The sequence below is a fragment of the Microbacterium sp. P5_E9 genome (genome assembly GCF_054049175.1).
In genome coordinates this window covers 561,872-658,303 of sequence record NZ_JBFUMV010000002.1, presented here as the reverse complement: position 1 = coordinate 658,303, position 96,432 = coordinate 561,872, and the positions used below count along the sequence as shown (strand labels likewise).

Annotated in this window: 65 protein-coding genes and 1 tRNA gene (1 of these 66 running past the window's edge); 31 read left to right on the top strand and 35 right to left on the bottom strand. The window is 68.5% G+C overall.

Going from position 1 to position 96,432, the window contains the following annotated elements:
* The coding region (locus ACXJ3V_RS06345; RefSeq protein WP_457099410.1) for a LuxR C-terminal-related transcriptional regulator at positions 1–1,615 on the top strand (1,615 nt) is incomplete at its 5' end.
* On the opposite strand, the gene ACXJ3V_RS06340 is transcribed toward ACXJ3V_RS06345, so the two are convergent.
* The 8 genes from ACXJ3V_RS06340 to nrdH form a co-directional block, all read right to left on the bottom strand.
* Positions 1,605–2,672 (bottom strand): LGFP repeat-containing protein, encoded by a 1,068-nt coding sequence (locus tag ACXJ3V_RS06340; protein ID WP_457099409.1) that lies wholly within the window; start codon positions 2,670–2,672, stop codon positions 1,605–1,607. The two genes, ACXJ3V_RS06345 and ACXJ3V_RS06340, sit on opposite strands and share 11 nt — an antisense overlap.
* Before the next feature lie 402 nt (positions 2,673–3,074).
* Positions 3,075–3,419 (bottom strand): phage integrase central domain-containing protein, encoded by a 345-nt coding sequence (locus ACXJ3V_RS06335; protein WP_457099408.1) that lies wholly within the window; start codon positions 3,417–3,419, stop codon positions 3,075–3,077.
* Positions 3,420–3,639: 220 nt separating this feature from the next.
* Entirely contained in the window at positions 3,640–3,858 is a 219-nt protein-coding gene (locus tag ACXJ3V_RS06330; RefSeq protein WP_457099407.1) for a helix-turn-helix domain-containing protein, read from the bottom strand.
* Entirely contained in the window at positions 3,855–5,021 is a 1,167-nt protein-coding gene (locus tag ACXJ3V_RS06325; protein ID WP_457099406.1) for a tyrosine-type recombinase/integrase, read from the bottom strand. Before ACXJ3V_RS06325 ends, ACXJ3V_RS06330 begins: the two co-directional genes overlap by 4 nt.
* A gap of 556 nt (positions 5,022–5,577) precedes the next feature.
* Entirely contained in the window at positions 5,578–6,555 is a 978-nt protein-coding gene (nrdF, locus tag ACXJ3V_RS06320; RefSeq protein ID WP_457099405.1) for a class 1b ribonucleoside-diphosphate reductase subunit beta, read from the bottom strand.
* Positions 6,556–6,587: 32 nt separating this feature from the next.
* A complete protein-coding gene (gene nrdE / locus ACXJ3V_RS06315) occupies positions 6,588–8,744 on the bottom strand; it encodes a class 1b ribonucleoside-diphosphate reductase subunit alpha (RefSeq protein ID WP_457099404.1) in 2,157 nt (718 codons plus the stop codon).
* Entirely contained in the window at positions 8,726–9,172 is a 447-nt protein-coding gene (gene nrdI, locus ACXJ3V_RS06310) for a class Ib ribonucleoside-diphosphate reductase assembly flavoprotein NrdI (RefSeq protein WP_457099403.1), read from the bottom strand. The genes nrdE and nrdI overlap by 19 nt, the downstream gene beginning before the upstream one ends.
* 41 nt (positions 9,173–9,213) lie before the next feature.
* A complete protein-coding gene (nrdH, locus tag ACXJ3V_RS06305) occupies positions 9,214–9,447 on the bottom strand; it encodes a glutaredoxin-like protein NrdH (RefSeq protein ID WP_457099402.1) in 234 nt (77 codons plus the stop codon).
* 422 nt (positions 9,448–9,869) lie between these two features.
* Between nrdH and ACXJ3V_RS06300 the strand changes: the two genes are divergently transcribed.
* Both ACXJ3V_RS06300 and ACXJ3V_RS06295 read left to right on the top strand, forming a co-directional pair.
* Positions 9,870–11,033, top strand: coding sequence for an MFS transporter (locus ACXJ3V_RS06300; RefSeq protein WP_457099430.1), 1,164 nt, complete (start codon positions 9,870–9,872; stop codon positions 11,031–11,033).
* A gap of 58 nt (positions 11,034–11,091) precedes the next feature.
* Positions 11,092–11,976, top strand: a complete 885-nt coding sequence (locus ACXJ3V_RS06295) for an intradiol ring-cleavage dioxygenase (protein ID WP_457099401.1) — start codon at positions 11,092–11,094, stop codon at positions 11,974–11,976.
* Between the two features lie 6 nt (positions 11,977–11,982).
* Here the strand turns inward: ACXJ3V_RS06295 and ACXJ3V_RS06290 are convergent, their stop codons facing one another.
* Positions 11,983–12,387 carry a pilus assembly protein CpaE gene (locus tag ACXJ3V_RS06290; RefSeq protein WP_457099400.1) on the bottom strand — a complete coding sequence of 135 codons (405 nt, stop codon included), beginning with the start codon at positions 12,385–12,387 and terminating at the stop codon, positions 11,983–11,985.
* Positions 12,388–12,441: 54 nt separating this feature from the next.
* Between ACXJ3V_RS06290 and ACXJ3V_RS06285 the strand changes: the two genes are divergently transcribed.
* Positions 12,442–13,203: an alpha/beta fold hydrolase gene (locus tag ACXJ3V_RS06285; RefSeq protein ID WP_457099399.1), complete on the top strand. Its 762-nt coding sequence runs from the start codon at positions 12,442–12,444 to the stop codon at positions 13,201–13,203.
* A 26-nt stretch (positions 13,204–13,229) separates the two neighbouring features.
* On the opposite strand, the gene ACXJ3V_RS06280 is transcribed toward ACXJ3V_RS06285, so the two are convergent.
* On the bottom strand, positions 13,230–14,228 hold the full coding sequence (locus ACXJ3V_RS06280) for a TIGR00341 family protein (RefSeq protein ID WP_457099398.1): 999 nt from the start codon (positions 14,226–14,228) through the stop codon (positions 13,230–13,232).
* Positions 14,229–14,287: 59 nt separating this feature from the next.
* Between ACXJ3V_RS06280 and ACXJ3V_RS06275 the strand changes: the two genes are divergently transcribed.
* From ACXJ3V_RS06275 to ACXJ3V_RS06250, 6 genes are all read left to right on the top strand, one after another.
* Positions 14,288–15,460: an acyl-CoA dehydrogenase family protein gene (locus ACXJ3V_RS06275; RefSeq protein ID WP_457099397.1), complete on the top strand. Its 1,173-nt coding sequence runs from the start codon at positions 14,288–14,290 to the stop codon at positions 15,458–15,460.
* Between the two features lie 121 nt (positions 15,461–15,581).
* Positions 15,582–16,247, top strand: a complete 666-nt coding sequence (locus ACXJ3V_RS06270; RefSeq protein ID WP_457099396.1) for an FMN-dependent NADH-azoreductase — start codon at positions 15,582–15,584, stop codon at positions 16,245–16,247.
* Between the two features lie 32 nt (positions 16,248–16,279).
* Positions 16,280–17,551, top strand: coding sequence for a DUF445 domain-containing protein (locus tag ACXJ3V_RS06265; protein ID WP_457099395.1), 1,272 nt, complete (start codon positions 16,280–16,282; stop codon positions 17,549–17,551).
* A 48-nt stretch (positions 17,552–17,599) separates the two neighbouring features.
* Positions 17,600–17,947 (top strand): gamma-glutamylcyclotransferase family protein, encoded by a 348-nt coding sequence (locus ACXJ3V_RS06260; protein ID WP_457099394.1) that lies wholly within the window; start codon positions 17,600–17,602, stop codon positions 17,945–17,947.
* Entirely contained in the window at positions 17,947–18,840 is an 894-nt protein-coding gene (locus ACXJ3V_RS06255; RefSeq protein ID WP_457099429.1) for an agmatinase family protein, read from the top strand. The genes ACXJ3V_RS06260 and ACXJ3V_RS06255 overlap by 1 nt, the downstream gene beginning before the upstream one ends.
* On the top strand, positions 18,837–19,304 hold the full coding sequence (locus tag ACXJ3V_RS06250; protein WP_457099393.1) for a SixA phosphatase family protein: 468 nt from the start codon (positions 18,837–18,839) through the stop codon (positions 19,302–19,304). Before ACXJ3V_RS06255 ends, ACXJ3V_RS06250 begins: the two co-directional genes overlap by 4 nt.
* Positions 19,305–19,317: 13 nt before the next feature.
* Here the strand turns inward: ACXJ3V_RS06250 and hutI are convergent, their stop codons facing one another.
* Genes hutI through hutH form a run of 3 tightly spaced genes read right to left on the bottom strand, consistent with a single transcriptional unit; the run spans position 19,318 to position 23,785 of the window.
* On the bottom strand, positions 19,318–20,502 hold the full coding sequence (hutI, locus tag ACXJ3V_RS06245; protein ID WP_457099392.1) for an imidazolonepropionase: 1,185 nt from the start codon (positions 20,500–20,502) through the stop codon (positions 19,318–19,320).
* On the bottom strand, positions 20,499–22,205 hold the full coding sequence (hutU, locus tag ACXJ3V_RS06240) for a urocanate hydratase (protein WP_457099391.1): 1,707 nt from the start codon (positions 22,203–22,205) through the stop codon (positions 20,499–20,501). The genes hutI and hutU overlap by 4 nt, the downstream gene beginning before the upstream one ends.
* Positions 22,202–23,785: a histidine ammonia-lyase gene (gene hutH, locus ACXJ3V_RS06235; RefSeq protein ID WP_457099390.1), complete on the bottom strand. Its 1,584-nt coding sequence runs from the start codon at positions 23,783–23,785 to the stop codon at positions 22,202–22,204. Before hutH ends, hutU begins: the two co-directional genes overlap by 4 nt.
* Positions 23,786–23,837: 52 nt before the next feature.
* Between hutH and ACXJ3V_RS06230 the strand changes: the two genes are divergently transcribed.
* Positions 23,838–24,632, top strand: coding sequence for an IclR family transcriptional regulator (locus ACXJ3V_RS06230; protein ID WP_457099389.1), 795 nt, complete (start codon positions 23,838–23,840; stop codon positions 24,630–24,632).
* A gap of 9 nt (positions 24,633–24,641) precedes the next feature.
* Here the strand turns inward: ACXJ3V_RS06230 and ACXJ3V_RS06225 are convergent, their stop codons facing one another.
* A complete protein-coding gene (locus tag ACXJ3V_RS06225; RefSeq protein ID WP_457099388.1) occupies positions 24,642–25,643 on the bottom strand; it encodes a LacI family DNA-binding transcriptional regulator in 1,002 nt (333 codons plus the stop codon).
* 194 nt (positions 25,644–25,837) lie between these two features.
* Here ACXJ3V_RS06225 and ACXJ3V_RS06220 point away from each other — a divergent pair, with 194 nt between their 5' ends.
* Genes ACXJ3V_RS06220 through ACXJ3V_RS06210 form a run of 3 tightly spaced genes read left to right on the top strand, consistent with a single transcriptional unit; the run spans position 25,838 to position 29,140 of the window.
* Positions 25,838–27,094: a sugar ABC transporter substrate-binding protein gene (locus ACXJ3V_RS06220; protein ID WP_457099387.1), complete on the top strand. Its 1,257-nt coding sequence runs from the start codon at positions 25,838–25,840 to the stop codon at positions 27,092–27,094.
* Between the two features lies 1 nt (position 27,095).
* Positions 27,096–28,232 carry a carbohydrate ABC transporter permease gene (locus ACXJ3V_RS06215; RefSeq protein WP_457099386.1) on the top strand — a complete coding sequence of 379 codons (1,137 nt, stop codon included), beginning with the start codon at positions 27,096–27,098 and terminating at the stop codon, positions 28,230–28,232.
* Entirely contained in the window at positions 28,229–29,140 is a 912-nt protein-coding gene (locus ACXJ3V_RS06210) for a carbohydrate ABC transporter permease (RefSeq protein WP_457099385.1), read from the top strand. The genes ACXJ3V_RS06215 and ACXJ3V_RS06210 overlap by 4 nt, the downstream gene beginning before the upstream one ends.
* 33 nt (positions 29,141–29,173) lie before the next feature.
* Here the strand turns inward: ACXJ3V_RS06210 and ACXJ3V_RS06205 are convergent, their stop codons facing one another.
* The 3 genes from ACXJ3V_RS06205 to ACXJ3V_RS06195 are packed head-to-tail and all read right to left on the bottom strand — an operon-like array spanning position 29,174 to position 64,637.
* Positions 29,174–29,668 (bottom strand): YbaK/EbsC family protein, encoded by a 495-nt coding sequence (locus ACXJ3V_RS06205; protein WP_457099384.1) that lies wholly within the window; start codon positions 29,666–29,668, stop codon positions 29,174–29,176.
* 10 nt (positions 29,669–29,678) lie between these two features.
* Positions 29,679–30,479 carry a methyltransferase domain-containing protein gene (locus ACXJ3V_RS06200; RefSeq protein WP_457099383.1) on the bottom strand — a complete coding sequence of 267 codons (801 nt, stop codon included), beginning with the start codon at positions 30,477–30,479 and terminating at the stop codon, positions 29,679–29,681.
* 21 nt (positions 30,480–30,500) lie between these two features.
* Positions 30,501–64,637, bottom strand: coding sequence for an HYR domain-containing protein (locus ACXJ3V_RS06195; RefSeq protein ID WP_457099382.1), 34,137 nt, complete (start codon positions 64,635–64,637; stop codon positions 30,501–30,503).
* Positions 64,638–64,886: 249 nt separating this feature from the next.
* On the opposite strand from ACXJ3V_RS06195, the gene ACXJ3V_RS06190 reads away from it, so the two are divergent.
* The gene (locus ACXJ3V_RS06190; protein ID WP_457099381.1) at positions 64,887–65,978 is read left to right on the top strand and encodes a Glu/Leu/Phe/Val dehydrogenase dimerization domain-containing protein; all 1,092 of its coding nucleotides are present in this window, start codon (positions 64,887–64,889) and stop codon (positions 65,976–65,978) included.
* A gap of 97 nt (positions 65,979–66,075) precedes the next feature.
* Entirely contained in the window at positions 66,076–67,668 is a 1,593-nt protein-coding gene (locus ACXJ3V_RS06185; RefSeq protein WP_457099380.1) for an AMP-binding protein, read from the top strand.
* A 57-nt stretch (positions 67,669–67,725) separates the two neighbouring features.
* Here the strand turns inward: ACXJ3V_RS06185 and ACXJ3V_RS06180 are convergent, their stop codons facing one another.
* Both ACXJ3V_RS06180 and ACXJ3V_RS06175 read right to left on the bottom strand, forming a co-directional pair.
* A complete protein-coding gene (locus ACXJ3V_RS06180) occupies positions 67,726–69,393 on the bottom strand; it encodes an MFS transporter (protein ID WP_457099379.1) in 1,668 nt (555 codons plus the stop codon).
* 117 nt (positions 69,394–69,510) lie between these two features.
* Positions 69,511–69,586: transfer RNA gene (locus ACXJ3V_RS06175), tRNA-Ala, on the bottom strand.
* Between the two features lie 91 nt (positions 69,587–69,677).
* Here ACXJ3V_RS06175 and ACXJ3V_RS06170 point away from each other — a divergent pair.
* Complete coding sequence (locus tag ACXJ3V_RS06170) at positions 69,678–70,868, top strand: amidohydrolase family protein (RefSeq protein WP_457099378.1); 1,191 nt, start codon at positions 69,678–69,680, stop codon at positions 70,866–70,868.
* Positions 70,869–70,872: 4 nt separating this feature from the next.
* Here ACXJ3V_RS06170 and ACXJ3V_RS06165 read toward each other — a convergent pair whose 3' ends face one another.
* The 3 genes from ACXJ3V_RS06165 to galU all read right to left on the bottom strand — a co-directional run bounded on the left by ACXJ3V_RS06165 (position 70,873) and on the right by galU (position 73,374).
* The gene (locus ACXJ3V_RS06165; RefSeq protein ID WP_457099377.1) at positions 70,873–71,754 is read right to left on the bottom strand and encodes a large exoprotein; all 882 of its coding nucleotides are present in this window, start codon (positions 71,752–71,754) and stop codon (positions 70,873–70,875) included.
* An 85-nt stretch (positions 71,755–71,839) separates the two neighbouring features.
* The gene (locus tag ACXJ3V_RS06160; protein WP_457099376.1) at positions 71,840–72,469 is read right to left on the bottom strand and encodes a GNAT family N-acetyltransferase; all 630 of its coding nucleotides are present in this window, start codon (positions 72,467–72,469) and stop codon (positions 71,840–71,842) included.
* A 17-nt stretch (positions 72,470–72,486) separates the two neighbouring features.
* On the bottom strand, positions 72,487–73,374 hold the full coding sequence (galU, locus tag ACXJ3V_RS06155; protein ID WP_457099375.1) for a UTP--glucose-1-phosphate uridylyltransferase GalU: 888 nt from the start codon (positions 73,372–73,374) through the stop codon (positions 72,487–72,489).
* A 55-nt stretch (positions 73,375–73,429) separates the two neighbouring features.
* Between galU and ACXJ3V_RS06150 the strand changes: the two genes are divergently transcribed.
* Genes ACXJ3V_RS06150 through mscL form a run of 3 tightly spaced genes read left to right on the top strand, consistent with a single transcriptional unit; the run spans position 73,430 to position 74,740 of the window.
* Complete coding sequence (locus ACXJ3V_RS06150) at positions 73,430–74,026, top strand: 5-formyltetrahydrofolate cyclo-ligase (RefSeq protein WP_457099374.1); 597 nt, start codon at positions 73,430–73,432, stop codon at positions 74,024–74,026.
* 13 nt (positions 74,027–74,039) lie between these two features.
* Positions 74,040–74,327: an FmdB family zinc ribbon protein gene (locus ACXJ3V_RS06145; protein WP_457099373.1), complete on the top strand. Its 288-nt coding sequence runs from the start codon at positions 74,040–74,042 to the stop codon at positions 74,325–74,327.
* Complete coding sequence (mscL, locus tag ACXJ3V_RS06140; protein ID WP_457099372.1) at positions 74,324–74,740, top strand: large conductance mechanosensitive channel protein MscL; 417 nt, start codon at positions 74,324–74,326, stop codon at positions 74,738–74,740. Before ACXJ3V_RS06145 ends, mscL begins: the two co-directional genes overlap by 4 nt.
* A 2-nt stretch (positions 74,741–74,742) precedes the next feature.
* Here the strand turns inward: mscL and ACXJ3V_RS06135 are convergent, their stop codons facing one another.
* Together ACXJ3V_RS06135 and ACXJ3V_RS06130 are read right to left on the bottom strand one after the other, a co-directional pair.
* Positions 74,743–74,943 carry a hypothetical protein gene (locus ACXJ3V_RS06135; protein WP_457099371.1) on the bottom strand — a complete coding sequence of 67 codons (201 nt, stop codon included), beginning with the start codon at positions 74,941–74,943 and terminating at the stop codon, positions 74,743–74,745.
* Complete coding sequence (locus tag ACXJ3V_RS06130) at positions 74,930–78,610, bottom strand: AAA family ATPase (RefSeq protein WP_457099428.1); 3,681 nt, start codon at positions 78,608–78,610, stop codon at positions 74,930–74,932. Before ACXJ3V_RS06130 ends, ACXJ3V_RS06135 begins: the two co-directional genes overlap by 14 nt.
* A gap of 220 nt (positions 78,611–78,830) precedes the next feature.
* On the opposite strand from ACXJ3V_RS06130, the gene ACXJ3V_RS06125 reads away from it, so the two are divergent.
* Positions 78,831–79,340 (top strand): methylated-DNA--[protein]-cysteine S-methyltransferase, encoded by a 510-nt coding sequence (locus ACXJ3V_RS06125; RefSeq protein ID WP_457099370.1) that lies wholly within the window; start codon positions 78,831–78,833, stop codon positions 79,338–79,340.
* A 64-nt stretch (positions 79,341–79,404) separates the two neighbouring features.
* Here the strand turns inward: ACXJ3V_RS06125 and ACXJ3V_RS06120 are convergent, their stop codons facing one another.
* The 3 genes from ACXJ3V_RS06120 to ACXJ3V_RS06110 are packed head-to-tail and all read right to left on the bottom strand — an operon-like array spanning position 79,405 to position 83,362.
* A complete protein-coding gene (locus tag ACXJ3V_RS06120; protein WP_457099369.1) occupies positions 79,405–81,030 on the bottom strand; it encodes a solute symporter family protein in 1,626 nt (541 codons plus the stop codon).
* Positions 81,027–81,377 carry a DUF485 domain-containing protein gene (locus ACXJ3V_RS06115; protein ID WP_457099368.1) on the bottom strand — a complete coding sequence of 117 codons (351 nt, stop codon included), beginning with the start codon at positions 81,375–81,377 and terminating at the stop codon, positions 81,027–81,029. Before ACXJ3V_RS06115 ends, ACXJ3V_RS06120 begins: the two co-directional genes overlap by 4 nt.
* 44 nt (positions 81,378–81,421) lie before the next feature.
* A complete protein-coding gene (locus tag ACXJ3V_RS06110; protein ID WP_457099367.1) occupies positions 81,422–83,362 on the bottom strand; it encodes an AMP-binding protein in 1,941 nt (646 codons plus the stop codon).
* Between the two features lie 113 nt (positions 83,363–83,475).
* Here ACXJ3V_RS06110 and ACXJ3V_RS06105 point away from each other — a divergent pair, with 113 nt between their 5' ends.
* Together ACXJ3V_RS06105 and ACXJ3V_RS06100 are read left to right on the top strand one after the other, a co-directional pair.
* Positions 83,476–84,330: a LuxR C-terminal-related transcriptional regulator gene (locus ACXJ3V_RS06105; protein ID WP_457099366.1), complete on the top strand. Its 855-nt coding sequence runs from the start codon at positions 83,476–83,478 to the stop codon at positions 84,328–84,330.
* Positions 84,331–84,363: 33 nt separating this feature from the next.
* Positions 84,364–84,723, top strand: coding sequence for a histone-like nucleoid-structuring protein Lsr2 (locus ACXJ3V_RS06100; RefSeq protein WP_457099365.1), 360 nt, complete (start codon positions 84,364–84,366; stop codon positions 84,721–84,723).
* 20 nt (positions 84,724–84,743) lie between these two features.
* Here ACXJ3V_RS06100 and ACXJ3V_RS06095 read toward each other — a convergent pair whose 3' ends face one another.
* Positions 84,744–86,813 carry an MDR family MFS transporter gene (locus ACXJ3V_RS06095; RefSeq protein WP_457099364.1) on the bottom strand — a complete coding sequence of 690 codons (2,070 nt, stop codon included), beginning with the start codon at positions 86,811–86,813 and terminating at the stop codon, positions 84,744–84,746.
* Positions 86,814–86,962: 149 nt separating this feature from the next.
* On the opposite strand from ACXJ3V_RS06095, the gene ACXJ3V_RS06090 reads away from it, so the two are divergent.
* Complete coding sequence (locus ACXJ3V_RS06090; RefSeq protein WP_457099363.1) at positions 86,963–87,886, top strand: S1C family serine protease; 924 nt, start codon at positions 86,963–86,965, stop codon at positions 87,884–87,886.
* An 11-nt stretch (positions 87,887–87,897) separates the two neighbouring features.
* Here ACXJ3V_RS06090 and ACXJ3V_RS06085 read toward each other — a convergent pair whose 3' ends face one another.
* A complete protein-coding gene (locus tag ACXJ3V_RS06085; protein ID WP_457099362.1) occupies positions 87,898–88,572 on the bottom strand; it encodes a VOC family protein in 675 nt (224 codons plus the stop codon).
* Between the two features lie 340 nt (positions 88,573–88,912).
* On the opposite strand from ACXJ3V_RS06085, the gene ACXJ3V_RS06080 reads away from it, so the two are divergent.
* The gene (locus tag ACXJ3V_RS06080) at positions 88,913–89,257 is read left to right on the top strand and encodes a hypothetical protein (protein WP_457099361.1); all 345 of its coding nucleotides are present in this window, start codon (positions 88,913–88,915) and stop codon (positions 89,255–89,257) included.
* An 8-nt stretch (positions 89,258–89,265) separates the two neighbouring features.
* On the opposite strand, the gene ACXJ3V_RS06075 is transcribed toward ACXJ3V_RS06080, so the two are convergent.
* On the bottom strand, positions 89,266–89,658 hold the full coding sequence (locus ACXJ3V_RS06075; protein ID WP_457099360.1) for a MarR family winged helix-turn-helix transcriptional regulator: 393 nt from the start codon (positions 89,656–89,658) through the stop codon (positions 89,266–89,268).
* 342 nt (positions 89,659–90,000) lie between these two features.
* Here ACXJ3V_RS06075 and ACXJ3V_RS06070 point away from each other — a divergent pair, with 342 nt between their 5' ends.
* The 4 genes from ACXJ3V_RS06070 (at position 90,001) to ACXJ3V_RS06055 (ending at position 91,935) form a co-directional block, all read left to right on the top strand.
* Entirely contained in the window at positions 90,001–90,348 is a 348-nt protein-coding gene (locus tag ACXJ3V_RS06070) for a DUF7882 family protein (RefSeq protein ID WP_457099359.1), read from the top strand.
* 143 nt (positions 90,349–90,491) lie between these two features.
* Positions 90,492–91,013: a DUF1697 domain-containing protein gene (locus ACXJ3V_RS06065; protein ID WP_457099358.1), complete on the top strand. Its 522-nt coding sequence runs from the start codon at positions 90,492–90,494 to the stop codon at positions 91,011–91,013.
* Between the two features lie 43 nt (positions 91,014–91,056).
* The gene (locus ACXJ3V_RS06060) at positions 91,057–91,515 is read left to right on the top strand and encodes a group II truncated hemoglobin (protein ID WP_457099357.1); all 459 of its coding nucleotides are present in this window, start codon (positions 91,057–91,059) and stop codon (positions 91,513–91,515) included.
* 90 nt (positions 91,516–91,605) lie between these two features.
* A complete protein-coding gene (locus ACXJ3V_RS06055; RefSeq protein WP_457099356.1) occupies positions 91,606–91,935 on the top strand; it encodes a hypothetical protein in 330 nt (109 codons plus the stop codon).
* A 321-nt stretch (positions 91,936–92,256) separates the two neighbouring features.
* Here ACXJ3V_RS06055 and ACXJ3V_RS06050 read toward each other — a convergent pair whose 3' ends face one another.
* Both ACXJ3V_RS06050 and ACXJ3V_RS06045 read right to left on the bottom strand, forming a co-directional pair.
* On the bottom strand, positions 92,257–92,670 hold the full coding sequence (locus ACXJ3V_RS06050) for a PIN domain-containing protein (protein WP_457099355.1): 414 nt from the start codon (positions 92,668–92,670) through the stop codon (positions 92,257–92,259).
* The gene (locus ACXJ3V_RS06045) at positions 92,667–92,894 is read right to left on the bottom strand and encodes a FitA-like ribbon-helix-helix domain-containing protein (protein WP_457099354.1); all 228 of its coding nucleotides are present in this window, start codon (positions 92,892–92,894) and stop codon (positions 92,667–92,669) included. The genes ACXJ3V_RS06050 and ACXJ3V_RS06045 overlap by 4 nt, the downstream gene beginning before the upstream one ends.
* Before the next feature lie 102 nt (positions 92,895–92,996).
* Here ACXJ3V_RS06045 and ACXJ3V_RS06040 point away from each other — a divergent pair, with 102 nt between their 5' ends.
* The gene (locus ACXJ3V_RS06040) at positions 92,997–93,650 is read left to right on the top strand and encodes a DUF6226 family protein (protein ID WP_457099353.1); all 654 of its coding nucleotides are present in this window, start codon (positions 92,997–92,999) and stop codon (positions 93,648–93,650) included.
* Between the two features lie 136 nt (positions 93,651–93,786).
* Here ACXJ3V_RS06040 and ACXJ3V_RS06035 read toward each other — a convergent pair whose 3' ends face one another.
* Positions 93,787–94,080 (bottom strand): HigA family addiction module antitoxin, encoded by a 294-nt coding sequence (locus ACXJ3V_RS06035; protein WP_457099352.1) that lies wholly within the window; start codon positions 94,078–94,080, stop codon positions 93,787–93,789.
* Positions 94,081–94,536: 456 nt separating this feature from the next.
* Positions 94,537–95,148, bottom strand: coding sequence for a DedA family protein (locus ACXJ3V_RS06030; protein ID WP_457099351.1), 612 nt, complete (start codon positions 95,146–95,148; stop codon positions 94,537–94,539).
* Between the two features lie 188 nt (positions 95,149–95,336).
* On the opposite strand from ACXJ3V_RS06030, the gene ACXJ3V_RS06025 reads away from it, so the two are divergent.
* Positions 95,337–96,113, top strand: coding sequence for a ZIP family metal transporter (locus ACXJ3V_RS06025; protein WP_457099350.1), 777 nt, complete (start codon positions 95,337–95,339; stop codon positions 96,111–96,113).
* A 92-nt stretch (positions 96,114–96,205) separates the two neighbouring features.
* On the opposite strand, the gene ACXJ3V_RS06020 is transcribed toward ACXJ3V_RS06025, so the two are convergent.
* Positions 96,206–96,432: the 3' portion of an ATP-binding protein gene (locus ACXJ3V_RS06020; protein WP_457099349.1), read on the bottom strand. The gene runs 1,066 nt beyond the window's last position; 227 of the gene's 1,293 nt are visible here — the last part of the coding sequence; its start codon lies off the right edge, out of view; the stop codon is at positions 96,206–96,208.

The window sequence follows — 96,432 nt, the reverse complement described above, 5'->3', positions numbered from 1 at the left end:
CACCCAGGACATGTTGAGGATTGCGCGGCTTCGCCTCGACTCATACCTCGACACGCCGCCCGAGGACCTCGCCGCCGCGGCGACGCTCGCGTTGGGGTTCACCGATCTCGAACTGGCGGAGCGCCTGGCGCGTGCGGCGCTAACCACAACTGAGCAGCCAAAGGCCCTGTTCACGCTTGGCATCGCGTTGAGCGGCCAGGCACGAGGGCCTGAGGCCGAGACTGTGCTCCAGCACTATGCGCGGGTCGTGCCCTCAGGACGTCAGGATGTCGCGATGGCTCGCAGCGGGACGCTGTTCTGGCCGCTTCGCCAACCGGAAGGCGCCATCGCTTTCGTCGAAGCAGCTGCTGCGGCCGCGACTGATTCGAGGGCGGCCGCAGGCTTGCACGCAATGCGAGCACTCTTCGAAGTGCTCACAGGCAACGCGGCGAACAGTTTGCGCATCGCATCCACGATAGGCGCCGATTCGGACCCCTCCGGCACGGTCATTTCAGCGTGGGCGCGAACGACCGCGTTCGCGGTGCAGGGCCGAGGTCGCGACGCTCGTCAGGCCGCGACGTCCGGGTATGGGGTCCTCGACGGCGTGCCGGCCTCTCTCCGGTTCGGGGTCGCGGAGATGCATCTCACGAGCGTGCGGATAGACGGTCGAGCTGAGAGCGCGGCCGATATTATCCAGCGGTTCGCCGCCGACGGGGATTGGGCCGGAGGAATCGGCGCAACGCTCGAGCGCCGCTTGCGCGGGCGGGCGGCGCTCATCGAGTCGCGCCTGCAGGAAGCTGTCGACCTCTTCGAAGACCTTCGGGCCGAACTGCTTCGACTCGCCCCGAACGGGTTGCAATTCAGCTCCCATTTGGACCTCGCGCAAGCACGTGCTCTTCGAGGGGAATCCGTGCTCGCCCGGCGCGCACTCGATGTCGCCCGTGACGATATGCACCCAGGTTTCGCCTATCTTCTTCCCGAGGTGGACATCGCTGAGTCGCTGGTGCTCGCCGCAGAAGGCCGGATCAGCGCGGCGGTGGATGCGGCGCGGGCCGCTGCGTTACGGGCCCGGCGCTCGGGCGCTGACGGGTACGAGTCGCTCGCGCTCGCCGTCGCCGCCCAACTCGGGGACTCGGCCGGCCTTCGCAGGCTACGCGAGCTCTCGACCCGCGTAGACGGCCCGCGGGTGCGGATCGCTCTCCAGCACGCCGAGGCCCTGAGGTCAACCGACTCAGTTGCGCTCAGCGCTGTAAGCATCGCCTACGAAGAGATGGGCGACCTCGTTGCTGCTACGGACGCTGCAGCGCAGGCCGCTTTCCAACTGCATGCAACTGCGCACACTCGCGAAGCGCTCCGTGCGAGCCACCGCGCGATGACTCTCGCGGAGCATGCGCAAGGGGCGCGCACCTTTGCGCTCCGGCGACTTGAGCACCCGCCGTCGCTAACTACCCGCGAGTACGAAGTCACCCGCCTTGCAGCGCAACGCCTGTCGAACCGTGCCATTGCGGTACATCTCGGGATCTCTATTCGCACCGTAGAGGGCCACGTTCTGCGCGCGATCGCGAAGTTAGGAGTCTCCGATCGCGCGGCGCTCGCCAATGTCGTGGCCAGCGCCGCTGCGCCGCTCAGACGGTAACGAGACCGAAATAGGTTTTGTACGACGCGCCGTCGCCTCGGATGAGACCAGACTCAGCCTTGAAGCCAATGCCCTTGTATCCGGTGTTGCCTGTCCGAGCCGAGAGCACGACCATCTGCTTTGCGCTCAGGGTGATTGTGCTGTCGCCGATCGTGTCGTCACCGAAGCCGAAGGCGTCGCTCACCGCCTGGGCGATCGAATCCTTCGCTGCTGCGAGGCCGGTGCCGACGGCCACACCCAGGATGGGACCGACGACGGGAATGAGGGTGACTGCGGCGGTGATGGCAGTCGCGGCGATTCCAACTCCGGTCTTGACCTCACCTAGGTACTTGTTTGGGTCTCCCTCGTCGTGCTCCATCACTCTCGTTGAAATTGCCAGGCCCCCGGGCTTACCGCGGAAGAGTTCGATGAGGTCAGGGCGCGATTCTCCGCCATCGACGTCGTCATACACGCGTGTCGATATCGCCACGCCGCCAGTCGGTGAGAGGACGCCGAAGATCGCGTAGGGCTCATCTGCATCGGACCCCATATCCCAATCGGTCTCACCGAAGCAGACGAGTCCCGTGTAGTGCACCAGGACCTGGTTGAGGTCGATTGCCCCAGTGTCCGGCCACCAGTACACCTGGCCTCCCTGGAATTGGCTAACGCGACCGCCCTCATCGAACGCCTCCTCGTCGGAGAGGGGGTAGCCGAGATACGACTGTTCCCACCCGATCGCCTCCCAGCGGTCGCGGATCGCCCCGTAGACAACATGGGCGCCGCTGCTCGGAGTCCAGTAGATCGATCCGCCTTGGAAGTGGTTGTACCGTCCAACTCCATCTGGGGTGCCGGTCTCATCCGTAATTGGACGACCAAGGACAGAGTGAGGCCCCCCAAACGCAAGGTACTTCTCAAGGATTGCCCCGTAAACCTCGAAAGTGCCTGCGGGCGACTTATAGAGATTGCCGCCGTGCGGCCCCTTCTTGTTGAGGAAACCGGCAACTTGAATTGCGGAAAAGTCCACCGGTGGTCTGAAGATCTTGACAAAAGGCGACAAATGTCCCACGACTTCAGGCATCGAATGCTCCCATCCCGCCACGCCACCCCAGCGCGGCTATACACGGAGTTCAGCCCAGGCTCGACTGTTTACCATACGTAGTCCGCTACCTGTTTTGCTCGCCGAGTAGCTCGGCGAGCTTGGCGGTCTCGGTGCCGAGCCGGCCGACGAGCTGTGGGCCGAGCAGGCACCCCGGTGCTAGTGTCGCCGGTGACGCGGATGCTGATCGGCTGAAAGCCTGGGTAGGACCGCTGGGATCGTCAGTGACCGCCTGCGCGGTGCTCGCCCCTAAACCGGCGACGACCGCTCCATCTAGGGGATTCGAACTCTCGACCTATTCATTACGGGTGAATCGCGCCTCGCTGCCGACGGTTCGGCACCCCGCGAGACGCAAGGTGCCGACTCATGCGTCGTAAGAACGAACTACGGTCTCCCGGACGCCGCGATCATGGGATTGTCGGAGACGATTCCATTCCTGACTGCGAAGTCCATGACCTGGTTGAGGACGGCGCTCGGGGATCCCTGTCGATCCGGAGAGACAGCCCCTGCGTCTGCGAGGAAGAGCTCAAGGCTGTCCGCAGTCATCTCATGGATCGGAATCCGCTGGAACTTCGGAAGGACGTGTTGGCGAAGCAGGGCTTCGAGGCTCCGGAAGGCCTCAGGCGTTGCACCGGTACTCAGCTCGACTAGCCAGGCGTCTGCGACGTCGCCGAATGGCGAGGCAGCGTCCACCCCTTCGAGTGCGCGCTCGAGCTGAAGCTGTCCCACGATCCGCTCCTCCAGCAGTCGACGCGCGGCGGGTTCCGTCGGGCCGGTCGCTGTCACTTTGCTGAGGCGTCCGTCCCAGCGGCGGTATCGCGCGAAGGCGCGAATTTTCCCGGATTCCAGCCTTGTGGTGGAGACCGTGCCATGGGTTCCCCGCGCCATCGCGGGCCGCCCCGCCACTAGACCCACCGACGCAGCAGGCTTGGCGACGACGACGGGAGTCTCATCGGTCCAATCGCTTTCTCGTCGGGATCTCCACGAGCATCCGTTGGCGGAGTTCCTCGAGGTCGACTCGGATGAGCCGGCCGACGAGATAGCCGTGCACCGTCCCATCGGAGATCCGGCGGCGGACCGTCTTGATCGAGACCCCGAACTCCCCCGCCGCGACGGCCAGCGAGACAAGCGACCCTCGGGGCGCTTCTCGACGAGTGCGAGTAGTCATGGCAGTACCTCCCGGTTTCTGATGCTTTCCTTGCCTGATAGGTGTACATCGCCGTCCAGCGGTGACTCATCGCCGGACGGCGCGGCACGCAACCTCGCTTCGATGCGATCGCTCATGCGATCGGCGAGTTCGCGATCACGCGCCAAGGTCGCATGCTGGTAGCGGAGAACGACGCGGATGTCGGCGTGGCCGCCGCGGCGCATGAGCTCAGCGAGCGTCGCTCCCTCCTGAGCGAAGATCGTCAAGCCCGCGTGCCGGAGATCATGGAATCGGAACCTCGGAGGCAAGCTCGAGACCGCATCTCGGCTGTCCATCCAGACGTATCCCCATCGCGTGTTCGACAGTGGAACGCTTCCGCGAACGTTCGTTGGCACAAGCGGAGCTTTCGCTTCCGCCGCGACGTGGTCGCGCAGGTGGGCCCTGAGTCTCTCGAGCATGAGCGGTGGAACGGCGAGCGATCTTTTGCCGGCTTCGCTCTTCAGCTCGCTCGAGTAATCGCCCGTGTTCGCGCTCAGCTGCCGGCGCACGTGCAGGATCGCGCTGCCGTTGTCGAGCCATTCAATGTCGCGGCGTTGCAACCCGAGGCACTCCCCGCGTCGCAGCTGGCACCACGCGGCAAGCAACACCATGATGGCCCACTGATGCGGCGTTGCCTCGTAAAGGGCCTCCACCTGGACCGGAGTCGCGACATCCTCATCGAGTCCTGCATCGGCGTCCTTGATCACCGTCTCTTGCCGAGGGACCGACACCGCCGGTACCGCCGGGATGATCCCGTCTCGAGCCGCCTGTCGAAGGATCATCATCAGCACGGTCAGCACGGGACGCGTCACACCGTTGAACTTCGACTTCGGGTTCAGTGGCGAAGGGATGCTGTCGAGGCGAGTGATCAGCAGACGGATACGCTGCGCGTCGACATCTCGGATCGGCAGGTCACCGAACTCGGGAATCAGGTAGCCGTCAATCTTCCCTTTGTACGAGCGGACTGTACCTAAGGCCCGCAGCTTGCCGCCCTTCTTCGGCTCCGTGCGGATCATCGCGATCCACCCATCCGCATACTCGGAGAATCCGATGGACCGCGCCTTCCTCCCAGCCGCTTCCGCTCGGCGACGCGCCGCGAGCGTCGAAGGCGCCTCCCACTCCTGGCGCGCGATCTTCGTGTGCATGCCGGCGAGCCACGTGCGGGCGTCGGTCTTGGTGAGGAATGTGAGCGGCTTGTCGTCGTCAGTGCGCGCGGTGTAGATCTCACCGTCGGGAGCGGGGTAGCGAGCCTGCCAACGGCCGGAGGGAAGCTTCCGAAGGCTCCCCCACCCTTCTCGCCTCGCTGCCGCGGTCGTGGTCGTCTTGGGGGTGCTCATCGTGCCCTCCTCTGACCTCGAATAGACGACTGCGGACAGCCGTGCCACTGCGTGCCATTAAGTCCGCCGAACGGGTGTGATGCGGGCTTCACCAGGGGTTTTGCTTTCTCGACAGCGCCCCCTGTGGCACGCAGTGGCACGACTCCAGTGGCACGCCGATGCCGAATTCCGGCGGGCAGACCACCCCGCTTCACCAAGAGAGGTGCGTACGTGCCACCCGCGTGCCACACCGAACGGCAATTCATGTTCATCTGAGTCCTCCTCTGTCATCGAGAGAAGGCACGAAAAGAGGCCCGGTCCCGCCGAATCCTGCGGGGCCGGGCCTCTCAGCAGCCGTTTTACGGGCCGAGCGTGATCCGGGGCTCTAGAAGTCCCAGTCCTCGTCTTCCGTGGCGACGGCCTTGCCGATGACGTACGACGAACCCGAACCAGAGAAGAAGTCGTGATTCTCATCCGCGTTCGGCGAGAGCGCGGACAGGATCGACGGGTTCACATTCGTGACGGATGCCGGGAACATCGCCTCGTAGCCCAGGTTCATGAGGGCCTTGTTGGCGTTGTAGTGCAGGAACTTCTTGACATCCTCGGTGAGGCCGACGCTGTCGTAGAGGTCCTGCGTGTACTGCACCTCGTTGTCGTACAGCTCGTAGAGCAGCGAGAACGTGTAGTCCTTGATCTCGTCGCGCTTCTCCTGCGAGACCTTCTCGAGGCCCTTCTGGAACTTGTAGCCGATGTAGTACCCGTGCACGGCCTCGTCGCGGATGATGAGGCGGATGAGGTCAGCCGTGTTCGTGAGCTTCGCCCGCGACGACCAGTGCATCGGCAGGTAGAAGCCGGAGTAGAAGAGGAAGCTCTCGAGCAGGGTCGATGCGACCTTGCGCTTGAGCGGCTCGTCACCCCGGTAGTACTCCATGACGATGGATGCCTTCTTCTGAAGGTTCGGGTTCTCGACGGACCAGCGGAAGGCCTCGTCGATCTCCTTCGTCGAGCACAGCGTCGAGAAGATCGACGAGTACGACTTGGCGTGCACCGACTCCATGAAAGCGATGTTCGTGTACACCGCCTCTTCGTGCGGCGTGATCGCATCCGGGATGAGGGATACCGCGCCCACCGTGCCCTGGATCGTGTCGAGCAGCGTCAGACCGGTGAACACGCGCATCGTCAGCAGCTGCTCGTCGGGCGTCAGGGTGTTCCACGACTGGATGTCATTGGACAGCGGGATCTTCTCCGGCAGCCAGAAGTTGTTGACGAGGCGGTTCCACACCTCGACGTCCTTCTCGTCCTGAATGCGGTTCCAGTTGATCGCCTGGACGTGATCGATGAGCTTGAGCTTGTCGGGGGTCATGACATTCCTCGTTGAGATGAATAAGTTGGGGGTCACAACATACAGCTGACGCACTCGGACATGTCCGTGCCCTCGAGCGCCATCTGCCGCAGGCGGATGTAGTAGATGGTCTTGATGCCCTTGCGCCACGCGTAGATCTGCGCCTTGTTGATGTCGCGGGTGGTCGCGGTGTCCTTGAAGAACAGTGTGAGCGAGAGCCCCTGATCGACGTGCTGCGTGGCCTCGGCGTACGTGTCGATGACCTTCTCGAAGCCGATCTCGTAGGCGTCTTCGTAGTACTCCAGGTTCTCGTTCGTCATGAACGGCGCCGGGTAGTACACGCGACCGAGCTTGCCTTCCTTGCGGATCTCGATCTTCGACGCGATCGGGTGAATCGACGACGTCGAGTTGTTGATGTACGAGATCGACCCCGTCGGCGGCACGGCCTGCAGGTTCTGGTTGTAGATGCCGTGCTGCTGGATGCTCGCCTTCAGCGCGGCCCAGTCCGCCTGCGTCGGGATCGGGATGCCGCCGAACAGGTCCTTGACCTTCTCGGTCTTCGGCTCCCAGGCCCGGTCGAGGTACTTGTCGAAGAACTCCCCCGAGGCGTACGTCGAGTCCGCGAAGCCGTCGAACGCCTGCCCGCGCTCGATGGCGATGTTGTTCGACGCCCGCAGCGCGTGGAACAGCACCGTGTAGAAGTAGATGTTCGTGAAGTCCAGACCCTCTTCCGAGCCGTAGTGCACGTGCTCGCGGGCGAGGTAGCCGTGCAGGTTCATCTGCCCGAGGCCGATGGCGTGCGAGCGGTCGTTGCCGTCCTCGATGGAGCGCACCGACGTGATGTGGCTCTGGTCACTGACCGCCGTGAGAGCGCGGATCGCGGTCTCGACCGTGCGGCCGAGGTCGCCGCCGTCCATCGCCAGCGCGATGTTCATCGAGCCGAGGTTGCACGAGATGTCCTTGCCGATGCCGGCGTAGGAGAGGTCCTCGTTGTAGGTGGTCGGGGTGTTGACCTGGAGGATCTCCGAACACAGGTTGGACATGTTGATCCGCCCCTTGATCGGGTTGGCCTTGTTCACCGTGTCCTCGAACATGATGTACGGGTAGCCCGACTCGAACTGGATCTCGGCGAGGGTCTGAAAGAACTCCCGTGCGTTGATCTTCGTCTTCTTGATCCGCGCGTCGTCGACCATCTCGCGGTACTTGTCGGTGACCGAGATGTCGCCGAACGGCACGCCGTAGACGCGCTCGACGTCGTACGGCGAGAACAGGTACATGTCCTCGTCGTTGCGCGCGAGCTCGAAGGTGATGTCGGGGATCACGACGCCGAGCGAGAGCGTCTTGATGCGGATCTTCTCGTCCGCGTTCTCGCGCTTGGTGTCGAGGAAGCGCAGGATGTCGGGGTGGTGCGCCGAGAGGTACACCGCGCCGGCGCCCTGGCGTGCGCCGAGCTGGTTGGCGTAGCTGAAGCTGTCTTCGAGGAGCTTCATGACGGGGATGATGCCGCTGGACTGGTTCTCGATCTGCTTGATCGGTGCGCCGGACTCGCGGATGTTCGACAGCAGCAGCGCCACGCCGCCGCCGCGCTTGGACAGCTGCAGCGAGGAGTTGATGCCGCGGGAGATCGACTCCATGTTGTCTTCGATGCGCAGCAGGAAGCACGAGACGAGTTCGCCGCGCTGCGCCTTGCCGGTGTTGAGGAAGGTCGGGGTCGCCGGCTGGAAGCGGCCGGCGATGATCTCGTCGACGAGCTCGATCGCGAGGCTCTGGTCGCCGTCGGCGAGACCGAGCGCGGTCATCACGACGCGGTCTTCGAACCGCTCGAGGTAGCGCTTGCCGTCGAAGGTCTTCAGCGTGTAGCTCGTGTAGTACTTGAACGCTCCGAGGAACGTGTCGAAGCGGAACTTCTTGCCGTACGCGCGGTCGTTGAGCTGCTGGATGAACTCGTGCGGGTACTTCGCGAGGACGGCGGGCTCGTAGTACTCCTTCTCGACGAGGTAGTCGAGACGCTCCTTGAGCGAGTGGAAGAACACCGTGTTCTGGTTGACGTGCTGGAGGAAGTACTCCTGCGCGGCGCGCTTGTCGGCCTCGAACTGGATCTTGCCGTCCGGGCCGTACAGGTTGAGCATCGCATTGAGGGAGTGGTAGTCCATCCCCTCGAACCGCGACTCGGTCTTGAAGCTCGTGTCCTTCAGTGCTGATTCCACCATCGTTCCAATCCGTCGCTCACGCGATCGATGTCTTCCGGCGTGCCGAACAGTTCAAGCCGATACAAGTGCGGCACACGGCACTTGCGACTGATGATGTCGCCGGCGAGACAGAACGACTCGCCGAAATTGGTGTTGCCTGCGGAGATCACTCCCCGCAGCAGGCTCCGGTTTCCCTCGTCGTTGAGGAAGCGAACGACCTGCTTGGGAACCGCGCCGCGCTCTTCGCCCCTGCCCTGGCCCCCGCCGTAGGTGGGGGTCACCAGGACATACGGCTCATCGACGACCAGAGCCGGCCGCGATCCCCGTTCCGGGCTTTGGAGCGGAATCCGTCGCGCCGGCAGTCCCAGCTTCTCGATGAATCGGGCGGTGTTGCCCGAGACACTCGAGAAGTAGACCAGGAGCGGTGCTGATGTCGCGACCGCGGTCATAGCTCCTCCCGGTTCCTGAGCTCCGTCGAAGGACGTCGAAACTAGGCCAGACGGGCTGCGAGCTCGTCGATCTTGTCGGGACGGAAGCCGGACCAGTGGTCGCCGTCCGTGATGACGACCGGCGCCTGAAGGTAGCCGAGCGCCTTCACCTGCTCGAGCGCGGCAGGATCTGCCGAGAGGTCGAGAACCTCGTATTCGATGCCCTTCGAGTCCAATGCACGATACGTCGCCGTGCACTGCACGCACGAAGGCTTTGTGTAGACCGTGATCGCCATAAAGATCCGTTCTCCCTCACGTCCGGTGTTGTTCCGGCGGTTCCCCCCACCGGGAGTCCAATACTACATATGGGTACCGACATTGGGTAGCACCACAAGGGCTAGTAGTTACATCCGTGTAGTTTTCCACCGCTCTCCTCAGATACAACACAGGTTGTCCACCGTTTCATCCACAGGGAGAGCTCGGATTCGAAGTCTGGAAAACCCCTGAAACACGGCGGAATCGGATGCCGCGGCCACATCCATCCACAGGCCGACGGTATTGTGGGCCTCCGACATCCGATCTGCCTGTGGAGAGATGTATGGGCGTGTCGCGGGCATCGACGGCGTGTCGCTCCCCGGTGCGCGGGCGATAGCGTGGACGGGTGGCAGGTGGCAACGCGGGGTACCGGGATCTGCTGAAGACGCCGGGCGTCGGGCGCATCATCGCGGCCCAGCTGACGGCGCGGTTCCCCGCCGGCATGACGAGTCTCGCCCTCCTGCTGCACATCGAGCAGGTCACCGGGTCGTACGGAGCCGCCGGGCTGGTGCTGGCCGCGACATCCGTCGGCCAGGCCATCGCCGGCCCCGTCACGAGCCGCTGGATGGGCCGTTGGGGCATGCGGCCCGTGCTCACGACCACGATGCTTATCTGCGCGGCGACCCTCACGCTCATCGCGTTGGTCCAACTTCCGCTGCCGGGCTACATGGCGCTCGGCGTGGTCGCGGGGCTGTCCACTCCTCCCGTCCAGTCGGCTGTCCGCACGATCTACCCGAAGATGGTCAACTCGCGGCAGCTGACGCCGCTGTTCTCGCTCGATGCCAGCCTGCAGGAGATCATCTGGATCATCGCGCCGGTGCTCACCACCTTTGTCGCGACGCAGGTCGGCACGGTCCAGGCGCTCCTGCTGATCGTCGTCATCCTCATCGGCGGGGGGCTGTGGTTCATCCTCTCCCCCGAGGTCGGGCGCGTGCGCATCCCCCGCAGCCGGCGCAGCATCGGCAAAGTCCTCACCAAGCCCGCTGTGCTGCTCGCGACGGTCATCGGGTTCCTCCTCATCGGCGCGTGCGCCGCGGTGGAGGCGGGCGTCGTCGCGACGTTCGGCCACGAGGGCATCGAGGCCGGGGTCGTGCTGGCCCTGTTCTCGGTGGGAAGCCTCGCCGGCGGCCTCACCCTCGGCCACATCCCGATCGGTCCATGGGCGATGGCCCGGCGTCTCGCGATCGTCGCAGGGGGCCTCGCCCTGACGATGATCTCGCTGAATGCATGGTGGCTCGGCGGCACACTCATCATCGCGGGCATCGGCATCGCCCCGGCCCTCGCGGTGCTGTTCGCGATGACGTCGGCGAGCGTCAAGTTCAGCGACACGGCCGAAGCCTTCGGGTGGGTCGGCACCGGGCAGCTCATCGGGGCAGCAGCCGGCTCGGCGATCGCCGGCTTCCTGATCGACGGCGTCGGCCCCCAGGGTGCGTACGCGGCGGCCACTGGCTTCGCCGTGGTCGGCGTCCTCGTCGCGGTGGTCTTCGTGCGCAGCTTCCCCGACCTGCGCGGGCGCGATCCGAGCCCGATCCCCGACACCGAACCCGTCGGCACCATCATCACGTGACACGATCGCCACAGGTCGCCCATAGCGCTCGCATAGCCGGCACGGCTTGCATGTCGTCATGACGAACGAAGAACGCTGGATCGATGAGCACGGCGATGTCATCGACGAGGACCACCGCGGCCTCGTCTACGACGTCCAGACGATGATCAACCGCCGCCGGGCACTCGGGATCTTCGGCGGTGTGGCACTGACGTCGCTGCTGGCCGCCTGTGGCGTCAAGACGGAGGATGCCGCGGCCACCCCCGCCGCGAGCACCTCGCCCACCACCCCGAGTTCCGCCTCGACGAGCCCGTCGCCCACGGCTGCGGCATCCGGTCCCCTGACCGAGGTGCCCGACGAGACCGGCGGGCCCTATCCGGGCGACGGGTCGAACGGCGTCGACGTGCTCGACGACTCCGGGATCGTGCGCAGCGACATCCGCTCGAGCTTCGGATCGTCGACGACCGTCGCAGAAGGAGTTCCTCTCACTGTCGCGCTCACCGTGCGAGACGCCGCCACCGGCGCGGCGCTCGCGGGCCGCGGTGTGTACATCTGGCACTGCGACCGGGACGGCGATTACTCGCTCTACAGCCGCGGGGTCGAGAACGAGAACTACCTGCGCGGCGTGCAGGCGACCGACGCGAACGGCACGGTCACGTTCACGACGATCTATCCCGCCTGCTATTCGGGGCGCTGGCCGCACATCCACTTCGAGGTGTATGCGGATGTCGCCACCGCCGTCGCATCGGGGCCGATCGTCAAGACGAGCCAGATCGCCCTGCCCGCCGAGACGAACAGCGCCGTGTACGCGACGGCGGGCTACGAGCAGAGTGTGCGCAACCTCGCCCAGATCTCGCTGCAGAGCGACAACGTCTTCGGCGACGACGGCGGGATCCACCAGATCGCGACGATGAGCGGGTCGGTCGGCGCAGGATACGCGGCAGCGCTCACCGTCGGGGTCTGAGCCCGATCAGGCGATGCGCCGCAGTAGCTCCAGCACGGCGAGCGCGTACGCGTCCTCGGGCTGGGGGTGCTCGAAGGTCAGCGACTCACCGCGCACCTCGATCTCGACCTCGTGGGTGTCGGCGCTGCGTCGCAGCGCGCGGAAGGTGCCGCGCAGCAGTTCGCGCAGCTGGTCCTCCCGAGGAAGCCAGAGCGCGTCCTCGAGCGCGACCGAGTCCAGAGCCCACTCGGTCGTGCCGTTGAAGGCGAGGATCTTCCCGGTCGGGTACTCGCGCGGCTCGATGGTCATCTCGCTCACGGTGAAGACGTCCGCCTCGAATTCGGGCTCGTCCAGCTGGAACCGGTCGCCCGACCGCGGGTGCCACACGAGTCCGGCGTCCCGCAGGGAGACGGCCAAGTCCGATGAGATCATGACGACCATCTTCCTGCCGCCGAGACCACCGCGGGGTCGCAATAGGCTGAATCCATGCCTGCACCCGTGACCCTCCCGCGCCTGGCGTGGGGCGATCCTTCCTCACAGCGCCGTGCCCTGCTCGTCCACGGGCTGGGCTCCAATGGCGCCCTCATGTGGCGGTACGGCGTCGCGCTGGCCGACGACGGCTGGTACGCCGCGGCCGTCGATCTGCGCGGGCACGGCACCGCGCCGCGTGCGCTCGACTACACGATCGCCGCGTACGCCGCCGACCTCGCCGCGACGGCCCCCGCGGACGCCGAGCCGTGGGACCTCGTGATCGGGCACTCGCTCGGCGGAGCGGCCTCGACGGCCGCTGCGGCGACGCACCCGGCCTGGACCCGGCGGCTGATCCTCATCGACCCGGGCATCCACCTGAACGCCCACGACCGGCAGGTCGTGCGCGAGAGCCAGGAGGCGTCGTTCGCCGATCCGTCCCAGGCGGCGGTGCGCCGCGATCATCCGGCGTGGCACGAGCACGACATCGAGTTGAAGGCGCTCTCCGCACAGCAGGCGAGCCGATGGGCCGTGGAGCAGACCAGCGCCCAGAACGAGCCGTGGGACGTGCGGGCGGATGCCGCAGCCCTGCGCATGCCGACGCATGTCATCGGCGCCGATCCCGCGGTCTTCTCGATCTTCACCGGGCGTCTCGCCCATGAGGTGATCGCCGCCAACCCGCTGATCACCATGTCGGTGGTGCCCGGCGCCGGTCACTCCCCGCACCGAGACAAGCCCGAGGCGACGATGGCTGTACTGAGGGCCGCGCTCGCCGGCTGAGCCGCGGCATCCGTCGTCATGCTCAGCTACTGAATGACGTGCTCCACCCCCTGGCCGACGTCGATGACGACACCGACGTAGCTCGGGATCGCGGTCGAGAGGGCCTGCTGCAGATCGTCGATCGCCGGCACCTCCCCGTCATCGGTCGTGATGTCGACTGTCGCGGTCAGCCCGCTCCACTGCACCGCGTAGACGCGGGCGCCCGCCTCCTCCTTCAGCCAGTCGACCGCGACCTGCTGGATGGTCACCGACCACCGCGCGATGGCGATCGAGACGATCGAGTTGGCGGCCAGTGGGATCGCGATGATCAGCGCGAGCACCGTGACGACGATGTAGGCGCGGCGCCGGTTGGCCACAGGTGAGGATCCGGGATCGCGGGCATAGCCGCCCATCGTGAAGACGATGCTCCCCGCGATCACGAGGGCGACGACGTTGGAGAGGAAGAGCACCAGCGCGCCGAGGGCATCGCTCCACAGCCCCTGGCCCACGCACACCCCGACCACGCCGAGCGGCGGAACGAGCGAGATCGAGATCGCGACCCCGGGGAGCACCGCGCTGAGATCCTTGCGGCACATCGCGAAGCCGCCCGCCAACCCGGTCACCAGGGCCGCGATCAGGTCCATGAGACTCGGCGACGTGCGCCCCAGCACCTGCGAGTTGGTGGCAAGGCTCTCGGGCGTCGCCACGAAGACCGCGAACAGCAGCCCCAGCACGACGACGATCACCAGTCCGGCGAGCACCCACGCGATCGAGCGCAGCACGAGCTGGAGGTGACCGGTGACGATGCCGAGGGCGATCCCCAGGATCGGCGTGCCGAGCGGCGCGATGATCATGGCGCCGATGACGGTGGCGGTCGAGTCGGCGAGCACGCCCGCGATGGCGATCGTCCCCGCGAGCGTCAGCATGATCAGGAAGCCGGTGCGCTTGCTGACCTTGTCGCCATAGCTCAGGTCGAGGGCGTCGCGGAGTGCCTCGACGGGCTGCCGCTGCGAAGGAGGGATCAGGGTCTGGGTCAGACGGGACATATCGACTCCTCGACGGCTGCGTGGGCCCATCGTGGCATGCCGCGGTCGAGAATGGAGACGTGAGCGACTTCGATCCGGCCAGCATCCTCCCCGACGACCTGCTCGACCGCTTCCGCGAGCGCGCGGCCGTGCACGATCGCGAGAACACCTTCCCGCACGAGGACCTCGCCGAGCTCACGGCGGCCGGCTACCTCGCGATCCTCGCGCCGCAGGAGCTCGGCGGCGGCGGACTCGGGCTGGCCGAGGCATCCGTCCTACAGCAGCGGCTCGCCGGCGCGGCACCGGCGACCGCCCTCGCGATCAACATGCATCTCGTGTGGACCGGAGTCGCGAAAGTGCTCGCCGACCGCGGCATCGAGGCGCTCCGCTTCGTGCACGAGGGCGCCGTCGCCGGCGAGGTGTTCGCCTTCGGCATCAGCGAGGCCGGCAACGATCTGGTGCTCTTCGGAAGCGATACGGATGCCGCGCCCGCCGCGGACGGGTCCTACACGTTCACCGGCACCAAGATCTTCACGTCGCTCGCCCCGGTGTGGACCCAGCTCGGCCTGCACGGCCTGGACACCACATCGCCCGATGCGCCGAAGCTCGTCTACGCGTTCGTTCCGCGCTCGGAGGAAGACGCCGGGAGGGTCGTGACCCGCGACGACTGGGACACCCTCGGGATGCGGGCGACGCAGTCGCGCACCACCGAGCTGCGCGGCGCCGTCGCGTCCGCAGGCCGCGTCGTGCGGCGGATCGACCCCGGACCCAACCCCGACCCGATCGTGTTCGGCATCTTCAGCGTGTTCGAGCTGCTGCTCGCCTCGGTCTACACCGGGATCGCGCGCCGCGCGCTCGACCTCGCGGTCGAGACCGCGGGCAGGCGCCGGTCGAAGAAGACGGGCCTGGCGTACAGCCAAGACCCCGACATCCGCTGGCGCATCGCCGACATGGCGCTCGCCTACGACGCCCTCCCCCCGCAGCTGTCGTCGCTGTGCCGCGACGTCGACGAGCGCGGCGATCACGGCGCGAAGTGGTTCGCGCTGCTCGCCGGAGTGAAGCACCGCGCGGTCACGACGGCGAAGGCGATCGTCGATGACGCGGTGCTCGTCGCCGGCGGGTCGTCGTACTTCGCGGGCTCGGAGCTCAGCCGCCTTTACCGCGATGTGCTCGCCGGACTGTTCCATCCGTCCGACCCGGAATCGGCGCACTCGACCGTCGCCTCCGCGTGGCTGGGGCCGCTCGAGAACTGAATGCGTCGACACCCTTCCTGCGGAATGCAGTAACTCGATAGAGTCTGGCCAACCGGGGAGCTTCGTGTCCGGGTTGTACTCGCCACCTCGCCCGCGCCACACCACCCCGAAACAGGCACCAATGAAGCTGCTCCACATTGTCGCGACCCCGCGATCCAATGGCTCCAACACCCTCCGGATCGCGAACTCCTTCCTGGAGGCCTCACGTGAGGCGGATCCGGCTCTGGAGGTCGACACCGTCGACCTGTTCAACGAGGACCTGCCGGCGGTCGCCGGCCAGAACATCGAGGCGAAGTACGGCCTGCTGATGGGGCAGCCCATCGACCGTCACCACGCGGAGTCGTGGGGAGGGATCGAGCGCGAGATCAACCGGTTCCTCTCGGCCGACGGATATGTGATCACCGCTCCGATGTGGAACTTCTCGGTGCCCTACGCCTTGAAGTACTACATCGACTGCATCGTGCAGCCGGGCTATCTGTTCCGGTTCAACGAGATCGGCTATCCGGTGCCGCTCATCGCAGGAAAGAAGATGGTCATCATCTCGAGCTCCGGAAGCGACTTCTCCGCGTCGAGCCCGGCCAAGGATGCCAACTTCCTGGAGCCCTACCTGCGCACGGTCTTCGGCTTCGTCGGGATCACCGACATCACCGTCGTCCACGCCCACGCACAGGACGTGCCCGGCGGGATCAGCGACCTCGAATTCGCCCGCGCCACCGCCGAGGCCCGGCAGCTCGCGACGGACTTCGAATGGGACGCCGATCTGGAGGCTGACGCCATCTCCGCCTGACCCGGTGCGCGAACGCGTGCGAGGATGACGGGATGGCCCCCACCCCCACGGCGCTGCTGAGTCCGGCAGATCAGGAGCGCCGACGCGGCCTGCGGGTCATGAAGGGCGTCGCCTTGGGCGCGCTCGTCGGCATGGCCGTCGTGTTCGCGGTCGCTTTCGCCTTCGAGGAGCAGGTGCCCGCGCTCGCCTACGTCCGGGCCGCCGCCGAGGGCGGCATGGTCGGCGCGCTCGCCGACTGGTTCGCGGTGACAGCGCTGTTCCGGCATCCGCTCGGCATCCCGATCCCGCACACCGCGATCATCCCCAACCGCAAGGACGAGATCGGCCGCACCCTCGGCGAGTTCGTCGAGACCAACTTCCTCTCCGGCGAGGTGGTGCGCACCAAGCTCGAGACCACGCCGATCGCCGCGCGCACCGGCGAGTGGCTGCGGATGCCGGTGCACGCGGAGCGGGTCGGAGCCGAGGCATCCGTCATGGCGTCCGGCATCCTGCGCGCGCTCAGCGACGACGACGTCAGCGACGTGATCGAACAGCTCGCCCGCGAACATCTCATCGCGCCGGAATGGGGACCCCCGCTCGGCACCTGGCTCGTTCGCATCATCGACGCGCGCGCGCATCACTCCGCCGTCGATCTCGCCGCCGACAGCATCGCGAACTGGCTCGCCGCCAATCACGCCGCGTTCATCGGGCTCGTGTCGCGTCGGCTCCCGCAGTGGGTGCCGTCGATCGCCCACCGGCTGGTCGACGACACCGCCTACAACGAGGCGGTCCGCTTCATCGAGGCGGTGCGGGCGGATCCGGAGCATCCCGCCCGCCACGCCGTCGACGGCTACCTCGCGAAGCTCGCCGAGAACCTGCAGCACGACCCCGCGACCATCGGCGGCCTCGAAGACGCCAAGGTCGCGGTCTTCGACAGCCCGCGGGTGCGCGAGCTCGCCGCCGAGGCCTGGAACGGCGCGAAGACCGGCCTGATCGCCTCGCTGGCCGACCCGCAGAGCACGCTGCGCCGGCGGATCGTCGAGGCGCTCCGCGAGATCGGGGAGCGTCTGACGACCGATGCGGCGCTCCAGCACCGCGTGGATCTCTGGGTCACCGACTCGGCTGTCTTCCTCGTGGATCGGTACCGCCACGACATCGCGTCGATCATCACGGAGACGGTCGAGCGCTGGGATCCCCAGGAAACGACGGAGAAGATCGAGCTCATGGTCGGGCGCGACCTGCAGTACATCCGCCTCAACGGCACGATCGTCGGCGCCCTGGCGGGGCTCGTCATCTTCGCGATCGCCCAGGCCCTGTTGGGCTGACTCAGGATTGGACGTTCGCTGGGCGGCCACGAGCGCTACCCTGTGCACATGTCCGATCGTCCGGATCAGCTCCTCTTCACCTACGGGACGCTCCAGACCCCGGAGGTGCAGCTCGAGACGTTCGGGCGCCTGATCGACGGCGAAGACGACATCCTCCCCGGTCACACGGTCGACTACATCGAGATCGATGACCCCAGGCTGCTCGACACCTCCGGCCCGACCGTGCAGCCGATCGTCCGCGCGACCGGCAGTCCACGCGACAAGGTCACCGGCGTGGTGCTGATGGTCACCGAGGATGAGCTGGAAGCGGCCGACGAGTACGAGGACGCCCTGTACACCCGTGGCGCCGTGACCCTGGCGAGTGGCCGCGTCGCGTGGGTCTACCTGTCGGCGTGATGGCCCTCTCCCACGATCCCCTCTGGCCGCGCGCGGGCGACTGGCCGTCGTTCGATGACGTTCCAGGGCGGGTGGATGCCGCGATCCTGGGCGTTCCGGCGTGGCGCACGTCCCTGTCCCCGACCGGTGCGCACGCCACGCCCACGGCGGTCCTCGAGGCGCTGCGCCGCTTCAGCCCGACCCTGCTGGGCGCGTCGCCGGTCGATCTGAACGACGTGCTCGCGATCGTCGATGCGGGGGACGTGGTGGAGCCGGACGGGCCGGAGGGCGAGGCATCCGTCCGCTATCGAGTGGGTGAGCTGCGCGCCCGGGCGGAGTTCGTGATCGCGCTGGGTGGGGACAACTCCGCCACCTTCGCGGTGGCGCAGGGGATGGATGCCGCGGGCCTGATCACCCTGGACGCCCACTTCGATCTGCGCGACGGCATCTCGAACGGGTCGCCCGTGCGGCGTCTCGTCGAAGGCGGGCTCGATCCGCGCCGGATCGTGCAGGTCGGGATCGCCGACTTCGCCAACTCCGCGGCATACGCCAGGCGCGCCGCCGAGCTCGGGATCACGGTCATCACCCTCGACGATGTGCGTCGCCGCGGGGTCGCCGAGGTCATGGCCGAAGCGCTCGAAGTCGCGGGATCCGGTCCCGGCGCGGTGCACCTCGACATCGACGTCGACGTGTGCGACCGCGCCGTCGCGCCCGGCTGCCCCGCATCGGTGCCTGGTGGCCTCGCGGCCTGGGAGCTGCGCGCCCTCGTGCGGGGCGCGGCATCCGATCCCAGGGTGCGAAGCGCCGATATTGTCGAAGTCGACGCGACCGCGGACACGCCGGACGGACGCACCGTCCGCCTCGCCGCGCTGTGCGTGCTGGAACTCCTCGCCGGAAGGGCGGTGCTGTCATGACCGGACTCGTGCTCGTGCGCCACGCGAAGTCGGACTGGGGCGACGACTCGCTCGACGATCACGACCGCCCGCTCGGCAGCCGGGGGCTGCGCGATGCGCCGGTGATGGCCGAACGACTGCGCGACTCCGGGTTCCGCGTCGATGCGATCCTCTCGAGCACCGCCCTGCGGGCACGCACCACGGCCGCGTACTTCGCCGCAGCGCTTGGGCTCGAGGTGCAGGAGCAGGAGCGCCTGTACGGCGCCCCGGCGTCGCAGCTGCTGCGGGCGGCCGCGGAGAGCGGCGTGGGCTCGGTCATGGTCGTCGCCCACGATCCGGGCATGTCCGTGCTCGCCGGGCAGCTGTCGGGTGAGATTGCGCACATGCCGACGTGCGCCGTGGCGACCTTCACCTGGGCCGTCGACGATTGGGATGTCGCGACCGCCGTCGACCCGGACACCTGGACGTTCGACGCCCCACGCTGAGCGTCTGCGGGCGTCAGAGGGCGACGCCGTCCTTCCAGACCTTCGCCACGAGCGGGACCCCTGGGCGATAGGCGAGGTGGGTTCTGCTCGGGGCGTCGAGGAGGACGAGATCGGCGCGCATGCCCGGGGCGATCGCGCCCACATCGCTGCGGCGCAGGGCGCGCGCTCCCCCTGCCGTCGCCGCCCACACCGCCTCCGCGGTGGTCATTCCCATCTCGCGCACGGCCAGCGCCACCATGAGCGGCATGGAGCTGGTGAAACTCGACCCGGGGTTGCAGTCGCTCGCGAGAGCGACGGTGACCCCGGCATCGAGCAGCCGGCGCGCGTCGGGATACGGCTGACGGGTGGAGAACTCGACGCCGGGCAGCAGCGTCGCGACGGTGTCGGAGCCCGCCAGAGCCGCGACGTCGTCGTCGTCGAGGTAGGTGCAGTGATCGACGGATGCCGCGCGCACCGCGACCGCGAGCCGCACCCCCTTCCCCGGCCCGAGCTGGTTGCCGTGCACCCGGGGAAGGAGGCCCTGCACGATGCCCGCCGTCAGGATCCGCAGGGACTCGTCGGGCGTGAAGGCGCCGCGTTCGCAGAAGACGTCGATCCAGCGGGCATGCGGCACGCAGGCCGCGAGCATCTGGCCGCAGACGAGGTCGACGTACTCGTCGCGGCGATCCGCGAACTCGGCGGGCACGACGTGCGCGCCGAGGTAGGTGACCTCCGTGGTCACTTCGCGGGCCAGGCGGGCGAGTCGCTCCTCGTCGTGCACCGTGAGGCCGTACCCGGTCTTCACCTCGCACGTCGTCGTGCCCTGGGCGCGCAGCTCGGCCACGAGTCGGGCCAGCCGGCGGCGCAGTTCCTCGTCTGTGGCGGCGCGGGTCGCGGCGACCGTTCGCCGTATGCCGCCGGCGGCATACGGCGTGCCGGCCATCCGCGCCTCGAACTCGTCGGCACGGTCCCCCGCGAAGAGGAGGTGCGTGTGGCTGTCCACGAAACCCGGGATGACGGCCCTGCCGCCAGCATCCACTATAGCGACGCCGGTTCGAGCGGCCTCCGCCGCCGAGCCGACCCAGACGATGCGCGTGCCGTCGACGAGGATCGCGGCATCCGTCATCGTCCCGCACGGATCCCCGTCGGTCGCTGAGCCTGTCGAAGGGCCGGCGTTCGTGGTCAGCTCGCCGATGTTCGTGATCAGGGTCGCGCTCACAGCATCGGCACCTTCAGGCCGCGCTCGCGCGCGACGTCCTTGGCCCGCTCGTAGCCCGCGTCGACGTGGCGCATGACGCCGGTGCCGGGGTCGTTGGTGAGCACGCGCTCGAGCTTCTCGGCCGCGAGGGCCGTGCCGTCGGCGACCGTGACCTGTCCGGCGTGGATGCTGCGACCGATCCCGACGCCCCCACCGTGGTGGATCGACACCCACGAGGCGCCGCTCGCCGTGTTGAGCAGGGCGTTGAGGAGCGGCCAGTCGGCGATCGCGTCGGAGCCGTCGGCCATTGCCTCGGTCTCGCGGTAGGGCGAAGCGACCGATCCGGCGTCGAGGTGGTCACGGCCGATGACGATCGGCCCCGACAGCTCGCCGGACGCCACCATCTCGTTGAACTTCAGACCTGCGAGGTGCCGCTCTTTGTAGCCGAGCCAGCAGATCCGCGCGGGCAGCCCTTCGAAATGCACCTTGTCCGCCGCCTGTTCCAGCCAGCGGTGCAGCGCGGCATCCTCGGGGAAGAGCTCCTTGACCGCCCGATCCGTCTTGGCGATGTCCTCCGGGTCGCCGGAGAGGGCGACCCAGCGGAACGGTCCCTTGCCCTCGGCGAAGAGCGGACGGATGTAAGCCGGGACGAAGCCGGGGAAGGCGAACGCCCGCGCGAAGCCGCCCAGCTCCGCCTCGCGCCGGATCGAGTTTCCGTAGTCGAAGACGGCGGCCCCGGCATCCTGGAATCCCACCATCGCGGCCACCTGCTTCGCCATCGAACCCCGCGCCCGCGCGGTGAAGCCCTCGGGGTCGCGGTCTGACTCGGCGCGCCAGTCCTCGAAGGCGATGCCCACGGGAAGGTACGCGAGCGGGTCGTGCGCGCTGGTCTGATCGGTGACGATGTCGATGGGCACCCCGCGCAGCAGCAGGTCGCCGAAGACCTCGGCCGCATTGCCGACGACGCCCACCGAAAGGGCACGGCCTTCGATCTTCGCCGCGACGGCCCGAGCCACGGCGTCGTCGAGGTCGGTGGTGTACTCGTCGAGGTAGCCGTGCTCCACTCGCCGAGCCAGGCGCGACTCGTCGACGTCGACGATGAGCACGGCTCCGCCGTTCATCGTGGCGGCGAGCGGCTGCGCGCCGCCCATGCCGCCGCATCCGCCCGTCAAGGTGAGGGTGCCGGCGAGCGAGTCCCGTCCGAGCGACTTCGCCACGGCGGCGAAGGTCTCGTACGTGCCCTGGAGGATGCCCTGCGTGCCGATGTAGATCCACGATCCTGCCGTCATCTGGCCGTACATCGTGAGGCCAAGCGCCTCGAGCCTGCGGAACTCCGGCCAGGTGGCCCAGTCCCCCACCAGGTTCGAGTTGGCGATGAGCACGCGGGGCGCCCACTCGTGCGTGCGGAACACGCCGACCGGCTTGCCGGACTGCACGAGGAGCGTCTCATCGGGCTCGAGCTCATCGAGGGTGCGCACGATCGCGTCGAAGGCCGCCCAGCTGCGCGCGGCCTTGCCGGTGCCGCCGTAGACGACGAGGTCTTCGGGGTGCTCGGCGACGTCGGGGTCGAGGTTGTTCATGAGCATGCGCTTGGCGGCCTCGGCGCCCCAGCTCTTGGCGGTGCGCTGGCTGCCGCGAGCCGCACGGACGACCCTGGCGGGTTCGGTGCCGGGGCTGGTGCCCTCGGTCACTGAGCCTGTCGACGTGGTGTCAGTGGTGGTCATCTCGATGCTCCTTCGTAGGCGGCGCGTGCGACGGCACCCGAGCGGACGAGTTCGGCCACCGCCTCCATGTCGGGTGAGAGGAATCGGTCGGGTCCGGGTCCATCGACGACCGTCCGGACCAGGTCCCGCACCGCGCGGGTCGCGGGGCCGGGCTGCAGCGGCGCCCGCAGGTCGAGCGCCCGAGCGGCCGTGAGCACCTCGATCCCGAGCACGCGGGCGAGCCCGTCGACGCCGCGCCGCAGTTTGCGCGCGGCGGCCCAGCCCATCGACACGTGGTCCTCCTGCATCGCCGAAGACGGGATGGAGTCGACGGATGCCGGGACCGCGAGTCGCTTGAGCTCGGAGACGATCCCTGCCGCCGCGTACTGCGCGATCATCAGCCCGGAGTCGACGCCGACCTCGTGCGCGAGGAACGGCGGCAGGCCGTGGCTGCGCGCGGGGTCCAGGGCGCGATCGGTGCGGCGCTCCGAGATCGAGGCGACGTCCGCGAGGGCGATCGCGAGGAAGTCGAGGACGTACGCCACCGGCGCCCCGTGGAAGTTGCCGTTGGACTCCACCCGGCCGTCGTCGGTGATGACGGGGTTGTCGACCGCCGACGAAAGCTCCCGGAACGCGATAGTCCGGGCGTACTCGACGGTGTCGCGCGCTGCGCCGTGCACCTGCGGCGAGCAGCGCAGCGAATACGCATCCTGCACCCGGGTGCACACCGCGGGGTCGCGGTGGCTCGCCATGATGTCCGAGTCCGCGAGGAACGCCCGCAGGTTCGCCGCCGAGGCCGCCTGGCCGACCTGCGGCCGCAGCGCCATGAGGTCGGCGGCGAAGACGGCATCCGTCCCGAGCTGGCTCTCGATCGACATCGCTGCGGCGACGTCGGCCGTGTCGAGCAGCACCGACAGGTCGTGCAGGGCCAGCAGCAGCATCCCGAGCATGCCGTCGGTGCCGTTGATGAGGGCGAGGCCCTCCTTCTCGCGCAGTTCGAGCGGAGCGATGGATGCCGCGGCGAGCGCGTCCGCCGCCTCGACGAGCTTCCCGGTCCCTGAGCCTGTCGAAGGGGCGACGTGCACCTGCCCCTCGCCCATCGCGGCGAGCGCGACGTGCGACAGCGGCGCCAGGTCGCCCGAGCAGCCGAGCGAGCCGTATTCGCGCACGATCGGGGTGATGCCGGCGTTGAGCATCGCGGCGTAGGTCTCCACGACGATCGGGCGCACCCCGGTGTGCGCGGTCGCGAGCGTCTGCAGGCGCAGCAGCTGGAGCGCGCGCACGACTTCGCGCTCGACCTCGGCGCCGGTGCCGGCGGCATGCGAGCGGATGAGGCTCGCCTGCAGCTGGAGTCGGCGCTCGGGGGCGATGAAGGTGGTGGCGAGCGCGCCGAACCCGGTGGAGATGCCGTAATGCGGTTCGGGATCGTCGGCGAGTCCTTCGACGAGGGCCCGGGTGGCCGCGACGCGCACCATCGCGCCGGCGTCGAGTTCGACCCGCGCGTCGTGGCGGGCTACGGCGACGACGTCTTCGGGGCGCAGGGGTGCGGCGCCGACGACGACCGTGCCGAGGGCGCCCGCGGTTTCGATGAGGGTGGCCATGACCCGATTCCACACCCCGACGCTCGCGCGTGGGGGTCCTCCATGCGATCCTGTGTCTGTGATCCCAGACAACGCGCCGCGGGCGGAGGTGCGCCCACAGGTTCCGGCCGCCGACCAGACACTGCGGATCCTCTCGCTCCTCGGTCACCAGCGCGGCCCGATCGCCGCGAGTACGATCGCGGCTCAGCTCGGCATCCCCCGTTCCACGGTGTACCACCTGCTCTCAGCCCTCGAGGAGCACGGGTTCGTGGTGCACCTCCCCGCCGAGCGGCGCTGGGGGCTCGGCACCGCGGCGTTCGAGCTGGCCGGAGGCTTCGCCCGGCAGCAGCCGCTCGCGCGACTCGGCCGACCGCTCATCGCCGCGCTCGCCGACCGCGCCGGGGAGAGCGCCCATCTGGCTGTGATGAGCGGCCGGGACGTCGTCTACATCGTCGAGGAGCGCGCCCCTCGGCGCCCCGCGCTCGTGACCGACGTCGGGGTGCGGCTGCCCGCGCACCTGACCGCCACCGGCCGGGCGATGCTCGCGGCGCTGCCACGAGAGCAGGTCCGTGCGCTGTTCCCGGATGCATCGGCCTTCGCCGACCGCACCGGCCGCGGTCCGCAGCGGCCCGGCGAGCTCCGCGAGCTGCTGCGATTGACCCGGGCGCGGGGCTTCGCGTCAGAGGACGGTGAAGTCACCCTCGGACTCTGCTCGGTGGGCGTCGCGGTGCGCGACCACAGCGGCTGGCCGATCGCGGCCCTGGCCGTCACGTACGCCGAAGACGCCGAAGCGGATGCCCCGGCCCTCGCGGCGCTGGTCGCACCGGCCGCCGCAGAGCTCGCCCGCCGGATCGGCGGCGCACGGTAGACAGGCGACTCAGCGCACGACGAGCCGCGGCGTCACCAGGACGTGCGCGAGGCCCAGAGGGTGCGGCGCGATCGCACTTCCGGTCGGCCCCATGAGCAACTCCAGGGCGCCCGCAGCGACACGCTCGGGCAGCTGCTCCACACTGCTGATCCCGAGCGCCTCCGCGGCCGGGGTGTTGTCGAACCCGATCACGGGAAGCCGTGGCACGCCGGCCGCCACCGCTGCGAGGTGGACTCCGATCGCAAGCGAGTCGCTCGCGCACACGATCGCGTCGGCCTCTCGCGCGTCGAGTGCCGCCGCTGCCGCATCTCGCGCGACGCCGACATCGTCGACCGCCGTATATCGCGGGGTCGTCGACCCCGCCGCAGCCATCGCCTCCCGCCATCCGCGTTCCCGGTCATCCCCGGTTCCCGAACCGGCCGGCCAGCCGAGGAACGCCACCCGGGCACCCGCGATCGACAGGGCGTGCTCGGTGGCGGCGCGCGTCCCGGCCGCGCCGTCGACGTCGACCCAGGGGTGCAGCGGCTCCGCGACGTCATCGGCGCCCCACGGCCGCCCGAACGACACGAACGGCAGCTTCCGCTCGCTCAGCCAGCCGGTGCGCGGATCCCCGCGGAACGTCCCGGTGATGACGACCGCGTCGATCTCGGCGCTGTCGGACAGTTCCGCCAGTCGGCTGAGCTCTTCTGCGTCCGTCCGGGCCGTGTAGACGAGCATGCGCATGCCCCGCTCGCTCGCGAGCTGGGTCAGCGCGTGGATGAAGCGGTCGAGCACGACCCCGGAGATGCCGCCTGCGTATGGATCGAGATGGATGCCGATGGTCGAGCTCCGTCTGGTGCGCAGCATGCGAGCAGCAGCGTGCGGGCGGTAGCCGAGGGCCGCAATCGCGGTTTCGACGCGCTCACGGGTGGAGTCCTTGACGATCCCCGGCGTGTTGAGCACGTTGGAGACGGTCTGGCGGCTCACCCCCGCGGCCCGCGCGACGTCTTCGACGGTCGGTGATCTCGCCACGCGAATCCCTCCGTCGAGCCCCGCTGTGAACGTCCTGAACGCAATTCTAAGGCCCTGTCAACCACCTTGTTCGGTGCTGAGTGCCGTCGTAGCGTGACCGTGCGGCACGTCTTTGATCGTTCCAACTTTGCACCGCGAGCGATCACGGATGACCACGAGTCCGCCGCGGATCCGACTCATCGAAGGAGAGAGAAATGACACAGCACAAGAGGCGCGCACTTCTGGCAGCCGGCGCCGTCCTAGCCACCGCCGCACTTGCGCTCACGGGCTGCGGCGGCTCGGGGTTCGACCAGCCCGCCGACACCGCCGGCGCAGGCGACCTGACGTCATCCGACGACGCGCTCACCCTGCTGATCGGATCGAGCGGCGAGGCCGAGACGGCCGCCGTCGAAGATGCGGTCGCCGCCTGGTCGAATGACTCCGGTGTGGAAGCGACCGTCGAAGTCGCCAACGACATGAACCAGCAGCTCGCACAGGGCTTCGCAGCGGGTTCGCCGCCCGACCTGTTCTACCTGTCCCCCGACGCGATCGCCGGCTATGCCGGCAACGGATCGCTCAAGGCCTACGGTGACCAGCTCGGCAACAAGGACGACTTCTACCCCGCCCTCGTCGACAACTTCACGGTGGACGGCGACTTCTACTGCGCGCCCAAGGACTTCTCCACGCTCGCGCTCATCATCAACAACGACCTGTGGACAGCAGCCGGTCTGACCGACGCCGACCTCCCGACGACCTGGGAACAGCTGACTGATGTGAGCAAGAAGCTGACCGCCAATGGCGTGGTCGGGCTCGCGTTCGGCGGAGAGTATGCGCGCATCGGCGCGTTCATGGCCCAAGCGGGCGGCGGCCTTGTCGTCGACGGCAAGGCTGTGGCGAACAGCAAGGAGAACGTGGACGCCCTGACCTACGTCAAGGACGGCCTCAACGCCGGCAACTTCGCGTACGCGAAGGACGTCGGAGCGGGCTGGGGTGGCGAGGCCTTCGGCAAGCAGCTCGCCGCGATGGTCATCGAGGGCAACTGGATCGGCGGTGCGATGACCAACGACTACCCCGACGTCAAATACACGGTCGCCGAGCTCCCGGCCGGCCCCGGCGGACAGGGCACCCTGCAGTTCACCAACTGCTGGGGCATGGCCGCTGACAGCCCCAACCAGAAGGCCGCTCTCGACCTCGTGGAGTACCTGACCGCCACCGACCAGCAGCTCGCCTTCTCGAAGGCGTTCGGTCCGATGCCCTCGATCCAGTCTGCCGCCGAGCAGTGGAGCACCGAGAACCCCGACCTGGCGGCGTTCCTCACCGGGGCGGACTACGCGCAGTACCCGCCGACCGAGGCCGGCGCAAACGAAGTCATCGCAGACTTCAACGCGCAGCTGGAGGGCCTCAAGACCGGTGATCCCCAGGCGATCCTCGACTCGGTGCAGACGAACCTCGAGGCCGTGGTCGGCGGCTGAGATGACCGACCTGGTCAAGACCACCTCCCGCGCCGGATCCTCGGGGATCCGGCGCGGCGAGGGGGCCGCGGGGTGGCTGTTCACGGCTCCGATCATCATCATCCTGGGCGTCTTCCTCTTCATTCCCGTACTGATGGCGCTGTGGGTGAGCTTTTCCGACTGGAACGGCCGTGGCAGCCCGCTGTCTTCCAGCGTCGACTTCGTGGGATTGGCGAACTATGCCGATGTGACGACCGGCGGTGGTCTCACCGAACGCAACTTCGGGCTCTCGCTGCGCAACAACGCGTGGTACGTGGCGCTGGTGGTGCCGCTGCAGACCGCGCTGTCGCTCTTCCTCGCGGTGCTGGTGAGCCGCGCGATCCTCCGCGGACGCGGGTTCTTCCGCACCGCCTTCTACTTCCCGTCGGTGACCAGTTCCGTCGCCATCACGATCCTGTGGCTCTTCCTCTTCGCGAAATTCGGAGTCGTCAACCAAGTCCTGTCATGGATCGGCATCAACGGGCCGAACTGGTTCTTCGAACCGCGCGGCATCATCCACCTCGCAATGGGCCGAGGACCCCTCGACGGCCCGAAATGGCTGCTGACCAACCAATTCCTGGGCGTCACGTGGTGGGAGTGGATTGCGGGACCATCCGTCGCGATGAGCGCCTTCATCCTGATGGGCATCTTCACGACCAGCGGAACATTCATGCTTCTCTTCGTCGCGGCACTGCAGAGCATCGGCTCCGAGCTCGGCGAAGCAGGCATGATGGACGGCGCGAACGGGTGGCAGCGTTTCTGGTCCATCACGTTCCCCCAGCTCCGGGTCACCATCTTCACCGTGCTGACGCTGGGGCTGATCGGATGCTGGCAGGTCTTCGACCAGATCTACACCGGCACCAGAGGTGGGCCGGCCAAGACGACCCTGACCCCCGCTTACCTCTCCTATCAGGCGGCATTCGAGAATCAGAAGTGGGGGCAGGGATCGGCGATCGCCTTCATCCTGTTCCTCATCATCATCGTGTTCACGGTCTTTCAGCGCTGGGTGCTTCGCGAGCGTCCCGTCTCGAAGCGCCGCATCCGCCAGTACCAGGTGAAGGGTCAGCCGCCAGTCCAGCCGGCTGCCACCCCCGCCGTCGTGAAGGGAACGTCTCCATGACCGTCGCTCCTGTCGCCGTCGCCGACACCGCCGTCGCCGTCGTGCCGCAGCCCGCTTCCCCCAGGCGGCGCAGCCTCACCGTGAAGTCGGTCGGCGGGCAGGTGCTGCTCTACGCGATCCTGCTCGTGCTGGCGATCATCTACATCTACCCGTTCCTCGTGCAGGTGGCGACTTCTTTCAAGACGGATGCCGAGGCCACCGCCGACCCGATCTCGCTGATCCCGACCGTGTGGTCGTTCGCCGCGTACGATCTGCTTTTCTCCCGCAGCGACTTCCCGCTCTGGTTCATGAACTCCGCGATCGTCACGATCTTCGTGACCCTGGGCCGGGTGTTCTTCGTGTCGCTCGCCGGCTACGCGCTCGCGCGGCTGCACTTCCGCGGCCGGGCCTGGATCTTCGCGACCGTGGTCGCGGTGATGGCGGTGCCCGGCGTGGTGCTGCTGATCCCCAAGTTCCTGGTGCTGAACCAGATCGGCATCTACGACTCGTACGCCGGCATGATCCTGCCGCTCCTGGTGGATGCGGCCGGCATCTTCATCATGAAGAACTTCTTCGAGTCGATCCCGGTGTCGGTCGAGGAGCAGGCCCGGATCGACGGCGCGGGGGCGTTTCGGATCTTCTGGTCTGTCGTGCTCCCGATGGCGCGGCCCGCGCTCATCACGATCATCATCCTGTCGTTCCAGGGATCGTGGAACGAGCTCAACCACTTCATCGTGTCGACGCAGTCGCCCGCGCTCACCACCCTGACGAAGGGCGTCGCTTCGCTGGCGTCCGGCCAGCTGAGCCAGGGCAACCAGTTCCCGCTCAAACTGGCGGCCGCCGCCATCATGACGATCCCCGTCGCCGTGATGTTCTTCATCTTCCAGAAGCGGATCATGAACACGACGGAGGGTGCGGAAAAGGGATGACCAACCACTCCGGCGCGTCTGGCTTCGCTGCGGTCAGTCCTCGTCGACCTTCGAGACTGCGCCGGCGGTGAGCCGCACGAGCTCGTCGTAGGTGAGCGGGAAGACGGTGTGCGGGGTGCCGCCGGCGGCCCAGATCTCCGGGAAGGCCGAAAGGTCCTCATCCACGATCGTTTTCAGGGGCGCTGGGTGTCCCGTGGGCGCCACTCCTCCGATCGTCTGACCGGTCGCCGCGCGCACCTGGTCGGGGGTGGCACGCTGGATCTTCTCGCGTCCGAGTCGCCGCGCGAGCGCGGCGGTGTCGACCCGGTGGGCGCCGCTCGTCATGACCAGGAGCGGTTCGCCGTCGGACCAGAACACGAGGCTGTTCGCGATGGCTCCCACTTCGACCCCCAGCGCCGCTGCGGCGAGAGGGGCGGTGGCCGCGGCATCCGGCAGCACGACGATGTCTCCGGCGATACCGACGGCGCGAAGTGCGTCGTGAACGAGGCGGCTGCGGGCGGGGAGGTGCGGGGGCGAGTGCTCTGTCACGCGCGCCAGCCTAGCCGCGCGCCACCACCTCGCCGTGCGGCATGAGCAGCCAGCCGTCCTCGGCCGCGGCCCACTCCCGCCAGCCGTCCGCGATGCGCTCGAGACCCGCGAGATCGGTGACGCCGTGGGTCACCGTATGGCCTGTGAACGCGGACTTCAGGGCACGATCGGCCCACAGACCGCCCCACCATTCCCGCTCGGCCGGAGATTCGTACAACCACACCGACGCCGACGACACGACCTCGGTGAAACCGGCCGCGCGCGCCCACGACTTGAGCAGCCGGCCCGCGGCGGGCTCCCCTGTCACGGCGCGATGGGTGCGCAGGTACACATCGAGCCACTCGTCGAGCGCGGGCACCCGTGGGTGCCAGATGACGCCTTCGTAGTCGACGTCGCGCACCGCGACCAGTCCGCCCGGCGCGAGAACCCGACGGAACTCCCGCAGCGCGTCGACCGGACGGGCGAGATGCTGCAGCACCTGATGGGCGTGCACGACGTCGTACCCGTCCGCCGGCCGGTCGAGCGCGTACGCGTCGCCGACGAGGAACTCGACGTTGCCGATCCCGCGGTCGGCGGCGAGGGCGGCAGCCTGCGCCACCACGTCGGCTGCGGCATCCAGTCCCGTCACGTGCCCGGGTGCGACGCGCTCGGCGAGTTCCACGGTGATCGTGCCAGGGCCGGCGCCGACGTCGAGGACCGCGAGCCCCGGCCGCAGCAGCGGCGCGAGGTAGGCGGCGGAGTTGTCGACCGTCCGCCAGGTGTGCGATCGCAGCACGCTCTCGTGGTGTCCGTGGGTGTAGCGCTCAGCCATGCTCCGAGGCTAGCGGCCCGTTCAGCGGACGAACGGACGGATGCCGCGGCCGGACATGCGCACCGGCACGACCAGCGCGACCGGCGTAGGCGACGGCGGTGCAGCTGGCGCCCGATCGATGGGCGTCGGCCCGCCGGTCGGCGCGCCCGACGTCTCGGCGACCGTGCCGAGGAACGTCGGCCCGATCTCGATCACCACGGCTGCCGAGACCGGCTGAGCGGACAGCGCACCGGACGAGCCGCCGCCGAGCGCCGCGGGACCGGACACCGGGGCATCGGTGATCGTGCCGTTGACGCTCTTCTGCGTGGGGAGCGTGTAGCCCGTGCCGGTGCCGAGGGTGAGGATCACCGTCTCGGCCGGCTCGGTGGAGGTGTCACGGAGCGGCGTGAGCGTGAGCGTCACCGTCGTGACGCCGTTGGCGAGGGTGACGGCCGTGCCCTTGTTGTTGAGCGTGCCGCCGACGGCGGTGACCGTGTAGTCCTTGCCGTACACCGCGGTGCCAGACCAGGCGAGCTGGATCGTGATCTGCGAGTCGGTCTTGCCGGTGCGCGTGATGACGAAGGTCAGGGTGTCGGCGGGGTTCTCCACGCCGACGGCGTCGGTGGCGGTGAGCGTGAGGTACGACGTGGTCGGTGCGACGTCGTTGTCGACGATCGTGCCGCTCGCCAACGCCGGTGAGCCCACGCTGTATCCGGATGCCGCGACCACCGCGAGGGTGACGGTTTCACTCGGCTCGACGAGCGTGTCATCGAGCGGCCGCACCGTGACCACCGCCGACGCAGAACCAGCGGCAATCGTCAGGATGCCGCCGGAGTACGTGCCGCCCGTGACGGTGACGCCGTAGTCGGACGCAGCGGCGCTTCCACCGAAGGAGACGCTGACCGCGAGCGCCGCGGCGGTGGATCCCGAGCGGGTGACGGTGAACACGACTGGGTCGGTCCCCTGCTCGGCACCGGCGGCATCCGTCGCCGTGATCGTGACGGTGGGCAGCGCGGGCGGCGGGTCGTTGTCGGCGATGGAGCCGCTCACTGACGTCGCGCCGCTCCTGTCATAGCCGGATGCGGCGACCACCGCGAGGGTGACGGACTCCGACGTCTCGACGAGCGTGTCGTCGAGCGGCCGCACCGTGACGACCGCCGACGCCGAACCAGCGGCAACGGTCAGGACGCCACCGGCATACGTGCCACCCGTGACGGTGACCGCATAGTCGGATGCCGCGGCCGTTCCGCCGAAGGAGACCTGTACGGAGAGGGCTGCCGCCGTGGATCCCGAGCGGGTGACGGTGAAGACGATCGGATCGGTCCCTGCCTCAGCACCCGCCGCATCCGTGGCGGTGATCGTGACGACCGGAAGCGACGCCAGCACAGTCACGAGCTGGGTGCCGATGGTCTTGTTCCCGAAGGCGTCGGTCGCTGTCCAGGTGATCGTCGTGATTCCGATGGCGAACAGGTTGCCGGCCGGCACACCCGTGCGGCTCACCGTGACGCCCGCGACATTGTCGCTCGCCGTCGCCGTGCCGAGGGTCGCATCGCTGATGAGAAGCGTGCCGGCGCCGGCTGCGGCCGTGCGGGTGACGGCCGGAGGCACCGTGAGGGTCGGGGCGATCGGGTCGGGTGAGAACGTCAGCGGAACGCCGTACGTGACATGCACGGTGTCGAACGTGGTCGCGCCGGTCATGGCGAGCAGGCCCAGCTGCCCGTCGGCCACGGCGCCGTTGTAGGCGAAGGACCCGAGCGTCACCCCGTCGACGCTCACCGTGACGGTCGTGCCGAAGAGGGTGACGACGAGCTGATGGGCGACCCCAGCCGCGAGCGCGGCCGCGAAGGTCGCATCGACGACGGTCTTGCCGTGGATGCGGTGGGCGAGCACGACCGTACCTGTCGCCTGGTCGAGGCGAACCATCTTGTAGTCGGTCGCGCCGTAGCCGTCGATGATGAAGCCACCCGAGGCGCCGGCGGCCAGGTTGACGCTGGCCGCGACGGTCGTCGTCGTGCCGCCGGTCGCGCGGGCGGGGAGGTCCATCATGCTCGTCGCAGGAGTCGATCCGGCTGTGCCGCGCAGGACGCCGTTCGTGACGCTCCACGTGCCGGTGGCCGTGTGGCCATCCGCGACGCCGTCGCTGAAGTCCTCTGTCGTGTCGAAGGTCGTCTGTGGGGGCACGGTCTGCACGACGAAGCTGTCGAACACGCCGCGCGAGTTGTCCGACCCCACCCCGACCAGCCCGGTGTTGAGGCCGCGCGCGACCCCATCGACGTAACGGGGGGCGAATTGATAGGTGAGCTTCTGCACGCCGTCCAGCGAGACCGTCACGAAGATGCCCGACACCGACACGAGCAGGGCGTAGTACCTGTCGGCCACGATGCTGCCGACGGCCGCCTGCACATCGACGATCCAGCCGCTCGCGTTGCGGTGTCCCATCACGATCTTGTTGGTCGACTGGTCGAGGCCGGCGAACTTGAAGTCGGTCGGCGAGTAGTAGTCGAAGATGACGTATGCGTTGGCCTTCCAGCCCGCGGTCGGCTTGGTCACCTTCACCGACGCGCCGACCTCGTAGTACACCGGCAGGGTGTCGTCGACGACGAAGACGGCGGCGGCGTCCTTCCCGAGCGACGCTGCGGCAACCGACAGCGCCCCGCCGGACACCGACCAGACTCCGCTGTCGATCGCGGCGGCGCTGAGCCTGCCATCGTCGAAGCTCGCGCTGCGCAGCACGTCGCGCTTGCCGCCGGGGATGTTGCCCGCCTGCGGATCTGCCGGGGCACCGCTCTGGTCCTGCCAGAGGCCGTGGTCCTGCTGTGTGATGAGGCCGATTTCGCCGTAGGGCTCACCGTTGCGGTCGGCGTAGTCGATGTTCCAGTCGGCGGCGCGGGTCGCGTCGGCGCCCTGCGCGGCCGAGAGGGCATAGAGGAACTCGAAGAGCGCGGGAGGCACCTGGCGGCTCACCGTGGCGATGCCGAACGGGGCGAACGGCACGAGGTAGCTGTTGAACTCACCGGTCCAATCGATGAGCCGGTCGCCGCCCGTGTTGCCGATCAGGATGTCGCGACCCGCACCGCCGTAGGCGCGATCCTCGTACGCCGGGTGGGTGTCGGGAGTGTTGTTGAGCCACGTGTCGCCGGTCTGCGTGCACGTGCCGTTCGGCGTGGAGGCGAGGCATCCGGAATGGAGGTCGTCGTCGGCTTGCAGCAGGTCATTGCCCCAGCCTCCCCACAGGGTGTCGTGGCCGGTGCCGCCCACGATCCAGTCGTTGCCGAGGTCGCCGAACAAGACGTCCGCGCCGTCGCTCTTCGCGGGACCCGAGCCCAGGCAGTCGCCGTTCGGTGCGAACGAGATGCAGCCGACGATGGTGGGGCCCTCGGTCGTGACGTTGTTGAGGAACCAGTGGTTCGGGTATGCCGTGATGTCGGCGCTGCCCGTGCAGGTGTGGCCGCTCGGGGTGTAGCCCGTGCAGGTCCACACCGATCCGGTGGCATCGAAGAGGATCGCGCGGCGCGGCTCGTACTCGTCGTAGAGGTCGAACTCTCCGGCGCGGCGGGTGCGGTCGTAATGCCAGCCGTCGATGTCGTCGGGGTTGAAGCGGAGGATGTCGCCGGGGTTGTTCGGGTGTCCGAAGTCGATGCGCACCAGCCCGCTGCGCACCGCGGTGCAGTCGATCGACAGCCCACCTGTGCAGGTCTCCACATAGTTCGGCGCGTACCCGGCGACGAGAGCTTCGGCGCCGGTCATCGCGTCGTCGCCGACGCCGCCGTGCAGCGCGTCGTTGCCGAGTCCGCCGAAGAGGATGTCGTCGTAACCGCCGTCCGGCCGGTAGAGCGGGTCGAGGTCGTTCGGGTCTGCGAAGAAGGGCGTGAGGTTCACCGTCTTGTTGAGCACACCGGCGACGTTGATCGTCTCCTCCTGCACGTGGCCCGGAGTGTAGATGACCTCGCTGAGGACGTCGCCCTGCGTCGTCTTCGCGTCGGGGTCGGTGGGGAACAGCGCGAGGATGCCGTAGAGAGGCTCGCTGTAGCAGGTGGTGCCGTTCGCGACGCAGGTGACGCCGGTCGTCGTCCATCCGGTCGACGCGTTGCGGCTGGTCGAGATGCGGCCGTCATCGCCCAGGATGCCGTCATCGCCGGTGCCGCCGGTGATCCAGTCGTCGCCGTACCCGCCGATGAGGTCGTCGTCCTGACCGTCGCCGTAGATGACGTCGTTGCCGGTCATGCCGTACACGGTGTCGTCGCCGGACTCGCCGTGGACCTCGTCGCCCCGGCCCCGGTCGGTCGCCGCGAGCAGGGGCCGGTAGCCCGGTCCGCCGAAGGTGTAGTCGAGCATCTCGACGGCCCGCACGACGAGTCGCAGACCGCCGGTGTAGGTGTCGTAGGCGAAGGTGAGGTAGCGCCCGGAGTCGCCCCCGTTGGTGCCTACCAACCGCAGGATGCGGGCATTGTCACCGGCGATCACGTCGGCGTCGCGGGCGTGACCGGCATCGGCGGTGATGATCGAGCCGTCGCTGCCGTAGGTCGCCTTGCCGGGATCGTTGCGCGCGATCTCGGTACCGGCGCCGCCGAAGATCATGTCAGCGCCGGTGGGCCGGCACATCGCGTCGAGGCAGAACGAGCCGATCGCGCGCCAGTTGGCGGTCGCTTCAGTGAGCGTGAGCGTGATCGTGCCTGCGGCGGCGTTGATCGCCACCATGACATCGATGGGATCGGCGATTCCTGCGCCATACAGGGTGAGCTTGACGGGCCCCGCGGTGAGGCCCGTCGCGGACCCGGCGAGGGTGAGCATCTTGCCGTCGGCCGAGACCCCGATCACGCGCCACTGGGTGGGCGTACCGCCGGTGCCGAAGAAGGTCGTCTTGCCGGCGACCCGCTGCGAGAGGGTCACCCGCTGGTTGTCGCCGAGGCCGTACAGGTCGGACGAGTCGCCGATGATGTCGTCCTGGCCCAGGTTGCCGAAGATCGTGTCGTCGCCGCCGTTGCCCTCGATGTAGTCGTCGCCGTCGGTGGTGCGCTCCACCGACGGGTGCACGACGAGGGTGTCGATGACCGTCTGATCCGTACCGCGCCATGCGCCGATTCGGGTACCCGTCGGCCCATCGGGCAGGAGCACAGGACGCGGGTTGGCGGCGGTCAGGTTGTGGACGTAGGCCACCAGGACGAGTCCATCGACCTGGCCGTCGCCCTGGATGACATCGTGGCCGAGTTCACCGAAGATCTCGTCATCGCCGGCACCGCCCGCGATGTAGTCGTCGCCCCAGAGGTCGGGTCGGGTCGACTCGACGGCGTCGCTGTGGTCGAGCAGCGTGATGCGGTACTGCGCACCCCCGTTGGGGTCGTGCTGCATCGCGTCGGTGACCTGTGCGTGGCCGTCGGTGCCATTCGGGATGCTCGTGCCGTAGATGGTGGTGCCGATGAGGGCGCGCATCCGGGGGTCGAGGGTGTCGGGGCGGAGGCAGCAGTCGGCGTTGTCGCCGGCGATCAGATCGTTGCCTGTGCCGCCGTCGATGATGTCATCCCCGTCGAGAGCACCCGAGACGTTCGACCCGCCGATGAGGAGGTCCGCGTCATCCTCGCCGTAGATGATGTCGTTGCCCTGCTGCCCCATGACGATGTCGTTGCCCGCGCCGGCGTACACGAGGTCGTCGCCCGACCCGCTGGCGGTCGTGACGTTCGTGGCCCGGAAGTCGATGGTGCCGCCGAGGTCGACGCACACACCGTTGCGTGGGTCGTCGGGGTCGTAAGGGGTGGTCGTGCAGGTCACCTTGCCCTGGTCGCCGAAGATCAGGTCGGCGCCACCGAAGCCGTAGATCACATCGTTGCCGGCACCGCCGAAGAGGATGTCGCGCTCGTCGCTCCCGTAGATCGTGTCACCACCGCCATCCGTATCGGCGAAGCCGACGGTCTCGATGATGCAGATGAGGAATTCGTGCACCGAGAAGCTCGAGACGTGGCTGTCCGCGATCTCGGGGTTGGTCGCGAGGCGTGCACTGTCTCCGAAGACGAGGTTCTTGCCCTGACCGGCGGTGAGCACATCGCCGCCGACACCGCCGATGACGATGTCATTGCCGCCGCCCGCGGTGATGGTGTCGCCACCGCCGAGACCCGTCGACGACTCGAACGAAGAGATGACCTCGATGTCGTGGGCGTCATCCGCGATGTTCGCGGCGACGGTCCCGCGCAACAGGTAGTCGACGAAGCCGTAGTCGCCGATGATGATGTTGTTGCCGTCGATGATCCGGCCGCCGATGGGGAGATTTAGGTTCTCGCCGAGGTTCGCAGTGATGACGTCGCCCGCGCCGCCGCCGAAGATCATGTCGCGGCCGATGCCGGTGACAATCGTGTCGATGCCGCCGAACTCGTTGTTCGCCGGCACTCCGCCGACCGGGACGTAGCCCTCGACGAGCTGCAGGACGCGCACTTGGTAGTCGTCGTGAGACCCGTCACCGTACTCGCTGGGCATCGGGCGGTTCGCGATCGCCAGAGGATCCTGCGAGCCGGTGATCCGCCCGTGGTCGCCGAAGACGATGTTCTGCCCGTCGCCCGCGTTGATGTTGTCGCCGAGCGCTCCACCGGCGACGATGTCGTCGCCGGGGCCGGTCGTGATGGTGTCGACGCCACCTTGCTTCTCGTCGATGCTCTCGACGAGGAAGAGGATCGTGACGCTCTGCGTGCCGGGGATGTAGACCATGTGGCCGTTGTCACCGAAGACGACGTCCGATTCGCCATTGCCGTCGATGCGGTCGCTGCCATTGCCGCCGAAGATGCGGTCGCGGCCGAGGTCGCCGGTGATGGTGTCATTCCCACCGTCCTCGGCGCGAGTGGTGCGGATCTCGCGCACCCAACCGGCGGTCTGGATCTTCTCGAGCCGGCTCGGGCGGTGGTAGCCGTACACGCCGTTGTCGACGACCGGATCGGGGTTCGTGTCTGCAACGAAGACGCCGAGCGTCGCCTCCTCGGTGTCTTGGATGACGGTGCCGTAGTCGCCGAAGATGATGTCGTCGAACGTGTTCGCGGTGGCGCTTGTGGATCCGTCGCCATCGCCGTGCAGGACGTCGTTGCCGGCTGCCAGGCCATCGCGGTTCGCGTAGACGCTGGCGTTGCGCCAGGGGATGGTGAGGACCCGGGTGATGACGTCGACGTTCACGCCGTTGTCGCCGTAGATCTGGTCGCTGCCGCGGCCGCCTGAGATCGTGTCGTTCCCCGAGCCGCCGGCCAGGAAGTCGTGGGCCGCGCTGCCGATGATCGTGTCGTCGCCCGCACCTCCGTAAGCGGTGAAGCCAACGGTCTGCAGCTGTGCATCGGCGACTCCTGCGAACAGGGCGCTCGCGTCGATGACGTCGTTGCCCGCCTGCGTGAACGGGTTGCCGACGGGGAAGATGAACCGCGCGTCGCCGTTGCCGATCTCGGTGGGGAACGGCTTCGTGCCGAACGATCGCACCGACTGGACGCGCGGGTCGCCGCTGTACCAGAGGCCGTCCTGGGACGTGTCGCCGTACACGACGAGCGGGGAGCCCGGGCCGGCGCCGCCCGTGATGGTGATCGTGTCACCGCCGATGCCGCCGCTGGGCAGCATCCAGTTGCCGCCACCGTGCACCGTGGTCAGTCCGCCGTGCACCGCCACGTCGCCCAGCGTGCCGTCTGCCTTCGTGTCGCGCCCGGGAAGCAGGGTGCTGGTGATGAGCAAGGTGTCGTTGCCCTCGCCCAGCAGGATGTTGAGCACCTCGATGGTGCTGTGCGAGGTGGCAGGGTCGAGGACGATAGCGCCGTAGCTGATGCCGGGTGGGAACGAAGTCGGCTCGCCGAAGGGCATGATCTCGCCAGTCCCCAGCTGATCCGAGAAGTCCAGCGGCACCGCGTTCATTCCGAGCCCGGTGATCGCCATGGCGGTCAGCAGACCGTGGTGGTCTTCCTGGCTCGAGTCGGCGTAGACGTTGAGCACGTCGACCTGCTGCGACTCGGGCGGCTGCTGGGCGATCTGGAAGAGCGGGCCGTTGCCCTCGCCCGGCAGCAGGACAGCGGGCCGGAGCGAGCGGTCGGCAGCGGTGGTCCCGCCCTCCACCGCGAGCGGGCCGCGGATGCCCGACAGGATGTGCGGGCGCTTCGCGAACGTCTTCCAGTTCTCGCGGCCCGGGGCCAGGAGGTACAACGGGTCGGCCTCGAGACCCACGGTGACGGGCTCATACCAGTTCTGGGGTGTGAAGGTGACGACCGCAGCCCACTGCGTCACGGTGAGAGTCTCGAAGATGTCCGCGGCAGGCTTGGCCTTCGCGGTGAGGGTGATGAGGTCCAGCACGCCGAAGTCGCTGTTGCTGATGAGCTGGATCTTGTAGAGCGCCGCGTCGGGGCCGATCTTGATGAGCTGACCCTCGAGGAACCCGGCGTCGAGCCAGCTCTGGCCGTCGGTGCGGCGCAGCGTGCCGGTGGCCTGGTCGTACTCGACGCCGCCGGTGAAGAGTCCTCGAGTGACGAGCCGGCTGACCGTGGCCTGCGTGAGTGGGCCCGTGGCCGCCGGAGCGGCGGTCGCGCTGAGGGTGAGGGTGAGGCCGCCGTTCGTGATGCCCGTGATCGTGAACTCGCCGAGGTCGATGCCGTTGTTCACCAGGCGGATGCGCTGGCCGGGCGCGAAGCCCTCGTCGGAGAAGTTGCCGAGCGCCGAGTCGCCCGTGCGGGTGAGCGTGTAGCTCGTGCCGCCGCCGGCGAGGGTGACGCTGCCCGCGAACTGGCGCAGTGCGACCTCGCCGCCGATCGCCTGGTAGCTCACGCGGCCGCCCTCGACGACGTCGGTCTGCCCGTCGCCGACGAGTGCGACGGTGACCGGCGCGCCCGGCTGCCCGGTGAGGCGGATGTCGTAGGAGTCGTCGGGGCCGCCCGGGACGCCATCGCCGGCGACGACGAGCGTGCCGGTGCCGGTTTCGCGCACGTAGACGCCGGGGGTGTCATCGTCGTGGACGAGGATGTCGAGCCGCACGCGGCGCACCGACGCGTATTCGCCGGAGAGCACCTCGAAGGTAAAGGTGGTGGAGTGCGGGTCCTGCCGCACTGCGTCGTCCGTGCCGTGGATGGTGAGCACCACGCCGGTGTCCCACGAGCCTGCCGCGATCGTCACGTCGTAGGCGCCCGGGACACCCGCGACGGCGGCGACGCCGGCGCCGGTGATCCAGGCACGGTCGTCACTGAGCGTGACGCGCACCGTCACGGCCACTCCGGGGTCGGTCGCCAGTCGTACTCGGACCTGATCCGTGAGCTCGGTCGTACCCGTGCCCTCGATGACAACCGTGTCGGCGTCGGCCTGGCCCGTGGCATCCAGCTGCACGAGCTGGATGGCGGCCAGGTCGTCGTCGTGCACCGTGACCTCGACGTTGCGCACGGTGGCGCCGTCGAAGTCCGGGTCGGCGCTGAGCACGGAGTGGCTCACCATGACGACCCGGTCGCCCTCCTCGAGGTCGTCGTCGGCGGCGATCACCGAGACGATCTGACCGCTCGCCTTGTTCCAGGCGTCGGGAGTGAACACCAGCACGATCGCGTGGGCGGGAACGTGCCTGGTCTGACCGTCGATGACGATGTCACGGTCGTAGTCCACGGCGCCGAACAGCACGCGCGAGAGCCATACGGTGTCGCCGTCGTGGGCCGCCTCGTTCGACGACGAGCGGGCCGCCGACACGGTGACGTACACGTTCGCGTCAGGCCGCTCGGCGAGATAGACGAGGTAGGAGTCGGCGACACCCGTGCCCTCACGGACATCCGTGAACCCGGCGGTCTCCTCGATGATCACCTGACCCTGCGTGCCGTGTGCGACGGTGACCTCGACGCCGGGGGCGAGGATGCCGTCGTAGAGCGGGTCGCCGCTGCGCACGTCATGGTTCACGACGCTCGAGGTGCCCTCGATGTCGCGTGAGACGACGGCGCCGGTCACGTCGCCCGCCACGTTGATGACGTCCGAGCCGAGACCGCCGATGACGCGGGTCGCCACGCCCGGCGCGGTCGAGAGCACATCGAAGATGTCGTCGCCCTCGAGACCGTCGACCTCGAGGATCTCGATCGTGGAGTAGGTGACAGCGAGGCCCGCACCGTAGATCGCCTTCGCGGTGACGACGATGTGGTCGGCGAACTCGGTGCCCAGCACGACGACCTTGTCGATGCCGTTGCCGCCTTCGATCGAGACGGGCGCGTTGATGTTGTACTGCACCTGGTTCTGACCGGCGCCCGTGCGGACCTCGGTCGTCGCGGCGGTCGAGAAGAGGCTCTCACCCAGCAACGGCATCGCGACCCGTGCGGCGACATCGCGCCACACGATCTCGCCGGTCGCCGGGTCGGTCTGGGCGAGGGCGAAGGCCCGCACGACGAACAGGTCGTTGCCGTCGTCGCCCTCGAGGCGCAGCGGCGCCTGGTTGGAGTAGACCGTGAAGCTGTCGTTGCCGTCGCCACCCTGGGCGATGAGCGCCTCGCTGGCACCCGCCGAGAGCCATCCGCGCGTTGTGGCGATGGTCGCGAACACGTCGTTGACGGCGAGCGACCCGCCGGTCGTTGAACCGGGAAGGCCCGTGGGGTTCGTCGCGTCGCGCTGCAGGCCGTAGAGCTGGCCGATCTGGAACGCGTCGTCGCCGGCCCCGCCGTCGAGCGTCACGAGCACCGTCGTGTCATCCGAAGCGAAGTAGTCGTTGCCGCCGAGGCCGAAGACCGTGAGGCGCCCGTTGAGCGCTGTGTCGTAGCCGATGCGCTCGACCGCGAACGCGTCGGCACTCAGCACGGCGGTGCCGGCCGGGGCCGCCACGCCGAGCGTGGTGTGCAGCAGGGCGACGAATGCCGGCCGGATGGCGTCCTCGCCGTCGATCTCCGTGACGGCCCGCAGCAGGAAGAGGTCGTCGTAGGGGTGCGGCGTGTTCGGAGCGGAGGTGCCGTTGAGCGTGCTGTCGTAGCCGTAGATGTCGAGCTCGTCGACCCCGTCGTCCGGGCGTCCCGTGTCGAGCACGTAGGCGACGAAATTCCGCGGGCTGCCGTGGCTGCCGGTGGTGTAGAAGGTGTAGTGGTCGGTCTCGGCCTGGCCGTCGAGCACGAGGGTGTGGCCGGCCGCCACGTTCATCGTCTGGAGATACCAGACGGTGAACTCGTCCTCGCCGTCGGGTACCGGGTCGCCGTTGGGCGGCACGACGGCTGCGGGATCCACCGCGGAGCCGTGGATGCGCGTGTCGCCGCCCAGGTGGATGTAGCCAGGCGAGTCGACCGTCGTCTTCGTATTGGCCGGGTCGATGCCGGTCGCGTCGCCCAGCTGGAAGCGATCGACATCCGTGTGTCCCCAGATGTTGGTGACGGATGCCGAACCCGGCGTGATGTCGCCGCGCAGCACGATCGTGGTGCCGTAGCCCGTGTCGCCGTTGGTGTCGTCGCCGTAGATGTCGATGTCGCCGCCGGCGACGATCTCGCTGTTCTCGGTGGACGAGACGTCGTCGCCGACGCGCAGCAGCACGAAGCCGGTCGCGGCGATGCGGCCACGCGGGATGGGGAGCTCGGCGTTCTCGGTGAACCACACCGTGCCGTCGTGCAGCAGGTCGAGGTCCTCGTCGAGGTCAGCGGACTCGCGCACCGTCACGGTGACATCCCCGCCGAGCGCCTCAGCGAGCACGAGCCGCAGCGTGCCGTCGACTTCCGTGAGCCAGATCGAGAGGGACGCCTCTAGCCCGACATCTCCACTGCCCGAGAACTGCGAGTCGATCTCGAGGTCGTCGTCTCCAAGGCCGATGCTGCCCCCGTTCGCATCGAGGTCGATCGAGTCGCCGTACACGTCGGCAACGTCGTCGCCGAGCGCGTCGAGGATCGATCCCGCTCGCGTCGTGAGGGTGACGTCGCCGAACGAGAACACGAGCAGCACCCGGAGGTCATCGGAGGATGCCGGGATGCCGTCGATCTCGGTGATGAAGATGCTCTTGCCCGCGCCGGCGGACAGCCAGCCCTCCCGCACCGCGCCGTCATGGTTGGACGAGTCGATCTCCAGGAAGTTCGTCGTCGAGCCGATACCGCCGGAGACGGCGACCAGTGAGATGTGCACTCCGACGACGTCGGCGTCGGCATCGCCGGTGGTGGCTGCGGCGTTGGCCCCCGCCTGGGCGTCGACGATGGATGCCGTGCGGGACGTGAGCAGCACGTCGCCGCCGCGCGAGCGGATCATGCCCGCCCGGAGATCGCCCGCGACCTCTTCCAGGGTGACGGCGCCGTCGACGCTCACATCGATGTGACCCGTTCCGAGAACGTCGGTGAAGCCGGCGATCGTCACCGTCGGGCCGTCGAGGCCGGCCATGCCGCTCGTCGTCCAGTTCGCGGCGCCCTGCACGTCCGCGATGATGATGTCACCGCCGGCGACGATGCCCGCGGAGGGCGGGTCCGTCGCTGCGGCAGTGGTGGTGCGAGGCAGCGTGTAGCCCGCCACCCCGCTGGAGTGCGTCATCACCTCGCGTGCGGCCACGACGGCGGTGAGCTCGAAGGTCCAGACGGATGCGATCGGCGATCCGCCGAGCGCATAGGCTGCCGGGTCCCGCTCGAGCTCCGTGGTGTCGGGGCGGAAGTGGCTGCTGTGGGGCTGGTCGTAGTCCTCGCTGTCGACGACCACGCGGATGTTCCCGGGCGAGCCCGTGGCATCGTCGCGAACGCTGTCCTCGATGACAAGGTCCGCGTGCCCGCCCGTCGTGATCTTGTCGATCCCCACCGCGAGGTACCCCGTGTCGGTCTCGAGGGGGCAGAGCGTGCCGCGCTCGACCGCTTGCAGATAGAGGTATGCATCCATGCCCGCGGTGACGAACATGCGGAAGTCGCGGCATGAGTCGTCGGTCGCCGCGGGCCGGTCGCCGCGGTTGGTCGACTTCACGAGGCGCACCTCGACGCGGTCGGAGGCGGTGCCGATCGAGCCCTCGGTCGCCTCGATCTCGGCAACCCAGGTCTCGATCCAGGCGATGCCGACCGAGCGGATGTCGCCCTCGTCGTTGAGCAGCCGCGTCCAGCCGGCGGGGTTGAGGATGTCGCCGCGCACCACGATGTCGGCAGCGGTGCCGAGCTTCTGCACGTCCACGATGGAGCCGGCCGGCGTGAGGTTGCGCCAGAGGTCGAACTCCATGACATCGTCGTCGGCGTGACCCTCGGAGGTGCCGGTGGTACGGAACTGCACGAGTGGCACCTGGCAGGTCGCGGTCGCGTCATCGCAGCGATAGATCATGTCGATGCCGACGATGTTCAGTTCCTGGCTCGAGCGGTCGATGATCGTGACCGACTCCAGGTTGTCGCGGAACGTGAAGACCGGTATGACGCCTGCGGGGTTCTGGCTGATGTCGGCGAGGAACGCCACGTCCCCGTAGCCGTCGTTGTGCACCTTGACGTAGTAGTCGCCGTCGGTGATGTGGGAGCCGACGCCGAGCTTGGGGCCGCCGGCCACCTGGCTCAGGTCATCCCACACGTCGATGTTGTTGAGCGCCTTGATGAATCCGTTCTCGTCGATGACCAGGAGGGGCTGGCCGCCGCGACCACCCAGAATGATGACATCCGCGCCCCAGGTGACGGTCTCCTTGTTGCTTTCGCCGAGGTTCTTGGAGGCCTCGACCAGCAGCGCGAGCGCGGGGTCGATCTTGTCGAGGCCGACGCTGGTGCCGTCGACCAGGCCGGTCTCGGCCACCCGCGTGTTGTCACGGGCGCCGGCAGTGACGACGACGTAGTTCGTCGCGGAAACGGTCGTTGTGAGGTTCGTCGACCCGTAGCGGTGAGGGATCGGGAAGGCGAAGAGCGCTACTGCCACCGGAACGGGAAGCTTCACGATTTCGATCGCGGCGGCGACCGCGCGGATGTCCACTCCCCGCTCACCCGTGATGCGGGTGACGTCTGCGGCCGCGCCGAGGATGTCGACCTTGGTCACCGCGTCCACCTGGACCATCGCATCTGCCAGAGCGACGGCCACACCGAGGAAGATGGGGCTGAAAGCGGTGGCCAATGCTCGCGCCCTGGCGTAGAGGCGGTCGTTGAAGGCGCCGATCGCCACGGACTCACCTGTGATGGTCGCTCCGGCTCCGACCGTGACGATCGTGTCGGCAGCTACGCGCGCACCGCGGTTGTCGTTGGTGCCGTCGGAGTCGGCGCCGGCACCCAGCCCCACCGAGAAGGTCTCGCTCAACGTCTGCACATCCGCGCGGGAGCGCGCGGCGAGGATGAGAGCGTCGCCGGCGGTGAGCACTGCGTGCGCTCCGATAGTGACCCGCGTGCTGAACTCCAGCCGGGCGGTCGTCTCCGCGATCTTGGCGCTGATGCCGCCACCGCCGGGAGAGTTCGCGCTCGCCGAGGCCGTGTGGTCGGATGCCGCGGTCACCGCGAGATCGTCACCTGCGATGATCCTGGTGGAGGCGGCGACGTTGACTTCGGTATCGAGTACGTCGTTGACGTCGTTACCGAGTTCATCCGTCTTCTTGATCAGCCACACCTCGGCGTGCGTTTCACCGACCGTGATGGCGCCGCCACCTGCCGCGCTCGCGGTCGCCGCCTGGCTCGTCGTCGAGTCAGCGGCGATCGTGATGTCTCCGCCGGCGCGGATCTCGGTGGCGGAGACGGTGATCGTGACATCGGCCGAGTAGTACACCCGCGCAGTGGGGGTGGTCACGTCGACTGCACCGCCCTGGCCGCCGCGGGCGATCGCGCTCGAGGCGCCATTGCCCGCCGCCGGGTATGTGGCCGCCAAGCTGGTGCCGTCGGGCGCGACCAACCTGTGTGTGCCGCCGGCGGGTGCGGAGACGACGAGCCGGAGCGATTCGAGTCTCTTGTCGCACGTCTTCTCCGCAAGCGGCACGTTCGCCTCACTCGCCTCGCACGCGGAGAGGACGGGCGCGAGATCCAACCCGAGAACGCCGATCCGGTGGATGCCGCCACGGATGAAGACCGTGACATCCACGGCTCCGTTGTTGTTGCGGAAGACCTGGAAGGTGTCTGTCGTCCGAATGGCGATAGCAGGGCCGCCGCGGACGGCGGAGAGGGCCCGCGTCGAGGACGAGTCGCCTGCGACGACGTAGTAGGTGCGACCGTCTTCGAGGCCCGCTGCCACCCGCGCGAGGCTGTGCGGTGAGGTCTGGGCAGGAGTGCTCAGGTCCTGTCGCGCCACCGACCGCGCCTCGACCGAGATCGGCTTGACGTCGTCGGGGTCGTCGTAGTCGCCGTCGCCGTTGGCGATACCGGCGTATCCGACCGCCTGGAAGTAGTTGTCGGCGAGGCGGAAGCTGTTCGCATCGATCCGGATGACGAAGTACGTCGTGCCGTCGACCAGGTCCAGACCGTTGCCGTGGTAGATCACGGCATCACCGCTGATGAACCCGTGGTTCTGTGCATAGATGACGTTGGTGTCAGCGTGCACGATCGGGGCATCGGGAGCGGGTCGCAGTGGGTTGTTGGTGTCCCCCGCGATTCCGAGGCACTGCTGCGCCCGCACGGGCTGGCCGGTCACGGCCACACCGCACCAGGTGTAGGTGCTGACCGTGACATCCACCTCGTCCTGGGTGAAAGTGACGACCGCCGGCGCGTCATAGGTGACAGCCGTGCCGATCGCGTACGGGGCGCCGACCGCCATCGTCAGATAGGTACCTCCCGAGGCGACGCTGAACCCACGCAGCAATGAGTCATCCGAGGCAATGGCGGCCGCGTACGTCGACACGAGCCTGATCCGCTCGGAATCGATGACCCGGACGTACACAACGGCGGACTCGTCGATGCCCTGCCAGTCCTCCACGAGATCCAGCTGCCCGCCGGGCAGCCGCCGGACCGCATCTCCCGAGACGAAGAAGTGCTCGGACTTGAAGGTGATGACGTCAGTCAATGCGTCGACATTGCGCAGCGCGAACGTCTGGTCGAACGCGATCGTCGCGGGTCCCCCGTCGACGGAGGGCTCGAGCACCGTCACGGGGTAGCGCCGGCATTGATCGAGGTGCGCCGGGTCGCAGATGGCCAGACCGTCGATCTGACCGCCGTTGGCGAAATAGAGGACCTGGTCTCCGGTGTGAAGCGGGAAGTCGACGACGAGGGTGTCATCCCCGGTCTCGGCACTGTCCACGCTGTCGATGCTGCCGTCGGGCGGAGGTGCCGGGTTCTCGGGGGTCCGGCTGACGGTCGCCGTGATCCGAACGTCTCCCAGCGCCTTGACCGTCGTGCCGGCACCGACGCTCGCAGAGACGGTCGGGTCCACTGTCGCCTTCGCGTTCGATGCTCCGATCGTCACCGCGCCGCCACCCCACGCCGCCGCGTACGCGTCGGCCTCCGCTCGGCCCGTCGCGGCGACGATGACGTTCCCCCCGGCGCCGCTCAGACCAGTGGCGGTGATCACGGAGTTGCCGCCGATCCCCACGAACGTCGTCGTGAGGGCCGTCGCCGTCGTGGTGGGCGTCTTCACATCGACGGCTCCCCCGCTGGAGATCACCATGGAGGCGTCCGCGACGGCGGAGCCGATCGTGGCACGCACCTCGACATTGCGCGCGGTGAGGGTGACACGCTGGCCGACCTCCGCCGCCGCGCCGCCCTGCACGGTGGCATCGGCCGATAGTGAGCTCACCGTGACAACTCCCCCGGCGCCGCGGTCGGCATCCGAGGTCGCCGTCTCGCGCACCGTGGCGATCACGCTGACATTGCCGGCCGCCGTCACCGATGTGGCGTATGACGCGGCGGGCTCGGCAGCGACGACCGGAGTCGACGCGGATCGGCCTATCCGTGCGACGACGCGGGTGTCGACGAACGACACCGCGTGCCCGGTACCGACGCTCACCACGCCACCGCCACCGGAGGGCATCTTCGCCGTCGCGTCGCTCTTGGCGCGCGCGGCGACGGTCAGGTCTCCCACTTCGAGGGTCGCGCCTTCGTCGACGATCGCCGACACGGTCGCGAACTTCGTCGTTGTGCCGATCTCGGCGGTCGGGGAGTAGGCGCCCACCGCAACCAGCCCGCCCTCGCCACCGATCGTCGTGGTGTCGGCGCGCATCCTGACATCGGCCGTGACCTGCATCGCTCCGGTCTTCTCGATGACCGCGTCGCCCACGCGGGCGAGCGCGCTGCCGGTGATGGTCGTCGAAGCAGAGATCGCCTGAACCGCGATGAGGCCACCTGTTCCCGCATCCACCTTGACGGTGCCGGTACGCGTGGCGGGCGAAAGTTCCTCGCCGACGCGCACGATGAGGCGGTGCGCTGTGACTCGCGCGCCATCTCCCACCTGTGCGAGAAGTGTGTCGTCGAGCATCACGGTGGCGCCGATCGTCGTGACCGCGACGCCCGTCGAGCCGCTTCCGCCGTGCAGTTCTGCCGTCGCCGTGCTCGTCGACGCCACCGAGACGGTGACGTCGCCCAGGTTGGCCGTCACCACCGAGCCATCGTCGATCCGCGCCTCGGTGCGGGACCTGTTGGTGATGCTCGCGACGGTCACCGAGACGGCGACTGCACCGGCTGCTATCGCGACTGCGACCGAGTAGGTCATCGCCGTCGAGGTCGCTCCGCTTCCCGCTGCAATGGTGACCGACTTGCCATTGACGTCCACGCCGGTCGCCGTCACGACGGCAGCGCTGATCCAGGCTCGGGTGTCGGTCACGATCAGGTTGTCCGAGAGCACGACAGCCGTCGCGGCGGCCCCGCCGATCCCGATGGAGGCCGCGACCGAGATGCCGTAGACGTAGGCGTCGATCGTTGCCGAGCTGAGGGCCGTCACTCCGACGGTGAGGGCGCTGACGCCCGTGGGGCCGTCGCCGTCGATGTAGGCATGGACGCGGGTGCCGATGCGGTTGAGCGCCTGCGCGCCCGCCCCGGCTGCGGCGATCGAGATGCCGGGACCCGCGACCGCGATGGCGACGGAACCCGCTGCGATCGTCGCCGTGATGGTCGACGTGTCTTCGGCCGCGACGGTCAGTGCGGCATCGGCCAGGATGCTCGTGTCATGCAGGAAAGCCTCGACGCGGTTCGGCAGCTCGAGCACCCAGCTCGGTCCCGTGTAGTTCTGCGTGCCGAGGCTGATCGTCCCGCGTGTGCCGAGGTACCGGTACACGGCGCCTGGCGTGCCGCCCGACGTGTGGTCGGCCGCGACGAGCACCTTGTCGCCCGCTCGCAGGAGCTTGCTGCCGTCCGTGCTGGTGAAGTCGTAGTCGAGTCCGAGCTGGTTCCGGGCCACGGCGGCGCCGATGGCTGCGGCGATCGAGACGAGGCCGACCGAGACGGCGGCCGCGATACCGAGCACGAGCGCCTGAATCGTCGCCTTGCCAGTCGCGCGGAACTCCACCGCACCCGTCGAGGTGATCGCGGCATCGTCGGCGTAGGCGCGGACGGCGCTGCGGATCGTGTTGTCGGCGAGCGCGCCCGCGCCGGCGAAGGAGGCGCCGGCCAGTGCGCCCGCGCCGACGGCCGCGGCGGCGGCGATCGTGAACGCGAGGATCGTCGTGGTGTCCTCTGCCGTCACCGCGACGCTCACGGCGCTGACGGTCGCGCCTTGCACGTACGCCTCCACGGCGTTGGCGATCTCGTTCCAGGCGAGCGCCACGCCGATCGACAGGGCGCCGCCCGCGATGCCCACTCCGGCCGACAGCGCTGCCGCACCGACATCCGCCTTGATCGTTGAGGTATCGGCTGCCTTCACGGTGAGCGCGCCGGTCGAGGTCACTGTGCCGGAGCCCGAGACGTAGGCGGCGACGTCGACCGCGATGCGGTTCTCGGCGCTCGACCCAGCCCCCGCCGCACCTACGCCGATCATGCCTGCGCCGACGGCCACCGCCGCCGCGACGACGAGCGAAGAGATCGTCTGGTGCGACGTGGCCGTCACCAGGATGGATGCGGCGGTGACATTGGCGTCTCGTATCGAGGCCTGCACCTCGGAGGCGTTGCGTGTGAGCACCTCACGCCAATTGTCCCGGTCGGTGAAGTCGATGCATCCCGAACGCGTCAGCTTGTCGGAGGTGCTGTTGTCCGCGAGAGCGAAGCACCCGCCGAACCCGCCCGATCCCACGTACCGGTAGACGCGCCCCCGGTTCACTCCATCGTCCGCGGCGACGACGTCGCCCGAGACGATCGCACCCGTGCCGGTGAGCAGGCCGGTGAGCGTGTGATCGGCGATCGTCCCGTCGCCCGCGTCGTAGCCGATGATGTTGCGCGCGATCGCGACGCCGATGGCGATGCCGGCGCCGATGAAGCCCGCACCGACGGCGAGCGCGGCCGAGACGATCGTTGCGAGCACCGTGCCGCGGCCCTGGGCGGTCACCTCCAGCGCGCCGGTGACCGTCGAGGTGCCGCCGACCAGCGACGCATCCGCTGTGGAGGTCACGATGTTGGTGGCGAGCGCTCCGCCGCCCGCCGCAGCGATGCCCGCCGGCCCCGCACCGAGCGCGAGGGCCGCGGCGATCGCCACCGCATCGATGGTCGCCGCAGACACCTCGTAGCCAGTGGTCGTCTTGCGGATCACCCAGTTGCGCCCGGCGTCGACATCGCGCAGCATCCACTCGGCGTTGCCGACGAGGGTGATGACGGCGAGGTGGCTCGAGAGGCCGAGGCTCGTCAGGGCGCCTCTGAGGGTCGTGACCTGGGCGTCGGTGACGAGCGCGCCGTTCTCGCCACCGACGTCAGTCGTGTCTGCGGCTGACTGGGTGAGGAATGCGTCGCTGAGTCCCGGCTGCGCGACCACGGGGTCCGCACCGCTCGTCGCTGTGATCGTGAGGGTTGCGGCCCCGACCACCGGCACGTTCTGCAGGGACGCGATGACCTCGTCGGCCACCTCGTTGCGGGCGATCGTGACGGCGATCGACACAGCGACCGCGGCCGCGCCGGCTGCGACGGTGGCGGCCGCACCGATCGACAGTGCACGGATGCGAGCATCGTCGGCGGCCTCGATCATGACGGCCTGTGCGGTGAGCCGGGAGGTGGAGGTGCCGACGACGATCGCGTGCACCTTGACCTGGATGCGGTTCTCGACCTCGGAACCGGCCCCGCCTCCCGCGATCGCCGCGCCGCCGCCGGCCACTGCCACGGCGATCGCGAGTACGAGTGCGTCGATCGAGGCCGTGGTCGTCGCCCGCACCGTGACGTCGCCCGCGGCGCTCACGACGCTGTCGCTGATGATCGCGCTCACCGCGGCGGATGCGGTCGTCGCGGTGAGCCCGTCAAGCTTCCAGCCGATGAGGTTGCGTGCGATCGAGATGCCGACCGCGATCCCCACGGCGGCGACGCCGCCCGAGACGGCAGCCGCTACGGCTGCGACGACTGCCTTGATCGAGGACGTGTCGGAGGCGGTGACGGTGATGTCGCCGGTCGTGCCGTTCGCGGTGGTGGTGACGGAGCTGCCCGAGATGAAGGCCCTCGTGTGCGTGAGGATGACGTTGGTGGCCACGGTTGCGGCGGCGCTCACCGAGACGCCGACGATCCCGCCCGCAGCGGCGAGAGATGCCGCTACGGCCAGGCTGTCGATCGCCGACGAGCTCGTCGCGCGGATGGTGACTTCGCCGGCGCACACGCTCCCCGTGACCCCGCCGGCGCAGACGTCGCCGGTGACGCCGGAGATGCCGGCGCTCACCGCGTTGTCGATCGTGTTCTGCGCGACCGTCACGGCGATCGAGAGTGCGATCCCCGCGGTGCCGGCGATCGCCACCGACATCGACGCGCCGATCGCGAGTGCCTTGATGGCGGAGTCGTCTGACGCGGTGAGCTCGACCGTCGCCGCCTTGATTCCCCGCAGCGTGTGCTTCGAGTTGGGCACGCCCTCGATCGTGGCCGCGACATCCACCAAGATCGTGTTGATCGCGGCGGCTCCGGCGCCGCTCGCACCGATGCTCACGGTTCCCGAACCTGCGATCGCGGCCGAGGCTGCCACGACGAGGGCGCTGATCCGCTGGTGCGACGTCGCGGTCTGGAGGAGCGCGCCCGTCGCCTTGACCGAGGTGCGGAGCAGGTCGGCCCGCACTTCGAGCGGCTGGCGGGTGCCGTCGGAGGCGTAGCCGCCGATGCGGTTGTCGGCGATGGCGACGCCGATCGAGACGCCGATGCCCGCGGTCCCGCTCGCGCCCACCGCGAGGGATGCCGCGACGATCGTCGACACGGTGGACGAGCTGGCCGCAGCCTCCAGGGTCACCGCGCCCGCTGCGGCCACGGCCGCCGATGCATCCACTGAGCTGTCAGCGATCCACGCGTTCGCCGACCCGGTCACGTCGTTGCGGGCGTACGCGCCGGCACCGGAGACGGCCACACCCGCCGTGCTCCCGATGGCCACGGACACGGATGCCGCGATCGACAGCGCGTCGATGGTCGGACGCGAGACGCGCAGGGCGCCGGTCACCGGATCGCGGGTGATGAGGAAGACGTCGGTGCCGGAGGTGAGCTGCCACACGCTGCGAGCCTCGACGATCGTGAGGACAGGCGGCGCGTACTTCCAGCGCGCCGTGTTCGTGTAGATCTGATCCGCGAGGTTCAGCAGCCCCGTCGTGCCGAGGTACGTGTACGACCGGCCGGTCGCGACATCACGCACCACGTCGCCGGTCTCGACGATGACCCACGAACCCTGCTTCCACAGCGCCGCATTCTCGAACGCGTCGCCGCTGGCGAGGTCCACATCGATGGCATCGGCACCTGCGTAGATATACACGCCCGGGGTGAACCCCGAGGGGTGTCCCGGAAGGACCCGCACCGCGTCGCCGCGGGCGAGGTCCACCACGCCGTCGAGCGTCGAGAAGACCGGCGCGACCGTCACGTCCGAGCGGTGCTTGCCGGCGGTGAGGGGGTAGTTCGCGGCGTGGAAGGCGGATTCGATCGCGCCGAGCACATCGTTGTCTGCGGCCGTGTCGACAGCTTTCTCATTGACGCCGGTCGTGCTGTCGTCCTCGGCGCCCTGTGCCGCGTCATCCAGCTGGTCTCTGTCGATGCCGGTGAGGGTGAACAGGTCCGAGCCGTGGGAAAGCGCGCGAACCGTGACCGAGCCCGCAGTGGTCGTGACCTTGGCTGCGATGATCGCGGCGGCGACGTCGACGTCTACCGAGTTGAAGGCGATCGACAGGCCGATCGCGACGGCCACGCCCGCGTTGCCGCCGATGCCGGCAGCGAGGGACGCCCCGACCGCGACGCTGCGAATCGATGAGAAGTCTTCCGCCGTGATGCTCACGGATGCCGCGCGCACCGTGGCGGGGGCATCGAGGTCGCCGCCGTCGATGGCGGCGCGGGTCGAGGCGTGGATGCGGTTCTCGGCGTATGCGCCGGCGCCGGAGAGGGCTACTCCGGCGTCGCTGCCGCCCGCAACGGCTGCGGCGGCCGCGATGACGAGGGCCTCGATGGTCTGAGAGGAGGTGGCGGAGAGGGTCACGGAGCCGGTGGCGTAGACGTCAGCACCGGAGATGAGCGCCTCCGTGTCCGCGTCTGTCGCGCGGAGTCCGACGCGCGTCCATGTCGAGGGGTCTGTGTAGTCGATGGTGCGCAGGTCGACGGGGCCGCTCAGCGGTGGCCCGCGATAGCTGTAGGCCTCACCGTCGAGGACGCCGCCCACGATCTCGACGACATCTCCCGTCGCCAGCCCACCGGTGATCACCTGGTTCGAGAGGTGATCGGACGTGACCGGCTGGTCATCCCAGCCGATGAGGTTCCGCGCGACGGCGACGCCGAGAGCAAGGCCCAGCGATGTACCGCCGCCGAAGGCGAGCGATACGGCGACGCCCAGCACGACGGCGTGGATGCTGCCCTTCGAGGTGGCCTTCACCTCCACGGTGCTGACGGGCACGGCAGGAGTGTTGGCCGTGGCAGCTCTGCCCAGTGACCCGCCTTCGACGATCGCGCGCGTCGACGACAGGATGCGGTTGGTCGACTCCGACCCGCCGCCGGCGAGCGAGATCGCGGCCGATCCGCCGGCAAGAGCCAGCGCGACACCCACCGCCACCGACTGCACGAGGATGTGGCTGTCGCTGGTCGCGATGACGAAGACGCCGCCGGGGGCGGTGATGATCCCTGCATTCGTGATGAGCGCCCGCACCTGGACGTCGATCTGGTTGTGGGCGAGTGAAAGGCCGACGGCTCCCGCGCCACCCTTGCCCGCGGTAAGTGCGGCCGAGACGGCCACAGCCTGCGCGTCAGCGGTGATCGACGACGTGTCCGAAGCGGTGACCTTGAAGGCCCGACCGGCGCTGATCGCAGTGTTCGTCGCGGATGCCTCGACCCTTGCGCCGATCATGTTGTCGGTCCAGACACCGCCGATCGATACCGCGACCGCGGTGTCGCTCGAGACGGCGACGGCGACGGAGGTCGCCTCGACGATCGCGGTGATCGTCGAGGAGGTCTCTGCCGAGATGACAACGTCGGAGGTGCCGCCGATGGCCTCGAGCGTGGAGTCGATGGCGCTCGCCTTCACCTCGACGGCGTCCTCCGTGTGGCTGTTGTCGAAGGCCGTCGGGTTGCCGAACTGCTGCCAGCCGATGAGATTGCGGGCGACCGAGATGCCGATGGCCACAGCAGGCGTCGTGCCGCTGCCCGACACCGCGACGGCGACGGCGAGCGCGCGGACGGTGGCGTCTATCGTCGCGTCGTAGATCGTGGAGAGCTCGATGCCGCACCGCGGCACCGTCGTGGCGTCGATCAAGGGAACGCAACCCAGCGCGGTGACATGTGACCCGTTGATCGTGGCGTTGGTGCGCCCGGCGATCATGTTGATCGCCACCGCGCCGCCCCCACTCACGGCGGTGCCCTCCTTGAGGGAGACAGCTACGGTGATGGCGGATGCCGTCGCGGTTGCGTCGATGATCGACGACCCGGTCGCGGCCACCGTCACAGCGCCCGACGCCTGAGCCCATTCGACGTCGAGGAGCTCGGCATCCGTCTCGGTCTGGATGTCGTTGCGAGTGATGCTCACGGCCACGCCGACGGCGATGGTCTTCTCCTCGGAGTTGAGCGAGACCGCCACCGCGGTGACGGGCGCCTCTACGAAAGCCCTGATCCAGGTCAGGTCGTCGGCCCGCACCACGAGGTCTCCCCCAGCGGCCGAGATCGACGGGGTGATTGCGTCGACCGCCACAGCGTCCTGGATGCGCGCGAGCGTCTTCGTGCTGACCTTGTTCATCGCGATGACCGGATCGATGGCGACCGAGGTCGCCTCATCCTCGAGGCTCACCGTAACCGTCACGACCGACGAGGAGACGTGCGCGTCGATATGTGCGGAGTTGGCCGCGCTGACCTCGATGCCTCCGCCGGCGCTGAGCGTGCTGCCGGTCACATCGGCCGTGGTCTCGGCGGCGTTCTCGGTGCCGATGATGGCCCCGGCGAACACTTCGGCGATGTTGAACACGATGTTCTGCGAGTCCCATCCGACCGAGTTGAAGGCCAGTGTGACTCCGACGCCGATGCCCGTCGTCGCGGTGGCGTTGGTCAGCTCGGCGTCGATGAACGACAGGTTCTGCGCCCGCACGACGATGTCGCCGTCTGCGGTCACCGTTGAGCGGGTCACGTCGACGGTAGCGCTGGAGAGCACCGTGTTGGTGGCGATGACGATGTTGATGCCGAGCGAGCGGAAGCCGTCGTCGTCCTCGCCGCCAGGGGGCTCCGTGCCGCCCGTGCCACCAGCGCCGCCGCTGCCGCCCGACTCGCCGCCGACGTCGCCCTGGCCGCCCTCGACCTTGACGATGCTCGTCGTGGTCGCCGTGATGGCGGCGCGCTCGGTCGCGGTCAGGGTGACGGCGCCCTCGGCGTCGATCGTGGCATCCGTGATCTCGACCGCAGCGCCACCGCGGACGTCGTTGACCACGACGAGCCCGGCGACTCCCTGCGCGCTCGTCCACAGCGACGCGACCTTCTGGATGAGCCAGACCAGCCACTCGATCGGTTCGTCGTTCTCCTCGTCGGTGCTGATCAGGCGCCAGCGGCTGGTGTCCGTGTAGATCTCCGCGCCGAAGTTCACGGTCGCGTCTCCGCCGCGCCATTCGTACACGTTGCCGCGTGCTGCTGTGCCGGCATAGCCGTCGGCGACGCGAACAAGTGCACCGTTCTCGATGGCGACCGATGAGCCGGAGTTCGAGGTGTAGCCGTAGTTCAGGGCGACGGCAGCGAGGATCCCGGTGAACAGCAGCGTCGGGTCGTTGACGGCCTGGGAGAGCACTTCGACGGTGCTGTCGGCGACGATCTCGGCGACCTCGTCGGCGCTCACGGTGATGGCGCCGTCTGCCACGACGCTCACGGGGGTCGCCAGCGTGCCGCGCACGGCTGCGGTCGTGCTCACGTTCACGAGGTTCTTCGCGACGCCGAAGCCCATCGACTTGGCGGTCGAGCCGAACACCATGACGACGACGGCCCGGGACTCGTTGCTGAGCTCGGCGTTGATGACCGCCGAGTTCACGGCGATCACGGCCACGTCGCCGCCGGCGTCGATGTCGCTGCGCTCGATGAGGGCCTCGACCTTGGCCGGCTGCGGGCCGTCGGTCAGCTCCCCGAGAAGCGGATCGCCGATGATCGTGTCGACGATGTTGAACAGGACGTTCTGCGACTTCCAGCCGATCGAGTTGAACGCGAGCGCGATGCCCTGGTTGGCCTGGGCCGATTCGATGTAGACCTTCGTCGTCGCATCGAGCTGAGCCACGTTGTCGGCGCGCACGAGCACGTCGCCGCCGGCGATGACGGTGCTGTCGACGATCTTGGCGATCGCCTCCGACAGCACGACGTTGGTCGCGATGACGCCGCCCTTGGCGACGGAGTCGCCTTCGATCTCGGGGAACGACGCTCCTCCTGAGGAGATGATCGACCCATCCGTGATCGCTCGGAGGAGGGCCTCTTCCGCGGCCGCGACCGTCACCGCGGCCGCCACGACACGCAGATCGACGATCCGCGCGACTGCGGATGCGCGCAGATCGTTGAGGACGACCAGGCCTCCGTACGCGATCGCGTCGGAACCTGTGACGTTGAGACCGCTGGGCAGGATGCCGGTGATCGGCAGCGGCTTCCACCAGCCGAGGTCGCTGTAGTCGGCGAGCCCCAGATCGACCGGCGTGCTGTCGGGCCCCATCCACTCGTAGACGATGCCCTCGTCTCCTCCGAGCGGCTGCCACAGGGACGCGTCCGAGTAGTCGACGAGGCCGAGATCTATCGTCTGGTCGGTGCCGAGGTAGGCGTAAGCGCGATCGCTCTCGCCGGCGATGCGGGCCCAGAGCGATGTGTCGGAGTAGTCGATCGCGCCGAGATCGAGCCGTGCGTTGGGTCCGAGGTAGCGGTAGGCGCCTGCCGCTCCCCCGCCGGTGTATCCGGTGAGCACTTCGACGACCTCGCCGATCAGGACGATGCGGACTCCGGAGTCGCTGTCGAAGCGTGCGTCGCTGTACCCGTCGTCGACCCGGACGATCTGACCGTTCTCGAGGTCGACCTCTCCGTCACCGCTCGCGTAGTCCTCCTCGATCGCCGCGACGCGCACCGTGTCCCCTCGCTTGAGGACGCGTGTGCCCTCTGTCGAGGTGTAGGTGGACGAGACGACGTTGTCGTTGATGTAGCCCTGCGCGACCGAGATGCCGCCGTCGTTGACAGTCGTGGAGGAGGTCACCAGCACGCTGTTGGCGAAGACGCCCGAGCGGTCCGTCGCCCGGACCGTGACGTCGCCGCCCGCGGAGAACGCCTCGCGGGGCGTGCCCGCGGTGTTCTCGATGGCGGCCTCGGCAGCGGCGGACACCTTGTTGGTCGCGAGGAGGAGCCCCGCGGCCGACCCCTTCGCCCCGAAGAGTGCGCCCGCTTCGCTCGTCGCCGCGTTGCTCACCGTCGCGCTGACGTCGGCGGCGTTCGCCGCCTCCACGAGCACCGAGCCGGTGACGCCGATGACTGTGTCGACGATCCGGGCGCTCGCCTTCGCCGGCTGCTGGGTGCCGAACATGTCGAAGAGGGCGGGGTCGCCGAGGAGGCCCGCGACGGTCGCGAGGATGATGTCGAGGGGGGTCCAGCCGACGGAGTTGAAGGCGAGGACGACGCCGATCGCCTGCTCACCCGAGTACGCGGACGTCAGGAGCGTCGCGTCGATGCCGGAGTCGTTGAACGCGGTGACGCTCACGTCGCCCGAGACGACGATCACCGAGTCCTTGACGAGTGCGGTCGCCGACGCGAGCACGCGGTTGGTCACGATCTGCGCGGCGACGGCGAGAACCGAACCGGATCCGTAGAAGCTGCCGCCGGTCGCCTTGACGTTCAGCAGTGCCTCCGCCTCGATCCAGGCGGTCTCCCCCGCGGTCACCGAGACATCCGTCCCGGTGACAAAGGCGTTGACGACCTGCGCCGTCACTGAGGAGCGCACGTCGTTGAGGAGGAACACGATGCCGATCGATCGCGCGTCGGAGTCGGTCAGGTTTCCGATCTCGGGATAGAACCGGCCGAGGTCGTCCTGGCCTGCGACGATCCGCTCCCAGAGCGCTGCGTTGGTGAAGTCCGCATCGGTGATGCTGCCGAGATCGATGGACCGCTCGGGGCCGATGTAGCGGTACACGTCTCCAACGACAGGCGCCGTGCCACCGGCGTGGACGAGGAGCCAGGCATCCACCCACTTCTGCCCGACCCGTACCTGCGTTCCGATCCCCCCGAGCTCTCCGACCGGCAGGGTCACGGGCTCGGGAACGATGTGACGCACGCCCGACTCAGTCGTGTAGTCGTAGTCGCCCGGGATCACGATCTGGTTCAGCACATCGGTGATGCCTGCGAGGGTGTTGGACGTTGCGACATCCTGCACGACCGTGCTCTGCGCCGCGACGCCCGCCTCGTCGGAGGCGCTGACGGTCACGACGCCGCCGGCCTGCACAGCGCCGCGGGCGCCCGTGAACACGATCTCGGCGCGGGCGAGGGAGTTGACCTTGTTCGTCGCGGCGAGGATTCCCGTGGCGGCGCCGGTGGCTCCGTAGCCGGCGACCTGCTTGGTGGCCTTGTTGGCCTTCTGCCCCGCGTTGGGGAAGGTGATGTCGACGGCCGCTTCGACAGTCGACTCATTGGCGGCGGTCGCGTTGAGGATTGTGGCCGAGACAGCCGAGACGGTGATGTCGCCGCCGATGTGCAGCGGCGAGTCGGTCACGAGCGCACGAGCGGCCGAGGGCTGGAGGGCTCCGAAGATCGCCTTCACGACCTCGTTCTCAGAGACGCCGAATCGGGCCGCGATGTCAGCCCCGCTCACTCCGAAAAGGGCCTCGAAGAGGTAGGACAGGAGGTTCTGCGAGGTCCACCCGAGCGAGTTGAAGGCGAGGATGATCGCGGTGGCCGCCCATGCCTCCACCTTGGTCTCCGCGACGGAGACGGCATCGCCATTCTGGGTCGCCGCCACAGTCAGGTCGCCACCGGCAGTGAGCGGGCTGTTGGTGACGAGGGCGTCGGCGGAACCCAGCACAGCGTTCATCGCGAGGACTCCGCCGCCGCCTTCCCAGGCGACGAGCGTGCTCGAGTCGATCGCCGTCAGTGAGGTCGAATCGGATGCCGTCACTGCGATCGCGTCGCTGACGGTGACCGGCACGTCTGCTATCGAGGCGATGACCTCCGAACGGAGGTCGTTGGAGACGACGAGACCGAAGTAGCCCTTCGACTCGCCCGTCAGCGACTTGCCGATGCGCGTGCCGATCTCGCCGAGGAGCGCATAGGCGAGGGACGAGGTGAAGAGGCTCGTCGGGGTGAGGAGCTTCCACAGGTCGGCGTCGTCGAAGTCGGCCACCGACAGATCGACGTCTGTGCCGTCGGGGCCTATCCACTGCACGACCTGCCCCGCGTTGTCGCCGGAGAAGTCGTCGGCGACACGGATGCGGTCGCCAAGATCGAGTGAGACGGTGCCCGAATTGCTGGTGAACAGGTAGTCGGCGAGCTGGTCGCCGAGGTACTTGTTGATGAGGCCCGACCCGGCGTCGTTGTTGGGTGAGACCTCGGAGTAGAGCGTCGTGGTCGCCCCGATGACGGAGGCTGCCACGGCGTCGAGGGTGAGGGATGCTGCGGTGAGGGTCGACGGGATGTCGTTCAGGCGCCGCCACCCGGGGGCTGCGAAGTTCTCGCCGGCGACCGGGGGCCCGCGCTCCAGCCCCGTCCACTGGAAGACGCCGGACGGAGTGTGCACGACATCCCCGGTCTTGATGGACGCCGGCGGCGACGCGAGAGTCCACGAGGCGGGCGTGATCCCCTCGAGCTGCGCGAATGCGCCGCTCGAGACGCGGTTGGATGAGACGACGCCGTTGACGGCGAGCCCGCCCGCCCCGAAGAGCGCCGCGGGGAACGAGGTGGCGTCGTTGCCGACGTACGACGACACGGTGGCAGCGGCATCCGCCGTCACCTCGACCGCCCCGCCGGCCGACACCGTGCTCTGGCGGATGAGGGCCTTCGCCACCGACGGCGCCTCGTTGCCGTAGGCGGTGTGGTCGCCGATGACGCTCGATCCGAGGATCGCCTCGATGAGCTGGAAGAAGGTCGCCGTCGGCGTCCACCCGATTGTGTTGAATGCCAGGACGATGCCGAATCCCTGCGCGCCAGTCGTGAGCGCGGCGCGCGTCGACGCCTCGACCGTGGCCTGAAGAAGGGCGCGCACGATGATGCCGCCGCCGATGTCGAGGATGCTCGACAGCACGGCCGCGGTCGCCCCTCCCAGCACCCGGTTCGTCGCGAGAATGCCGTTCACGGCGAGCGCGAGCCCCTCGCCCGTGACGCTGTTGCCGCCGGAGGCCGTCGCGGTCACATCGGCATCCGCATGGATGGTCGCCTGCTCGATGGCCTCGACGGTAAGCGAACCTGCATCGACCGCGACGTATTCGACGATCGCGCTCACGTCGCTGCTGACATCGTTGAGCACGATGGCCGCGGAGATCGCGAGTGCCTGCGAATCGGTGATGTTGAAGCCGCTCGGGAATGCGTCGCCGAGGTTGGCGGGCTTCCACCAACCGAGGTCGAGCAGATCCTCCGTGTCGAGGTCGACGACCTTGCCGTCGGGGCCCATCCAGCTGTACATGCTGAGCGGCTTGTCGGCCACACGCACCCAGAGCGTCGTGTCGGAGTAGTCCTGCGAGTTCAGGTCGAGCCCGCCCCCGGAGCCGAGGTAGCGATAGGCGCTCCCCGCCTCACCGCCTATCACTGCCCAGCGCGAGGCGACGGTGAAGTCCTCCGCCTCCAGATCGATGCGGGTGCTGGCGCCCAGGTAGCGGTACAGCGTGTCCCAGTCGCCCCCGGCGTCGTGACCGGCTTCAACGAGGACGATGTCGCCGTGCAGCACGTAGCGCACGCCCAGCGACGTCTGGTGACGTGCTTTCGTGTAATCGTCGGCGAGCCGCACGACCGCACCTGACGTGACCGTCTGCACCTGCTCGGCGCTGTCGTTCTGCGCCGTGAAGTCGTCGGAGGTCGCACCCACGGGTACGATCACGATGTCGCCGAAGTCGAGTGTCACGACGCCGTCGGTCGAGAGGTGGTCATAGCGGCCGGCGAGCAGATCGATCCCGTCGGCGAGGAGGTGCACGCCGCCGTCGTTGACGGTCACGGACGCCGTCGTGAGCTTCACATTCGAGAAGATGCCCGCGGCGTGGTCGGCCTTCACCGTGACGGCGCCGTCCGCCCGGATCGCCGCGCGCGAGTTCGACGTGGAGCGCAGGTCTGCGCGAGTCTCCCCGAGGATCTTGCTCGTGGCGAGGACCAGTCCCGCGCCGGCGCTGAACGCGAAGGCGAGCGTGTTGGCGCGCGCCTCCGACGTGTTGCTGACGGTCGCGTTGATCGTCTCGGCGGAGCGGGCCGAGACCTGGATGTCGCCGGAGGAGTCGAGGCGGGAGTCGATCGCCGAGGCGGTGACCTTCCAGGGCGCCGCGGTCCCGAAGTTGACTCCGGTGAGGAGGGATGCCGCCGCGAGGAGGGCGTCCGTGCTCGAGGCGAGCACCCAGCCGATGAGATTCACGGCCATCGCGGCGCTGAGCGTCAGCTTGGGGAGGTTGTCGAGCGACAGCTCCCCCGTCGCCGCGACTGCGGACACGTCGGACGTGGCGTCGATCAGCGCGTCCGCGCTGTCGGCAGAGACGAGGATGCCCGCCGCCTCCACGGCGCTGCCGATGATCCTCGCGACGACCCGGCCCACGAGGGAGTTCGCGGCGAACAGGCCTGCGAGGGCCACTGCGTCGCTCGTCACGATCGCGCTGTCGCGTTCGGCGATCGAGGCTGCGATGGTGCGGGCCCGGAGCGTCGGCGCGCTCTGAGCGATCACGGTGACCAGACCGGCGGCGCTGACCACGGCGTCCTGGATCTCGGCCTCGACGACGCGGTTCAGCCGATTCCACGCCCGCACGCCCGTGGCGGTGATGAGCGGCGTTCCGGGCATGAGGAGTTGATCGCCGGCTTCGACGTCCAGGACGCTCGTGTCGTGAGCGCCGACCGTCACGACGCCCTCGCTGTCGACGTCGGTGCCGTCGAGCTCGGAGCTGGTGGTTCCCGTCACGGCGATGATCGCGTCCTTCGCCATCACCCTGTATTCGGTCGCGGTCGACGCGTTCACGTCCAGGCCGCCGATTCCGAGGGTGACATCGCCGACGCCGGCGACGGCGTCGTCCTGAAGGACGGTGATGTGGCCGACGCCCACGAGGGCGGAGTCGACGCTCGCCTCGACGTCGCCCTCGTTGCGGGCGCGTACGCCCGCGAGCCCCGACGTCGACACGTCGGCGTCGATGGACGCCTGAGTGTCGCGGGCGATCGTCACGTGCACTTGGAGGCTGTCGAAGCCGAAGAAGGTGTTCGCGTAGGTCGGTCCGGCCACGGGGTCTGCGAAGAGGGCCTGCAGCGCGGGCCGGCTCTGATCCTCGAGCGCGACGACGATACGAGTGACATCAGCAGCGGCAACGAGCAGGGTTTCGGGACCGGAGGGCGATGCTCCGCCGCCCACGAGGGTGACGCTCGCCCCGGACTGGATCGCAGCCTGGGTCGAGTTCGCGAGGTTCAGGTCGACGCGCGAGTCGACGACCGAGACCAACGTGGTCCACGGCGTCAGTGAGATGGCCACGGCGTCGTACTCGAAGTCGACATCCGTCCGGGCGAGCACCTGCAGCGTTGCGGCGACCACGCTCGCCCCTGCGACGATCTCGGCGACCGCCGAGGATCCGAGGGTGTAAGTCGCCGTCTCGGCAGCGCCGGTGCGCGTCACATGCTGTCTCGCTGTCGCGCTCACGACGACGTTCCGCCCCTCGAGGTGCCCGGCGACGCTGGCGGTCGCGGCGACACCGGGGGCTGCGGAATCCGTCGAGGCGACGGCATCCAGCGTGACGTCCCCGACCGTCTGCAGGGACGCACCGGCCAGCACGAGGATCGTCTCGGCGAGCACGGTGAGGGATGCGGCGACGAGATCGATCGCTCCGGTGAAGCGGACCTCGTCGACCCCCAGCAGGCCGTCGACGATCAGCGCGGCGGTCGGGATCGAGAAGTTGAGGACCTCGGAGGTCGGCGAGGTCACCGTGAGCCAGCCGGGCAGGGTCGCGTGGGGCGCGACGGTGATGACCTCATCGCCCGCAGTCCCCTTGACCGTGATCGTCGTGGTGCCCGAGAGCGTGATGGGTTCCAGCCCCGTGTAGCCGTACCGAACGCCGCCGACCTCGACGACGCCGGAATGAGGGTCGTAGGCCTCCGACACGACGGCTCGGCCCGCGGCATCCAGCACCAGCGTGTCGAATCCACCTGCACCGCCGTCGATCACGCCGGCGAGCCGACCATCAGCGGAGAAGTCGAACACGTCTTCGTTGTCCGCGGCGCCGACGAGCTGTTCGAATCCGTCGAAGGCGAAGCCCGCGACCGTGCCGGCTCCGTCGCCGGTGATCTGCCAGGTGACGTCGCCGGACGGGCCGGCGAGGGTGTCGGAGCCGCCGCCGCCCGAGATGCGCACGCTGCGCCCGCCGGCATCCCCGTCGAGGAGGAATCGATCGGCGACCCCGCCGCCACGCACGACGACCGTCGCGGCATCCGCGGTGGCGTCGATGTCGCCGGCGTTCGAGAGGCTGACCAGTTCGAGGCGGCCGTCGATGAAGACCAGGCGGTGTTCGAAGCTGTCGCCCGCGGTGGCGACGGCGACGTCGCCTTCGAGGCTCCATCTCGTCAGCACGGCGGAGAGCGGGATGGGCTCGAGACCAGGAAGGGTCAAAGTCGCGGTCCGCGGCCCGGCGGCGCCGGGCCGAACGGTGACGGTGACCGTGACGGATTCACCGGGCAGCAGGATTTCGGGCAGTCCGGTGATCTCGAACGCCCCGGTGGGGTCGTCGAGCAGGTCGGCGAGCAGAGTGCTCAGGGCGACCGCGTCGGTGCCTGTGTTGGTCAGGACGAAGGTCTGCGTGCCCCCGAGCGCGGGCTGCACGGAGCCGAAGTCGATGCCGGTGACCGACGCAACAAGGCCCCCGGCGGGGCTGGTGGGAGCGGACTCGACCGCCGCGTCAGCGGTCGTGCTTTCCGCAGCCGCGTCCGCGGGAGTCTCGTCGACGGGGACGGATGCCTCGGCGGCCACGCCCTCGTCAGTCGAACCGGGCTCAGCCGCCGGAACCGGCTCGGGTGCCGGCACAGGCTCGGGTGCCGCCACAGGGTCGGCCGCCGGGATCGGTTCGGGCGCCGGAACCGGCTCGGCCACCGGTGCGGCTTCTTCGATCGGCGCCGGTGCCGATACGTCAGCGGGAGGCGGCGACGTGTCATCGATGACCTCGAGCGGTGCGAGAAGCGCCCCGCCGACGGGGGCTCCGCCGGCGTGGGTCGCGTCCGCGGCATCGACGCGCAGCGTCGCTCCGGGTGCGAGCACCTCCCGCATGACGCCGTGGTGCGAGTGGGCGAGGCCGACCGCGTGGCCGATCTCATGGCGCAGCACCGAGACGAGGCTCATGCGGCCCCAGCCCCAGCCGGCCGCGTCGATGTCGACGCGGATGGTCCGTCCCGAGGTCTGCCCGAGCGTGCGGCCGGGCAGTTCCGCGATGAGCGCCGTGATACCCGTGGTGTCGACGCCGGCGGCTTGCCACTCGGCGCTTGCCCGCGCGAACGCGCGGTCGAGCATCGTCGTGGTGATCCGGTGCGCGACGGGAGATGCCCCGACCTGGGTCGCGGTCAGCGCGGACCCATCAGAAACCGCGGTGACCGCAGGAGCCGCTGCGAACTGAATCGTCAGGGTTGTGACGACGAGCAGCGCCAGGAGGGTCACCGTCGATCGCGCGCGGGAAACGCGTTGACCGGCATTGGTCAGCGCTCCCCAGCGAGGCAGATCCACGCATTTCCCCCAAGAAATACTGACGACCACAGTAATCGCAAGCCGCCAACCGTCTGTATACACCCGGCATGCCGGGGACGGCAAGGACCCGAGTTCAGATGACGAGACATGTCGACACACGCATGCGCACGACGGAATACATTCCTCTATCGCTCTCACTGCGAGGAGGGCGCACAATGGAGGAACGGATGCCACAAAGCCGCGGCACCGCAGAGCACAGCCCACAAGGCCCGCCGAAGGAAGCATGCGATGACGCACACCCTGCCCCTGCCCGACTTCACCCACGAGCGTGTGGAGGTGATCACCGGGAGCCGCAGTGACCTCTGCATCACCGTCGCCCTGCATTCCTCGGCGCTCGGCTCCGCCCTGGGCGGCGCGCGCCTGTGGACCTACCCGCACTGGAGCGACGCCCTCGGCGACGCCCTGCGGCTCTCCGCCGCCATGACGCTCAAGAACGCGGCGGCCGGCCTCGACGCGGGCGGCGGCAAGTCCGTGATCGCCCTTCCCGAGGGCACGGTCCTCGACGCCGAACGGCGACGGGCGGCGTTCCTCGACCTCGGCGACGCGGTCGAGTCGCTGCACGGCCTCTACCGGACGGCGGAGGATGTCGGTTCGACCACCGACGACATGCTGGTCGTCAGCGAACGCACCGAGCACGTCGTCGGGCTCCCCGATGCCGTCGGCGGCTCCGGCGAGCCCGCCGGACCGACGAGCCTCGGCGTGTACGAGTCGGTGCGCGCGACCCTCGAGAAGATCACCGGGGTCGCGGATGTCGCGGGGCGTCGAATCACGATCTCCGGGCTCGGCCAGGTCGGCAGCCGACTCGCGGTGCGACTGGCAGCCGAAGGCGCCTTCCTCACGGTCACCGACGTCAACGCCGCCAAGCGCGACCTCGCCCTCGACCTCGGGGCGGAGTGGGCTGTCCCGGGCACCGAGCACCTGGTCCCGGCCGATCTGTTCGTACCGGCCGGCATCGGCGGCCTTCTCACCGACGAGGTCATCGACGCGCTCGAAGCCAAGGCCGTGTGCGGCCCGGCGAACAACCCACTGGCGGATCACTCGGGCGCAGCCCGTCTCGCGGCTCGCGGCATCCTGTACGCCCCCGACTTCGTCGTGAACGCCGGCGGTGTGATCTACCTCGACCTCGTCGCCAAGCGCATCGGCACCCGTGCGGAGGTCATGCACCGCGTCGCGGGCATCGGCGACACGCTGCGGCGGGTGTTCGCCGAATCGGATGCCCGCGGCGTCACCCCGCTCGAGGCCGCCGAGCGGCTCGCCGCCGAGCGGCTTACGAGCGCGCAGCGCCAGGACGCGCCCGCGCGCGAGCACGCCCTGACCTGATCCACCGCCGTTCTGGTCTGGTCCGGTACGACTCGGTGTCATAATTGCCGACACCGAGTCGCATCGGCGACAACGCTTCTGGCTCAAAGGAGACGCCATGTTCAACAGCCCGTACCCGGATGTCGAGATCCCGAACGTCTCGATCTTCGACTACCTCTTCGGCAGCCTCGACGACGCGGAGCTCGCGCGCGTCGCGCTCATCGACCCGTCGACCGGGGCTGAGACCACCTACGGCGCCCTGCGCGCCCAGGTGTCCGGCTTCGCCGGGGCGCTCGCCGCCCGCGGTGTTGGCCTCGACACGGTCGTGGGCCTCCTGTGCCCCAACGTGCCGGCGTTCGCGACCGTGTTCCACGGCATCCTGCGCGCCGGCGCCACGGTCACGACGATCAACTCGATGTACACCCCGGGCGAGATCGAGAAGCAGCTGCGGGATGCCGGGGCGACCTGGCTCATCACCGTCTCACCGCTGCTCCCCCAGGCCAAGGCGGGCGCGGCGGCAGTCGGCATCGCCGACGACCACCTGTTCGTGCTCGACGGCGCCGAAGGGCACCCGAACCTGCGCGAACTGCTCACCGAGCAGAGCCCCGCACCGGACGTGAGCTTCGACCCGGCGACTCACGTGGCGGTGCTGCCCTACTCGTCGGGCACCACCGGCATCCCCAAGGGCGTCATGCTCAGCCACCGCAATCTCGTCGCCAACGTGCAGCAGTGCGTGCCCAACATGGACCTCACTGCCGAGGATCGCGTGCTCGCGGTGCTCCCGTTCTTCCACATCTACGGCATGACGGTGCTGCTGAACCTCGCGCTGCGCAAGCGCGCGAGCCTGGTGACGATGCCGAAGTTCGATCTGGTGGAGTTCCTCACGAACATCCAGAAGTTCCAGTGCACCTATCTCTACATCGCCCCGCCGATCGCGGTGGCGCTCGCAAAGCACCCGATCGTCGACCAGTTCGACATCTCGAGCGTGCACACGGTGTTCTCGGGCGCTGCTCCCCTCGACGGCGAGACCGCCGAGATCGCCGGTCGGCGCATCAACGCCCGGATGCTGCAGGGCTACGGCATGAGCGAGCTCAGCCCGGTCTCGCACGCGATGAACTACCGGCGCCACGATGTGCCGGTCAGCTCGGTCGGCGAGACGCTGCCGAACGAGGTGTGCAAGCTCATCGACACGGCCACCGGCGAGGAGATCACCGAGTTCGGCGCTGACGGCCAGACGCTGCCCGGCGAGCTGTGGATCAAGGGCCCGAACGTGATGCTCGGCTACCTCAACAACCCGGAGGCGACGGCCGAGACCCTCGACGCCGACGGGTTCCTGCACACCGGCGACATCGCGGTCTACCACGAGGGCGGCTACTTCTCGATCGTCGACCGCGCGAAGGAGCTCATCAAGTACAAGGGCTACCAGATCGCGCCCGCCGAGCTCGAGGCTCTGCTGCTCGGTCACCCCCAGGTGATGGACGTCGCTGTGATCGGCGTGCTCGACGACGACAAGCAGGAGATCCCGAAGGCGTTCATCGTCGCCGCGCCCGACTCCGGGCTCACCGAGACCGAGGTGATGGAGTTCCTGGCCGCACAGGTCGCCCCGCACAAGAAGGTGCGCCGGGTCGAGTTCATCGACGCCATCCCGAAGTCCACCTCGGGAAAGATCCTCCGCAAGGACCTCCGGGCGCGCGAGCTCGCGAAGGTCTAGCGGACGGACAGCGGATGCCTCGACCCGGCCGGGTCGAGGCATCCGCTGTTCCTGCAACTAGGCCTGTGGCTCGCCGTGATATGGCCCGAGAGGCTCCTCGCCGACGGCAGGCTCGGCCTCGTCTTCTTCGGGCTTGGCGACCACCTCGGCCGGGAGGTTGCGGGCGAGCATGAGCGAAACCGCGAGCAGTGCGAAGACGATGAACAGCGCCTGCTTGAGCGCCTCTACCTGCGAGTCCGCGTAGTCCTGGGCGACCGCCGTCGCTACCGCGGGGTCGGCTCCCGCGTCGAGGACGATCTGCTCGGCCTCGCCCTGGGAGATGATCGGCACACCCTGTTCGGCGAGCACCTGAGTCACCTGACTCTGCACCTCCGGTGTCACCTTGTCGTTCAACTGCACCGCCGCCGAGAACCCCGACCCGAGCAGGAGGATGAACACCGAGCCGACGATCGCGGTGCCGAACGACGAACCGAGGTTCTGGAACGTGCCCTGCAGGCCGCCGACCTCGGACGTGTCCTCTTTCGAGACGGCCGACATGTTGACGTTGCCGAGCTGCGAGGCGAGCAGGCCGAAGCCGGCGCCGATCACGAACATGCCGATCGCGAACGCCCAGTCCCAGAGCTCCGGCTGGATCGAGACCAGCACGATCAACAGGCCCACGGCCATCGTGGCTTGACCTGCCCGGGCGATGTACTTCGCGGAGCGGCGCTGCGTGAGCCACGAGCCGACGATCGAGCACAGCACGAGGCCGGCCGACAGCGGGAGGATCTTCAGGCCCGTCTCGAGCGCGTTGTTGCCGAGCATCGTCTGCAGGTAGACGGGGATCACGAAGAAGAGCGCGGCGATCGCGAAGTACTGCACGAGGAACCCGGCCAGGCCGCTCCGCAGCGCGGGGATCGACAGCAGGCTCACCTTCAGCAGCGGGTTGCGGCCGGCATCCTCGAGCTTGCGCTGACGCCGCAGGAACAGCCACAGCACGACGATGCCGAGGAGGATCAGGTACGTCACGAGCGAGACCCCGAGCGGGGCGATCTCGACTCCGTTGATCTCGGGCGAGATGAGCGGCGTGAACCAGCCCCACGTCTTGGACTGCAGCACGCCGAAGACGAGCAGCGCCATGCCGCCCGCCGAGAGGATCACGCTCGGGATGTCGATCTTGAGCGACGGCGTCGCCGGAACATCCTTGATCCGCCCGGCGAAGATGAGCACGAAGATCATGATCACGGTCTCGCCGAAGAAGACGAAGCGCCAGGACGCGTAGGTCGTGGCGAGCCCGCCGATGAGCGGACCGGCCGCCGCCGCGAGTCCGGTCGCCGCACCGAGGATGGAGAAAGCCGCGACCCGCGCCTTGCCGGTGTAGTTGATCGCCGCGAGCGCGGCGATCGCGGGGATGACGAGGACCGCGCCCAGACCCTCGACGAGCGACCAGCCGAACAGGAGCATCCCGAGGTTCTGACTGAGGCCCGTGATGAGCGACCCGACGCCGTAGATGACGGCGCCGATCTTGAACGCTCGGCCGCGGCCGAGCTTGTCGCCGAGTTTGCCGCCGGTCAGCATGAACGCCGCCATGGTCAGCGTGTAGAACGTGATCGCGGCCTGCATGCCCGTGATCGTGGTGCCGAGGTCCGACGCCACCTGCGAGATGGAGACGTTCATCACGGTGCTGTCGAGCACCATCACGAACTGCGAGACGGCGAGGATGACGATCACGAGCCAGTTCTTCATGGCCCGGAGCCTATCGCCGTACGGGGTCGCACGGCCGGAGCGCCGTCCGAATCGGGTGACTTCGAATCGCTCGGCCCGCAAACGAGAAAAGCACCCCGGAGGGTGCTTTTCTCGGATTGGTGGACCTGAGGGGACTCGAACCCCTGACCCCCTCGATGCGAACGAGGTGCGCTACCAGCTGCGCCACAGGCCCATGAACCTCCGATAGGTTATCACGCAGCCAGGGCCCCTCCGAATCGTGCGAGGGCGGTGCGGACCGCTCGGTGAACGGCCAGGATCGAAGGGTGACCACTCCCCCGCCGCCCTCGTCCGCCCTCCGCAACATCCGCCCGTGGGGCGACGCTGCGCGCGACATCCGCATCTCCGCAGCGGGCGAGATCAGCGCCATCGAGCCCGTCTCAGAGCGTCCGCTCGAGCCGGGTGAGATCGACGGGCGGGGTCTGCTCGCGCTGCCCGGCTTCGTGAACGCCCACGCCCACATCGACATGACATGGTTCGGCTTCCCCTGGCAGTCCTACGGCGGAGAGGGCGGCACGGAGGGCAGGATCCGGCACGATCGCGCACGCCGAGGCGAGTTCGGCTACCCGAGCGCCGAGATCACGAAGCGCGTGCTGGCGGAGTTCGTCCGCCACGGCACCACGACCATCCGCACGCACGTGGATGTCGATCCCGATGCCGGGCTGCGTGCCATCGACGCCGTGCGCGAGGCCGCAGCGTCCTACGACGGTGCCCTCACTGTCGAGATCATCGCCTTCCCCCAGGATGGCGTCCTCCGGCGCCCTGGCGTGCTCGACATGATGCGCGAGGCCGCGCGCCGAGGCGTCGACCACCTCGGCGGGATCGACCCGGCGAGCATCGACCGCGACCCGGTGGGTCAGCTCGACGCTGTCTTCGGTCTCGCCGCGGAGTTCGGCACCGGCATCGACATCCACCTGCACGACCCGGCCGAGCTCGGCGCCTTCCAGTTCGAGCTCATCATCGAGCGGACCCAGCGACTGGGCCTTCACGGCAAGGTCAACATCGCGCACGGCTTCGCGATCGCCCAGGTCGATGCGCGCCGCCGCCATGACCTCCTGCAGGCGATGGCGGCACTCGACATCACCATGACGACGGTCGCACCGCTGCGACTGCCGCAGCTCTCGCTGCACGAATTCGATGCCGCCGGGGTGCGCTTCGCGCTCGGCACCGACGGCATCCGGGACCTCTGGAGCCCCTATGGCACGGGCGATCTGCTCGGCATCGCGTGGCAGTACGCGCGCGCATCGAGCCTGGTCCGCGACGAGGACCTGCGCCGGGTCGTGGAGATCGCCACGCGCGACGGCGGCCGATTCGCCGGGCTCGCCGTGCACGACCTGGTGGAGGGCTCGCGCGCCGACATCGTGCTGCTCGACGCGGAGAACCCGATGGACGCCCTCGTGCGGACGCCGCCGCGGCAATTGGTGCTGGGAGGCGGACGCGTGCTCTACGCCGCGTGACCGATCACTGACCGACGGCGCGGCGCGCGAGCAGCTCGCGGACGTGCGCCTCGATCTCGGCATCGTCGGACAGGCCTCCACGGGCCGTCGCGACGCGCCCCGGCGTGATCGACGGCGGGCGCAGCTCTTCGGCGCGCCGACGCATCGCCTCGGCGACCGCGGCCTGTCGCAGCGACTCCTGCGCCTCGGTCGCGTCGAGGATCGCAGCGGCCCGCGAGCCGGCCGAGGCGGTGAGCGGCTGCGGCAGCCGGCGCGGCGCCCACGTGCGGGGGTCCGCCGGGAGCGGCACATCCTGAAGCGCGGCATCGACGTGGGGCGCGGCATCCGCTGTCCACTCCTGCGTGCCGCTGCGACGGGCGCCGACGACGGACATGCGGCGCAGGAGCACGAGGCTCGTCGCGCCCAGCATCGCGCCCGCCCACATCAGCAGCTGAGTGCCAGTGGCGACGACAACCCAGATCCCCGCGGCGAAAAGCCCGAGCGACAACGCCGCGATCACGGCGATCACCATCCGCGCTCGCCGGCGTGCCCGCGCCTGGCGAGCCGCGGGAAGCGCACGTGCCGATGCGAGCTCGCGGCGGGCGGTCTCGAGTCCGGCCTGCTCGCGCTCGGTCTGCGTGCGACGGGCGAGCTCCGCTCGTTCGGCGAGCGCCCGACGTGCGATGCGCTGCTGCGCGTGCGCCGTGCGGGTGTTGAGCTCGAGCCGCACCTCGTGCGGCGTCTCGCTGGTCTCCGCCAGCACCCGCAGCGCCTGATTCAGGCGGACGGCGTTGCGCTCGGCGGCGTCGTACTGCCGGCGACTGTGCCAGGACGGCAGGAGATACACGAGCCAGAGGAGCACGGCGACGAGCATGATCACTCCACCGCCCAGCACCTGCCCGCCCATGGCCTCCACGGTAAGCGAGTCTGATGCCGACCCCCGGTTAATGCGCGCGTGTCGCCGGCATGCGTCCCTCGGCGATATATGAGGTTCAGGCGTGCAGGCGGTCAGCCGGCGGGATCGCCGCCGCATCCTGCGGCACCCGGCCCTGCAGCCAGCGCTGCAGCACGCCCTCGGGAACGTCCTCGCGGACCAGCGCGAAGGCATAGTGGTCGCGCCAGTCCCCGTTGATGTGGATGAACCGCCGCCGCAGCCCCTCGTAGCGGAACCCGAGCTTTTCGACGACGCGCAGACTGGCGACATTCTCCGGACGGATGCAGATCTCCATGCGGTGGATGCGCAGCTCGTTGAAGCAGATGTCGGTCGCCATCGCCACAGCGGCTGGTGTGATCCCGCGCCCGGCGAACCGCTCGCTCACCCAGTAGCCGATGGTTGCCGACGCGAGCGATCCGCGGGCGATGCCCCAGACGTTCAGCTGTCCGGCGATCTCGCCGTCGTATTCCATGACGAAGGGCACGCCGAGGCCGTCCCGATACTGCTGGAGCAGGCGCCGGATGCCGACGCGCATGTCGAAGGACACCGGACCGTCAGGACTCGTGGCCTCCCACGGGCGCAGCCAGGAGCGATTGGAGAGCAGCTCCTGCTGGATCACCCGGGCATCGCGCTGACGGACGAGCCGCACCGATACCGGGCCGTGCCGACGAGGGGTGGCCAATTCCATGAATCCCCCTCCCGGACTCAGAGTGTCGCCGCGAACTCCTTGAACCAGGGCCGCAGCTCTGGGCCGAGATCCTCGCGGTCCGCAGCGAGCTGCACGATCGCTTTGATGTAGTCAACCCTATCGCCGGTGTCATAGCGGCGACCCCGGAAGATGACCCCGTACACGCCAGGCCCGTCCGGGTCGGCGGCAAGCTCCTGGAGGGCATCGGTGAGCTGGATCTCCCCGCCCTTGCCCGGTTCAGTGTGCTCGAGCACGTCGAACACAGCCGGGCTGAGCACATAGCGTCCGATGACGGCGAGGTTGGAGGGGGCATCCGCAGCCTTCGGCTTCTCGACGAGACCGGTCACCCGCACGACATCGGGTGAATCGGTCGCTTCGACGGCAGCCGCGCCGTAGAGGTGGATGTGGTCGGCGTCGACCTCCATCAGCGCGACGATCGACGCGCCGGTGCGCTCCTGCTCCGCGATCATCGTCGTCAAGAGCGGGTCGCGCTCGTCGATCAGGTCGTCACCGAGCAGGACGGCGAACGGCGAGTCGCCCACGTGCGCCCGCGCCCGCAGCACGGCGTGCCCGAGACCCTTGGGATCCCCCTGGCGGACGAAGTGGATGTCGGCCAGATCGGTCGATTCCTGGACCTTCGCGAGCTTGTCCCGATCGCCCTTCTTCAGGAGGGTGGACTCGAGCTCCGGCACCGAGTCGAAGTGGTTCGAGAGGTTGTTCTTGTTGCGCCCGATGATGATCAGGATGTCGGTGATCCCGGCTCGGGTCGCCTCCTCCACCACGTACTGGATCGCCGGCTTGTCGACGACCGGCAGCATCTCCTTGGGCATCGCCTTGGTCGCCGGCAGGAAGCGCGTGCCGAGTCCGGCGGCGGGGATGACGGCTTTGATGGGTTTGTGGGGCATCCCCCGATCCTACGGCGCGGACGTCGGCACACCCGTGGCGACCTAGAATCGAGGCATGCCCGACGCCATCGCAGCCGCCAAGCGCGCCCTGCGCGCGGACCTGCGCGAACGCCGTCAGGCGCTCTCCGAGTCGGCACGGGATGCCGCGGCCGCCGGTGTGCGCGGTCAGCTCGACGCACTCGTCGAACGATACGGCGTCCGGTCGATGTCCTGCTTCCTCTCGACCACGATCGAGCCGGGCACCCGGGAGTTCGTGGATGCGGCCGTGGCACGCGGCATCCGGGTCCTCCTGCCCATCACGCGCGCCGACGGCCTGCTCGACTGGTCGGTCGCGACATCAGATGGCGACATCACCGAGGGGCTCCTCGGCATGCCCGAGCCGGTCGGCGAGCTGCTCGGCCCGATCGCCGTGAACGACGTCGATCTGCTCGTCATCCCGGCAGCCTCGGTGGATCGCACCGGGATGCGGCTCGGGTGGGGCCGCGGCTTCTTCGACAAGACCCTCGGATCCATGGAGCGCTGCCCGCCGGTCTACGCCGTCGTCTACGACTCGGAGGTCGTCGACCAGGTCCCGAGCGACATCCACGACCAGCGCGTCACCGGCGTTGTCACCCCGACCCAGACCATCGTCCTGTCGCCCCCGCGGCGCTGACCACGGAAAGCACATGCCCACCTACGCCTACGCATGCAAAGAGTGCGGCCATCGCTTCGATGCCGTCCAGTCCTTCGCCGACCCCACCCTGACCGAGTGCCCCGTGTGCGGCGGTGTTCTGCGCAAGGAGTACGGCTCGATCGGCGTCACCTTCAACGGCTCCGGCTTCTACCGGACCGACTCGCGTCCGAAGCCCACCGGGGAGAGCTCGTCGAGTTCCAGTTCCAGTTCGAGCTCCCCCGCGACGTCGACCCCGAAGTCCGAGACGAAGTCCTCGCCCGCACCGGCGAGCAGCGCATGATCAAAGGCTTCAAGGAGTTCGTCCTCCGCGGCAACGTCATCGACCTCGCGGTCGCCGTCGTCATCGGTGCGGCCTTCACCGGGATCGTCACGGCGATCGTCAACGGCTTCATCAACCCGCTGATCGCCCTCGTCTTCCAGGCCGAGACCCTCAATGGCATCGTCGTGCCGGTGCCCAATCTCAGCGGCGGGACGACGGACTTTCCGATCGGCCTCATCTTCGCCGCCGTCATCAACTTCATCGCGGTCGCGATCGTGGTCTACTTCGTGTTCGTCTACCCGATGAACCGGCTCAAGGAGCGCGCCGCCGCCAAGCAGGGCATCGCGGAAGAGGCCGAAGCCCTGCCGAGCGAGGCCGAGCTGCTCCTCCAGATCCGCGATCTGCTCGAGAAGCAGACTCCGTCGCGTCCCTAGCGTCACCAGTGCGGCGGGACGTCTCGCCGCATGCGCTCATCGTTGGGACCGGATGCCGCGGCCCCTGGTGTCTCGGCGATCTCCGCGTCGTCGGCCTCGACGTCGGCCGGAACCGGCTCAGGGCTCGTGCCGGGCGCGGGCGTCAGGCGCGCGCGGCGGGAGCCGGGGACCCGCTCGATCCGCTGGCGCTTATTCGATGACATCGATCGGCTGGGTGTCGGTGTCGGATCTCGCCGACTCCGCCGCGACGCCCAGCATCGCGCCGATCCGCGCCGCGACACCCGCGGGGTCGCTGTAGAGGTCGAAGGCGTGCACCCGCACATAGTGCCAGCCGAGTCTGCGCAGGATCTGGGGCCGCAGACGCAGTGACTCCCGCAGCGACTCGCCCACCGTCTCGGGGTCGCTCTCGACCACGACGGCCTTCCCGTCGTGCTGCGCGACGAGCGGCAGCAGGCCGCGGTAGTGCACATCGACGGAGAGGCCGAGGCTGCGCAGCTCCCTGGCGAGCGACCGGGTCAGCGGGTCGGCGAGATCTTCGAGGCGGGCCTCGCGCGAGCGTGCGGCGAGTCCGCCGAGGATCGACATCAGCGTCGCCGCACCGTACTCGAGCCGTCCGTCATCGAAGGCCGACGGGCGGATCGACGACACGATCACCATGGATCGCCGCGCGCGGGTCATCCCGACCGTCAGCAGCCGATCCCCGTCCGGCGTCGACAGATCGCCGAAGTCGCTGAGCACCCGGCCATGCTTGGTGAGCCCGAATCCGAGTGAGAACACGACCCGGTCGCGGCTCTCCGCGACGGACTCCTCGAGGGTCAGCACCGCGAAGGGCTCGGCCGTGTCGCGGGAGACGAAGTCGGCGACATCCGATCGCCCGGCGAAGGCCGTCTCGACGGCGGCGCGGATGCGCTCGGCGTGCTTGGCGCTGGCGGTGACGACCATCAGCGTCTCCGACCCGCGGTTCACGGCGTGCTCGACGACGAGCGTCACGACACGCGCGACCTCGGCATCCGGACTCTCCACCGCACCGGTGATCGCATCCGGCGTGCCCGAACCGCCCTCGACATAGTCGACGCTGAGGCTGCCGCGGCCGAGATAGGAGCCTGCCCACGGCAGCGACTTGAGCTCGCCGCCGTAGAACGCGTCGTTGACGAGCCGCGCGAGATCCTCGCCTCCCGCCCGGTAGCTGCGGGTGAGGGTCTCGACAGGAAGGAGTTCGGCGAGCCGTTCGAAGACGCTCGTCTGATCGAACGGCTCGAAGGAGTCGTCCGATGGCCGGGGAACACCTGCCGCGACGCGGAACGGCGTGGGCTTCTGGGTCACCGGGTCGCCGAAGACCACGACCTGGCGCGCGCGACGCAGGGCCGGCGCGGCCTCCGCCACGCACAGCGCGGCGGCATCGGCGATCACGACGACGTCGAACTCGCGACTGTCCGGCAGCTTGGGCACGTCGTACGGCGACGCGAGCCAGACCGGCGCGAGCGTCCGCAGCAGGGTGGGCGCCACCGCCATGAGCCGCGCGGCGTCCGCGCTCCCGTCGCGCAGCGCACCCTTGAGGGCCGCCGCCTCGGCCGCGTGGTCGACGATCCCGATTCGCCACTGCGTGGACAGCTGGGCGGCGAGCAGCGGACCGGATGCCGCGGCATGCGCTTCGTCGACGAGCCGGAAGTCGCGCTCCAGCCGGTCGACGACCGCGGTGTTAGCGCCGAGCAGGGCTCGGTCGGTGCCGAGCAGGTGCTCCAGGGCCGATTGCCACCAGGCGAATTCGAGTTCTTCGCCGACCGAATCCTCGGGCACGTGCCGCACAGACAGGTCGGTCAGAAGGCCGTCAAGACCGAGCGCGGCGAGATCGCTGCGGAGAGCTGCCCGCTCCATCAGATTGTCGAAGACGTCGGAGTCCGCCGCGAGACCCGCGATGGTCCGGACGAGATCGGCCACCGGCAGTCCCGCCAGGCGGTCGGCGCCGGATCGGCCGAGCATCGCGTCGACCTCGGCGAGGTCGGCGTCGACGCGCTGCCAGGCGACGTGCACATCCGCGAGCCCGATGGGCACCTCGGGGGTGACCCCCGCGTCCACGTGCTGCTGCCACTGTGCACGCTGCTCCTGGATGCGCACCAGCGCCTCGTGCACATCGGCGATGTGCACCCCGGGCCGGATGTACTCGCGCATGAGGCGCTTCAGATGCCGGCGCTGCGCGCCGGTCATGTTGGGGGCGTCGCGCCGAGGGGCGTGCGCCTGGATCAGCTCGCCCAGCGGCCGCTCGAAGACCGTGGGGCTGAAGTGATCGAGCGAGTCCCGGATGCCGAGCAGCAGCCGCAGGTAGATCCCGAGTTCTGCGATCGTGCGGAAGGGACGCATGCGGGTCTGTGCGACGAGCTCGTAGCCGCGCTCGAGCAGAGAAGGCACGCCGTGCCGGTGCAGCGTGCCGGTGAGTCCGTGCGCAGCACGTGCCTGCTCGGTCGTGTGGAAGGTCACCCCGTACCAGGGCGAATCCCCTGGCCCGACCTTGAACTCGCCGAGCCGGGCCGCCGCAGCGAGCTTGCCCGCGGCATCCGTCCGACGCTTCGAAAGACGCTCGAGGGTCGCCAGATCGAATCGCACCGCCGTCTCGGGTACCGACTCTGCACTGGTGAGCGTCGCGAGAGCGCGCAGGATGTCGAGCATCGAGACGCCGAGCGCGGGGTTTCGTTCGGTGATGGCGGCGCGGTAGTCGCGCAGCACGCCGCGCAGCCGGACCAGGGCATCATCGATGTCGGAGACCTTCGGCTGCTCGGCCTTCTCATTGCGCCCGATCGCGCGGATGAGGTCGCGCTGCGGGTCGCGCGGCGAGACCGGCAGGCCGCTGAGCCCCACCCCGGCGAGGCGGTGCCGGATCCCCTCGAGCGTCGAGCGGCGAGCGCTGACGACGAGCACGCTCTTGCCGGCCCAGACGAGCGAGCCGATCGCGTTGATGATGGTCTGCGTGCCGCCGGTGCCCGGGAGCGTGTGGACGGCGAGCGAGTGCCCTGCGGCGATCCGGGCGAGCACCGCCTCCTGCTCGGCATCGGCGTCGAGCAGCAGGGTGTCGGCGGCCGGCGCACGATCGTCGGGACTCGTGGTGGGCGGGACCGTGCGCATGAGGGTGAGCGCCTCGCGGTCGTCGGGGTGCCCGGCGAGCGCGTTGAGGATGGGGTGGTCGAGGTTGGCGGCATCCCGCACCATCGACGCGCCCACGTCGGCGAAGCTCGAGACGACGAGGCGCGGCTTCACCGTGAAGGAGTCGATCGCGCCGGTCAGCGTGCGCAGACGATCGATGACGGGCTGCGGCTTGAACACTCCGGCGTCGTACGCCAGGGCGGCGAGCGCTGCGGCATCCACCTCGATGCCGAAGTGCGTGCGGAGCGCCCGCACCAGTTCGGGGTTCACCGAGAACGCGCCGTGCAGCTTCACCTCGAAGTCGGCGTGGTGGCGGCGGATCGCGAGAGGACGAAGAAGGACGGGGGCGGTGCACTCCAGGCCGCCGATCCGCCACGATGCCAGGCCCACGGCGAGGTGGATCGTGTCGAGGCCGCGGGCGGTGCGGAGTTCTACGTTCTTGGCCGTGAGGCGCTCGGCGGCGATCCGCGCGGTGCGGAGGGCCACCTCGTCGCGGAACAGGCTCGACAGCAGCGTGGACCGGCCTGTGATGAACTTCGGCAGACTGCTCGGGTGCGCCTTGGTGATGTCGATGCCGGCATCGGCGGCGTCCGTGAAGTGCAACAGGGTCGATGGGCCACCGAGCTCGGCGCCTTCGCGGCGGAGCCGGTCGCGCTCCGGGGCCGCGATGTGCGCGACGACGACATCCGGCTCGGACAACCCGAGATCACCAGGACTCACGGATGCCGCGGGCATGGAGTCTTCTTCGCCGACCACGGCGCTTCCTTCGGCTCGCCACACGATAGCCAGACTATGCGCGAGGTGGGGTGGGCCCCTGGAGCCGGAGCCGAGTTTCGCCGGATTGACGACACGCCGATTGATCAGCGCTTCCTCCACAGGGCACTCGGCGCGCGCCGAGTGCACCGAGGCGGAAGCGGCCGGGGTGCCGCGCTGCGGGTGCCGCCAGGATGGAGCCATGGTCGAAACCTCCTTCCGCGTGCACCCCTCCCCCGTCGGTGATGTGCTGATCGTCGCCGGCCCGAGCGGGATCGTGGCCCTTCATCCGATCGATGGGCCGGTCGACGTCGCAGTCGGCCGCGTCGCCGCCGCCCTGCACAGCGCCCCCGAGCCGGACGATTCGGCCGGCGGCGACATCGATCGGCAACTCGACGAGTACTTCGAGGGCGTCCGCCGTGACTTCGACGTCACCCTCGACTGGAGGCTCGTGAACGGCTTCCACCGTGCCGCGCTCGAGGCCATCCGCGACATCCCCTATGGCGAGACCGCGGGCTATGGCGAGATCGCCATCGCAGCGGGCAGCCCACGAGCGGCTCGGGCCGTCGGCACCGCCTGTGCGACCACGCCGTTCTCGCTCGTCGTCCCGGTCCATCGGGTCATCCGTGCCGACGGCTCGCTCGGCGAGTACGGCGGGCGGCCCGAGGTCAAGCGATTCCTGCTCGACCTCGAGCGCGCCGCGGACGAGTAGGCCGTCCGCGCGCAGCGGCCCCGATCGGCTCCCCCAGGGTCCGATCGGGGCCGCTTCCACGTCCTTAGTGGGTCGTGGCCTTCTCGGCGCCGTGTCCCGACAGCGAACGCACGTCCATCTCGGCGGCGCGCCGGCGGTTCTCCGAGCCGGGCTTCGACACGATGGAGCCGAGCCAGCCGAGGAAGAACCCGAGCGGGATCGAGACGATCCCCGGATTGTTCAGCGGCCAGATCGCGACACCGACGTTCTTGAAGACGCTGGTCTCGGTGCCCCAGAACACGGGCGAGAGCAGGATCAGGATGATCGCCGCGGCGAGTCCGCCGTACATGCTCCATACCGCGCCTCGGGTCGTGAACCGGCGCCAGTACAGCGAATACAGGATCGTCGGCAGGTTCGCCGACGCCGCGACGGCGAAGGCGAGAGCCACGAGGAACGCGATGTTCTGACCCTGCACCGCGATGCCACCGAGGATAGCCAGGATCCCGATCACGATCACTGTGCGACGAGCGACCTTCACTTCGCCGTCCGGGGGCACGTTGCCCTTCTTCCAGACGCTCGCGTAGATGTCATGGGCGAACGAGGCCGCCGCGGTGATCGTGAGGCCCGCCACCACCGCGAGAATCGTCGCGAACGCGACCGCCGAGATGAAGCCCATCAGCAGCGGTCCGCCGAGGGCAAGCGCGAGCAGCGGCGCCGCGGAGTTGACGCCGCCCGGCGCTGCCTTGATCACGTCGGGACCGACGAGGGCGCCCGCTCCGTAGCCGAGCACCAGCGTGAACAGGTAGAAGATGCCGATGAGCCAGATCGCCCAGACCACCGAGCGGCGCGCCTCCTTGGCGGTCGGGACCGTATAGAAGCGCATGAGCACGTGCGGCAGGCCCGCCGTGCCGAGCACCAGAGCGATCGCGAGCGAAATGAAGTCCCACGGGTTCTTGCCGTATTGCAGGCCCGGGCCGAGGATCGCGTCCTTCGGGGTGGTCGTCGATGCCGCGACCGCGCTCTCGAGCAGGGCGTTGAAGCTGAATCCGTTGATGGCCAGCACCCATACCGTCATGACGAGCGCGCCGCCGATGAGCAGGAAGGCTTTCACGATCTGCACCCAGGTCGTGCCCTTCATGCCGCCGATGAGCACGTAGATGATCATGAGCACACCGACGACGGCGACCACGAGCGACTGACCCAGCTTGTCGTTGATGCCGAGCAGCAGCGCGACCAGACCGCCTGCGCCGGCCATCTGCGCCAGCAGATAGAAGAGGCAGACGGCGAGCGTCGTCACGGCAGCCGCCATGCGCACCGGACCCTGCTTCAGCCGGAACGACAGCACATCGGCCATCGTGAACTTGCCGGTGTTGCGCATGAGTTCGGCAACGAGCAGGAGCGCGACGAGCCACGCGACGAGGAAGCCGATCGAGTACAGGAATCCGTCGTACCCGTTGATCGCGATCGCCCCGGTGATGCCGAGGAAGGATGCGGCGGACAGGTAGTCGCCCGAGATCGCGAAGCCGTTCTGCGGCCCCGTGAACGACCGGCCGGCGGCGTAGTAGTCCGCGGCGGTCTTGCTGTTGCGACTCGCGCGGATGACGATGAGCAGCGTCACCGCGACGAAGGCCGCGAAGATCGAGATGTTGAGGATGGGGTTGTTCTCCACCGTCTGGACGGTGGCGTGGACAGCGCCGAAGAATTCGTTCACTCGCCCGCCTCCTGACCCTCGAGGTCAGCGCGGATCCGCGCTGAGAGCGGGTCGAGATGGCGGTTCGCGTACGAGACGTACCACATCGTGATCGCGAACGTCGTGACGAACTGACCGAGGCCGAGAAGCAGCCCCAGTGTGACCAGGCCCCAGACCTTCTGCGCCATGAAGTCCGGCGCGAAGGACGAAAGCAGAACGAACGCGAAGTACCAGACGAGGAACGCCACGGACAGCGGGAACACGAAGCTCCGGTGCTTTCGCTTGAGCTCGAGGAACTGCGGCGTACGCTCCTCGGCGAGGTAGTCGAGGCCGCCCGGAGGGGCGGTTTCGGTGGGGGATTCGGACATTCTTGAAGGCCTCCTTGCCTTGTGGTGTCGCCGCTGAGATGGTCTCAGCGGGCGTCGTACAGCGCGCGGTCGCGGCCGCGGACGGCCTCGACCAGCGCATCGAGGACCGTGGGGTCCTCGATGGTCGCGGGGGTGCGGAATGGCTCGCCATCGACGATCTGCCGCATCGTCTTGCGCAGGATCTTGCCGGATCTGGTCTTGGGCAGCCGGTCGAGGATCATGACGTCGCGGAACGCGGCGACGGGTCCGATGTGCTCGCGTACGAGGGCGACGAGTTCGGCCTCGAGGGTGTCGTGATCGATGTGCTCGTGCGCCTTGAGCGTCACGAAGCCGGCCGCCCGCTGTCCCTTGAGCGCGTCGTGCACGCCGATGACGGCGCACTCGGCGACGGCATGGTGGCGGGTGAGCACCTCTTCGAGCGAGCCCGTCGAGAGCCGGTGTCCCGCGACGTTGATGACGTCGTCGGTGCGACCCATGACGAACACATAGCCGTCCGCGTCGATGTATCCGGCATCGCCCGTCGCGTAGAAGCCCGGGAACGCATCGAGGTACGCCTCGCGGAACCTCTCCAGGCGTCCCCAGATGCCGGTGAGCGCGCCGGGTGGAAGGGGAAGGCGCAACGCGATATTCCCCTCGGGCGAAGCGCCGCCCGGGCCGGTGCCGGTGACATCCCGGCCGCGGCTGTCGAGGATGCGCACGTCGTAGCCCGGCATCGGCACCGCCGTCGACCCGGCCTTGGCTGCGAGCGGCTCGAACCCCATGGGGTTCGCGCAGATCGGCCAGCCGGTCTCGGTCTGCCACCAGTGGTCGACGATCGGCACGCCGAGGCCTTCGTTCGCCCAGTGCCAGGTCTCGGTGTCGAGCCGCTCGCCGGCGAGGAACAGCGTCTTGAGACCTGACAGTGCACCCTCGGGCAGCTCCTCGAGGTCTGGGTCGACGCGACGGATGGCGCGCAGCGCCGTGGGCGCCGTGAACATCGCCTTCACGCCGCACTCCTGCACGGTCCGCCAGAACTCCCCGGCATCCGGCGTGCCCACCGGTTTGCCCTCGTAGAGCACGGTCGTCGCTCCCACCAGGAGCGGTCCGTAGACGATGAAGGAGTGTCCGACGACCCACCCGACGTCGGAGGCGGTGAACATCGTGTCACCTGGTCCGATGTCGTAGATGTTGCGCATCGCCCAGGCAAGCGCCACGGCATAGCCTCCGGTGTCGCGGACGATCCCCTTCGGGTCACCAGTGGTGCCGGAGGTATAGAGGACATACAGCGGATCGGTGGATACGACGGGCACCGGTGCGACCGGATGCGCTGCCGCGACGACCTCGTCCCAATCGCACCAGCGGACGCCGTCAACCGTTCCGGCGAAGTCGGCGGCGCATCCGGGGACGGCCGCACGATCGCGCACCACGACCGTGCGGACGATCCCGGGTGCCGCCTCCAGTGCCTTGCGCACGATCGGCAGGTACTCCACGATGCGGCCGGGCTCGAGTCCCCCCGAGGCCGTCACGAGCACCGTCGGCCGTGCGTCGGCGATCCGCACGGCGAGCTCGGTGGCCGCGAATCCTCCGAACACCACCGAGTGCACGGCGCCGAGCCGCGCGCAGGCGAGCATCGCGATGACCGCCTCCGGCGTCATCGGCAGGTAGAGCAGCACGCGGTCCCTTCGGTCGACCCCGAGTTCGCGGAGGGCTCCCGCGAACTCGGCGACCCGGTCGCGCAGCTGTTCGAAGGTGTAGTCCTTATGTGTGCCCGTCATGGCCGAGCGGTAGCGGAGCGCGACGAAATCTCCCCTGCCCGCCTCGACATGACGGTCGAGGCAGTTCGCACTCAGGTTCAGCGCGCCATCCGGAAACCAGCTCCACTCGGCATCCTTCTCGGCGAGCGCGCGGCGCGGCGGCACCGTCCAATCGATCGCGGCTGCGGCATCGAGCCAGAATGCGGCGGGCTCGTCGAGACTGCGCCGCCATTCTGCGTGGTAATCGACCATCGGCGCTCTCCTTCGGGTGCCTTCCCCGAGCGGACGTCCGTTGTCGACCCGGTGGTATGGTCGACGCTACGAATCAACTCGACGCTGGCGTCACCCCCAGAAGTAGGTAGTCCGTGGATGTAGAAGCGGACCACGACCGCGACCGTGATCTCATCGCCCGCGCCGTCGCAGAGCTGGTGCGACGCACCGAGTTCCCCCTCGCCTTCGGCGGACTCGCCGATGACCGCTCCGTCGAGATCACGGCGACCGCAGGCACCCGGACCCGCCACCTGCACGGGCTCGTCGTCCATTCCGAGCGCGGTCTCGGCGGTCGCGCCCTCATCGAGAAGCGTCCTCGCCTGGCCGTCGATTACCGCACCTCACGCAGCATCACCCACGACTACGACGGCGCTGTGCTGGGCGAGGGGATCTCGACGCTGTTCGCGATGCCGCTCGTCGTCGCGGGCACGGCGCGCGGCATCCTGTATCTGGGCGCGTGGTCGGAGTCGCCGGTCGGAGACCTCGCTCTGCAGCCTGCGCTCGCGATCGCCGAGGCGACCGGCGGTGAGCTCCGCATCCGCGACGAGGTCGCGCGGCGCGTCGCGCTCGCACCTCGCCGCAGCGAGCTGCAGGGGATGGATGCCGCGGCCCGGGAAGAGCTGCGTGAGAGCTATGCGGAGCTGCGGAGCATCACCGCGTCCGTTCAGGACGCACAGGTGCGGGAGCGGCTGCAGCACCTGGAGCGGCGCCTCGCGGCGCTGTCGGCGCAGGATTCCGGTGGCGCCGAAACCGATGTCACCCTCTCACCGCGGGAGACGGATGTGCTCGCCCGGGTTGCGCTGGGCGCGACGAATGCGGAAATCGCCTCGAGCCTCGCCCTGAAGGAGGCCACCGTGAAGTCGTACCTGCAGTCTGCGATGGGCAAGCTCGACGCCTCGACGCGGCACTCCGCAGTCGCGAAGGCGCGGCGTGTCGGGCTTCTCCCCTAGTCCCCGCCCGCGAGCGCTGGCTAGGGTGGCTCCATGGCTCGCAGAATCGTGCATCAGCTCGTCGACGACCTCGACGGGACAATACTCGAGGTCGGAGAGGGCGAGACGGTGCATTTCTCGCTCGACGGCGTCGCGTACGAGATCGACCTGACCGACGACAATGCCGCGGCGCTCCGCGCCGCGCTTTCTCCCTATCGCGACGCGGCCCGGTCGATCTCCGGGGCACGCGCCACCGCGTCCAGGGGTGGATCGGCTGGTGCCCGCCAGCAGCGTCGCAGTGGTCAGCGCGACTTCGGACCGGTGCGCAAGTGGGCCAGGGACAACGGCTATCAGGTCTCAGAGCGCGGCCGGGTTCCGGCGTCCGTCATCGACGCGTACGAGGCGGCGCACTAGCCGCACGACGCCCCAGGGCGTCAGCTGACCGGCTTGGTGGCGACCAAGTCCGGCTCGACGGGCGCACCCGCCTCATCGGCAGCGCGCTTCGCATCGATGGCCGCGTCGTCGGCCGCTTCCTGCAGCGCTGACTTCGCGCGCAGCGGCGGGGTCTTGAAGAAGAGCGACAGGATGAAGGCGACGAGCACGACCCACAGCGCGACGCGGTAGACCGTCACCGCAGATGCGTTGAATGCGACCAGGATCGGCTTGGTCAGCTCGGCGGCCGCGCCGGTGAGGAACGAGGTGTCGTCGAGGGCGTCCCCGCCGACAGCCGAATCGTCGCCGGAGCCGTTGAACTGGTCGAGGAGAGTCGGCACGAGCGCCGCCACGAAGTCCTCGCGCGCCGCGTCGTCCGAGAAGTCCAGGGTCACGGTGCCGTCGTCCGCGATGCTCGCGACCGGGATCTCGATCTCGATCTGCGCGGCCGCCGCCTGCTGGGCCTGCGCGATCGCGGCAGCCTCCGCCGCCGGCTGGGCCGACGCCGGGATCTCGCCGGCCGCGACCTTGTCTGCCACGGCCTTGGTGGCGGCATCCGATGCGGCCGTGAGGCCGCCCTCGATCTTCGTCGTCGTCGCGTCCGTCACCTGCGTCACGATCGGGCCGTAGATCTGATCCATGATCTCGGCATTCTCCGGCGCCGATGAGACGGACGGGTCGAAGGCGGCATCCAGTGCGTCGGTGAGGGTCTCCTCGTCGGCGAACGAGGCCTGGATGTTCGTCGGCATCGAGGCGAACAGGAGCGAGAGGAGCACCGCCGTGCCGAGGGTTCCACCGATCTGGCGGAAGAACGTGGACGCGCTCGTGGCAACACCCATGTCGCGCAGGCCTACCGAGTTCTGGCTGGCGATCGTGAGGGTCTGCATGAGCTGGCCGAGGCCGAGCCCGATGAAGAGCATCGCCCCCGCGATGAACCAGTAAGACCGGTCGTACTGCAGGAAGGTCAGCCAGAAGAAACCGAACGACAGGCAGAGGGTCCCGATGATGGGGAACATCCGGTAGCGGCCGGTGCGCGCGATGATCTGGCCGCTGAGGATCGAGGCGGTCATCATGCCGACGATCATCGGCAGCATCTGCAGGCCGCTCTGGGTCGGCGTGGACCCGAGCACCAGCTGCAGGTACAGCGGGATCGTCAGCATCGCGCCGAACATGCCGAAGCCGACGAGCACGCCGATCACGGTCGCCATCGAGAAGGTCGACGAGCGGAAGAGCTTCAGCGGGATGAGCGCATCATCCTTCATCACGGATTCGACGATCACGAACGCGATCACGCCGATGACGCCGATGACGTAGCAGGCGATCGAGAGCGGCGAGCCCCAGCCCCACACCCGGCCCTGCTCGGCGACAAGGAGGAGCGGCACGAGCGCCATGATGACGAAGGTGGCGCCCCACCAGTCGATGCGGACCGATTCGCGCGGATGCCGCGGGAGGTGCAGGAAGCGGAGGACGATCGCGAGCGCGAACAGCCCGATCGGCACGTTGATGAGGAAGACCCAGCGCCAGCCGGCGATCCCGAGGATCTCGTCGGCGCCGGCGAAGAGTCCGCCGATGAGCGGGCCGAGCAGGCTCGAGACGCCGAATACCGCGAGGAAGTAGCCCTGATATCTGGCCCGCTCGCGAGGGGCGAGCATGTCGCCCATGATGGCCAGCGGCATCGACATCAGGCCGCCGGCACCCAATCCCTGGATGGCGCGGAAGACAGCGAGTTCGGTCATCGAAGTCGAGAAGCTGGCAAGGATCGACCCGATGATGAAGATGACGATCGCGAAGATGAACAGCGGTCGACGGCCGAAGATGTCGGAGAGCTTGCCGTAGATCGGCGTCGAGATCGTCGAGACGATCAGGTACGACGTCGTCACCCACGCCTGCATGCTGAGCCCGTTGAGGTCGTCGCCGATCGTGCGGATCGCCGTGCCGACGACGGTCTGATCGAGGGCCGAGAGGAACATGCCGGCCATCAGCCCGAACATGACGAACAGGATCATCCGGTGGGTCATCACCGGTGCGGCCCCGGTGGGCCCGGTCTGCGGCTTCGCTGCGACGTCTGACATGGAGTCCTCGATGAGTTCGGGTAACGATGGCGACTCCAGCGTCGTCAGTCTTGAGTCACAGCCTAAAGGCGCGGCCGGACGTCGGGCGCGGTGGATCCGCTGTCGGCGAACCCGGCCTGGGCTGCTCGGCGCAGTGCTGAGATGGTGGCATGGATGAGGAAGAGGCGCTGGACGCATACTCCTCCGCGGTGGTGCGGATCGCCGAGACGCTGCTGCCATCCGTCGCCGCCGTGTCGGTGCGCTCCGCGCGGGGAGCGAGTGCGGGAAGCGCCTCGGTGATCTCCACGGACTCCCACCTGCTGACGAGTGCGCACGTCGTGGCCGGCGCGGATCGGGCCGAGGTGGCCTTCTCGGACGGCTCCGTGCTGGCGGCCCGCGTGGTCGGCAGCGATCCGCTCTCCGATCTCGCCGTGCTTCGCGCCGACGGGAGCACGCCACCACCGGTTCCGCTCGGGGACGCGTCGAAGCTGCGGGTCGGGCAGCTCGTAGTCGCGCTCGGCAATCCCATGGGGATGGCGGGCAGCGTCACCGCGGGGATCGTCTCAGCTCTCGGGCGGTCCCTCCCCACGCAGTCCGGGCGCGTGGTCGACGAGGTGATCCAGACGGATGCCTCGCTCAACCCTGGCAGCAGCGGCGGGGTGCTCGCTGACAGCGCGGGACGCATGGTCGGCGTGAACACGGCGGTCGCCGGGGTGGGCCTCGGGCTCGCCGTGCCGATCAACGTCACGACCCAGGAGATCATCCGGACACTGATGACCAGCGGTCGCGTCCGGCGTGCATGGCTCGGCGTCGCCGGTGCTCAGATCACCTTGAGTACCGAACTGGCCGCGCGGGTCGGATCGCGCACCGGGATGCAGGTCGCCGCCGTGGTGCCGGGCAGTCCGGCAGCCACCGCCGGCGCGCGCCGCGGAGACATCGTGATCAGCGTCGACAATGTGCATGTCACGAGCCCCACCGGCCTGCAGCGGCTCATGGTCGAGCACGCGATCGGGCGGCGGATCGAGCTGACGGTGTGGCGCAACGGCGCGCTGGTGGACGTCGTGGTGGAGCCTGAGGAGCTGCGCGTCGGCTGATTCAGCCCCCGTCAGCCGTCGTAGGTGTCGGTCCAGGACGCGATGTCGACTCCATGGTTGTCGGGCGACGCGAGCGACCACCACGCGGGAGCGTGCGAACCGTCGGCGAGCCTGCCTCCGGCCGCGATCGCGGCATCCACCCGTGCACGGGCCCGGTCGGCTGATACGAAGACATCGAAGTGGGTCCGGCCTCGCGCTGGTGAGTCCCCGGTGATCGGGTTGAACGCGAGTTGCGGCCCGCAGCGCAGCGGATCGACGGCGTCCGTCTCTCCGAGCGCCTCGTAGCCCAAGGCGGCCATGAAGAACGGCCTCGCGTCGGCCTGAGAGTGCTGGGCGACGTAGATGCCGATCGACTGCGCGCTCGACGGATCGGGCGTCAGCCGCAGCTCCGCGGCGGCCCGGGACACGACGGCAGCGAACTCGGCGGCGGCCGCGGGGATGCCCTCCTCGCTGCGGTTGGGGACGCGCACGATGACTGCCTCGGGACGTACGTCGACGTCGGGCAGGATGCCGAAGCGCTCGGCAGCCCCCACGATCGGAGCGATGAGGCTCGCGGCGTGGGAGAGGGAGGTCGCGGTGAAGACGGTCTGCGGACCGGTGCCGGTGACACGCCAGTCGGAGACGTCCGGCGCCCGGTGGAATTCGGCCGGGGAGATCCACCCCGATCCGCTCGTCGATTCGCCCATCGAAACTCCCTCGCAAGCCGGCGGAGTCCTACGCCCTCCAGGACCGATGACCGCACGCGGACTACACGGTACTCGGAGGCCGCGGCACACGCATCCAGCCCAGCTCCGCGCGTGACCTCAGGTCAGCCCGATGTGCTCGCCGGGATGCCCGTTGCGGATGCGACGGGGGGACGGAAGGCCGGCGAGTATGGTCACGACGACACTCGCGTGCCGCTAGTGCTCTCGGGCGCGCTCAGCGGGCCAGGGCTCCGCGTCCACAGCGCTGTGCCGATGGGCTTTAGGGAGCCTTCACAGGCGGCATAATCTTTGAGACAACCGAACAGGCAGTGAGGAGATTGGGATGCCGTTTCGGAACCTGGAGACTCTCGAGTCGTGGCTCGACGAGTTCCGCGAGCTCGGGTACCCGCTTTCGGGGGCGCTGAAGGTGATCGTGCAAGACGGCGCCGGTGGCGCCGACACCGGACTGGTGGGTTTCCGCCTCACCAATGCGGCGACGTTCGTGTCCATCGAGCCGGCCGGCGCCGATGCCACGTCATGGGTGGCGACGATGGAACCTCGTGAGACCGAAGAAGTGCTCGACTCCGCCGCCTTGCTCAGCCTGTCCGGCGAGTTGGCGACGCTCTCCGCGCTATGCACGTTCCTGCAGGCGAAGTCACAGTCTTACATCGGCAGCCGCCGAGCCTGATCTCCCGCTCAGCCGCTGGTACTGACTGCGGCGGTCAGATCGTTCAAGATCGCCGCCAACTCCTCGGTCCGGGTGGGATCGATCCCTCCGGCGGCCGTGTCGAACTCGTCGTCGAACCTGCTCAACGCCGACCACGGCTCAACGGCGGTGTCGATGGTCGCCGTGATGCGGTTCACTCGTCGATCGACCGTGTCGATATCACGCCGCACGGCACCCCGGTCCACCAGGCGATCGATCAGGGTCGTTATGCCGGCCGACGTGATGCCGAGATAGTCGCGCAGGGTCGTGGGGCGAGTTCCTGGGTTATCCACGATGAACATCAGCGCCTTCGCATCCATCTCGTTGATGTTCAAACGGCGCCGGGCCGCGATCATCGCCGCGTTACGCGCGTCGAGATACACCCGGAGCGCGCGACCCAGAGTCGCCGACGATGAAGCGTCTGCCATGCCCTCAACCTCCCCTTGCTAATCGATCCCCTTGGATAGCTTAGCAACTTTAGCTAAGCAATCTGATGTTTAGATTTATTAGTTAGAAAAGCTAGATATCTGCTATGGTCGAGGTGTCCCGTCGAGGTAGGCGACGACATCCGAACAGAAGGGAGCTGACATGAACAGCAGCTCTGGAGGATCTCTCCGATCCCGACCCCGCCGCCGTGCCACGTTCGTGCCCCGGCCCACGATCCTGCACAAGATCTGGAGCGCCATCGCGTTCCCGATCTCGTCCGCCAGCTGAGCCCCGAGATCATGGGACAGCTCTTCTACGGCAATGCCGAAGCGATCATCATCCCCGACCGGCAGCTTGCGTACCTCAAGATCATCGCGACAACCAAGCTGCGGAGAAGCGAGTGCTTCACCGTCAGCTGGCAACACGTCGACGACACCCCCGGCGCGCGCACCACCATCTGGCTCCAGCCCGCCATCCCGCTGCGGTTCGTTTTCGATCAGGCCGCCCCCGAAGAACTCAGCAGCGTCCACCTGCGTGAGCTCGCCGAGCGTGCGAACTCCGCGGCCGGCCTGACATTGGATCTCGCCGAAGACCTCGACGCGGACCTTCACGAGCTCACCGCACCGAAACCAGCACGAGTGGCCTGACCCCTCGCCGATCCAGTCCTGACGCGAAGCCGTGACCCGGAACTGCCCCCACGGAGATCACCCGACCGCACGGCATCCCAGCACGGGCCTCCGCCCAGGTCGAACTGAAGTTCGTCCCGTCGTGCCGCGCGTAACCTCGACACATGCGCTGGGTTGCCCTCCTGCGAAACGTCAACCAGGGTCAGCGGGGTCACCCGAGGACCGCCGACATCCGCGCGGGTTTCGCTGACGCCGGATGCCGTGACGTCGAGCTGCTGCAGAGCAACGGGACTGTTCTGTTCGACGCGGATGATCCGGTCGAAGCTGCCGAGAGGGCGGCCGTGGCGATCGCCGCCCGATCGGGACATCAGCGGGAGGTGTTCTGCATCCCGCTTGCTTCGCTGGCGGAGGTGGTAGACCGGCACAGCGACGCCGTGGACCTCTCTCGATACGAGTTCACGCTTCACGGCGGTGGCCGGCTCGATCTCATGGCTCCCGAGATGACCAAGGAAGCTGACCGGCGCCGCTGCGAGATCGTCGACGCCGGGCCCGGCTGGGCGATCATCTGCAACCGGATCGACGGCGAAGGTCACGCCACCCGCGTCGTCGAGACCCTCACCGGCGGTCCTGCCACCTCCCGAGGGCTGCCCACCCTCATGCGACTGATCAGCCGGTTCGGTGAGTAGCGGACCTGGCTCGCGGCGATCGCAGAAGTGCGACACTGGGCGCATGGTTTCCGTCTACGAGGCTGCGGGTGGCGCCGACGGACTCGAGCGACTGGCCGGCGCGTGGCATACCCGGGTCATCGCCGACGAAGTCGTCAGCCACGCCTTCAGCCATGGCTTTCATCCCGAGCACACGAAGCGACTGGCGGCGTACTGGGCAGAGGCATTAGGAGGACCGGCGACTTTCTCAGCCCTGTACGGCGACGAAACGTCGGTCGTGCGGCTGCACAGCGGCAACGGCGGCCCTCACGACGAGATGGATCGTCGAGCCATCGTCTGTTTCGACCAGGCCCTGATCGACGTCGGTCTCGGCAAAGCAGATCCTGTCGCACATGTGCTCCACGACTACTTCGCCTGGGCCACGACGACGACGATGTCCCGTTACCAACGCTCCGCAGACGATGTGCCCGACCACCTGGAGATCCCGAAGTGGTCGTGGGCCGGACTCGTCGACACATCCTGACCAACGACCCAAGCAGAAAGAGAGCAAGATCAACATGCCGACCATCGAGGTCGTCAAGGACGACAGCCAGGTTGCGCTGAGGAGGGCGTCGTGACAGACACCACCCCCACCGGCGAGGACAAGTGGGCCGGGCACAACATGGCGTTCGAGACTGCGTACCCGTTCGCAGACATCAATCCGACCTTCACCGAGCACTGGTGCTCCGTGTGCGGCAAGGCGTCCCGCTTCCCCGTGGATCAGTTGGTGCAGATCAGGCACCACTGGCGCGGCGAGTCGCAGTGGCGGTCGTACTGCCCCGAGCACGCGAACGGCAAGGAGTGGGAGAAGCACGACCCGACCCGCACCCGTCGCAACGAAGTGATGTGCGACGTGCACTTCATCCTCCACCCCGTCGGCACCGGCTGCCCGTCCTGCTCATAGCCGAGAAGAACCCCGCGCACCGCGCTAGTGCGTGGCGCACCGACTCGACTCGGACAGCCCGCCGCATCGCTCGCGATCAGCTCGGGCGCGAATGTGAAGGCCGTGGTCAAAGGGAAAAAACAGCGGTGCCCCTGGAGGGACTCGAAGTCCCGCTGACCGGATTTGACTCGATCTGAAATGCTGGTTTTTCCGCGTATTTCCGCGGTTTTTCGTTCTTCGATCTTGCACTCGATCGGGCTCGATCTGGTTCGATTTCTGACGAGTGTGGGCAAAGTGTGGGCAGACGGTCAAACCTCGCGGTCCAGCGTCGTGGCGAAGTCTTCAGCCTTCCCATGGGTCGTGCAGGACGATCCCGGCATCGGCGAAGTCGCGTGTGTTTCTGGTGGCGAGCGCGTGACCGCCCGCGAGGCAGATCGCGGCGATCATGGTGTCTTCCACGCTCACCGCATGCCCCGCCGCTTCACGCCGCGCACGGACGTCCGCATAATGCCGCGCCGCTGAGGCGTCGTAGGCGAGCAGACGATCACCGGATGCCGAGACGAGCGCATCAATCGCCGATAAGAGCTGATCCCGCCGCCGTCCAGGCGCAAGACGCTGCGCCCCGTACAGAAGTTCACCCCCGGTGATCGAGGTCAGCGCGATCTCCCCACCGTGGTCGGCGAGCCACGCGAGCACACGCGGATCGGGGACCGAGCGCAGCGGCTCGGACAGCACGTTCGTGTCAGCGACGATCACGATAGGTCGATCCCTCGGGCGGGCGAGCGATCGGGCACATCGAACTCACCGCGCAACGAAGCAGCCGCGGTGACCCAATCCGCGACGAAATCCGGTGGAGCACTGACCGCTCCGGCGAGGATGTCGCGAACCTCCGCTTCCATCGACTGGTTATGCGCCGCGGCACGCTCCTTCAAAGCACGCCGTGTAGTCTCCGGCAGATTCCGAATAGTCAACGTCGCCACAACACCCACCTCCTGACAGCAATGCTAGCACCGGGGCGCGCCGAGGCGGTGTGCTCGGGTCGGACCGAACTGATGCGCGCGCGGGTGCGAGAGGATGAGGCGGTGATCGCCTATCAGCGCCCGTCGATCGATGCACCGGTGTTTCGTGACGCCGACGGTGAGGTCATCAGCTATGGGAATCGGTGGGGCGGGTCGCCCCCGGTGGACACCTACTCGGTAGATACGCATCCGGAGCGCTTCGCGCCACTGCACACCGTCGCCGACGCCCTCATCGCGCACCTGCGCAACACCTACGACGTCGAAGTCCACGAAGGCGAAGAGACGACCGGAGACTTGCTGCACCCCGCAGGTCCCGACGTGGTGCGTGCGGTACGGATTCGACCAAATGACCCGGCTTGCGCGTCCCTGACCTTCGTCTTCACCGCCTACCCGGGGATCTACATGCATGCCGGACTGCTCCACGACTTTCAGTACCCTGTCTGCGGCTGCGACGCCTGCGACTCCACCTGGGACGCTGAGGCCGACGACATGGAGCGCCAGGTGCAAGCAGTCGTCACCGGAAACTATCGCGAGGTCATCGAACGCGGGCTACGGCCATGGGTCGAGCACACCTTCACCTACCCCGACGGCGGTTGGCGGGGTGGGCGTTGCCGCGCGCAGGACATCCCCGCGGAGCGCCTCAAAGCGGCCAAGCCGATCCTCCGCAGCCTCTCCGAAGGGTGGTCGGCCTGGCCCCACTCGGCTTCAGATTCTTGATCAACACGACCTTGTCGTCGTTGGGTTGATTTCGTCGGCAAGTATGCATTGCACCGGGTCGACGGCGTCCACGTCGATCTGCTTCCTGACGCCGGCTGCGAACCAATCGCCCCTTCCCGCGCACGACTCGAAGTCCCTATGACGCCTCAAGCGGGTGGATATTGTCGATCGCTGAGCCGAGCGCGTCGCGCTCAATCTCGAGGTCGTAGTTGCTCTGCAGGTTGATCCAGAACTGTGCGGACGTGCCGAAGTAGCGCCCGAGGCGCAATGCCGTGTCGGCGGTGATGCGCCGCTTGCCGTGCACGATCTCGTTGATGCGCCGTGGAGGCACCTCGATGGCCACCGCCAGTCGATGCTGATTGATGCCGAGCGGCACGATGAACTCCTCCATCAACACCTCGCCTGGCTGAATCGGGGCGACCTTCCGCATTTCTCTGCACCTCCCTCCGTGCTCCGCCAGGGTATAACGCGCCGCGTCATGGGTGCGGGATCGCACGAGACGTGCTTACGCAACCACGCGGGCCGAGGCGGTGTGCTCCGAAGGAGTGCGCCGCGCCCCTGCAGTTCACGTCAGCCGTTTCGATTGGCAACAGCACTCAGACCGCCACGCGCCGCGGCGGGTGAGCTGGCACGCGAGGGCGGTGACGAACATTACGAACCCGAGAAGCACCGCCACGACGGGGCGGGAGCACCCCGATCGAGAAGTCCGACACCGCCTCGCCCAAGGCTGTGGAAGCGGCTTTGGTCGCCCAGAACAGGATTGACACTTCTGCCACCCGTCGGACAGCGGTCGTTCGTTGCGAGGTCGTAGTCAAATTGGGTGGTTCCGTCGTCCCGGTCTGCGCTCGATAGAGATTTGGAGTGCCATCGCCGAAGCCGTCGGCGGTCAGCCAGTGGATTCGCTTACCGCAGTATTCTGGCGGCGCTTGGCAAGCCCGGCGATGACGACGGGTGCGACGGTGACGCCGATGATCCCGAGCATGATCCACTCGATATTGGATGCGACCCACGGGATAGACCCGAGCAGGTAGCCCGCGACTCCGAGCACGGTCGCCCAGATCACCCCGCTGGCGGCATTCCAGATGCTGAAGACGGGATGCCGCATGGTCGAAGCCCCGGCGGCAGGCGCGATGTATGTGCGCACAATCGGCACGAACCGGGCAAGTATCAGTGCAGCTCTGCCCCACTTCTCGAAGAACGCCTCCGTCTGTTCGAGGTACTCCGGCTTGAACGCTCGGGCGCCCGGCCGGAAGAGGCTGCGCCCATAGCGGCGACCTAGGACGAATCCCACCTCACCCCCGGCGATCGCAGCGATCGCGGTGATCAGCACGACCAGCGGCCAGGGCACATTCAACGCGCCGGCCAGGATCGCTGCGGCGAACACTAGGCTGTCGCCGGGAAGGAACGGGAACAGCAGCCCATTCTCGATGAAGACGATCGCGAAGACCATGAGCAGAGCGATGGGGCCGAATCCCGCCAGCGTGCCGATGAGGTCCATTCGGCGAGCCTAGAGTGCCGCCTCATGAAGGGACTGAGCGAATGGGCGAATAGACCCCGCCGAATCTGAGAGATCGTTCAGACCGCGCCCATCCGACCCTCAGCGAGTGCGCCCGCCCGTGACATCGGATTTTTCGATCGTCGCTGTCATGCCTAAGGTTAGGGTCACCTAACAAGAGGAGTAGTCGAGTGTCGTTCGGAGCTGTGGTGCTGTTGGGGATCGTCGCAGGGGCGACCATTCTGCTGGGGATGCCGATCGGAAGGCTGCGGTCACCCTCAGTGGGCTTGCGGGTGATGCTCAGCGCCGGCGCTGTCGGCGTTCTGCTCTTTCTGGTGTGGGACGTTCTCTCGGCAGCGTGGGAGCCGATCGACGCGCTGCTCGCCGACGGGTCCAACCCTGCCCTGCTACTGGCGAACGGGCTGTTGTTCGTGGTGGGGATCGCGGTCGGGCTGCTGTCGATTCCGCTGTTTCAGAGACTGGCGCAGCGGTCCCAGGACCCGAGTGAGCCGGCTCCGCGACGGCTTGCGGTGCTGATCGCGATCGGGATCGGGCTGCACAACATGGCTGAGGGGCTCGCGATCGGGCAGTCGGCGGCGACAGGTCAGATCGCTTTGGCGACGGTGCTGGTCGTGGGATTCGCGTTGCACAATGCGACGGAGGGTTTCGGCATCGTTGCACCCCTCGCCGGCGATGAGCGCCGCCCGTCGTGGGGCTTCCTGCTGCTTCTCGCATTGATCGGCGGCGGTCCCACATTCGTGGGCACGATCATCGGCTGGACCTTCGTCAGCGAACAGCTCAGCATCCTGTTCCTGTCCCTGGCTGCCGGGTCGATCATCTTCGTCGTGATCCAACTCCTCGGCGTCGCCGCCCGGGCGCGCCGCAGTCAACTCGTCGGGTATGGCGTATTCCTCGGGCTGATGGCCGGCTTCCTCACCGACGGGATCCTCGTCGCCGCCGGGGCATAAGAGGCACCTTCCCACGCACGGCGCGTGCACGAAGAGGGTCTTGTGAGCACCTTGACACTCCCGCCACGGAAACGATCGGCCGCAATTGGACGCTACGACCCCGCTTGGGAGCTCGGGATACGCACCACGAAGCGGGCTCCGTAGTCCCTGTCGGCGTCGAGAGCGAGGGAGCCGCCGTGCAGGCTCACCAGTTCGCGTGCAATCGCCAACCCGAGTCCGGTGCCTCCCGTCGCGGATCCGCGAGCATCGTCCGCACGTCCGAAGCGTTCGAAGATGTGGTCCTGCAGGTCCGACGGCACCCCAGGACCGTCGTCCGCGA

Excerpts from the sequence above, each read along its gene's own strand:
- ACXJ3V_RS06070 (WP_457099359.1), top strand. The coding sequence starts at position 90,001 with ATGGGACAGCTCTTCTACGGCAATGCCGAAGCGATCATCATCCCCGAC.
- ACXJ3V_RS06190 (WP_457099381.1), top strand. The coding sequence starts at position 64,887 with ATGACGCACACCCTGCCCCTGCCCGACTTCACCCACGAGCGTGTGGAG.
- ACXJ3V_RS06295 (WP_457099401.1), top strand. The coding sequence starts at position 11,092 with ATGACGAACGAAGAACGCTGGATCGATGAGCACGGCGATGTCATCGAC.
- ACXJ3V_RS06255 (WP_457099429.1), top strand. The coding sequence starts at position 17,947 with ATGGCCCTCTCCCACGATCCCCTCTGGCCGCGCGCGGGCGACTGGCCG.
- ACXJ3V_RS06100 (WP_457099365.1), top strand. The coding sequence starts at position 84,364 with ATGGCTCGCAGAATCGTGCATCAGCTCGTCGACGACCTCGACGGGACA.
- nrdH (WP_457099402.1), bottom strand. The coding sequence starts at position 9,447 with ATGGCGATCACGGTCTACACAAAGCCTTCGTGCGTGCAGTGCACGGCG.
- nrdI (WP_457099403.1), bottom strand. The coding sequence starts at position 9,172 with ATGACCGCGGTCGCGACATCAGCACCGCTCCTGGTCTACTTCTCGAGT.
- ACXJ3V_RS06270 (WP_457099396.1), top strand. The coding sequence starts at position 15,582 with ATGAAGCTGCTCCACATTGTCGCGACCCCGCGATCCAATGGCTCCAAC.
- ACXJ3V_RS06130 (WP_457099428.1), bottom strand. The coding sequence starts at position 78,610 with ATGCCCGCGGCATCCGTGAGTCCTGGTGATCTCGGGTTGTCCGAGCCG.
- ACXJ3V_RS06125 (WP_457099370.1), top strand. The coding sequence starts at position 78,831 with ATGGTCGAAACCTCCTTCCGCGTGCACCCCTCCCCCGTCGGTGATGTG.
- ACXJ3V_RS06150 (WP_457099374.1), top strand. The coding sequence starts at position 73,430 with ATGCCCGACGCCATCGCAGCCGCCAAGCGCGCCCTGCGCGCGGACCTG.
- ACXJ3V_RS06060 (WP_457099357.1), top strand. The coding sequence starts at position 91,057 with ATGGTTTCCGTCTACGAGGCTGCGGGTGGCGCCGACGGACTCGAGCGA.
- ACXJ3V_RS06115 (WP_457099368.1), bottom strand. The coding sequence starts at position 81,377 with ATGTCCGAATCCCCCACCGAAACCGCCCCTCCGGGCGGCCTCGACTAC.
- ACXJ3V_RS06085 (WP_457099362.1), bottom strand. The coding sequence starts at position 88,572 with ATGGGCGAATCGACGAGCGGATCGGGGTGGATCTCCCCGGCCGAATTC.
- ACXJ3V_RS06325 (WP_457099406.1), bottom strand. The coding sequence starts at position 5,021 with ATGCACACGAAGATCGCGCGCCAGGAGTGGGAGGCGCCTTCGACGCTC.
- ACXJ3V_RS06095 (WP_457099364.1), bottom strand. The coding sequence starts at position 86,813 with ATGTCAGACGTCGCAGCGAAGCCGCAGACCGGGCCCACCGGGGCCGCA.
- ACXJ3V_RS06030 (WP_457099351.1), bottom strand. The coding sequence starts at position 95,148 with ATGGACCTCATCGGCACGCTGGCGGGATTCGGCCCCATCGCTCTGCTC.
- hutU (WP_457099391.1), bottom strand. The coding sequence starts at position 22,205 with ATGACCACCACTGACACCACGTCGACAGGCTCAGTGACCGAGGGCACC.
- nrdE (WP_457099404.1), bottom strand. The coding sequence starts at position 8,744 with ATGGTGGAATCAGCACTGAAGGACACGAGCTTCAAGACCGAGTCGCGG.
- ACXJ3V_RS06250 (WP_457099393.1), top strand. The coding sequence starts at position 18,837 with ATGACCGGACTCGTGCTCGTGCGCCACGCGAAGTCGGACTGGGGCGAC.
- ACXJ3V_RS06210 (WP_457099385.1), top strand. The coding sequence starts at position 28,229 with ATGACCGTCGCTCCTGTCGCCGTCGCCGACACCGCCGTCGCCGTCGTG.
- ACXJ3V_RS06340 (WP_457099409.1), bottom strand. The coding sequence starts at position 2,672 with ATGCCTGAAGTCGTGGGACATTTGTCGCCTTTTGTCAAGATCTTCAGA.
- ACXJ3V_RS06035 (WP_457099352.1), bottom strand. The coding sequence starts at position 94,080 with ATGCGGAAGGTCGCCCCGATTCAGCCAGGCGAGGTGTTGATGGAGGAG.
- ACXJ3V_RS06220 (WP_457099387.1), top strand. The coding sequence starts at position 25,838 with ATGACACAGCACAAGAGGCGCGCACTTCTGGCAGCCGGCGCCGTCCTA.
- hutH (WP_457099390.1), bottom strand. The coding sequence starts at position 23,785 with ATGGCCACCCTCATCGAAACCGCGGGCGCCCTCGGCACGGTCGTCGTC.
- ACXJ3V_RS06285 (WP_457099399.1), top strand. The coding sequence starts at position 12,442 with ATGCCTGCACCCGTGACCCTCCCGCGCCTGGCGTGGGGCGATCCTTCC.
- ACXJ3V_RS06160 (WP_457099376.1), bottom strand. The coding sequence starts at position 72,469 with ATGGAATTGGCCACCCCTCGTCGGCACGGCCCGGTATCGGTGCGGCTC.
- ACXJ3V_RS06110 (WP_457099367.1), bottom strand. The coding sequence starts at position 83,362 with ATGGTCGATTACCACGCAGAATGGCGGCGCAGTCTCGACGAGCCCGCC.
- ACXJ3V_RS06090 (WP_457099363.1), top strand. The coding sequence starts at position 86,963 with ATGGATGAGGAAGAGGCGCTGGACGCATACTCCTCCGCGGTGGTGCGG.
- ACXJ3V_RS06135 (WP_457099371.1), bottom strand. The coding sequence starts at position 74,943 with ATGTCATCGAATAAGCGCCAGCGGATCGAGCGGGTCCCCGGCTCCCGC.
- ACXJ3V_RS06215 (WP_457099386.1), top strand. The coding sequence starts at position 27,096 with ATGACCGACCTGGTCAAGACCACCTCCCGCGCCGGATCCTCGGGGATC.
- nrdF (WP_457099405.1), bottom strand. The coding sequence starts at position 6,555 with ATGACCCCCGACAAGCTCAAGCTCATCGATCACGTCCAGGCGATCAAC.
- ACXJ3V_RS06065 (WP_457099358.1), top strand. The coding sequence starts at position 90,492 with ATGCGCTGGGTTGCCCTCCTGCGAAACGTCAACCAGGGTCAGCGGGGT.
- ACXJ3V_RS06165 (WP_457099377.1), bottom strand. The coding sequence starts at position 71,754 with ATGGGCGGGCAGGTGCTGGGCGGTGGAGTGATCATGCTCGTCGCCGTG.
- ACXJ3V_RS06290 (WP_457099400.1), bottom strand. The coding sequence starts at position 12,387 with ATGATCTCATCGGACTTGGCCGTCTCCCTGCGGGACGCCGGACTCGTG.
- ACXJ3V_RS06200 (WP_457099383.1), bottom strand. The coding sequence starts at position 30,479 with ATGGCTGAGCGCTACACCCACGGACACCACGAGAGCGTGCTGCGATCG.
- ACXJ3V_RS06080 (WP_457099361.1), top strand. The coding sequence starts at position 88,913 with ATGCCGTTTCGGAACCTGGAGACTCTCGAGTCGTGGCTCGACGAGTTC.
- ACXJ3V_RS06185 (WP_457099380.1), top strand. The coding sequence starts at position 66,076 with ATGTTCAACAGCCCGTACCCGGATGTCGAGATCCCGAACGTCTCGATC.
- ACXJ3V_RS06330 (WP_457099407.1), bottom strand. The coding sequence starts at position 3,858 with ATGACTACTCGCACTCGTCGAGAAGCGCCCCGAGGGTCGCTTGTCTCG.
- galU (WP_457099375.1), bottom strand. The coding sequence starts at position 73,374 with ATGCCCCACAAACCCATCAAAGCCGTCATCCCCGCCGCCGGACTCGGC.
- ACXJ3V_RS06180 (WP_457099379.1), bottom strand. The coding sequence starts at position 69,393 with ATGAAGAACTGGCTCGTGATCGTCATCCTCGCCGTCTCGCAGTTCGTG.
- ACXJ3V_RS06145 (WP_457099373.1), top strand. The coding sequence starts at position 74,040 with ATGCCCACCTACGCCTACGCATGCAAAGAGTGCGGCCATCGCTTCGAT.
- ACXJ3V_RS06280 (WP_457099398.1), bottom strand. The coding sequence starts at position 14,228 with ATGTCCCGTCTGACCCAGACCCTGATCCCTCCTTCGCAGCGGCAGCCC.
- ACXJ3V_RS06265 (WP_457099395.1), top strand. The coding sequence starts at position 16,280 with ATGGCCCCCACCCCCACGGCGCTGCTGAGTCCGGCAGATCAGGAGCGC.
- mscL (WP_457099372.1), top strand. The coding sequence starts at position 74,324 with ATGATCAAAGGCTTCAAGGAGTTCGTCCTCCGCGGCAACGTCATCGAC.
- ACXJ3V_RS06260 (WP_457099394.1), top strand. The coding sequence starts at position 17,600 with ATGTCCGATCGTCCGGATCAGCTCCTCTTCACCTACGGGACGCTCCAG.